Source organism: Rhodococcus sp. A14, from assembly GCF_011603105.1.
GTDB classification, from domain to species: Bacteria; Actinomycetota; Actinomycetes; order Mycobacteriales; family Mycobacteriaceae; genus Rhodococcus_F; species Rhodococcus_F opacus.
Map to the genome: position 1 here is coordinate 1 of NZ_JAAOQS010000028.1, position 86,095 is coordinate 86,095.

The following is an 86,095-nucleotide window of genomic DNA, read 5'->3' on the forward strand; positions in this document are numbered from 1 at the left end:
GCCCCGACCCGGGCACCCCCGCCCCCGTCCGCATCCTCGCGCCGTTCGACAACGTGCTGCTCTCGCACGCGGACCGCGGGCGCCTCCTCGACGACGACGTGCGGAAGAAGGTCTTCACCCAGAACGGCATCATCAAACCTGCCGTCCTGGTGAACGGCAGGGTCGCGGCGTTCACCACGACGGTGGTCGAGAAGTCCCGTGCGGTACTCGACGTGGAGCCGTTGGCGAAGATCGCGAAGACGCACCGCACCGCGATCGAGGCGGAGGGGCAGGCGACTGTTGAAGTTCGCGCACCCCGACGCGCCCGAGCGCGTCGTGCGGTTCACGGACTAGCCGGTTTGTGCCTGCGCGGTGCGAGATGACTGAGCTCGGCGATGATCTCGTCGTTCCAGACATGCTGGCGCACAAGGCGGTACCGCTCGCGCGCCACCCACAGGTAGGCCTCGGCGTCGGTGTGGTCGGGCAGCATCTCCGCGGCCCGCAGCATCCGGACCACCGGCAGGAACTCCTCACCGAACCAGCGCCGGGCCACGGTCTCACGGCTGAGGAATTCGCCCACCTCCTGCATGAGCCGGAAGCCCCACGCCTCGACGCTCTGGCTGATCTCGGCGTACTCCCAGGGATCGGTGACGACCACGGCCGCCCGCTGCGGCCCGCTCAACGGCACCCGCGTGAGGAACAGGCGGCGGTGATCCTTGATGACCAGGTCGCCTCGCTGCGCGATCCCGTCGGGGGAGATCTTGGTCTGGATCTCGGTGACGTAGGCGTCGATCGTGCTCCAGTGCATCGCGTACGCGATGGAGACGCGGTGGTGGCCGTCGCTGACGAAGTGCATGGACCCGATCCGATACACCTGGATCGGCGGCACCGACTCGCCCCGGCGCTGCGCGGCCGCCAGCCGTTGCCAGCGCTCGCGCACGCGGGTGGACGTGGGCCGGAAGAACCGGTCGAAGTCGCGGGTCCGGTCGACGCTCCCGACGATGGAGTTGACCGGGATCACCTGCAGTCCGAGCGATCGTTCCCCGACCCGTCCGACTGCCGCGACCACCTCGTCGAACGGCAGGATCTCGTTGACGTCGTCCGGTTCGCGGCGAAGCCAGCTGACCAGCCGCGACAACTCGGCGCGACGACGCTGGCGGGTGAAATCGTTCTCCGCGTCGGCGGCGGGGAACCCGGTGTCACGTGCCATGCCTGCGCCTGACGATGGTGGGGTCGGCACCCGGGGCCAACTCCATCAGGGTGAATCCCACGGTGTTGATCACCGTCGTCGCGCCGAGCGTGCGGTCCTCGGCCGCCCGGCCGTACGGGTGGACGTGCCCGTGAATCATGACGCGGGCCTGCAACCTGCCCGCCAGGGTCTCGAAGCATTCGAAACCCCGGTGCGGTGGATCCTCCTGGTCGCCCACTCCGCGGGGTGGGCTGTGCGTGAGCAGCACGTCGACGCCGGACACACCCGAGCGGCGTGCGTGCCACGCACTCGTCAGCGCCAGGTTGCGCGCCCGCCGCCGCTGCTGCCGCTCGGTCCACTGATTGGGGCCGTCGTTGTAGCGGATCGACCCACCCAGGCCCGCGATGCGCAGGCCAGCGATCCGCACGATCCGGCCGTCCGCGTTGACCGCGCCGCAGGGCCCCGGCCACGCCGAGGGCAGACCCGCCCGCATCCATCCGACACGTCCCGCGGAGTAGCCGGACAGATCGGCGTCGTGGTTGCCCGGCACGAAGACGCACGGCGCGTCGAGCGCGTCGGTCAGGTACTCCAGGTAGTCGAACGGGAGATCGCCCGCACCGAGGATCAAGTCGACGTCCATGGCACGCACCTGCGAACTCCACAGCGACTCGATCGTCTCGTCGGACACTGCGAGTACCGAGACCATGCTCCGACGCTACCGGCTCGCGAGGCCGGAGGACGGGTGAGCGGCTTCGGTGGTTTGATTGCGGGGTGACTGACAGCGTTGTGGCCTCTGTTCGCGCGCACCTGCTGAGGCAGATCGGGGGACCGGAGCCGACTGCGGCATCGGTGACGTTCCTGGGCGTCGAGCCGCTGGACGTGCTGCGGTTCGCACCCGACGACGAGGATCTGGTTCGCTACGTGACCCTGGGGTGCTCCCGGCACCCGATGGGCGACCCCGGCGAGCTGGTGGCCGACCCTCTCCGGGGCCCCCGCGCCGAACTGATCCTCACCCTGCGCGGCGGGGCCGGGGTGGCGTCGGGAGTGGCGCGCACACTCGCGGTCCTGGCGGCGGCGCCGTCGGTGGAAGGCGTGGTTCTCGTCGAGGACGCGTTGCTCGACCTGGGGGAGCCGCTGTGGAAGGACACACCGTTCGCAGCCGTGCTGCTCGGTGAGTCGTCCGTTCCCGACCTCCCGCTGCCCGAACCCGCGGAGGCCGTGCGGTTCCTCGCGGTCGTGCCGATCACCGGCACCGAGGCGGCGTGGGTCCGACTGCGCGGCGCCGGCGCACTGCGCGACGCCTGGGCGGAGGCGGGCATCGACGTCCGCGATCCGCACCGCGGTGCCGCGTCCCTCTAGAGCCAGTGGTTCCGGCGGAACGTGACGAACAGGCCCACCGTCACCGACGCGATCACGAACACCACGCCGTGATAGCCGTACTGCCAATGTAGTTCGGGCATGTTGTCGAAGTTCATGCCGTAGATGCCCGCGATCATCGTCGGCACTGCCGCGATGGCCACCCACGCCGATATCTTGCGCATGTCGGTGTTCTGCTGCACGGCGATCTTGGCGAGGGCGGCATCGACGAGTGAGCTGAGAACCTCGTCGTATTCGGCGATCCGCTCGGCGACGGTGGTGTGGTGGTCGAGGACGTCACGGAAGTAGCGGCGGATCTCCTTCGGCACCGGATTGCCCGGGGATCGCGTCAGCCGGAGCAGCGGATTGGACAGCGGGTTCACCGACTTGCGGAGTTCGACGATCTCGCGCTTGAGAAGGTAGATGTGTTCGACCGCGACGCTGCTGCGCGGACTGAACACTGCCTCCTCCATGCCGTCGACGTCCTCCTCGATGGCCTGGGTGACCTCGAGGTACGTGTCCACCACGTGGTCCGCCACGGCGTGCAGCACCGCGTACGGGCCCAGTGCGAGCCGCTCCTGGTTCGCCTCCAGCGCGTGGCGGACGTTCGCGAGCGGGGAGTGGTCACCGTGCCGCACGGTGATGACGAAGTCGGCGCCCACGAACACCATGATCTCGCCGGTCTCGACGATCTCGCTGGCGGTGGCCACCGACTCGTGCGGCACGTAGTTGACGGTCCGCAGCACCAGGAACAGCACGTCGTCGTAGCGTTCCAGCTTCGGCCGCTGGTGGGCGTGGACGGCGTCCTCGACCATCAATTCGTGCAGCCCGAACGTCTCAGCCACGCTCTCCATCTGCCCCTCGTCGGGGGCGAGCAGCCCGACCCACACGAATCCTTCACCCCGTGTGCGGACCTCGGCCATCGCGGCCTGGTGCGTGTACTTGCCGGGAAGCCTCGTGCCGTCGACATACACACCACAGTCGACGATGGCGCGCGCGGTCGGGATGCGGATCCTGGGGCCCGGGTCCTTGTCACCTCTGCGCTGATCCTTGTCGCTGCCGCGCTTGGGGAGCGAGGGCACAGGCGGCACGGGCCCCTCCCTTCACCGTCGAGTCGGAAACGCTGCTGGTGAATCGTACGTCAGCACCCGCTCCGGGCCGGCGGCGTCGCACGACACGCCAGGCCTCCGGGCCGCACGCTCGGACCCCGCGCCGCGACACCTGACAGACTGGTCTGGTGCTCATCGATCTCCACACTCATTCGACGGCCTCCGACGGAACCGACAGCCCGGCGGACCTGGTGCGCGCCGCGGGGGCGGCGGGACTCGACATCGTGGCGATCACCGATCACGACACGACCGCGGGGTGGGCCGAAGCGGCCGCGGCGTTGCCTGCGGGGCTCGCGCTGGTGCGCGGCATGGAGATGTCCTGCGAGGGGCGCGGTGAGGACGGACGCCCGGTCGCGGTGCATCTCCTCGCCTACCTGTTCGATCCCGCGCACGCGGCGTTCGCACGCGAGCGGGAACGGTTGCGGAACGAGCGGATCGTGCGAATCCGCGCGATGGCCGAGTTGATGATGGAGGACGGTCTGCCCATCGACGCCGACGAGGTGCTCGCGGAGGCGGGACCCGCGGCGGGGCGCCCGCACCTGGCCAGGGCTCTGATGCGCGCCGGTGTGGTTTGCAGCGTCGGTGAGGCGTTCGTGGATCTGCTGGCCCCACGCGGCAGGTACTTCGTCGACAAGTCGGACACCCCCCTCGACGACGCCGTGCAACTGGTGGCGGAGGCCGGGGGCGTGAGCGTCCTCGCCCACGGACGGGCCCGCACGAGGGGACGACTACTGTCACTCGATCACGTCCGTGACCTGGCGGGAGCCGGTCTCCACGGGCTAGAGGCACATCACCCCGACCACTCGTCGGACGACGCGCGGGTACTGCAGGAACTGGCCGACGAGTGCGGTCTGGTCGTCACCGGCTCCTCCGACTACCACGGCACGAACAAGGCCATCCGGCTCGGCGAGTTCTCGACGGACACCGACGAATTCGACACCCTCGTATCGAAAGCATCCGGGGTGCAGGTGGTCTCGGCATGAACACGCACGAGTCCGAGCGGTACGAACCTTATGCTCCCATCCTCCCGCGGACGGTGACGGCCACCGGACCGCGACGCAGCCCTCTCGTGGTCCGCGCACTGCGCGCCCTCAGCGGGGCCGTCGCCGCCGGCGTGGTGATCCTCTGCCTCGTCGTGATCGGCTCCGCCTACGTGGGCGGCGGCCGGGGCTTTCCCGGCCCGGGGACGATCTCCATCACCGCACACCTGGTCGCGTCCGTGTTCGTGATCGTGGCGCAAAGGTGTGCGGACCGCCGCGACGGTCTCGTCGCCGTGGTCGCATCCGTCGCCGTCCTCGCGGCGGCGGCGCTTCTGCTGGCTACCCAGTGGTGGGGTTGACGGACGCCCGGCGCGTTATGTGAAACCGGCTCTCACAGTGACCCGCGGGTAACTTGTTCTCACAGGTAGAGGCCAGAAAAGGTGAGACATCTGACTCTCGTGGCAATTTGATTGTGCATCGATATTCGTGCCAGACTTAGCACCACTCCGACGTCGGCGCCACCGCCCTTCGGCGGGGGTTTATGGCAGTGTTGCCAGGGCTCACCCGCCCGTGCCATGACGCTTCGGAAGTTCTGCGGCCATCGTGATCGCGCACCCCGGAAGCTTCACCCTCAGTTGTCGTTCGTGGAGTAACTGTGAAGATCAGCGCCGATCCTCACGGTTACTTCTCAGTAACCCGGCCCCGAGTGAGCCTGGACTTAGCAGGAGTGTCATCGTGTCCATCGTGTCCGAACCCACCACACCGCAGAAGGTCGAGCTGACCGACGAGGAGATCTTCGCCGGCCACATCGGGGGGAAGCTCTCGGTTGAGACCACGACCGCCCTCGATACGCAGCGCGCCCTGTCCATCGCCTACACGCCCGGCGTCGCGCAGGTCTCCCGCGCCATCGCCGCCGACGAAACCCTCGCCGACCGGTACACCTGGACCAGCCGCCTGGTGGTCGTCGTCTCCGACGGCTCCGCGGTACTCGGTCTCGGGGACATCGGCCCCCGGGCCTCCCTGCCCGTGATGGAGGGCAAGTCCGCCCTGTTCAAGAACTTCGCGGGCCTGAACTCGATCCCGCTGGTCCTCGACACCAAGGACCCCGACGAGATCGTCGAAACCCTGATCCGGCTGCGCCCGAGCTTCGGGGCGGTCAACTTGGAGGACATCTCCGCGCCGCGCTGCTTCGAGATCGAAAAGCGCGTCATCGAGGCCCTGGACTGCCCGGTCATGCACGACGACCAGCACGGCACCGCCATCGTCGTCCTGGCCGCCCTCAAGGGTGCGGTCAAGGTCCAGGACCGCGACCTCCACCAGCTGCGGGTCGTCATCTCCGGTGCCGGCGCCGCCGGTGTCGCCTGCGCGAACATCCTGCTCGCCGCCGGGATCGCCGATGTCACGGTCCTCGATTCGAAGGGCATCGTCTCCGCCGACCGCAAGGACCTGAACGAGATCAAGGTCGATCTGGCCGCACGCACCAACCCGGCCGGCCGCCGCGGCGGCACCGCCGAAGCCCTCGACGGGGCGGATGTGTTCCTCGGGGTGTCCGCGGGCACCGTGCCGGAGGAGCTGATCGCGACGATGGCGCAGGATTCGATCGTGTTCGCGTTGTCGAACCCGGACCCGGAGATCCACCCGGACATCGCCCGTAAGCATGCGGCGATCGTGGCCACCGGGCGCAGTGACTTCCCGAACCAGATCAACAATGTGCTGGCCTTCCCCGGTGTGTTCCGGGGCGCGCTCGATGCCGGTGCCCGCCGGATCACCGAAGGTATGAAGCTCGCCGCCGCCGAGGCAATCCTCTCGGTCGTCGGTGACGAGCTGGCTGTAGACAAGATCGTTCCCAGCCCGCTCGATCCTCGCGTCGCCCCCGCTGTCGCGGAGGCAGTCGCCGCCGCTGCTCGCGCAGAAGGCGTCACCGACTAGCGAGAATCCGTCGAGCACCCCGATCCGGAACCCGCACCCACGGTTCCGGTGTCGGGGTGTTTGCCGTTGGGTGACGTGTTCGCTACGACGCGCGGTCGGCGATCTGTTCGGCGCTCGGATTGCGGCGCAGACGGCCGGTCCCGGGAACGGACGCCCACACCGCCAGCGCGAGCAGGCCGTCCAAGACCAGAGCGAGGATCGTCACGAGCAGCGCACCGACGAGCACCCGGTCGTACTGGCGCAGCGCCAGTCCGTCGAAGATGTAGCGGCCCAGGCCGCCGAGATTGACATACGCAGCAACCGTTGCAGTCGCGATGATCTGCAGGGTGGCGTTGCGCAGCCCGCCGAGCATGAGCGGCAGCGCATTCGGGGCCTCGACACGCGTGAGGACCTGCCACTCGGTCATCCCCATCGCGCGGGCGGCGTCCACGACCGTCCGGTCGACGTTCGCAACACCCGCGTACGTGCCCGCGAGCACCGGCGGGATTCCGAGGATCACCAGGGCCAGGATCGGCGGGATCAGACCCAGTCCGAGCAGCAGCACCAGGAACGTCAGCAGACCCAGTGTCGGCAACGACCGGAGCGCGTTGACGAGACCGACCACGACCACGTCACCCTTGCGCAGATGCCCGATGATCAGACCGATCGGCACCGCGACCACCGCGGACAGGGCGACCGCCAGGAAGCTGTACCAGAGGTGCTCGAGGATGCGGGCGCCGATTCCGGTGCTGCCCGACCAGTTTCCCGGATCGACGATGTACTCCCATGCGCCGCCGAAGATGTTCACGAAGCCTCCCCTGCGGCCGGGGCCGCCGACTGTCCCGCGACCAGCGGCGTGCGCCGGACCCTCTGTTGCCGGGTCCACGGTGTCAGTGCCCGCCCGACCAGGAACAGCAGCAGGTCGAACGCGAGGGCCAGAACGACGATCGCGATGATCCCGGCGAGGATCTGGTCCGGGTAGTCTCGCTGGTAGCCCTGGGTGAACAGGGTGCCGAGACCGCCGATCCCGATCAGCGAACCCACCGACACCAGCGAGATGTTGGTCACCGCCACCACTCGCACGTTCGCGACGAGAACGGGTAGCGCGAGGGGCAATTCGACGGTCAGGGCCCGGCGGAGCCGGGTGAAACCCATCGCGGTGGCCGAGTCGACGACGTCGGCGGGAACGGAGTCGAGGGCCTCGGGCACGGCGCGGATGAGCAGGGCGGTGGAGTAGATCGTCAGCGCGATCACCACATTGAGCGGATCCAGGATCTGCAGTCCGACGACGGAGGGGATTGTCACGAACAATGCCAGCGACGGAATCGTGAACGCGATGCCCGCGACGATCAGCGTGATCTTCCGCAGCCAGGACGCACCCCGGATCGCGGTCCCGACCGGGACCGCGATGAGCAACCCGATCAGGAGCGGAACCAGCGCGAGGTAGAGATGGGTCTTCGTCAGGTCGACGACGACCGAGAAGTTGTCGATGAGCCACCGCATGAGATCACGGCCCGTCCGGGGTTGCCGGTTGGGCAGTGAAGAAGTGCTCACCCCTCGCGCGATCCTCGGCCGCCCGCTGCTCGGCCAGCTTCGCGATCACCTCGGAGCCGAGGATGCCGCCGGTGACCGCGCCGTCCGGGTCGACGGCCACTCCGATGCCCGACGGAGACGAGATGGCCGCGTCCAGGGCCTGCCGCAGGTCGGAGCCGGGGGAGAAGAGGGATCCGCCCGCCGCAGTGCATTCGGAGACGGGCCGTCCGGCCCGCGCCCCCTCGACGCCGGTGACGTCGATCCACCCCCGCGGTACGCCCGCGTCCGTGACGACCAGGACCCATTCACCCCGCTCGAGCCGGAGCGCCGGCAACTCCTTCTCGGTCGCCGTCCGGATGGTGTGCAGCGGAACCTGATCTGCCGTCCGGAACGACAGTCCGCGGTACCCGCGGTCGCGTCCCACGAACGAGGCGACGAAATCGGTGGCCGGCGCGGACAGCACCGTGTCGGGCGCGTCGTACTGCTGCAACCGGCCACCCGGCCCGAAGACCGCCACCCGGTCGCCGAGTTTGACGGCCTCGTCGATGTCGTGGGTGACGAACACGATCGTCTTGCGCATCTCGGCCTGCAGGCGCTGCATCTCGGCCTGCAGATCTTCGCGGACAACGGGATCGACGGCGCTGAACGGCTCGTCCATCAGCAGGATCGGCGGGTCGGCGGCCAGCGCCCGCGCGACCCCGACACGTTGTTGCTGCCCGCCGGACAGCTGCCCGGGATAGCGGGACGCCAGCGCCGGGTCGAGTCCGACCCGTTCGAGCACCGCCAACGCGGCCTTGCGGGCGTTGCGTCGTGAGTCGCCGCGCAGCACAGGCACGGTCGCGACGTTGTCGACCACCGTGCGGTGCGGCAGCAGTCCTGCGCTCTGGATGACGTAGCCGATGCCGAGCCGAAGCTTCACCGCGTCGGTCTGGGCGATGTCCCGGCCGTCGACCGTGATCGTTCCCGCGGTCGGGGTGATCATCCGGTTGATCATCCGCATCGACGTGGTCTTGCCGCACCCGGACGGCCCGACGAAGACCGTGAACGATTCGGCGTCGATCTCCAGGTCGAGGCTGTCGACCGCCGTCGTGCCGTCCGGGTACCGCTTGGTGAGTCCCGAGAATGTGATCACGGCAGGCTCCTCTACGAGACCGGCTTGTCGAGCCCCTGGTCCGTCACCCACTGCTTCGCGGCCGCCGTCGGCTCGGTTTTCGCGTAACCCGACACGGAATCGTTGAGCGCGACAAGCTCTTCGGTGGTCAGCTTCGCCGACAGTGCGTCGAGCGCCCGGGTCAGCTTGTCGGAGGACTTGGTGGCGCGCACCACCGGCACGACGTTCTGCGCCGCGAAGTTGTTCTGCGGATCCGCGAGCACGACGAAACCGTTCTGCGCGATGGCCGGGGACGTCGTGAAGATGTCGGCGGCCGTGATCTGTTCCGACGCGAGGGCGTCCACCGTGGCCGGACCGCCGCCGTCGGCGATCGGGACGAAGTTGTCGGCCGTGATGTCCAGGCCGTACTTGGCCTTCAGGCCGGGCAGGCCACCGGGGCGTTCCTGGAATTCGGCGGGTGCACCGAACTTGACCTCGTTCGAGTGCGCCGCGAGATCCGCAATGGAGGTGAGGTTCCAGCGCTGCGCCGTCTCCTTCGTGACGACGACGGCGTCCTTGTCCTCGGCCGGGGCCGGCGTGGTGATCGTCAGTTCCGAACCCAGCGCGGCCGGCAGCGCGGCGTCCACGTCGGCGGCGCTCGTGGCCGTCGAATCCGGGTCGAGATACTGCAGCAGGTTGCCCGTGTAGTCGGGGATGACGTCGATCGACCCGTCCTTGAGCGCAGGAATGTAGGCCTCACGGCTGCCGATGTTGAACTTCGTCGTCACGTCGAACCCGTTGGCGCGGAGGACCTCGGTGTAGATGTTCGCGACCGTCTCCGATTCGGGGAAGTTCGCGGATCCCACGATGATCGTGTTCGGGTCGTCACCCGATCTCTCGCCGCCGGCGGACAGGGGGTCGGATCCGCCACCGCACGCCGCGAGCGACACGACGGCCACCGTCGCGAGAGCGATAGTGCCAACGGAGCGGCGGGTGAAGCCCGACAGAATTCGTGAGGTGCGCATGAGCGTCCTTCCCGTTGTCACCGGCGCCGGACCTGCCGACGGAAACCGGCGGACGCGTGTCCGCGCCATCGGTTGGCCAGTGTAACGATAGGGGCGGACAGAGCACGGTTTTCGACCAGCTCGAGGTAAACGAAAGGCGCGACGTGGCACACACACGGACAGACGGATCGGCCGAGCGCCCGGCGGCATGGTCCCGGGCCCTGATCGCCGGGTCCGCGCTGCTACTGGTCGCGGGGGTGGCGTCGGGATGCGCAGGTGGTGACACGACCCTCGACGGTTCCGCGGGGCAGGGGCAGAGCGAGATCGTGGTGGGTGCGGGTGACGGCGCGGAGAGCCGGATCCTGGCCGAAATCTATGCGGGTGCCCTGCGTTCGACCGGGGCGCCGGTCGTCACCGACGGGGGACTCGGCGACCGGACCGCGTACCTCGGGCAGCTCGATGCCGGAAACGTCACGCTGGTGCCGGAGTTCACGGGCCGGTTGCTGCGCTACTACGCCCCCGAATCGGCGGAGACGGAACAGGACGATGTGTTCGAGGCGTTGAGCAAGGCTCTGCCGCAGGGGCTTTCGATCTCCGACTTCGCGGCTGCCGAGGACAGGTCGGCGCTGGCCGTGACCTCGCAGACGTCGGGGCAGCTGGATCTCACCACCCTGGACGAACTCGTTCCCTCGTGCAGCAGGAGCACTGCCGTGCTCGCCCCGGCGTTCGAGGCCGACGCGCTTCCCGACCTCACCGGCTGCACGTTCGCGCAGACCCGGACAGTGGCCGACGACGCCGCGGCCGTCGGCGAACTCGCCGCCCCGGTATCGGCGGACGGAGCCGTGCGGGTGGCCGGGGTGACCACCGCGTCACCGGACGTCTCGGACGCCGATCTGGTGCTGCTGGCGGACGACGATCACGTGTTCACCGCACAGAACGTGGTGCCGCTGTTCCGGATCGGAACTCTCACCGAAGCCCAGCTGAAGGCGTTGAACGTCGTGGCGGGTGAGCTGACGACCGCGGACCTGGCCGACATGATCGGCCAGGTCCGCGGTGGTGCAGATTCAGCCGACGTGGCGCGGGTGTGGCTCGACGCTCATCTGTGAACCCAGGAACGCCCCGAGTTCCGCGACCGCATCCGCGGCCTCGCGGACCAGGGACGCCTGCAGGTGGGCGACGTGCCACAGCCGGGCGTACTCGGTGAGCGTGACGTCCACGTCCGACTCGTTCAGCTTGTCGACGAATTCCATGATCTGCGGGTAGAGCACCTCGTCGACCCCGACGTGGATCAGCGTCGGCGGTAGTCCCGCCAGATTTCCGTGCAGCGGTGCGTAACCCGGATCGTGTGCGTCCCCGTTGCCCAGGTACTTTTCGGAGGCGTCGAACGACCACGCTGTGTTGACCACGAGATCCCGGTCCCGGGACGTGTCACGCCTGCCGGGATCGACCCACGGGGCGATCAGCGCCAACGCGGCCGGAGTGACACCGTGCCGGTCGATCAGGCGGCGCGCGGTGGCAACCGTCAGGCCACCGCCCGCCGAATCGCCCGCGATCGCGAGTTGCTCTGTCTCGTAACCGTGCTCGGTGTTCAGTTCCAGGTACGCCGCGACCGCGTCCTCGAGCCCCGCCGGGAACGGATGCTCCGGGGCCAGCCGGTAGTCGAGGGTGTAGACGACACTGCCGGATTCCCTGGCGATGTGAGCGGCCAGCGAACGGTGCGTGGCGAGCGAACCGATGGTGTACGCCCCACCGTGCAGGTAGAGCACGGCGGTCCGGCGTTCGGTGGCTCCCACCGTGATTCGCTCCGCCGGCCGCCCGGCCAGCGAGGTCGGGCGGACGACGGCACCTGCAGGGACCTGCTGCAGCGGAGCGCCGAGGTCGAGGACCGCCCTCTGGACGGTGTGCGGAAGCCGGGCGTTGAGGCTGAGGCGGTAGAACGGCCGGAGTGCCGTCGCGACGACCGGCAGCGGCAGGTGGAAGCTCATCGGTACCTCAGTTCGACTTGGGGAGGACTCGTCCGGCGACGAGGGCAACCACACGCTGGTAGCTCGGTCCGACGAGCCGCACCCAGGCGTCGAGGAACTTGGCGTCGGCGCCGATCAGGACGCGCGGCTTGCCCTTGCGGACACCGTTCACGATGGTCGCCGCCGCCGCTTCCGGAGTGGTGCGTGCGAGTTTCTGGTCGAAGAACTTCGCGAACGTGTCGAGGTCCTCGCCCGGTCCCGCGGTGGCGTTGCGGGCGATGGCCGTCTTGATGCCACCGGGGTGCACACACGTCACCTTGACGGGGTGTTTGGCGATCAGCATCTCCTGGCGCAGCGACTCGGTGAAACCGCGCACCGCGAACTTCGCCGAGTTGTACGCGCTCTGACCCGGCATGGACAGCAGCCCGAAGAGGCTCGAGACGTTCACGACGTGGCCGTCGCCCGACGCGATGAGATGCGGCAGGAAAGCCTTGGTGCCGTTGACGACTCCCCAGAAATCCACGTCCATGATCTTCTCGATGTCCTTGAACTCGGCCTTCTCGAACTCGCCGTGGTAGGCGATGCCGGCGTTGTTGTACACCTGGTTGATCTTGCCGAAGTGCGCCCGCACCTCGTCGGCGTACGCGAGCACGGCCTCGCGCTGGGTGACGTCCAGGTGATCGGCCTTGACCTCGGCGCCCAACGCCTCGGCCTGGCGTGCCGTCTCGGCGAGCCCGACCGTGTCCATGTCCGAGATCGCCAACCTGGCACCCCGGCCCGCTAGGTTGAGGGCGAGCGCCCTGCCGATACCGGAACCGGCTCCGGTGATCACGACTACCTTGCCTGCGAACTCGCTCACTGTGCTGTCACCTTGTCGTCGTCGAGGTCGATCTGTGCCGGGATGGCGGCGGGGCCGGGGGTCTTGCCGTTCACGTGCACGGGTGCAGGCAGATCGGCGGTGGCCACGCTGTCGTATGCGGTGAGGTCGAAGCGCTTCGTCTCGTTCCGGAACTGGAACGTGAAGCCCGGCCACAGCGTGGTGTTGTTGCCGTGCTTGTCGAGGTACCAGCTGGCGCACCCACCGTTGTTCCAGACGCTGTGCGACAGCTTCTCCTGGAGTTCGGCGTTGTACCGGTCCTGGGCGTCCTGACGGACCTCGATCTTGCCGATGCCGTACTTGTCGAGCGTCCGAAGGGCGTCGACGAGGTAATTGAGCTGCGACTCGATCATGTAGACCATCGAGGTGTGGCCCAGGCCCGTGTTCGGGCCCACCAGGAAGAACATGTTGGGGAAGTTCGCGATCGCCGCGCCCTTGTAGCCCTGCTGGCCGCCCTCGTCGAAGACGTCGGCGAGCGAGCGCCCGTCCTTGCCGAAGATGCCCTCGAACGTGGGGGAGTCGGTGACGTGGAAGCCGGTGGCGACGACGATGGCATCGACTTCGCGGACGGTGCCGTCCTTCGAGATCACCGAGTTGGCCGTGACCTCGGCGATGCCGTCGGTCACCAGGTCGACGTTGTCCTGCGCGAGGGTGGGGTAGTAGTTGTTCGAGATCAGCATGCGCTTGCAGCCGATCTGGAAGTTCGGCGTGACCTTCTTGCGCAGATCCTTGTCCTTGATCTGGCGGCGCAGGTGGCGCTCGGCCGCGAGCTGCAGCGGCTTCATGAAGACCGGGGCCTTCGCGAGTCCGACGACCTGGCTCTCGCGCATCCAGTAGATGCCGGTGCGGCACAGCTTCTGGAAGCCGGGGAGGTATTTGAACGCGGCGTGCTCGAGCTTCGTGTACTCGCGGTCCGCGCGGGGCAGGATCCACGGCGCCGTGCGCTGGTACACGTCGAGGTGCGACACCTTCTTGCCGATGGCGGGCACGATCTGGATGGCCGAGGCGCCGGTGCCGATGACGGCGACGCGCTTCCCCGTCAGGTCGGCGTCGTGGTTCCAGCGGGCGGAGTGGAAGATCTCGCCCTGGAAGCCTTCGATGCCTTTGATGTCAGGGAGGGACGGCTCGCACAGCGCGCCGACCGCGGAGACGAGGACCTTCGCGACGAAGTTCCCCTTCGTGGTAGTGACCTCCCAGCGGGTGGTCGACTCGTTCCAGTGGGCGGACTGCACGTCACAGCCGAACAGGTGCTTGTCGCGCACCTTGTATTTGTCGGCCACCGACTGGATGTACTTCTGGATCTCCGGCTGCGTCGAGAACGACCGGGTCCACTCCGGGTTCAGTGCGAACGAGTAGGAGTACAGATGTGAGGGAACATCGCACGCCGCGCCCGGGTACGTGTTGTCTCGCCAGGTACCACCGACGTCGGTGCCGCGTTCGAGCACGAGGAAGTCGGTCTTGCCTGCCTGGGTCAGCTTGATCGCCGCGCCGAGGCCGGCGAACCCGCTGCCGATGATCAGCGTGTCGATGTGCCGGACACCTGCGGTGGTGGCGGAAGTATCTGTGACGGGGAGACTCATGTAAGAAACAATAGGGCGCTATTGAGGGGCAGTCAATAGCCTATTGACCTTCATTCAGTAGTCTTGTCTCATGGACGTCGTGAAGCGGACCCGTCTCAGCCCCGAACAACGGCGCGCGCAACTGATCGATCTCGGTGCCAAGATGCTGGCGCAGCGCCCGTTGGAACAGATCTCCGTCGAGGACATCGCCGATCAGGCGGGTGTCTCCCGCGGCCTCCTGTTCCACTACTTCGCGTCCAAGCACGACTTCCACCTCGAGATCGTCCGGCACACCAGCAGCGAGATGCTCGCCCGCACCGCCCCCGACCCGTACGTCGGGGAAGCGCGGGATCCGATGCAGATCCTGCGCTCGGTGCTCGCGTCGTACGTCGACTACGTCAGCGAGAACCGGGGCACGTACGTGTCGCTCCTGCGGGGAACGGCGAGTGGCGACCCGGATATGCGCGCCGTCTTCGAGGAGACCCGCGCCGTGATGTCCGAACGGACCCTCGAACAACTGCCTGCGATCGGAATCGAGCCCACCCGGGCGGTCGAACTCGCGGTCCGGGGCTGGATCGCCTATGTCGAGGAAGTCACGATCACCTGGCTGCGCGACCCGCACCTGACCCGCGACGAACTGATCGAACTCAACGTTCAGGCCCTTCCCGCGCTCGCCGTCGCCGCCGCACCCGAGATCGCCGCCGCGCTGGTGTCGGCCACCACGACCCGACACCCCTAGTACTCGGGGCACGCCCGTAGTACCCGCGGGTGAAAACGGTTTCGTTCCCCGGCGTGACGTGGTGACGCATGCGACGTTTCTAGCGTTCTCGTCATGACCACCCTCTATCTCCGCTCCCGCGTCGTCGCGTCCCGCCAGGTGCCGCTGGCGGTGATGGTCGCCGCGATGTCCGCCCTCGCGCTGGTGTGCGCCGTCGGCCTCCTCAGCGACGACCGGACCGTGCTCGGGGTGTCCGTGTGGCTCGAGCCGCTGAAGTTCGCGGTCTCCTTCGCGCTCTACGGGGCCACTTTGGCGTGGTTGCTGACCCTCCCGCACCGAGGCAGCAGATGGACGCGCGCGATGGCGACGGTGTTCGCCGTGACCGGCATCCTCGACGTCGGATTCATCGCGGTGCAGGCTGCGCGCGGAACGTTCAGCCACTTCAACACGTCCGACGACGCCGTCAACACGATCGGCCAGTACGTGTTCATGACCGGTGTCCCCGGACTGTTCGTCGCGAACCTCGTGATCGCCCTGATTCTGCTCTTCCAGCGCGTGGGGGATCGTCCCCTCACCCGAGCCATCCATGCAGGTCTGTTCCTGGCGGTGGCCGGGATGGCACTCGGCTACCTCATGGGATTCCAGGGTCGCCAGACGACTACCGACGCGAACGGCCGCGTCGCCGAACTCGCCGCGCGGCACAGCGTCGGCGTCACCGACGATAATCCGGGACTGCCGGTCACCAACTGGAGCACGTCCGGCGGCGATCTCCGCATCCCGCACTTCGTCGGACTGCACGGCCTGCAGGTGATGCTGATCGGCGCACTCGTGCTGAGCGTCCTCGCGTCGCGGATTCCCTGGCTCCGCAGCGAGGGAACCCGAGCCTCCCTGATGGCCGTGCTGACGCTCGCCTACACCGGGCTGATCGCCGTGCTCACCTGGCAGGCGTTCCGCGGCCAGCCCCTGGTCCACCCCGACGCGCTCACCCTCGCCGCCCTCGGCGGACTCCTCGCCGCCACCGCCCTCGCCGTCCGGGCCGTGAGGTCGCGGGCAAAGGCCGGGCAGCAGGCGGGGCCGGCCTAGAGATGCCGCAGGAAGCGGTCGGGTCCGTCGAGGAACGACCGCCAGTTGCGGACGAGGTCGAGCTGATTCCACTCGGGGTAGTCGATGCCCTCGTCGGTGAGTTCCCAGATCTCGGCGCCGGGCGCGGCGGCGAGGAGGGGAGAGTGCGTCGCCATGATCACCTGCGAGCCCTCCTCGGCGAGATCCGCGATCACGCCGAGCAGGGCCAGACAGGACTGGAACGACAGCGCGGCCTCCGGCTCGTCCAGAATCCACAGGCCGACGCCGATCGGACGGTCGGCGACGTACCGAAGGAACGACTGACCGTGCGAGAGCTGGTTGAACGACGGATCGTCCGCACGGGGACGTGACTCGTCGGCCGCACCGAACAGTGAATGCATCGACTCGGCACGCAGGAAACACCCGCCGTACGGCTGCGGCTGGGCGCCGAGACACGTGAGGTGAGTGCCGAGGTCCGCGTCCTCGGGGCTGGATCCCGCCGACCACAACCGGTCCTGCGCCCCGCGGAACCCACCCTGCCAGGCCGCGGCGATCGACTCGACCAGCGTCGACTTCCCGACACCGTTCTCACCCACGATCACCGTGACCGGCCGCTCGAATGCCAGCCCGTTGTCGCGCAGTTCCGCCACCGAGGGCAGGTCCAGATACCACGAAGCCGGGTCGAATCCGCTCCGTGGAGTGAACTCGACCCGGCTCAGTGGCAGATCAGTCAAACGCTCAGCTGAACGCTTCAGCCGAACGCTTCATCGATGATCTCCTGCTGTTCCACAGCGTGCACCTTGCTCGAACCCGAGGACGGTGCCGACATCGAACGACGCGAGATGCGCTTGATTCCGGACAGCTTGTCGGGCAGCAACTCGGGCAGAGCGAGACCGAAGAACGGCCACGCGCCCTGGTTCGCCGGCTCCTCCTGAACCCACCGGAACTCGGTGGCGTTCGGGTAGCGGTCCAGCGTCTCGCGGAGACGACGGCTCGGAACCGGGTACAGCTGCTCGATACGGACGATCGCGATGTCCTCGCGGTTGTCCTTCTGCTTCTTCGCCAGCAGCTCCCAGTACAGCTTGCCGCTGACGAGGAGGACACGACGAACCTTGTCGCGTTCGGCGTCGCCCGTCTCGTACGTGGGCTCCTCGAACACCGAGCGGAACTTGCCGGTGGTGAAGTCCTCGACGTCGGAGACCGCGGCCTTGTTCCGCAGCATCGACTTCGGTGTGAAGACGACCAGCGGGCGGCGGATTCCGTCGAGCGAGTGACGACGCAGCAGGTGGAAGTAGCTGGCCGGGGTGGACGGCACGGCCACGGTCATCGAACCCTCGGCGCACAACTGCAGGAAGCGCTCGATCCGACCGGACGTGTGGTCGGGACCCTGACCCTCGTGGCCGTGCGGCAGCAGCAGCACGACGTCGGACAGCTGGCCCCACTTGGCCTCACCGGACGAGATGAACTCGTCGATGATCGACTGCGCGCCGTTGACGAAGTCACCGAACTGCGCCTCCCACAGCACGAGCGCGTCCGGGTTGCCCACGGAGTAGCCGTACTCGAAGCCGACGGCGGCGAACTCGCTGAGTGCGGAGTCGTAGACCAGGAACTTTCCGGGGTTCTCGCTGCCCAGGTTCTGCAGCGGGGTGTACTCGGCGCCCGTCTTGCGGTCGATGAGGACCGAGTGACGCTGCGTGAACGTGCCGCGCTTGGAATCCTGGCCGGACAGGCGAACCATCTTGCCCTGGTCGACCAGCGAACCGAATGCGAGCAGCTCGGCGAACGCCCAGTCGATCTTGCCCTCGCGGGACATTTCGCGGCGCTTCTCGATGACCGGCTTGACGCGCGGGTGCACGGTGAAGCCCTCGGGTACGTTGACGAACGCGTCGCCGATCCGCTCGAGCACCGACTCGTCGACGGACGTCTTCAACTTCGTGGGCAGCACCTGGTCGAGCTCGACCGACTCACTGGGCTCCGGCGTGTACTTCTCGAGTTCGCGAACCTCGTTGAACACCCGTTCCAGCTGGCCCTGGTAGTCGCGGAGTGCGTCTTCGGCTTCCTTCAGCGAGATGTCGCCGCGGCCGATCAGGGATTCGGTGTAGCTCTTACGCACGCTGCGCTTGGTGTCGATCACGTCGTACATCGCCGGCTGCGTCATCGACGGGTCGTCGCCCTCGTTGTGACCGCGACGGCGGTAGCAGATCATGTCGATGACGACGTCCTTCTGGAACTTCTCCCGGAAGTCGACAGCGAGCTGGGCGACCCAGACGCAGGCCTCGGGGTCGTCGCCGTTCACGTGGAAGATCGGCGCGCCGATCATCTTCGCGACATCGGTGCAGTACTCGGACGAACGCGAGTACTCCGGGGCGGTGGTGAAACCGACCTGGTTGTTGACCACGATGTGCACGGTGCCGCCGGTGCGGTACCCGCGCAGCAGTGCCAGGTTCAACGTCTCGGCCACGACACCCTGACCGGCGAACGCGGCGTCGCCGTGCAGCATGAGTGGCAGGACGGTGAAGCCGTCCTCACCCTTGTCGAGGATGTCCTGCTTCGCGCGGACCAGGCCCTCGAGGACCGGGTCGACCGCCTCGAGGTGCGACGGGTTGGCCGTCAGCGACACGGTGATGTCGTTGTCGCCGAACATCTGGATGTACGTGCCCTCGGCGCCGAGGTGGTACTTCACGTCGCCGGAGCCGTGCGCGGCCGCCGGGTTCATGTTGCCCTCGAACTCGGTGAAGATCTTCGAGTACGGCTTGCCGACGATGTTCGCGAGAACGTTGAGGCGACCGCGGTGCGGCATGCCGATGACGACCTCGTCGAGCTGGTGCTCGGCGGCCTGGTCGATGACGGCGTCCATCATCGGGATGACGGACTCGGCGCCCTCCAGGGAGAACCGCTTCTGGCCGACGTACTTGGTCTGCAGGAACGTCTCGAACGCCTCGGCGGCGTTGAGCTTGCTCAGGATGTACTTCTGCTGAGCGACCGTGGGCTTGACGTGGTGCGCCTCGACCCGGTCCTGCAGCCACTGCTGCTGCTCCGGCTCCAGGATGTGCGTGTACTCCACGCCGACGTGGCGGCAGTACGCGTCGCGCAGCACGCTGAGCACGTCGCGCAGCTTCATCTTCTCCTGGCCGTGGAAGCCGCCGACCTTGAACTCGCGGTCGAGGTCCCACAGGGTCAGGTCGTGCGTGCGGACGTCCAGGTCCGGGTGGCTGCGGAACTTGTCCTTGACGAACTGCAGCGGATCCGTGTCGGCCATCAGGTGACCGCGGTTGCGGTACGCGGCGATCAGTTCGAGAACACGGGTGTTCTTGTCGACGGCGCCTTCGGGCACGTCCTTGCGCCAGCGGACCGGCTCGTACGGGATGTGCAGCGCGTGGAAGATCTCGTCGTAGAACTCGTCGCTGATCAGCAGGTTGTGGATGGTCCGGAGGAAATCGCCGGACTCGGCACCCTGGATGATGCGGTGGTCGTACGTCGAGGTGAGCGTCATGAGCTTGCCGACGCCGATCTCGGCGAGGCGCTCGTCGCTCGCGCCCTGGAACTCGGCGGGGTACTCCATCGCGCCGGCACCGATGATGGCGCCCTGGCCGTTCATCAGTCGCGGCACGGAGTGCACGGTGCCGATGCCGCCGGGGTTGGTGAGCGAGATCGTGACACCCGAGAAGTCTTCGGCGGTGAGCTTGCCGTCACGCGCGCGCCGGACGATGTCCTCGTAGGCGCTGTAGAACTGCGTGAAGTTGTGGGTGTCGGTGTTCTTGATCGCGGCGACGACGAGGGACCGGCTGCCGTCCTTGCCCGGCAGGTCGATGGCCAGACCGAGGTTGGTGTGTGCGGGGGTGACCGCGTTGGGCTTGCCGTCGATCTCGGCGAAGTGCCGGTTCATGTTCGGGAACGCCTTGACCGCCTGCACGATCGCGTAACCCAGCAGGTGCGTGAACGAGATCTTGCCGCCGCGGGTACGGGCGAGGTGGTTGTTGATGACGATCCGGTTGTCGAACATCAGCTTCGCAGGGATGGCGCGAACGCTGGTGGCGGTCGGAATGGCCAGCGAGGCCGACATGTTCTTGGCGACGGCAGCAGCTGCGCCGCGGAGAACCTTCGACTCGTCTACTGCAGGAGCGGGAGCGGACGCCTTCGCGTCCTTCGCCGCGGTCTCCTTCGCGGGTGCGGCCTTCTTGGGGGCCTCGGTCTTCGGGGCAGCAGCCTTCGGAGCTGCACCGTTGGGTGCAGTCTTCGGCGCGGCACCGCTGGCCGTCTTGGTCTGAGGCTTGGGTGCGGTCTCGGACTCGGGAACCGGGGGAGTCGACGCCTTGGCGGAGGGAGCGGCAGCAGGTGCGGCGGTGGTGGTGCCGTTCGTGCCGTGTCCGTTGGCTGCGCCTGCCTTGGCGGCGGCGTCGGGAGAGTAATCCGTCAGGAATTCGTGCCAACTCGCGTCCACGGACGACGGATCGTCCTGGAAACGCTGGTACATTTCGTCAACCAACCACTGGTTCTGTCCGAACTGGGATGTAGAGCTGCTGCTCACGGCAGGTGTTCGCCTCGTTTCTATTTCGGTACCCGATCAGAGCGCCTATATACATGAGACTAGCCCTCGCGTGTGACGTGTAGATCGCCAGGCCTGCACGTGTGAGCTGTCTCACGGCCAACCGATGGGGTCACCATCGATGACGGTTCTCGCCCCGCGATTATTCCCCGCCCCGGTCTCCGCCGCATCCCACAGTCCCGAATAGTGGCCACCGGCATAGCGCAGGGTGGCGTGCGATCCGGTTTCGACCACCCGCCCCTCGTCGATGACGAGGATCACATCTGCCCGGGCCGCGGTGGCCAGTCGGTGGGCCACCACCACCGACGTCCGGGTGCGGGTCACACGGCTGCTCGCCTCGAGAACTACCTGCTCGGTGGCCGGATCGAGCGTCGCGGTCGCTTCGTCGAGCAGCAGCAGGTCGGGGTCGACCAGCTCGGCCCGGGCGAGCGCGATCAGTTGGCGCTGGCCGGCCGACAGGCCCTGCCCGCGCTCGCCGATGGGGTGACGCATCCCACCCCGCAATCCGGCGATCGTGCCCAGTGCGCCGACCGCGCGTGCAGCGTCCTCGATTTCTTCACGGCTCGCATCCGGGCGGCCGTATGCGATGTTGGTGGCGACGGTCCCGGTGAACAGGTGGGCTTCCTGGGGGACGACGCCGAGGCGTCCGCGGTACGCGCCGAGCGGGTACCGGCGGAGGTCCACGTCGTCGACGAGCACCGCGCCGGACGTCGGGTCGTAGAAGCGGGCGAGCAGTTTCACGATGGTCGACTTGCCCGCGCCGGTCCGGCCGACGAGGGCAACGGTGGTGCCGGCGGGGATGTGCAGGTCGATGTCGGTCAGGGCGTCGCTGTCCGCGCCCTGATAGCGGAACCCGACGTCGCGCAGGCACAGCTCACCGCGCAGGTGCCCGTCGATCGGCTGGAGGTCCTCGCGCGAGGTCGCCCGCTCGATGGAACTGGGTGTGCGGAGCAGGTCCCCGATCCGGAGCAGACCGACACTGGCCTGCTGGTACCCGTCGAACACCTGGGACAGCTGCTGGATGGGCCCGAACAGGAGCCCGAGGTAGAGCACGAAGGCGACGAGCGTCCCGGTCGTCGTGTCGCCGCCCGCGACCTGGCGCGCACCGACGAACACCACGGCGGCCAGGGCCAGGTCCGAGAGGAACGCGATGAACGGGAAGTACAGCGAGATCGCCCGCTGCGACCGCATCCGGCTGCGCCGGTAGCTGTCGGCCCGCTCGGCGAACCGGCGGGCGGCGAACCCTTCGCGGCGGTATGCCTGGGCCGCACGGAGCCCGGCGATGTTCTCCTGGAAGTCGGCGTTGACGAGCGAGATCCGCTCACGCGAGACGGTGTACGCCACCGAGGAGATCCGGCGGAAGATCAGCGTCGCGACGACGAGCGGCGGGATGACGGCAAGCGCCACCAGCGCGAGCGTGACGTCGGTGGCGACGAGGGCGACGGTGATACCGAGGACGGTCAGGACGCTCACCACGGCGGTGGACATTCCGGTCTGGATGAACGACGACAACGCGTCGACGTCGGTGGTCATCCGGGTCATGATGCGACCGGACAGCTCGCGCTCGTAGTAGTCGAGTCCGAGCCGCTGCAGGTGGGCGTAGCTGCGCACCCGCAACCCGAACAGCACACGTTCCCCCGCTCGGGCGGTGAGGACCGTCATCAGTGCGACGACGAGCCAGCCGGCGACCACGAGAGCGACGCCGACCCCCGCCGCGGTCCACAGCGTCGCGGAGTCCTGCGGGACGACACCGCGGTCGATCGCGAACCGGACGATCGACGGGAACGCGATCCCCGCGAGCGAGTCGAGCGCGAGGCAGACGACGACGGCGACGAGGAGGGCACGGACCGGCCGCAGGATCCGCGACAGCCGGAAGTCGGGCTCGGGCAGGCGCAGGTTCCGGGTGTCGATGCCCGGGCTCTCGACGGCGGGCGGAAGCGCATCCACGGCCTGCCGAAGTTCCGGGGTCGCGGCTACGTTGCCCAGCGCTCCCGCCATCGGTCCGCCGGCGGCACGGCCGCCGCCGGGTCCCGTGCCGGGAGCCGGGGTGCGGCCGGACGCGGCGGGCACGTCCCACTCCTCGGCGTCCTCCGGCCACAACTCGGACTCGGACGGCATGCGCTGATACGGCATCGGCTCGCTCGGTGCGGGGACGCTGACGTCGATGGGGCCCGCGTTGTCGGGGGAGGCGAACAGTGCGCGGAAGAGCGGGCACCGTTCGTCGAGTTCGGCCACCGTGCCGGAATCGATGATCCGTCCGCGGTCGAGGACGGCGACTCGGTCGGCGAGCGACAGGGTCGAACGGCGATGCGCCAAGATCAGAGCAGTTCGGCCACGATTCGCGCGCAGCGCCGCGAAGATCGACGCCTCGGTGGTGGCGTCGACGGCGGAGGTCGCGTCGTCGAGGATCAGCACTCTCGGGTCGGTGAGGAGTGCGCGTGCCAGCGCGATCCGCTGCCGCTGCCCGCCGGAGAGGGTGAGACCGCGTTCGCCGACCACGGTGTCGTAACCGTCCGGCAATGCGGAGACGAACTCGTCGGCGGCCGCCATGTCGGCGGCGGCGCGGATCTCCTCGGCGCTGGCGTCGGGCCTGCCGAGGGCGATGTTGGCCGCGATGGTGTCGGAGAAGAGGAACGGCTCGTCGAACACGAGGCCGACGGCTTCGCGCAACTGCTCGGCGCTCAGCTGCGCGACGTCGAACGACGCGCCCGCCGACGTGAGGGACACGGAGCCCGAGGACGGGGCGTAGAAGCGGGGGAGCAGCAGCGACAGGGCGGTCTTGCCGGAACCGGCCATCCCCACCACCGCGACCGTCTCGCCGGGTGCGATACGCAGATCGAGTCCACGGAGGATGTGCCGGTCCGATTCGAAGCCGAACGTGACCGCGCGCAGGTCCACACCCAGCGGTCCGCCGGGCAGGGCGGTGGGGTGCGGCGGGTCCGCGACCTCCGGTTCGGCGTCGATCACCTCGTACACACGCTCGACGGCGGCCCGGGACAGCTGGGCCATGATCACGACCGACGACAGCGTGCGGGTGACGCCGGTCATCGTGGCGACGTACGTCGCGAAGGCGAGGAACGTGCCGATCGTGATGGAGCCGTGCAGGGCGAGGTAGCCGCCGACCGCGATGACCCCGACGAGACCCAGTTGGGGCAGTGCCGCCATGGTCGGCGCGAAGCGCGCATTGATCCGGGCGGCTCGCAGGCGTTCCGCGTACAGCATCCGGCTGTGGTCCTCGAGCTGGTCGACGGCCCGGCGCTCCTGGCCGAAGCCCTTGACCACGCGGACGCCGGTGACGGTCTCCTCGACGTGCTGGGCGAGGTCGGCCGCGCGTTGCTGCGCCGACCAGGTGGCCGCGAACAGTTTCGGTCGCATCGCGTAGACGACGAGGCACACGGCGGGGACGATCACCAGCGCGACGACGGTCAGCAGCGGCGACAGCCAGGCCATGATGGCGAGCGCGAGGACGAATTGGAGCAACGCGCCCGCCGACAACGGGACCATCGCGAGCAGGCCCTGCACCAGCTGGAGGTCGGTGATGGACCGGGAGACCACCTGACCGGTGCGGATCTGATCCTGCCCCCGCCCGTCGAGCCGTTGCAGCGCACTCAGCAGTCCCAGCCGCAGATCGTGCTGGACGTCGAGCGACAGCTTCCCGGCGAGCATCCGGCGGCCGTACTGACAGCCGAAGCGGACGCACGCGAGCAATGCGATGAGCAGCGCGGCGATGCCGATCACCTGGGTGTCGTGACCCGAGCCGGCGGCGTCGACCGCGTACTTGGTGAGGAGGGGGAACGAGATGTCGATACCCGCGGCGACGATTGTCACGGACAGGGCGCCGAGTGCGACGCGGCGGTGCGCCCAGCACTCACCGCTCAGCCGTCGAATCCAGCCCGGCCGTGCCTGATCCTGCTCCAGCGTCTGCTCCCGTTCGATCACCGAACCGGATGCACTCTCACTTGCCACTGGATCCACGTTAGCGCCGGGTACCGACAGGGACGGCACCCGGCGCCGTGTCAGGTGATGTCGCGCTGCCGGGTGAGCGCCCAGCCGCCGCCGACGAAGACCGCGGTCCACACGAGCAGGGCGAGGGGTGCCGTGGGCCAGAACGTCAGCCAGTCGATCTCGTTGCCGGCGGCCGCGTTCGCGACCGTCCCGAGGGTGGCCGACACGGGGAGGACACTGCCGACGGCGCCGATGCCGATCCCGCTGAGGATCGAGCGGAGGATCATCTCGCCGAGGGTGTACCAGACCACCAGGGCGATGCAGCTTCCGACGGACGAGCCGGTGAGCATCGACACCCCGCCGCCGATGAGCGCCCACAGCGCCCCGCAGATCAGGGCGGCCCCGAGCATGGCGAACAGGGATCCGCGCAGTTCGAAGGTGTCACCGCCGAACGTCAGCAGCAGGGCGACGCTGACCACCTCCACCACGAGGCAGTAGAAGAAGCCGAAGGCCGCGGTGACGGCGAGCTTGGTGCCGATCACCCCGTCCCGGCCGCGAGCGGTGAGGAACGTGGTGGTGAGCGTCTTGTACCGGAATTCGGTGCCCACGTTCACCGCCCCGAAGAGCGCGGCGAACAGGACGACGAGGGCGACCGCGACCGCCAGCCCGAACAGGGTGGCGGCGAGGTTGGCCTCGCCCGGATCGGCCTCGAACGCGTCGGTGAACGCACGCATCACCGGCAGGGTGATCGCGCTCGAGAACATCCCGACGATCAGCGGTGCGAGACCGAGCATCCACCAGAACCGCAGGGTGGTGACCTTGCGGAATTCTGCGGTGAGCAGCGCTGTCATCGCGGACCTCCGGAGATCGGACCGTGCTGAGGGTGTGCGGGTGGTGAACCGTAGCCCGGTGGTGGGGCGTACCCGGGAGGCGGACCGTAACCCGGCTGTGGGGCGTACCCGGGAGGTGCGTACCCGGGCTGGGGTGAGTACGTCGGCGGTGGGCCGTACCCCGAGGGCGCCGCGGCGCTCGCTCCGGCCACGTACTGACCCGCAGTCATCGACAGGAAGAGTTGCTCGAGGTCGATGTGATCGCCGACCGCGCCGAAGATCGTGACCCCTGCTTCGGCGGCGACGGACTCGACGAGTTCGAGGGACGCGCCGACGACGGCGAGGCGTCCGTCCGCGAGCGACCGGGCATCGACGATGCCCTTGGCGGCCAGGGCGGTCGCCAGCGCGGGTGGGCTCGAGGACGCGACGAGCAACCGGCTCTGCTGCGACTTGCGCAGTTCCTCCATCCGTCCCTGATAGACGAGGGAGCCGCGGCTGACGATCACGAGATTGTCGACGGTCTGCTCCACTTCGCGGAGGATGTGACTCGAGATCAGCACGGTCCGGCCGGATGCGGCGAAGCCCTTCAAGAACTCACGCAGCCAGGCGATGCCCTCGGGGTCGAGTCCGTTGGCCGGTTCGTCGAGGATCAGGATGCGCGGATCACCCAGCAGCGCCGTCGCCAGCGACAGCCGCTGACGCATGCCGAGGGAGAAGCCGCCCGCCTTGCGCCCGGCGACGTCCTCGAGCCCGACGAGCGCGAGCACCTGCAGGGCGCGTGCGTCCGGTACCCCTATCGCGGACGCGTACACCTTCAGGTGGTCGAGTGCCGTCCGGTTGGGGTGCAGGCTCTGCGAATCCAGGACGGCGCCGACTGTGCGCGCGGGGTCGACGAGGTGGCGAATCGGGACACCGGCAACCGTGGAGGCGCCGGACGTCGGCTTCACGAGACCGAGGATCATCCGCAGGGTCGTGGTCTTGCCGGACCCGTTGGGCCCGAGGAATCCGGTGATCGATCCCTGCGGCACGGAGAAGCTGAGGTCCGTGACCGCGTCGACGTTCTTGAAGCGTTTCGACAGCCCCCGCACCTCGATCGGTGCTGTGAAACTTCCCGGGATTGCTGTGGTCAACCCGTCCTCCCCTGCCACAATCGAATGGAACTGTTTCGACCCTACTGGGCTGCCGTGCCGAGATTCACCAACTGACGTACAGGGCGTCTGCGACGGCGCATGCTGAAACCAATCGATTGGGGACGCACATGAGCAAGCACCACCATCACCATCGCGACGTCATTTCTCCCGCCTACACGGGGCGCCTCTCGATCGATCCGTTTCCGGCGCTGCGGCTGCCGGACGAGGAAACCGATCCCGAGGCCGCGTACCGGTTCATCCACGACGAGTTGATGCTCGACGGCAGTTCGCGGCTGAACCTGGCCACGTTCGTCACCACGTGGATGGATCCCGAGGCCGACAAGCTGATGGCCGAGACGTTCGACAAGAACATGATCGACAAGGACGAGTATCCCGCGACCGCGGCGATCGAGTCCCGTTGCGTGTCGATGGTGGCCGATCTGTTCCACGCTCCCGACCTGTCGACCACCGACCCGTCCAGCGCCACCGGCGTCTCGACGATCGGTTCGAGCGAGGCGGTCATGCTCGGTGGTCTCGCGCTCAAGTGGCTGTGGCGGGCGAAGCGGGAGGCGGCCGGGAAGGACACTGCGCGACCGAATCTGGTTCTCGGCAGCAACGTCCAGGTGGTGTGGGAGAAGTTCTGCCGGTACTTCGACGTCGAGCCGAAGTACCTGCCGATGGAGAAGGGCCGCTACGTCATCACGCCGGAGCAGGTTCGGGATGCGGTCGACGAGAACACGATCGGAGCGGTCGTGATCGTGGGCACCACCTATACGGGGGAGCTCGAGCCGGTGGCCGCGATCGCAGACGCTCTCGACGAACTTGCCGCGTCCGGCGGCCCGGACGTGCCGATCCACGTGGACGCGGCGAGCGGTGGCTTCGTCGTCCCCTTCCTGCAACCGGAGTTGCTGTGGGACTTCCGGGTTCCGCGCGTGGCCTCGATCAACGTGAGTGGTCACAAGTACGGATTGACGTACCCGGGGATCGGGTTCGTGGTGTGGCGCGACAAGGAACACCTTCCCGAGGGGCTGGTGTTCCGGGTCAACTACCTGGGCGGCGACATGCCGACGTTCACCCTGAACTTCTCGCGGCCCGGCAATCAGGTGGTGGGGCAGTACTACAACTTCCTGCGACTGGGCCGGGCCGGCTACCGGTCGATCATGCAGACGTTGCGCGACACCGCAGTTCGCGTGGGCAAACGCATCGCCGAGATCGACGGCTTCACCCTGATCACGGACGGCACCGACATTCCGGTGGTGGCGTTCGAACTCGTCGGTGACCCCGGGTTCACGGTCTTCGACGTGTCACACGAGCTGCGGGCGCGGGGGTGGCAGGTGCCCGCCTACACGATGCCCGCCGACGCGGAGGACGTGGCGGTCCTGCGCATCGTCGTGCGCGAGGGTTTCAGCGCCGATCTCGGATCCCTCGTCGCCGAGGCGATCGAGGAAGTGTGCGCCGAACTCCGCGAGAAGGGCGGCGGGCGTTCGACGGAACAGCACTTCGCCCACTAGGTCAGGCCTCGATCGCGCGGAGTTCGTCCGGCCAGCGGGCCGGGGCGGGCCCGAACGCTTCGCGCGCGTTCTTGACGACACCCTTGCCGATGGCCCGGTTGCCTGCGCCGCCGATGGCCGCGCCGATGCCGGCGGGCACGAGTTTGCCGAGGACCAGCGCGCTGCGGCGGGCGGCATACTTGGTGATGAACTTGCGCACCAGGGTGTTGTTCATGCCCTTCATCGTGGGGCCGGGTATGCGGCTGGTGATGGCGCTGGCCCAGTTCTTCGCGGTCACGCCCGTCGCCTTCTGGACAATTTCCATGCCCGATTCACCGAGCGCCACAGACAGGACGAGTGCGCGCCGCTGCTGGTGGTCGACGGCGGAGACGCCGTGCACCGATGCGACAGCGAGAGTGAGCAGCGCCGCCGCTTCCAGGAAGAACGCCGATTCGGCGCCCACCGCCGCGATGGACGCGATGGTACCGACCCCGGGAACGGCGGCGGTGGCCCCGACCGCGCTGCCGCTGCCCGTCACGGCCAGCAGGAACATCTTCTCCATGCGCTCGATGATCTGCGCGGGCGACTCACCGGGGTGCGAGCGCCGGACCCATTCGACGTACCTGGCCACCGCGGGCGCCTGGAGACGGCTTCCGTTGTCGAGGACCGAGACCAGTACCTTCTCCACCGGTCCACCATTGCCAGCCATCGGGACTCCCGTCTCGCCGTGTGCTTCGAGTGTGCTGGCACCGACTGTAGGTGAGGGAACGGTGTGGCCGGTGTCGGCACCGGTGCCTAGGCTGGTTTCGTGAGCGTCGCCGACAGCGATACCGCGGTGTCGTCCGGGGCCTTCCGGCGTCCGGCGGCACCGTTACGCGCGCTGGTCACGGGATACGACGGCTATCGGCTGGCCGGTTTCGAGCCCGGAATCCACCTCGGTCTGCCGTCGCCCTCTCTCACGGTGGTCGTGACGATCGACGAGCCGCTCGACATCGCCGCCCAGGCGACGCCCGAGCAGGCGCCCGGTCGTTACGACACACTCGCCAGCGGCATCGCCACGGCACCGGTGACGATCCGGCACGACGGCAACCAGCACGGCGTCCAACTGGCGCTCAGCCCTCTCGGCGCCCGGGCGCTACTGAGGGTGCCCACCGCCGCCCTCGGCTCCTGGGTCGTCGGGCTCGAGGAACTGCTCGGTCCCGACGCGCGGGAACTGACCGAACGGCTGTCCCTCGAACCGGGCTGGGACGAGCGGTTCGCGATCCTCGACGACGTCCTGACTCGCCGCGCGGCGCCGGCCGAGATCGACCCGCACCTCACCCGCGCCTGGCATCTGCTCGTCGCCGGCGAGGGCACCCGGGTCGGTGACGTCGCGCACGAGGTCGGCTGGAGCCGAAGGCATCTGGTGAACAAATTTGTCGCAGAGTACGGCGTGACGCCCAAGGATGTGGTGCGGTTGTCGCGTTTCCACCGTTCGCACCGGATGCTCAAGGGTGCTGCCGGGGCGACGCTCGCCGACGTGTCCGCGGTGTGCGGCTACTACGACCAGGCCCACATGGCGCGGGACTGGCGCGACCTCGCGGGCGTCGCACCGTCGCGGTGGCGCGAGATCGACCCGTTCTCATTCGTCCAAGACCCCTACCACGACGACGGCGCAGAGTGATGACATGACTACTTCGACGCAATCCACATGTGTGTGGCCCACCTTCGTCTACCGCGATGCGCGGGCCGCGATCCGCTTCCTCGTCGACGCCTTCGGATTCGCCGAGAAGGCGGTGTACGGCGAGGGCGACCGGGTCGATCACGCCGAACTCGGCTGGCCGAAGGGCGGCGGGATCATGCTCGGCTCGCCCAGTGAGGACTCGGTCATCAGCGACCTGCCGCCGGGGACCGGCTCGGTGTACCTCGTGGTCGACGACCCCGACGCCCTCCACGAGCGCGCGGTGGCCGCCGGTGCCACGATCGTCCGCGGACTCCGGGACGAGGACTACGGATCGCGCGGATTCACCTGCCGCGACCCCGAGGGCGTGTTCTGGAGTTTCGGCACCTACACCGGCTCGTAGACCGGCCCATCACGCCCCGTGCCCGGCCGGGACGTCCTCGCCGGGCTTCGGCGGAGGTGGCGGTGTGCCGTCCCCGAACGGCCTGCCGCCCAGCTGTTCACGCCCGTGTGGTTCGAGCCAGCCGGACAGGTCGGGACCCTTCGGCACGATCCCGGTGGGATTGATGTCGGTGTGCACGATGTAGTAGTGCTGCTTGATCTGGGTGAAGTCGATGGTGTCGCCGAACCCGGGTGTCTGGAAGAGATCGCGCGCATAACCCCACAGCACGGGCATCTCGTCGAGTTTGTTCCGATTGCACTTGAAATGTCCGTGGTAGACGGCGTCGAAGCGGGCCAGGGTGGTGAACAGGCGCACGTCCGCCTCGGTGATCGTGTCCCCGACGAGGAACCTGCGGTCGGTCAGTCGGTCCTCGAGCCAGTCGAGGCGGGCGAACAGGCGGTCGTACGCGGAGTCGTACGCGTCCTGTGATCCGGCGAAACCACACCGGTACACCCCGTTGTTGACGTCGCGGAACACGAGATCGGCGACCTCGTCGATCTCGTCGCGCAGCGGCTCGGGGTAGAGGTCGGGCGCGCCCTCACGCTGGTACCGCGTCCATTCCGAGGACAGATCCAGGGTGATCTGGGGGTAGTCGTTGGTGACCACCTGCCCGGTGGGGACGTCGACGATCGCGGGCACGGTGATGCCCCGCGAGTAGTCGGGGAAACGCGCGAAGTACGCGTCCTGCAGGCGCGGGATCTTCAGCACGGGGTCGAGCCCGCCCGGATCGAGATCGAAAGTCCAGCTGCGCTTGTCGTGGGTGGGGCCGCACAGCCCCATCGACAACACGTCCTCGAGTCCGAGCAGTCGCCGCACGATGATCGCGCGGTTGGCCCACGGACACGCACGGGCGGCGACGAGACGGTAGCGGCCGGGTTCGACGGGATAGCCGTCGCGGCCGTCGGCCGTGATGCGGGTGGGGATGTAGTGGGTGTCGCGCGTGAACTCGGCGCCGGATTCGACGTAGGCGCCTTCCGTGCTGTGCGGTTCCGCCGTTCGGTCTGTCATGGTCGACTCGTCCCCGTCTTTCGATGTGTCTCAGAGCGTACTTCGGGAGATCGTGACCGCAGCGTACGTTCCCAGTTCCCGGTACCCGGCGCGGGCGGCGAGCGCGCGCGAGGCCAGATTGTCGCGGGGTGAACGGCATTGGGCGATCAGGCCGCTGTCGAGCGCGTCGTCGGTGGCGATCCCGGCGACCGTGGCGCCCAGTCCCCGGCGCCGGAACTCCGGCGCCGTCAGCACGCCGACATCGGCGAGGAAGCCCTGGAACTCGGCGTACCCGGCGGAACTGACCGGTTGCTGCGCGTCGTCGAGAATCGTGAACCATCGGTCGCGGTCACCCAGATGGGCCTCGGTAACGTCGTCCGGGGGACACGCCTCCTCGACCTGCCGGACGTGGTCGTGTTCGTGGGAGACGAGCGGTGGCTGCCCGGTCGCGGGATCCTGGTAGTCGGTGCCGAACGCGAGCACCAGGGGACCGGCGCACCGTCCGGACCGATCCTGGGTGAGGGCGAGCAGGGTCGCGGATTCGGTCAGTTCCGCCGACGTGTGCCCGTCGGCACGCTCGATCGCCCACCGCGGTCCGACGAGCGCGGACGTATCGCCCAGGCGCAGGAATCGGATCGTGTCCGTGTCGTCGTCCACCCGGACGGCGCGGTCGTCGGCACCCGGCCGGGTGGACAGTGCGTCGTCGGGCAATCCCAGTTCGCGTGACCAGGCGAGTCGAATGATGTCGAGGTGATGGGAGTCCACGGGACCCACGGTAACCGCTTGTTCCCCATCGGCCCGGACGGTATATTCCACGTGGAGTATTCGCCTTGGAGGAGTGGAAGGTGGTGACCGTGACACTCACCCCGCTCGGTGTCACCATCCTCGGTCTGCTGTGTGAGCGCACGATGCATCCGTACGAGATGTACCAACTCGCGGCCGCCCGGCGTGGACGCGTCGTGAAGATCCGGCCGGGTTCGCTGTATCACACCGTGAGCAGGCTCGAAGGCGAAGGGCTGGTGCGCACCACCGGTACCGACCGGGCGGGAAACCGGCCCGAACGCACCATGTACGAGGTCACGCATGCGGGCCGGGAGGCGCTCGTCCAACGGGTGAGCGACATGCTCGCCACTCCGGTGCACGAGTACCCGCAGTTTCCCCTCGCCCTGGCGGAGGCGCACAACGTCGACGCCCCCGCCGTGGTGGAACTGCTCCGGGAACGGCTCGATCACCTCACCCGCGAGATCGACGAGCTCGAGACCGCCGCCGCTCTCGCCTATTCCACCGAGACTCCCAGAATCTTCCTCCTCGGCAACGAATTTCTCGTCACCGTCGCCCGCGCGGAGCACGAATGGCTCAGCGCCCTGGTGGCCGACATCGACTCCGGAGCCCTTCCGTGGCTTTCGCCGGAACTTCTCGAACGACTGACACACTCACGCCGGATCCCATCCGGTTCAGCAAAGGATTGACGATGGACACCGAGCGCACCGCACCACCCACGTCGCCACCCGAGCATCGAAATCCGTGGCCGGCCCTGTGGGCCCTCGTCATCGGCTTCTTCATGATCCTCGTCGACAGCACCATCGTCGCGGTGGCCAACCCGGCGATCATGAACGACCTGCACACCGACATCAACAAGGTCGTCTGGGTCACCAGCGCGTACCTGCTGGCCTATGCGGTGCCGCTGCTGGTCACCGGTCGACTCGGTGATCGGTTCGGTCCCAAGAACATCTACCTGATCGGGCTCGTCCTGTTCACCGGGGCGTCGCTGTGGTGCGGCCTGTCCGGCACCATCACCATGCTCATCGTCGCCCGGGTCTTCCAGGGACTGGGCGCCGCACTGATGACGCCGCAGACGATGGCCGTCATCACCCGCACGTTCCCGCCGGACCGCCGCGGCACCGCGATGGGTCTGTGGGGTGCCGTCGCCGGTGTCGCCACCCTGGTGGGACCGCTCGCGGGCGGCGTGCTCGTGGACAATCTCGGCTGGGAGTGGATCTTCATCGTCAACGTGCCCGTCGGCGTGATCGCGTTCGTGCTGGCCTGGCGGCTGGTGCCCGCGCTCGAGACCCACGAGCACAAGTTCGACATCCCCGGTGTCGTACTCAGTGCGCTCGGCATGTTCTTCCTCGTGTTCGGAATCCAGGAAGGCAGCTCCTACGACTGGTCGGCGACCGTGCTGGCGTCGATCGGCGCCGGCCTCGTCCTACTCGGCATCTTCGTCTGGTACCAGTCCTGGAACAAGAACGAGCCGCTCCTGCCGCTGGGCCTGTTCACGGACCGCAACTTCTCGCTCGCCAACGTGGCGATCACCGCGATGGGGTTCGCGATCACCGCGATGGTCCTGCCGCTGATGTTCTACACGCAGGCGGTGCGGGGTCTGTCGCCGACGAAATCGGCCCTGCTCCTCGTGCCCATGGCCGTTCTCACCGGTGTGTTCGCCCCGTTCATCGGCAAGCTCGTCGACCGCACCCACCCGCGGTACATCGCGGGCGCCGGATTCCTGCTGTTCTCGATCGCACTCGGCTGGCTGGCCATGGTCATGTCGCCCGACGTGGCGATCTGGGAACTGCTGCTGCCGATCGGTCTGATCGGTCTCGCCAACGCGTGTATCTGGTCGCCGCTCGCGGCCACCGCCACGCACAACCTTCCGCCCCATCAGGCGGGCGCCGGAGCCGGCGTGTACAACACGACCCGCCAGGTCGGCGCCGTCCTCGGCAGCGCCGCGATCGGCGCGCTCATCACGGCCCGCCTGTCCGCGCAGGGGCTGAACAGCGACAGCCAGGAGGCCGGCGTCGGCGAGATGCCCGAATTCGTGAAGGAGCCGTTCGCGACGGCGATGTCGCAGTCGATCTGGCTGCCCGCCGCCGTCCTGCTGATCGGGTTCATCGCCTCGGTGTGTTTCGCGCGACCGTTGCGCGAGAAGAGGCCTGGAGTCAGTGCGGGCGACGCAGCCAGTCGGGAAACATCACTGCAGGGTTGAGGTAGTCGGCGGGATCGAACGCCCGCTTGATCGTCCACATCGCGGTGATGTCCTCGCGGCTGAGGGCGAGGTCGAGGTAGTTGCGCTTGTGTGCGCCGACACCGTGTTCGGAGGCGATGTTGCCGCCGTGATCGCGGATCAGTTCCGTGACCGTCCGGTACAGCACGGACTCGTCGGGGCAGCGCAGCACGTTGAGGTGGACGTTGCCGTCGGCGACGTGCCCGAACAGCACCGGGATCGCGTCGGGGGCCCGGCTCGTCACCAGCGCGACCGCGTCGGCGACGAACGCGGCCAGGGTGTCCAGCGGGAGGGCGGCGTCGAACTTCAGCGGGGGCCCGAACAATCCGACCACCTCCGCGAACGCATCCCGCGCCGCCCACACCCGGGCGCGGCCTGCGGGATCGATCCCGACGGCGGGTTCCTCGTCGGGAGCGCACTGCGCCAGGGCCTCGGCCAGTTCGTCGGTGAGATCGCGGTCGCCGGCCAGTTCCACGAGGAGGTACCACGGCAGACCCGTGGGGACCGCGAAACCCAGCCGCGAGGAGGCCAATTCGAGCCCGCGGCCGTCGAGCATCTCCACGGCGTCGACCCCCTCGAGCCGCCGGACGACGCGAGCGGCGTCGATCAATCCGGGCAGTTGCGCGAAGCCGGCGAGGGCGGTCACTCGGAACTCGGGCACGGGGCGGAGCGTGAGGTCGACAATGGTGACCACACCGAGAGTCCCCTCGCTGCCGACCCACAGCGCGGGCAGGTCGTATCCGCAGTTCTCGGCGCCCACCCGCATGCTGCGCCGCACGATCGCCCCGTCGGGGAGCACGACCTCCAGGCCCAGCACCTGCGCCGACATGTGTCCGTACCGCACGGTGTGCAGCCCACCGGCATTGGTCGACACCATGCCGCCGATCGTCGCGGAATCGCGGGACGCGATGTCGACGCCGAACAGCAGTCCGGCGTCGGCGGCGGCGTTCCGGAGCGTCGAGAGGGTGACCCCGGCGCCGACGGTGACGCGCAGGTTCTCGCGGTCGACGGCGCCGACCGCGGTCAGCCGTTCCATCGACAGCAACACGTCGTCGTGCTCGGGCACCGTCCCTGCTTCGAGTCCGGTGCGGCCACCCTGCACAGTGACCTTCACCCCGGCTCGGCGGCAGATGCCCAGCACGGCCGAGACTTCCGCGGCATCCGCGGGCCGGACGAGTGCGCTCGCCCGCCCGCTGTAGCGCCCCGTGTGGTCGATGGCCCGGGCGGCGAGCACGTCCGCGTCCACGGTCACGAACCGTTCTCCGACGACGTCGGCCAGCGCCGCGCGCAGCGAGTCCACACCCCGATCGTAGGCGGAACACGTGTGGCAGTCTGGCGGCATGACTGAGCCTGCAGCCGCGCATCCCACCCGACTCGAGCGTGTCCATACGGACGCCGGCGCCGAGATCGCGATCCTGACGTTCGCCCACGGCGCACTCAACCTCTTCGATCAGGCGATGTTCGACGCCGTGCAGGCCGACGTCGCGGCGCTCGCCGAGGATCCGCCGCGCGCGGTGCTGCTGCGCGCAGAGGGCAAGGTGGTCTCCGCAGGAGTGGACGTCCACGTGTTCGACGGGCTCACGGCGGAACAGGGCGCGGACCTGTGGCAGGAGTTGTTCGCCGAGATCTGCCATCCGCTCGAGGCGCTGCCGTGCCCCGTCGTGTACTCGGCGCACGGACTGACGCTGACCGCGGCCTTCGAGATCGCGCTCGCCTGCGACATCATCCTCGCCGCACCGAAGGCGAAGTTCGGACTGGTCGAGACGGTGGTGGGGCTGACCCCGTCGATGGGCGGACCGCAGCGGCTGGCCGAGCGGGCGGGGTCGGGCCGCGCCCGGGAACTGGTGATGACCGGCGACCTGTACGACGCCGCGACGCTGCGCGACTGGGGCGTGGTCAACGCCGTCCACGAGGACGTCGACGCGGAGGCCCGCGCCCTCGTCGCACGCCTGGCGGACGGGCCGACGCGCGCACACGACGCCACGAAGCAGATCATCTCCGCGTGGCGGTCGGGTGGGGTCGCGCACGCCGACTCGATCACGCCCGACGTGTCGGGTGCGCTGTTCGAGACCGACGACCTCCGGGGTGCGGTACGCAGCTTCCTCGACGTCGGACCGGGCAAGGCGACGTACCGCGGGCGGTAGGCGTCGGCGAACTGCTCCCCGTAACTGTGACGGGCGTCATATAGTCGTGGCAACGTCCCGGTCGCGCAGCAGTGTCGTCAGCGGAGGTGCAGATGCCGTCGTCCCTCGTCGAGTACCCGAGTAGTGGTCCCTTCTTCCACGACGACCGGGTGGTCCGTGGTCGCGACGGCCTGCTCCGGTACGGCGGGCTCAACCCGTCGCTCACCGAGCTGCTCGACATCTCCGTGCACCGCTACGCGGGCCGGGTCGCCGTCGAGGAGGACGGTGGCCGGTCGCTCACGTTCTCGCAACTGTGGACGTCCGCGGCGCGGGTGGCCGGCGGGCTGAAGTCGAAGGGCGTCGAGATCGGCGACCGCGTCGCCGTCCGGCAGCCCATGGGGGTCCGTTGGGTCGAGGCCTTCCTCGGGGTGTTGCTGGCCGGCGGCGTGCCGGTCGGGGTGAGCCCGGCACTCGACGACGCGCAGACCGGTGAGGTGCTCGCCGACAGCGAATCGGTACTGATCCTCGACGGCGAACTGCCGGAGGGCATCTCGTTCATCGACGACGGAGCGAGCCCCGACGAGCTGGTGCTGCTGTCGTACACGCCCGGGCCGTCGGAGTCCCCGAAGGGGGTGGAGCTGAGTAACGAGAACGTCCTCTCGACCATCGAATCCGTGCTCCATGCGCGCGGGTTCAGCTCCGAGGGACTGCGGAATCTTCTCGTCGAACCCGAACTGCACACCGTCGGATCGCTCGTCGAACTGCTCTCGACGCTGGTGGTGGGCGGAACGGTCCTGCTGACCGGGAGCACCGACGCGGCGTCGTGGCGCGGCACCGGTGCCGACGTGCTCACTGCGGCGCCCGCCGTCCTCCTGCGGGCCGTGGAGAACTCGCGGGTGACGAGTTTCGGCCGGCGCGCGGTGCGCTGGATCGACTACAGCGGCTCCGGCCTGTCCCTGGAGCAGTCGCAACTGCTCCGGCGGACGTTCCCTGCGGCCAGGCACTTCCTCGGGTGGGGAATGACCGAAACGTGCGGGGCGGGCCTGGCGCTGCCCGACGAGTGCGCTCTGACACACGCGGGCAGCGTGGGCGTCGCGTTCGGCGGGATGGAGGTGGCCCTCCTCGGTCCCGACGCCGGCCGCGGTACCGGCGAATTGCTGTGCCGCGGTCCGGGAGTCAGCCGCGGCTACTGGAACCGGCCCGAGGTCACCGCGAAGACCTTCACGGGTGGCTGGTTTCACACCGGCGACACCGCGAATATCGACGGCGACGGCTTCGTCCGTATCGTCGACCGCGACACCGCTGCCTAGGTGGTGCGAAAGGCAGGTATCCACCCGTGAGCTCTCCCGTCGCCGAGCTGCACATGCACATCGAGGGTTCCCTCGAACCCGAGCTGATCTTCGCGCTGGCCGAACGGAATTCCGTGCAGCTGCCGTACACCGACCTCGACGATCTCCGCTCGCGGTACGAGTTCACCGATCTGCAGTCGTTCCTCGACCTGTACTTCGCCAACATGCAGGTGCTTCGGACGGCGCAGGACTTCGCGGACCTCACTCGCGCCTATTTCGCCCGGGCGTCGGCGGGCGGCGTCGCGCACGTGGAGTTCTTCTTCAACCCGCAGGCCCACGTCAATCGTGGTGTGCCGCTGCACGAGGTGCTCGACGGGATCATGGACGCGGTGGGAACCAGCGAGCGGGAGTTCGGCCTCAGCAGCGCCGCGATCGCCGCGATCCTGCGGGACCGTCCCGTGCACGAGGCGGAGGAAGTGTTCTCGGAGATCATCCGGTTGCAGACGCCGATCGTCGGGCTCGGCCTGGACTCGGCCGAGGTGGGCAACCCGCCGTCGCTGTTCGAGGACGTGTTCGCCCGCGCCCGGTCGGAGGGGCTGCACGTGGTCGCCCATGCAGGCGAGGAAGGCCCGCCGGAGTACATCTGGCAGGCGCTCGATCTCCTCGGTGCCGAGCGCATCGACCACGGGGTGCGGGCGCTCGAGGACCCGGCGCTCGTGGCGCGTCTGGTGGACGAGGAAGTGCCGCTGACCGTGTGCCCACTGTCGAACGTGCGACTGTGTGTCGTCGATTCGCTGTCCGAGCATCCGCTGCGGACCATGCTGGAGGCGGGTCTGCTCGTCACCGTGAACTCCGACGACCCCGCGTACTTCGGCGGGTACGTCGACGACAACTTCGCCCAGTTGCGGGATCAGCTCGGCCTCACGGATGCCGAGCGGGAAACCCTCGCGCGCAACTCGATCACGGCGTCGTTCGCGAGCGACGCGCGCAAGGCGCAACTGCTCCGCGGCTGACGGTTCCGGCCGTCAGTCGATCAGCCCCGTGTCGCCGAGACTCGCGACGACCGCCAGGACGTCGCGGTCACGGCCGTGCGGGCCGACCAGGCAGAGACCGACGGGAACTCCGTCGTCGGTGCGCAACGGCACGGTCGCGTTGGGCAGTCCGGAGATGCTCGCGAGGCAGGTGAGCATGCCGGTGGCGCGCATCGTGTTCCGGAACCGGTCACCGCTGGGGTAGCTCGTCCGCTCGGGGGCCGTGGAGGAGGTCGCGGGCAGCAGGAGCAGGCTGTCGCCCACGTACGCGGTGATCGTCTGCGACGCCTCGGCGAGCTTGATCAGTTTCCGGCCGTACGTGGATTCCCAGATGCGGCTCGCGGCGGCGAAATTGCGGCCGGGTTCGTCGCCGAGCGACGTCATCGCCCCGCTCACCCAGTCGCCGTGCAGCCGCCACGCCTCGTAGCCCTGCACGGCGACGACGGCGTCGTACCAGTCGGGAAGCCGGCCGATGTCCGTGTCGGTCCACGTCAGCCGGGGGAGGGAACTCTTCTCCCACGCGGTGAGGGCCCGCCGCATCGCGCCGAGCGCCCCCGCCTCGGCGACGGCGTTGATGCCGTCGGAGGTGAGCGCGCTGCGGAACGGGGTCTCCGCCGTGAGCGGGAGAAGCGCGCCGGAGACCGCGACGAGGGTGTCGAGGTCGCCGCAGACCCACGCGGGGGTGTCGAACGTGGGGGACAGCGGAAACAGCCCGTCGGTGGAGACGGCGCCCCGGGACGGCGCGAAGCCGTACAGGCCCTGATACGAGGCGGGGATGCGGACGGAACCGGTGGTGTCGACACCCAATCCGATGTCGGCGGAACCCTGCGCGACTGCACTCGCGGCACCCGAGGTCGCACCGCCGGGCAGGCAGTCCTCGGCGCGGGGGTTGGGCGGCGTACCGAACTGCTGGTTGATGCCGGAATGCCCGTAACCGAGGTCGTCGGTCTGCGCCAGGCCGACGACGCGGGCGCCCTGACCGAGGAGGCGCGCCACCACTGCGGCGGTACCGGTTTCGACGGGTGCCTCGGCGAGCCGCCGTCCGCTGCCCGCACCGATCTGCTGTCCCGCAACGGCGTACAGGTCGGTGACGGCGAGTCGCTTGCCGGCGAGGGGCCCGTCACCGGTCGGCGCGACCAGCGGATCGCCCTGCACGCGCCACGTCGCCTTGTCGACGGGCGCGAACTCGGACACCGCTCCGCCGCCCGGAACGGACAGGCCGTCGGGAAGCGGCGGAACCTCCGGGTCGTGCAGGCGTTCCCCGCACGCGCCGAGCATCACGGCACCGAGCGCCGCCGCCCCGGAGGCACCCGCGACGCGAAGGAAGTCGCGACGGTCGAAAGATCGACTGGGGGCCACCTAGCTCACGTTAGCGACCGAGGACCTGCTGGAGGTACGCGTTGCCGAACATTCGCTCGGGGTCGTACTTGTCGCGCACGGCGACGAACTCGTCGAAGTTCGGATAGGCGGGCCGCAAGTCCTCGGCGGTGCGGCCGTGCATCTTGCCCCAGTGCGGTCGCCCGTCCACTTCCCGGGCGATGGCCTCGACCGCGGAGAAGTACGGCTCGTGATCGCGGCGATGGTACTGGTGCACCGCGATGTACGCCGTGTCCCGACCGTTCGCCGTCGACAGCCACACGTCGTCGCCCGCGGCGAACCGGACCTCGACGGGGAACGCGACCGTGAAACCGGACTTCTCCACCCACGAGTCGATCGCCGCGAGAGTGTCGGGGAGGGCCTCGGTGGGAACCGCGTATTCCATCTCCCGGAACTTGACCCGGCGCTCCGACGCGAAGACGCGGTAGCTGCGATCGGTGAATTCGCGCGCGCTCAGCATGCGCGACGACAACCGGTTGATCTTCGGGATCGCAGCCGGCGCAAGGCCGGCGACCCTGTTGATGCCCTCGAACAGGACGTTGGCGAGCAATTCGTCGTCGACGTAGGCGCGGACCGGGTGGAGGGGAGAGACCGGGGTGTCACCGGGTAGCCGGGTGTTGCGTTTCGTCAGCACGCGGCGGGTGTGCGGAAACCAGTAGAACTCGAAGTGGTCGATCGTGGTGCGGTCGTGGTCGAGCCGGTCGAGGGTGGCGTCCAGTGACTCGGGCTTCTCGACGGCGTGCATCACGTAGTGCGGCACGCACTGGATCGTGACCTTCGAGATAATGCCCACGGCGCCGAGTCCCAGCCGTGCCGCCTCGAACAGTTCGGGGTTCTCGGTGGGGGAGCAGTCGGCCACCGAGCCGTCCGCCAGCACCACCTGCAGGGCGCGGACCTGAGTGGCGAGGCCTCCGAAACGCGCTCCGGTGCCGTGGGTTCCGGTGGACAGCGCACCCGCGATGGACTGCACGTCGATGTCGCCCAGGTTGATCATCGCCAGGCCACGGTGCCAGAGTTGCTCGCTCAGGTCGTGCAGCCGCGTGCCGGCGAGGACGGTGACGAGGGCGCCCGCCGGTTCGTCGAGGGTGACGGATTCGATCCCGGTGAGGGCGTCGAGGCTGACGAGGATCCCGTCGGTGACGGCGACCCCGGTGAAGGAGTGCCCCGACCCCACGGCCTTGACCCGCTGTCCGTGCTCCGCGGCACCGCAGACGAGCGCGCTGAGTTCCTCCACCGAGCGCGGTGTCGCGAAGCGCAGCGGGTTCGCCGTCTCGGTGCCCGCCCAGTTGCGCCATGTGTCCTGTGCCATTCGCCCATCATGAACCTGGACGCTCGTCCAGGCAAATGGCGGGTTGGTCGGGCGTCCGTGTTGGTCACAGGCGAGGCTCCCGCAGGTTCTACGATCAGAGGATGCTGAACAGGCTTCCTGCGGATGAACGTCGTGCCCAACTCGTCGAGTCGGCGCTCGCCATCGCGGAGCAGCGCGGCGTCGCGTCGGTCACGGTGCGTGCCGTGGCGGAGGAGGCGGGCGTCTCGCTCGGGGTGGTGCACTACTGCTTCGAGAGCAAGGAGGAGCTCCTCGCGGCGATGGGCGAGAGCCTGGTTCTGCAGCTCAGCGCGTCGATGCGACTGGCGTTCGGTCAGGTTCGGCACGCGCCGGACCTGCGCGGGATCGACGGTCTGCGCGAACTCCTCCACATCGGGATCAGCGGAATGTGGCCGATCATCGAGGCCACCCCGGACCGCCAGTTGCTGACGTACGAGATCACCGCGCAGGCGTTGCGGCACCGGGCGTCCGGGAGCGAGCGGGCCGGCGACATCGCCGGTCAGCAGTATCGGACCATGGACGAGGAGGCGATCGAGTTCCTCGCCGAGTGCGCCCGCATCGCCGAAGTCGGCTGGGCCACCCCGGTCGAGGCGATCGCGCGGTTCGGGCTGGCCATCCTGGACGGGCTCGTGCTGCGGTGGCTGGTCGACCGCGACAGTGAGGCGATGATCGCGGCGCTGGACGACATGGTGCACGTGATCGCGTCGAAGGCGGTCGAGCAGGCCTGAGCGGGCCCGTTTGATCTGGACAATCGTCCAACTCGATGGTTGACTGGCGTCGCAGACCGATGGAGAAGATTGGACGAACTGTGACGCCCACGCTCGACCGTCTCATCGCCTCGACGACCGAGGTCGACCCGCCGTTGGCCGCACTCGACCTGACCACGCTGCGCGCCAACGCCGCCGACCTGGTGCTGCGTGCGGGCGGCACCCCCGTCCGCGTCGCCAGCAAATCCGTCCGCTGCCGCGCGGTACTCCAGGTCGCACTGGGGGAGAATCTCACCGGGGCCGGCGGGTTCCGCGGGATCATGGCGTATTCGCTGCGCGAGGCGATCTGGCTCGCCCGGCACGGCGCGGACGACATCCTGATGGGCTACCCGACGGCCGACCGCGGGGCACTCGCAGAACTCGCGGCCGATCCCGAACTGCTGAACAGGATCACGTTGATGGTCGACAGCGACGACCACCTCGACTTCGTTCTCGCCGCGGCAGGCACCACGTCCCTCCCGGCCCGGCTGTGCATCGACGTCGACGCCTCGTTGCGGCTCGGGCCGGTCCACATCGGGGTGCGCCGTTCCCCGCTCCGCGAACCGTCCGCCGTCGCCGCGTTCGCGAAGCGCGCCGCGGGGCGGGGATTCGCCGTCGTCGGTGTCATGTTCTACGAAGCGCAGATCGCGGGTCTGCCCGACTCCAGTCCGCCGATCGGCTGGATGAAGCGGGCGTCCGCGAAAGAACTCACGTCCCGTCGCACTGCCGTGGTGAACGCCGTGCAGTCGGAGGTCGGGGTGCTCGAGATCGTCAACAGCGGGGGCACCGGCTCGGTGGAGGTGAGCTCCGCGGACCCGGTCGTGACGGAGGTGACAGCCGGCTCCGGTCTGTACGTCCCGACGCTCTTCGACAAGTACCGCGCGTTCCGTCCGCACCCGTCGCTGTACTTCGCCCTGTCGACGGTCCGGCGGCCGGCACCCGGCATCGCGACGCTGTTCGGCGGCGGCTACATCGCCTCCGGTCCCGCCGGGGGCAGTCGCGTGCCCACGCCGGTGTGGCCGCCGCGGCTGAAGCTACTGCGCAACGAGGGCGCCGGTGAGGTCCAGACCCCGGTGACCGGAAAGGCGGCAGCGGATCTCGGCATCGGCGACCGGGTGTGGTTCCGGCACGCGAAGGCCGGCGAGCTGTGCGAGCGGTTCACCGAGGTGCACCTCGTCGAGTCGGACGGCTCCCGCACCGTGGTGCCCACCTACCGCGGCGAAGATCAGTGCTTCGGCTGACCGGTGAGCCGCATGAAGGCACCCAGCTCGGTCAGACCTTCCGGGGTGCTCGGCATGTACCGCGTCAGCGATTCCGACCGGATGATGATCGCAGCCCACTTGCCGCGGGACACCGCCACGTTCATCCGGTTCCGCGACAGCAGGAACGACATGCCGCGCGGCACGTCCTCGATCGCCGACGCGGTCATCGACACGATGGCGACGGCCGCCTCCCGCCCCTGGAACTTGTCGACCGTACCCACCTCGACCTTGTCGAGGCCGACCGCGGCCAGATCGCGTTCGATCAACCCGACCTGCGCGTTGTACGGCGCCACGACCAGGATGTCGGACTCGCCGAGTGGGCGGGTGCCCTCGAACTCGCTGGGGTCGGTCCAGCCGGAACCGAGCAGCTTCGTGATCCGGTTGACCACCTCCCGCGACTCCTCGGGGGATTGGGTGGCGTTGCCCTGGTGGTCGACGAAGACGGTGTGCACGCCCGGTTCCATGCCGTCGAGTCGTCGTGCGGCACTGGCCGATTCCTGTGAACGCAGCTTGCCGTCGTAGGACAGTGTCGATACGGGCGCGCACAATTCCGGGTGCATCCGCCACGTGCGTTCGAGGAAATATCCCCGGCTCGCGGGCAGCGCCCCGTGCCCCTCGGCGAGCCACCCGAGGGCCGACGCGTCCACCGGTTCCGGGTGGGTGCCCTGGCTGACCTGCGGAAGTTGCTGAGGATCGCCGAGAAGCAGGAGATTGCGGGCCGCGCCGCCCACCGCGATGGTGTTGGCGAGAGCGAACTGCCCGGCCTCGTCGATGACCAGCAGATCGAGGCTGCCCGGCGGAACCCGGTCGGTGTTCGCGAAGTCCCATGCGGTCCCGCCGATCACGCAGCCCGTTCCCTCGGCCTGGTCGATGAAGCCGGGGTAGTCGTTGGAGCTGATGTCGGTCCACGTCGCGGCGCGATGCCGCCCGTCCTTCTTCGCGACGAGTTCGGCGGGGAGCCCGGCCTTCACGACGCCGCCGAGCATGTTCTCGATCACCGAATGCGACTGTGCGACTACGCCGATCCGCCAGTGGTGCTGCTCGACGAGCGCCTTGATCACCCGGGCCCCGGTGTACGTCTTGCCGGTGCCGGGAGGCCCCTGCACCGCGACGTACGAGTCGTCGAGGTCGAGTAGTGCCGCGGTGATCGCGCCCGCGTAATCCGTGCCGTCGACGGGTGGGAGCGGATTCCCGCTCCGGGTGCGCGGGTCGGACCGCCGCAGGATGTCCACCGACGCGCACAGCGGGAGGGCCGGCAGCGGCGAGCACATGCCGTCCGCGGCCACCGCGATGGACGATTCGATCCGGTCGGTCGTGATCGGCGGCCCGGGGGTGATCGCCGTCGGAAGTTGCACGTACTCCTCGCCGTTCAGGAGTTCCTCGACGATCACCACGTCGCGGCGGCGGCCGTCCTTCCCGACGTCGAGCACGTTGACCGTGCACGTTCCCCGTTGCTGCGGATTGTCGCCCGCGACCGCCTCGGGTGCAGGGGTGTCGTACAGCGCGTACATCGTGGTCTTGGGCCCCACCGTGCTCCCGGTCCCGAAACGGCCGGTGAGCTGAAGTCGCCGGCGCAGCTTGCGCTGCCGCGGGCTGCTCTTGTGCCAGTTCTCCTCGACGACCGCGGACGACACCACCAGAACGTCCCGGATGTCCGACAGTTCGTCGTGCGGCACGACCAGCCGGTCGAAGTGCGCCCACCAGAACGGTTTCCGCTCACGGCGGTGATAGCCGACCGCCGCCGCCATGAGCGCGGCCGCCTGCTGGTCGTGTTCCCGGTGCTCGCTCGGTCCGTGCCCGGCGAACTCGCGTAACGCCGCCTCCGTGGGGGTGCATTCCTCGGTCACCGGGGTGGGCCCGTCGCCGGGCGGCCGGAGGGCGACGCCGTGGGTCTCCGCCTGCCCGATCAGCCAGTCGCGCAGCCGCAGCGTGGAATCGCAGTCGTACTCGTTGTAGTCGGCGATGCCCTGCAGCAGCGCGCGTGCCTCGTCCTCCCGGCCGTTGTCGCGGTGATCGCAGTAGTCGGCGTACGCGACCACCGATGCGGCGGCGTTGGTGACGTCGCCGTCGCGCGGCTGCTCCGGCATGTACAGCGGTTCGAGCTTCTTGATGCTGTAGGACCGTTCGCCGATGCGCAGGCACCCGCGCACCACCGGATACAGATCGACGAGGACGTTGTCGCGCAGCAGGGTGTCGACGGTCTCCTCGCCGACGCCGTGCCGTCCCGCCAGCCGCAGCAGCGCCGACTTCTCGTACGCGGCGTAGTGGTAGATGTGCATGTTCGGATACTGCTGACGACGCGTGGTCACGTAGTCGAGGAAGTCGACGAGTGCCTGCCGCTCCTCGGCGCGGTCGTGTGCCCAGAACGGCCGGAACACGGCGGCGTCGGCGGGACCCTCGACCACGCCGAAGAGGTATTCGAGACCCCAGTCCGTGGATCCGTTCTCGGCCCAGAGCGGGTCTCCCTCGAAGTCGAAGAAGATGTCGCCGTCGTCCGGTTCCGGCAGCCCGCCCAGCGCCTGCGGGGCGTACACCTGGAACTCGGGGATGCCCGAGGACTCTTGGCGCAACTGCAGGGCGGCCTGAGCGCGAAGCGATTCCAGGGTGCGCTCGGGCAGGCCCTCGACGCTGCCCGTATGCGCGGCGAGGGCGTCGAGAGTGCCGATCCCGGCCGCGATCAGCCGGCTCCGCTGCGTCGTGCGCATTCCGGCCACCAGCAGGAGGTCGCGGTGCTGCTCCACCTCCGGGGTGCACGTGTCGCACCGGCCGCACGCCGTGTACCGGGGGTCGCCCCACTCCGCGAGGGACTGCTCGTCGCGGTGCTCGTCGAGAATTCGCTCGAGCGAGGAGCGTCGCGCGGAGTACACGGGAACGATGTCGCCGAGCGAGTGCGCCGAGTCGCTGTCGTCGCCGAGCAGCAGGTGGACGTCCGGTGAGGTCGGGATCCCGTTGTCGGCCAGTGCTTCCGCGTACGCGGCGAGCTGGAGCAGGGCCGACACCTTCGCGTGCCGGGACAGTTTGGTGTCGTGGACGGCATACGTGTCGCCGTCGCGAACGAGGAAATCGCAGAAACCCAGGAAGCGGCCGTCGAAGAACGTCCCCTGGTACACGACGTCGGCGCCGCCGCGGATCGCCTCCACGGTGGCCAGGTTCGCCTCGAACAGTCCCACCGCGGTGTACTCGGGACGGTCCATCGTGACCACCCCGTCGCCGTACTCGGCGCGGAACTGCTCGAGCCGGCGATGTTCGTGAGCATCGCCCAGGCTCGACGTCCGTTTCAGCATGGGGTCGTCGTCGACGGACATGGTGGCGGAACCGGCCCCGGCGAGCCCGAGCGTGGCGTCCAACCGGCGCAGCAACGCGAACTCGCAGGTGGCGGCCGCGGAGAGGTCGCTGGCGCTGTAGACGATGGTGTCGTCGAGGAGGAACACAGCTACGTCCCCAGTTCTGCCGGTGAGTTCACCCGGCCGATTGTGCCATCGGGGTGCGACAGAGCCAGAATGGCAGCCATGCCCTTCTTCGACGGCCACTCCGGACGAGTCCACTACCGGCACTGGAGCGCGGTGGGAGGACCCGCCGCGCAGCTGGTGTTTCTCCACGGCATGGGGCAGCACACGGGTCATTACCACCGGTTCGCGCGCGGACTCACGCCCGCCGGAATCGGGGTGTGGGGAATCGACCAGGCCGGTCACGGACTGTCCGAAGGCGACCATCCGGGATCCGTGGCGGACCTGGCGGAGGACGCCGCGCTTCTCACCGGCCTCGCCGGCAGGCCCGCACCGGATGTTCCGCTCGTGCTCATGGGGCATTCGCTCGGTGCCGCGGTCTCGATGGAACTTCTCGCGTCCGGTGACGCCGGTTTCCGGTGCGCGATTCTGTGCGGGACACCGAAGACCGCAGCCGTGCAGCAGACGGCGGATGCGCTCGAATCACTCGGGATACCGCTGCTCGCGGTCCACGGCGTGGACGACCGCATCGCACCGATCGACCCCGTCCGGGACTGGGCGGCGGGGATCGGAGGCCTCGAATTCCGGGAGTTCGACGACGCCGGACACGACCTGCTCCACGAGAAGGTCCACGCGACCGTGACCGCGGTGGTCCGCGACTTCATCCTCGGCGCTGCGCGCCCGTGAGTGGTCGAGGAGTCTCCGGACTCCTCGACCACTCACGGGCGGCGGAGCCGCCTACGCGTAGATGGCCTCGATGGCCGCGCCGTGCTCCTTGTGGATGACGTTCCGCTTGAGCTTCAGCGTGGGCGTGAGCTCACCGGTCTCCTGCGTGAAGTCGACCTCGAGGATGCGGTACTTCTTGATCCGCTCCGGGTTGGACACCTTCGTGTTGCCCTCGGCCACGGCCTCGTCGATCTCGGCGACCAGGTCGGGGTTCTTCACCAGTTCGGACACCGGGGTGTCGGCGGCCAGTCCGTGGCGTTCCTTCCAGCCCGGCAGGGTTTCGGAGTCGAGGGTGATGAGCGCGCCGATGAACGGCTTGCCGTCACCGACGACGAGGCACTGGCTGATCAGCGGGTGCGCGCGGAGTGCGTCCTCGAGGACCGCAGGCGCGACGTTCTTGCCGCCCGCGGTGACGATGATTTCCTTCTTGCGGCCGGTGATGGAGATGTAGCCCTCTTCGTCGATCGAGCCGAGATCGCCGGTGTGGAACCAGCCGTCCCGGATCGAATCCGCGGTGGCCTGCTCGTTGTGCCAGTAACCGCCGAACACCACGGGACCCGTCAGGAGCAGTTCGCCGTCCTCACCGATCTTCGCGGCATGGCCGTCGATCGGCTTGCCGACGGTGCCGACCTTCTGTGCGCGGGTGGTGTTCACGGAGATGGCGGCGCTCGTCTCCGTGAGGCCGTAGCCCTCGTACACCGGGACGCCGATGCCGCGGAAGAAGTGACCGAGGCGTGCACCGAGTGCGGCGCCACCGGAGACGGCGCGGTCGCACTCGCCGCCGAGGGCGGTGCGCAGCTTCGAGTAGACGAGCTTGTCGAACAGGGCGTGCTTGAGCTTGAGGCCCAGCCCGGCGCCGCCGTTGTCCTGCGCCTCGCTGTACGCGATGGCCGTGGCGGACGCCTTCTCGAAGATGCTGCCCTTGCCGCCGTCGTACGCCTTCTGCTTGGCGGAGTTGTAGACCTTCTCGAACACCCGCGGCACCGACAGGATGAAGTGCGGCTTGAACGCGGCGAACTGGTCGAGCAGCGTGGTGAGGTCGGCGGTGTGCGCGACCGTGACCTTGGCGTCGAACGCACCGAAGGAGATGGCGCGGGCGAAGACGTGCGCGAGGGGCAGGAACATCAGGGTGCGCCTGCCTGCGTACATCGCGTCGCTGAGCGCCAGCTTCACGGCCGCGGACTCCGCGTAGAAGTTGGAGTGCGTCAACTGCACGCCCTTGGGGCGGCCCGTGGTGCCCGACGTGTAGATGAGGGTCGCGGGGGAGGACGCGCGCACCTGGTGACGACGCTCGTGCAACTGCTCGTCGGTGACGCCTTCGCCGCGCTTCGACAGTTCGTCGATCGCGCCGCCCTCGATCTGCAGAACCTCACGCAGGTCCGGCGCGGCGTCGGTGACGACCTTCAGCGCGTCGGCCTGCTTGGCGTTCTCGACGACCAGCAGCGACGTGCCGGAGTCTTCGAGGATCCACTTGGCCTGATCGGGTGCGGACGTTTCGTAGATGGCGACGGTGCACCCGCCTGCCGTCCAGATCGCGTAATCGATGACGACCCACTCGTACCGGGTCGCCGACAGGATCGCGACGCGGTCACCGAGCTCGACGCCGGAAGCGATGAGGCCCTTCGCGACGGCGGAGACCTGCTCCGCGAACTCCGCGGCGGTGACGTCTACCCACCCACCGTTGCCGGGGCGCTTGAACGGAACGAACTTCGGGTCTTCCTCGGCATGACGGAAGACCGTGTCCGCCATGGAGGCGTCCTCCGGAATTGAGAACGACTGCGGTACCGAGAATTCACGCACTATGACCCCTCCACTGAAACGACATGACGGATGTGCATTCGATCACATTTGTCCCAGTTTCGCACCAGGGTCGATGTCCGTTATGTGTATTTCGTGTCTGACCAGCGGAGATAAGTGTAACTCGGCGTAAACTGATAACTCAGGCGGCCTCTTCCAGACGGCGCGAGTTGGCTGACAGCCAGCGCCGGATCGCGTAGTTCAACTGGTCCGGATCGACACCGAGTTCGGTGGCGGTCGCCTCGAGAATCTCCTCGGCGAGGCCGTCGTCGGTGGCTTCCGAAATGCCGAGCGCGCCGCTGATGAACACGTCCGCCACCCGATTCGGCCGGACCCCGGGGATCCCGGCGAGCATCAGGAAATGCGCCCACGTGACGTCGCTGCTCTCACCGCACACCTCGATCCACGCGTCGTGGATCTGCTCCAGGGCGGCTTCGTCCCGGGCGGCCTCGAGAAGGTCGTCGATGCTGTTGATCCGGAGCTGGTGTAGTCGCTCCGCCGCCAGCTGGATGTGGCGCGCTTCGATCGGCACACCGGTCGCGGAGTACCGCCTCTTGTACGAACCGACCTTGCCCGCCCACTGATCCGAGCTGCCCGCCTCCTCGAACGTGCGGAGAAGGTCGCGCGCGCCGTCGGTGAGGGGTTGATCGGGGTGCGCCCGCCGGTACGCCAGATAGCGGTCGACGACGGCGACCTCGCTGTGCCCGGCGCTCGACTGCACCGATTCGATGATGCAGAGAGCGAGGCTGTGCCGGTAGGCATCGGAGGTGACCCAGCCGGACGGGTCTCCCAATCGGTCGAGGCACGCGGTGACGACGGTTTCGACGGTATCGGCAGAGACGGTCACGAGATCCTCCAAAGGCAGTCTGTTCTGTGCTCTGTCCGGTGTATCGACAGGGCCTCCGGGAACGTTGCACTGGAGCTGAAGATTCCTCGAGAACCACCGTCAGTGGTGGGCCAAAAGGTCTGTGACCTCGCTGTCCGAGAGTTGATGGAAATCGTCGTACGCGTTGCCGACTCCGCCGAGATCGGCCGGGATGTACGGGCAGACCACCTCGTCGGCGGTCACGCGCAGACGTCCGACGGCCTCCGGGGCCGCCACGGGGACCGCGACGATCACGCGTGCCGCGCCCAGCTTCTTCACCGATTGGCAGGCCACCGCCGCGGTCGCGCCCGTGGCCATGCCGTCGTCGACGAGGACGGCCGTGCGGCCCTTGAGCGACACGCGCGGTTTCCCGCCGCGCAGCACCCGCGCCCGCCGTTCGAGTTCGCGGCGCTCCTTCGCCTCGACCATGGCGAGTGCGGTCTTGCTGATCCGGGCGATGCGGATGACGTCGTCGTTGATCACCCGGGATTCACCCTCACCGATGGCGCCCATGGCGAGTTCCGGCTGCCACGGGACACCCAGTTTGCGGACGAGGACCACGTCGAGGGGCGCAGACAGGGCGGCAGCGATCTCGAACGCGACGGGGACGCCGCCCCGCGGCAGACCGAGCACCACCAGATCGGTGCCGCGCAGGTGCTCCAATGCGGCGGCCAGTCTGCGGCCGGCGTCGGCGCGACTGGTGTACAACATCGAACGCTCCGTGATCGAGGAGAACGGTTCGTCTCCGACGCTACTCCCGATCGGGCCGTTCAGATCTCGCTGACGGTGAATCGGCGCAGGGCGAGGGCGGGGTTCTTCTCCCGCACCTCGGTGATCCGCTCCGCGCTGACCGCCGCGACCGCTGTACCCACCCGCTCACCGAGGGAGGCGAGGGTCACGCCCATCGGATCGACGATCATGCTGTTGCCGGCCCCGGTGCGCGCGCTCTGGTCGGCGGCGGCCACGTACACGGTGTTTTCGATGGCGCGTGCCCGCACGAGAGTGGACCAGTGGTCCTCCTTCAACGGTCCGGGCACCCACTGTGCGGGCAGCAGCAGCACGTCGGCGCCCGCGTCGACGATGCGGCGGGTGACCTCGGGGAACCGGAGATCGTAGCAGGTCTGCATGCCGAACGTGAGGCCGTCGACGGCGAAGGTCTCCGGGGCGCCGATCTCCCCGGCGCGGATGACGTCGGATTCCTTGTAGCCGAACGCGTCGTACAGGTGGAGTTTGCGGTAGGTGGCGACGATGTCGCCGCCCGGTCCGAGCGCGACGAGGGTGTTGGAGATGTGATCGTCCCCGGGCAACTGCTCGTTGACCCCGGCAATCAGGTGGACCTCGAGTTCCTTCGCGGTCGCGGCCAGCCCGCTGACGAACTCGCCGTCCAGGCCCTCGGCCGACTCGACGATCCGCTCGTCCGTTCTCGGCGCCGTGAACATCGCGTACTCCGGCGCCACCACCACCTTCGCGCCGCGGCCCGCGGCCTCGGCGGCGAGCGTGCGGAGGGTGCGCAGGTTCTCCTGCTTGTCCTGACCGGGAGCGAACTGAATGACAGCGACATCGACCATGCCGTCCACGCTAGGCGACGAGGTGCGGCAGGTGTCTCCCGTCCCGGTCGCCGCGTATTTCCGCGGCGTGGCGATGCACTGTGGACTCGTGCACTAAACTGCTGGTCAATGAGTGATATCGAGCGTGACCCCGAACCCCCCACTTTTGCCGACCTCGACATCGATGATCGGGTCTTGAAGGCACTGTCCGATGTGGGCTACGAGTCGCCCTCGCCGATCCAGGCAGCCACCATTCCGCCCCTCCTCGCCGGCAACGACGTCGTCGGCCTGGCGCAGACCGGCACCGGCAAGACCGCTGCGTTCGCGGTACCGATCCTCTCGAAGATCGACCTGACGCAGAAGTCGCCGCAGGCGTTGGTTCTCGCGCCGACGAGGGAACTGGCGCTGCAGGTCGCGGAGGCGTTCGGCAAGTACTCCGCCCATATTCCGGGCCTGCACGTCCTGCCCATCTACGGCGGTCAGAGCTATGGCGTCCAGTTGTCGGGGCTGCGGCGCGGCGCTCACGTCGTGGTGGGCACGCCCGGTCGGGTGATCGACCACCTGGAGAAGGGCACGCTCGACCTGTCCAAGCTCTCGTACCTCGTCCTGGACGAGGCCGACGAGATGCTGAAGATGGGTTTCCAGGAGGACGTCGAGCGCATCCTCGCCGACACTCCGGAGTACAAGCAGGTGGCGCTGTTCTCGGCGACGATGCCGGGGGCCATCCGCAAGATCTCGAAGCAGTACATGCACGACCCCGTCGAGATCACGATGAAGTCGAAGACGTCGACGGCCTCCAACATCTCGCAGCGGTACGTCCAGGTGGCGCACCAGCGCAAGCTCGACGCCTTGACGCGTGTCCTCGAGGTCGAGGACTTCGAGGCGATGATCATCTTCGTGCGCACCAAGCAGGCCACCGAAGACCTCGCGGAACGACTGCGCTCGCGCGGATTCTCCGCGTCGGCGATCAACGGCGACATCGTGCAGGCGCAGCGTGAACGGACCATCGGCCAGCTCAAGAGCGGCGCCCTCGACATCCTCGTGGCCACCGATGTGGCCGCGCGTGGTCTGGACGTGGACCGCATCTCCCACGTCGTCAACTACGACATCCCGCACGACACGGAGTCGTACGTCCACCGGATCGGCCGCACCGGTCGCGCCGGGCGCGCCGGCGAGGCGCTGCTGTTCGTGGCGCCGCGCGAGCGTCACCTGCTCAAGGCCATCGAGAAGGCGACCCGTCAGCCGCTGGCCGAGATGCAGCTGCCCAGCGTCGACGACGTCAACGCGCAGCGTGTGGCCAAGTTCGGCGACTCGATCACCGAGAGCCTCACGTCCGACAACCTGGCGTTGTTCCGCAAGATGATCGAGGACTACGAGCAGGAGCACGACGTCCCGCTCGCCGACATCGCCGCCGCGCTCGCGGTGCAGTCGCGCGACGGTGAGGCGTTCCTCATGGCGCCCGAACCGCCGCCCGCGCCCCGCCGCGAGCGTGAGCCCCGCGAACGCCCGGCGCGCCGTTTCGACGACGGCCCCCCGACGCGGTCGCGTGGACCGGAGGGCCAGGAGCTCGCGACGTACCGCATCGCGGTCGGCAAGCGGCACCGTGTGGTGCCCGGTGCGATCGTCGGTGCCATCGCGAACGAGGGTGGGCTGCGGCGCAGCGACTTCGGGCACATCAGCATCCGCCCGGACCACAGCCTGGTGGAGTTGCCCGCCGACCTGTCCAGCGAGACCCTCGAAGCCCTGCGCCGTACCCGGATCTCCGGTGTGCTGATTCAGCTGCAGCCCGATTCGGGTCCGCCGTCGGCTCGGCCGCGCGGTGGCCGCGACGATCGGGCAGGCGGAAAGTTCCAGCGCGACCGGGACAGCCGGAAAAGGCCGCGCGAGTAGTTCTCGCGCGGCCGTCCCGAACGGGATCCCCGGCGATTACGCCGGGGGAGCGGGAGCCGGGGCGGGCTGTGCCGCCTCGGCGGGCAGCGGCCCCTCCTCGGGAACGAAGAACGAACCGACGGTCGGCAGCACGTAGCACGTCGCGTTGGTGTAACCGACGGTGCCGAAGATCGATGCCACGACGGTGCCCGGCCCCGTCGTCACGACCTTGTTCAGCGCCGGGTAGCCGCCGTCGGTGACGCCGTCGAGGGGCAGGATTCCGCTGGCGCCGGTGTTGGTGTTGATCCACGCGACGTTGAGTCCCGACGACTTCACGACACCGGGGTACGCGGAGAGAGCCTGGAAGCTGATCTCGTTGGCCTTCACCTCGGCGGTGGGCCCGGTGGTGCCCGACGCCAGCGTCAGCGTGACCGGTGCGACGGTGCCGCAACCCACGGTCGGTGCGGTGTAGAGGAACGGCGTGTACGCGCCCGCGACATCATGCAGCACGGTCGACGTGGCCAGCGCCTCGACCGCGGCCTTCTCCTCGGGCTTGTCGGCCTGGGTGCGCAGTTCGGCGAGTCCGGGGACGTCCGGGGTGGCCGGTTCCGCCGCTGCCGTGCCCGAGAGGCCGAAAGTCGCCGCGATACCGACCGTTGCCGCCGCGATCGTGCGTCGCATCACGCTCATACCGTCCACCTGAACTCCTCGTTGTCTCGTCCGGGCAGCTCTGCAGCGCGCCCGAGCGGAGAATTTACCCGAGAGAGTGGAAACAGTCAGGACCAGCTGCCGCCGCCGGCCAGCGTATCGGCGCGTGCACCGTCGAGGGATTGCCGGATGATGTCGGCGTGACCGGCGTGCCGGGCGAGTTCCTCGATCTGGTGCAGCAGCATGTAGCGGACCGTGAAGGTGACTCCCGACGCCATCCACTGCGCCACGTCGGCGGGCAGGTCGACGTCGCGATCCAGATCGGTTTCGGCTGCGACCGCGGCCTCGGTGGCGCGCTGTGCGTCGTCCAAGCGGGCGAGGAGAACGTCGACGGTCTCGTCCTCGGCGACGTTCCATGCGGCCATCCACGCTGCCACCGGATCGTCGCCGACATCGCGCGGGGCCCCGGTGATGCGGGAGGTCATCGCCTCCTCGCCGTCGATCACGTGCTTGAGGAGTGACGCCAGGCTCAACTCGCTGGCGCTGGGCACACTGCGGGCCTGCTCCTCGGTCAGCCCGGACAGCGCGTTGCGGAAGGCGGTGCGCTGGTTGTCCAGCATGAGGAGAAGGAGTCCGCGCTCGTCGGAGATGAGGTTCTGGGTGCTGGGTGATTCGGTCATGCACCCAGTGTGGCGGCAATAGCGGACACCTACTGTCCTCGATCGACACGCTGCGCGCGTCCCCAGCGGTTCGGGCAGGACCGACCTACGATCGAGGCACGTGTCCGGGGAACGCCCCTGTTCCTGTGATCGAGTCGCGAACCGAGGTGCTTATGCCCCTGGAAGATTCGTCGTCGGCCTTCGCCGACCCGTCCGGGGAGGGCGCGGCCCCGCCGGAGCACGACCTGGAAGGCCACATCATCGAGGCCCGGTCCGAGGACTTCTTCCACGCCAGAGAACTGCAGGTGGACAGCGAGTGGTTCAAGACCGCGGTGTTCTACGAGGTTCTGGTCCGCGCGTTCTTCGATTCCTCCGGCGACGGAACGGGCGATCTCCGGGGGCTGACGTCCAAACTCGACTACCTGTCCTGGCTCGGCGTCGACTGCCTGTGGCTGCCACCGTTCTACGATTCGCCGTTGCGCGACGGCGGATACGACATCCGCGACTTCCGCGCCGTGCTCCCCGAGTTCGGGACGGTCGACGACTTCGTCCAGCTGTTCGATCAGGCGCACCGTCGCGGGATCAGAGTCATCACGGACCTGGTCATGAACCACACGTCCGACACGCACGCATGGTTCCAGGAGTCGCGCGCCGACCCCGACGGCCCGTACGGCGACTTCTACGTGTGGTCGGACCGTGACGAAGGGTATCCGGAGGCGCGCATCATCTTCGTCGACACGGAGACGTCCAACTGGACGTGGGATCCGGTGCGCAAGCAGTACTACTGGCATCGCTTCTTCTCCCATCAGCCGGACCTGAACTACGACAATCCCGACGTCCAGGACGCGATGATCGACGTGCTGCGGTTCTGGTTGGACCTCGGAATCGACGGCTTCCGGTTGGACGCCGTGCCCTATCTGTTCGAGCGGGAGAGCACCAACTGCGAGAACCTGCCCGAGACCCATGCGTTTCTCAAGAAGTGCAGGGCAGTCATCGACGCCGAGTACCCGGGGCGGGCACTGCTCGCCGAAGCCAACCAGTGGCCGTCGGACGTCGTGGAGTACTTCGGGGAACCGGACGTGGGCGACGAGTGCCACATGGCGTTCCACTTCCCGCTGATGCCTCGCATCTTCATGGCCGTGCGGCGGCAGAACCGGTTCCCGATCTCCGAGATCCTCGCGCAGACCCCACCGATTCCGAGCTCGTGCCAATGGGGAATCTTTCTCCGGAACCACGACGAGCTGACGCTCGAAATGGTGTCGGACGAGGAGCGCGACTACATGTATTCCGAGTACGCACAGGATCCGCGGATGAAGGCGAACATCGGCATCCGCCGACGTCTCGCTCCGTTGCTCGAGAACGACCGCAACCAGCTCGAGCTGTTCACCGCGCTGCTGCTGAGCCTGCCGGGTTCGCCCGTCCTCTATTACGGGGACGAGATCGGCATGGGCGACAACATCTGGCTCGGCGATCGGGACTCGGTGCGCACGCCGATGCAGTGGACTCCCGACCGCAACGCCGGATTCTCCCGCGCCGACCCGGCGCGAATGTACTTGCCGGTCATCATGGATCCCACGTACGGCTACCAGTCGGTGAACGTCGAGGCGCAGATGAACTCGACCAACTCGTTGCTGCACTGGACCCGGCGCCTGATCCAGGTCCGCAAACAGCATCCGGCGTTCGGAACGGCGTCGTTCACCGAACTCGGCAGCGCGAACCCGGCCGTCCTGTCGTATGTTCGGGAGACGCCGCCGAGCCAGGACCGGCCGTACAGCGACGTCATTCTGTGCGTCAACAACCTGTCCAGGTTCCCGCAGGCGGTGATCCTGGACCTCACCCAGTTCGCCGGCCGAATTCCCGTGGAGCTCACCGGTTCCGTTCCCTTCCCCTCCATCGGGGAGGACGGGTACATGATCACACTCCCCGGTCACGGATTCTTCTGGTTTGCGCTGGAACCGGATCCGAAGTCCGACGGCGCGGTGAGCGGCCACCCGGTCAGCAGCGAAGCGGAACAGGCGGTGCAGCAGTGAACGAACCCAGCAGTGAACGCATTCCCGACGAGACCCTCGAGCGGCAACTCGTCCGTTGGTTGCCGGACCGGCGGTGGTTCGCCGCCAAGGGCACCACCATTTCGGCGGTGCGGATCCTGCTGCGCCACGAGCTGATGGCGGTCTCCGGCTTCTCCGCCGAGCATCTCCTGGTGTCGGTGGAGTTCGAGGCGGGGCCGCCGCAGGTGTACCAGATACCGCTGGGGTTCCGCAGTCATCTACCCGAGGACCTCGAGCCGTGGGCGCTGCCGGACGGCGACGGAAACATCATGATCGCGTACGACGGCCTGCACGATGCCGAGATCATCACCCTGTATGCCGACTTGCTGTCGGAGGCCGAGGGTTCCGGGCCGGTGCAGTTGAAGACCGTGCCGGGCACGATGATCGAAGCGGGGCTCCGCGGGCGGACGCTCGGCGCGGAGCAGTCGAACACGTCGGTGGTGCTGGGGGAGAAGCTCCTGATGAAGATCTTCCGTCTGGTCACGCCGGGGGTGAACCCGGACGTCGAACTCCACCTCGCGCTCGCCGAGGCGGGCTGCGAGTACGTGGCGACGCTGCGGGCGTGGATGGAGACGGACGTGGCCGGGATTCTGACCACCCTTGCGATGGTGCAGGATTTCGAGGCCAACTCGGCGGACGGGTGGAGCATGGCGCTCGGCAGCGTCCGCGACCTCCTGATCGAAGCGGATCTCCACGCCGCGGAGTTGGGGACGGACTTCGCCGGTGAGTCCTACCGGATGGGCGCCGCGGTCGCCGAGGTGCACGCGACCCTGGCGCGTGCGCTCGGGGCGGAGGAACGACAGGTGGCGTCGACGACCGTGGAGGCGATGACGCGCAGGCTGGACGCCGCCACCTCGATCGTTCCCGAACTGGGAGAGGTGGCCTCGGCGGTGCGGGGCAAGTTCGCCGAGGCGGAAGCTCTGGGCGCCACCACCGTCCAGCGGATTCACGGCGACCTCCACCTCGGTCAGGTGCTGCGGACGCCGGAGCGGTGGCTGCTGATCGACTTCGAGGGGGAGCCCGCCAAGACGCTCGACGAGCGCCGGGAACGGGACAGTCCGTTGCGGGACGTCGCGGGAATGCTGCGGTCGTTCGACTACGCCGCTCACCACCTGCTGGCCGATTCGGTGCCGATGGGAGCGATGGGGGCGGCGTCGCAGCGGGACTTCCGCGCGAGGGAGTGGGCACAGCGCAACGCCGACGCCTTCTGCGAGGGCTATTCCTCCGTGTCGGGCACCGACCCGCGTGAGGCGGCGGCGTTGCTGCGGGCTTACGAACTCGACAAGGCGGTGTACGAGACCGTGTACGAGGCGCGGAACCGCCCGCATTGGATCGGCCTGCCCCTCTCGGCCATTCGCAGACTCACCGGAGTACCTCGGTGAGGGTGGGGGACGACACCGTGCCCGTGTCGAACTGAGTGCGATACAGCTCCTCGTACCGGCCGCCCGCGGCGAGCAGTTCGGAGTGGGTGCCGCGTTCGACGATGCGCCCGGCCTCGACCACGAGGATCAGATCGGCGGCGCGGACGGTTGACAGCCGGTGCGCGATCACCACCGCGGTCCGTCCGGCGAGGGCTTCGCCCAGCGCCTCCTGGACGGCGGCCTCGGACGTGGAGTCGAGGTGCGCCGTTGCCTCGTCGAGGATGACCACCCGCGGATGCGCGAGCAGCAGGCGCGCGATGGTCAGCCGCTGGCGTTCGCCTCCCGACAGCCGGTAGCCGCGTTCGCCGACCACTGTGTCGAGGCCGTCGGGCAGGGCGGCGACGAGGTCGGTGAGCCGCGCCCGTTCCAGCACCTCCGCGAGTTCGGCCGGCGTGGCGCCCGGGCGGGCGAGCAGGAGGTTGGCCCGCACGGTGTCGTGGAAGAGGTGCCCGTCCTGAGTCACCATGCCGACGGTGGCCCGCACGGAGTCGGCGGTCAGGTCGCGCACGTCCACCCCGCCGAGTTTCACCGAGCCGGCGTCTGCGTCGTAGAGCCGGGGAACCAGTTGGGCGATGGTGGACTTGCCTGCTCCGGACGATCCCACCAGCGCGACCATCTGCCCGGGTTCGGCGCGGAACGACAGCTGGTGCAGCACGTCGACGCCGCCGCGGGTGTCGAGGGTCGCGACCTCTTCGAGCGACGCCAGCGACACCTTGTCGGCCGAGGGGTATGCGAACTCGACGGAGTCGAACTCCACCGACACGGGGCCCTCGGGCACCGCGACCGCGTCGGGCTTCTCCGCGATCAGCGGCTTCAGGTCGAGGACCTCGAAGACGCGCTCGAAGCTCACCAGCGCGCTCATCACGTCCATGCGTGCGCTGGCCAGTGCGGTGAGGGGCGAGTACAGCCGGGTCAGCAACATCGCCATCGCGACGACGGCACCCGCGTCGAGTTGTCCGCGCAGTGCGTAGAACCCGCCCAGCCCGTAGACGAGCGCCAGCGCGAGAGCGGACACGAGAGTGAGCGCGGTGACGAACACCGACTGCAGCATCGCCGTGCGGACGCCGATGTTCCGTACCCGCCGGGCACGGACCGCGAACTCGGCGGACTCCTCGGACGGGCGGCCGAACAGCTTCACGAGTGTGGCACCCGGTGCCGAGAACCGCTCCGTCATCTGAGTGCTCATCACCGAATTGTGGTTGGCTGCCTCACGATTGAGTTGCGCCAGCCGCGCTCCCATCTTGCGGGCGGGCAGGACGAAGATCGGCAACAGCAGCAGCGCGCACAGCGTGATCTGCCAGGAGATCCCGATCATCACGATGAGCGTGATGCCGAGCGTGACGAGGTTGGACACCACGCCCGACAGCGTGTCGCTGAACGCGCGCTGCGCACCGATCACGTCGTTGTTGAGGCGGCTGACCAGCGCGCCGGTGCGAGTGCGGGTGAAGAACGCGATCGGCATCCGCTGCACGTGGTCGAACACGGCGGTCCGCAGGTCGAGGATCAGGTTCTCACCGATGCTCGCGGACAGCCACCGCGTCCACAGGGCGAGTGCGGATTCGAGTACGGCGATGACCGCGATGAGCGCCGCGAGGCGCACGACGACGGACACCGCGTCGCCCCCGACGATGGCGTTGACGACACGGCCCGCCAGCACCGGGGTGGCCACGGCCAGCGCGGCCGTGACGACGCTGAGCAGCAGATACCACCCGAGGCTGCGTCGACGCGGCAGGGCGAATCGGGCTATCCGCCGCAACGTCGTGCGGGAGAAGGGTCGACGATCCTCTTGGGCGTGCATCGCGTTGTACATCGCGTTCCACGCCGTGACTTCCATGCTCATGCCAGCGGCCTCCTGTCGCTATCCCCCCACGGTAGAGCCGGGGTATGACACGACGGTAGAACCTCAACGTTACTCGAGGTCAAGCTGCGGGCGGGAAGCGCTACTTCGCGACGTCCACGACCACCCGCGTCGGATCGGACAGGGCCGACACCGTGAAGGGACGGTCCGGTCGGGTCACGCCGATGAACGACTGCGTGACACCTTCGAACACGAGCGCGCCGTTCACCTCGGTCACCGTGCCGCCGGGAACACCGGGCACCGGGTTGGGGCCCGAGTACCCCTCCACATCGCTGTCGAACGGGTACGCCGAGCCGTCGATCTGCACCTGCAGGATGCCGTTGCCCGACACCGGGATCGTCTTGCCGCTGCCGTCCTGCACCGCCTCGTCCACGTATGCGACCCGCCAGCCCGGCGTGCCCTTGCCGCCGAGTTCGTACACCACGCGGTCGAATCCCTCGTGCTCGCCGACGCGGACGTCGGTGACCGTGAGCTTCGCGGACTCGGACGCCGCGGACGATTTCGGCGACGCGTCCGTCGGGATCGGCGCCGACTCGGATTCGAGGGCGCTGCTGGTGGTGGCGGCCGCGGCCGGTGACGTCGCCGCCACACTGCTGGCGGAGTTCGACTCCGAGCATCCGGTGAGCGTCAGGGTCAGGGCGCAGGCGGCGAACGCGGCGAAAGGACCGATCCGGTGGTTGATCATGATCCGATCGTAAGCCGGGGCCGATCAGACACGAGGAAGCCCCTGGCGTGGCGTCGCGATCGCGTCCAGGTACAGCCAATTGCCGTCCTCCCGGACGAATCGGCTGTTCTCGTGCAGCGATTCGCGGTGGCCGTCCAGTACGTAGTGCGCGCGGAACTCGACGGTGCCGGTGGTGTCGAGCAGTCCGCCGCCGCTCGTGCCCAGGATGTCGAGGCGGGTCCAGCGCTGCTCCGGATCGAGGTCGAGAGTCCTGGGCCGCGTGCTCGGATGCCACGTCGCGAGCAGGTAGTCGGCATCCAGCACGGCGAACGCGCTGAACCGTGATCGCATGAGGCGTTCGGCCGTGGGCGCCGTCGTCTCGCCGCGGTGATACCTCCCGCAGCACTCGTCGTACGGTTCACCGAGCAGACAGGGGCATCGAGCGGTCACGGTTCCAGTATGGACGGCGGTCACACGAGTTTGTGGGCGCGGTCCTTCCAGTACGGCGCGCGGAGTTCCCGCTTGAGGATCTTGCCGGTGGGGTTGCGGGGCAGCAGATCGACGATGTCGACCGTCGTCGGGCACTTGAACTTCGCCAGACGCTGGCGGGTGTAGTGGATCAGCTCGTCCGGTTCGATACTCGTCCCGGTCACCGGCACCACGACAGCCTTGACCGTCTCACCCCAGTGGTCGTCGGGCACGCCGATCACCGCCACCTCCGCCACCGCCGGATGCTCGACGAGCACCCGTTCGATCTCGGGGGAGTACACGTTCTCACCGCCGGTGATGATCATGTCCTTCAGCCGGTCCTCGATGAACACGAAACCGTCGGCGTCCGCGCGTCCCATGTCGCCGCTGCGCAACCATCCGTCGGCGGTGACGGCCTCCGCCGTCGCCTCGGGCTTGCCGAGATACCCGGGCGTGCGTTGTTCCGAACGCCACCACAATTCCCCCGTCTCGCCGGGGGCGACGTCCTCGGCGGTGGCCGGGTCCACGATGCGCATCTCCACACCGGGAATGGGCTGGCCCGCCGACGCCATCCTCTCCTCCTGCGCCGGGTCGCGATGCACCTCGGGCAGCAGAGCGGTGACGACACCCGCGCACTCGGTCATTCCGTAGACCTGGACGAACTCCGTCTCCGGCCAGGCCGCGAGCGCGCTGCGCAGCAACGGCAGCGGCATCGGCGCCGCGCCGTACGTGATGCGATGCAGCGCGCTGAACGCGGCCACGGCCTGCTCGCCCGCGGCCAGCACTCCGGCGATCACCGGCGGCACCAGGAACGCGATGTTCGCACCCGCCGCGAGCGCGCCGAACAGGGACGGGGCGTCGGCCTCCCTGGTGAAGTGGCATCGGGCGCCGGCGTGCACGCCCATGATCGCGTAGCAACTGCCGCCGACGTGGAACAGCGGCATGGCGACGAGCAGGCAGTCGTCGTGCCGCGCGGGCAGGATCTCGAGCACGGCGGCGCTGTGGGCGATCAGGTTGCGGTGGGTCAGCTGAACCCCCTTCGGCCTGCCGGTGGTTCCCGAGCTGTACAGGATCAGGGCGGTCGCATCCGCTCCGACCTCCGGTGGCGACGACAGCACGGACGCCTCGGCGAGCCACGGCTCGAACTCGTCGTGCTCTCCGCCGACGGTGATGATCTGCTCGATGCCGGTCAGCCGGTCGCGCAGTGCCATGACCTGTTGCAGGAACTCGTTGCCCACGAACAGGATCCGCGCCCCGGAATCGTTGATCACGTAGTCGAGTTCCTCACCGGCCAATCGCCAGTTGGGGACTGCGGCGGCCGCGCCGAGGAGCGAGGCGGCGTAGGTGACCTCGAGGCAGGACAGATGGTTCTTGTCGACGAACGCGACCGTGTCGCCCGCCCCGATTCCGCCCTCCGCCAAGGCTCCCGCGATGTGCAGGATCCGGTCGTGCCATCCGGACCACGTGTATTCGGTGCCCTGGAACTGCACGGCGACGTCATCCGGTCGGACCTGCGCCCAGTGCGCGAGTCGGTCGAAGATGATCTCGTTGTCGGCGTCCGACATGCGCCCACCTCTCGTCTGTGACGTCAGTCACATCAGGCTAATAGTCGGTGATCCGATCAGTGACGTTTTGCCTCACGCGGCCGAACTGCTTCGGCTCTGTGTGTCCGCGCGTCGCAGCGCGGCGGTGCCGACGGCGCCGACCACGATCAGAGTGATGCCCAGCCAGTCGGGGTCGTTGTCGGTGACGAGCATCGCGATCCCCACGCCGACCACGAACGGCGGCAGGAAGTCGAACAGTTTGACGAGGGGCGGTGCCACTTCTTCCGGTTCTCCGGGCGCCCGCGGCGCCTGCGCGCTCGCCACGTCCGGATACCACTCGGTGAAGGACAGCGCGAACAGCAGCGCTCCGATCGGGATGATCCAGCCCGTCCAGAAATTGTCCGGCTGGTCGAGGACCAGGTCGCCGTACAGTCCGGCCGCTGCCGATACCGTGAAGGACAGCGCCCACACCAGCGTGATGAGCTGGTTGACCTTGAGGAACAGCGGCGAGGTCCAATATTCCTCGGGCGTGGTCTCTTTCGCGTACGGCAGGGTGAACGGACTGCGTAGCAGCAGCGAGCCGAACGCGAACGCGACCAGCGCCAGGCTCGACATCTCGCCCGACCACTTCTCCAGCCACGTGATCAGGTCGTCGGACGCGAACAGTCCGATGGCGGCGAGGCAGCCGAAATAGAGGATGTCGAACACTTCGAGGGGTTTGAGGGTTCCGCCGCGGCGGTGGCTGAGGAACAGGAACAGAATCGACAACCCGAGAGCGGTGGCGACCGATTCCTCGAACCGCCCGGGACCGGACAGCAGCGACATCAGGATCCACGGCGCCAGGCCGGCGAAGGGTGATTGCAGGAACGCGTCGACGAACCGCGATCCAGCCCGGGGTTTGGGGGATTCGTTGGCCATGAGGCTCTCCTTCGCACCGGCGATACCGGAATTCTCCCAGGTCGGTACTTCCGTCGTGGGCGTTTCCGCGCGGGTCTCCGTGTCCGAGATCACGGCCGCGGGGACCCAAGATCAGGGTGGTCCCTGATGGCGGGCCGCCGCGGGTGTCGACAAGATGGAGGAGTGCGCCGCGCGTGCACCGTCCCGGCCCGTCACCACGGGGCCGGACCGCCACAAGAGGAATGACGAAAGGCGATCATGAGCACGCATGCCCCCGCTGTCGCTGCCCGTGCTGTCGAGCTGTCCAAGACGTACGGCACCGGCGACACCCAGGTTCACGCGCTCAGCGCGGTATCCGCCGAGTTCGCCCGTGGTGAGTTCACCGCGATCATGGGACCGTCCGGTTCCGGTAAGTCGACGCTGATGCACTGCCTGGCAGGTCTCGACGCGGCCAGTTCGGGTTCCGTCCTGATCGGCGACACCGAGTTGACGACGCTGACGGACAAACAGATGACGCAGCTGCGACGCGACCGCATCGGTTTCGTGTTCCAGGCGTTCAACCTGGTGCCGACGCTGACGGCACTGGAGAACATCACCCTTCCGCTGGACATCGCGGGCCGCAAGCCGGACGCCGCGTGGCTCGAGAACGTGCTCACCAAGCTCGGACTGCAGGACCGTCTCGAGCATCGCCCCGGCGAGTTGTCCGGCGGTCAGCAGCAGCGGGTCGCGTGCGCCCGCGCCCTGGCCGGGCAGCCGGAGATCATCTTCGGCGACGAGCCCACCGGCAACCTCGACTCGAAGTCGTCGGGTGAGGTGCTGGCGATCCTGCGGGCGGCGGTGGACGAGTTCCACCAGACCGTCGTCATCGTCACGCACGATCCCCGCGCGGCGGCCTACGCCGACCGGGTGGTCTTCCTCGCCGACGGCAAGATCGTCGACGAACTGCGGGACCCGACGGCCGATTCGGTCCTCGACACGATGAAGCGACTCGACGAGCCCGCCCACGCCCTCGCGTCCGACGCGGCGGTCTGACCGCATGGCGTCCACATCCAGCGCTCCGATGCGCAAGGTGTCGCTGCGCAATCTGGCGGCACACAAGGTTCGGCTGGCACTGACGGTGCTGTCCGTGGTGCTCGGCACCGCGTTCGTCGCAGGCTCCTTCGTCTTCACCGACACACTCCAGAAGACGTTCGACTCGATCTTCGAGAACACCGCGCAAGGGGTCGACGTCCGCGTGTCGAGCGAGGAGCGCAACTCCAGCGGAGTGCCCCTCGCCGACCTCGACACCATCACCGCGCTCGACGGAGTGCGCGCGGTGGCACCAGCCGTCAGCGGGCAGATCGTCCTCATCGACTCCGACGGCGCCGCCGTCCAGACGGGTGGTGCGCCGAGCATCGGCGAGTCGTACCTCCCGCCGGGTCAGGCGCTCGGTGAACCCGACGAATACGTTCAGGGCGGCCCGCCGGCCCAGGTCGGTCAGATGGCCGTCAACGCCAGTGCCGCCGAACGCGCGCAACTGGCGGTCGGCGACACCACCAAGGTTCTCGTGCCCGCTCGCGGCATGGTCGACGTCACCGTCTCCGGCATCTACGACACCGGCAACGAGACCGGTGGATTCATCGGCGCGACGTTCGTCGACTCGCAGGCCCGCGAACTGTTCACCGACGGCAAGCACGTCGAGTACATCGACGTCGCCGGAACGGGTCCGTCCCAGACCGAATTGCGCGACGAGATCGCCGCGGCCCTTCCCGACGCGAAGGTCCAGACCGGCGACGAGGTGCGCGAGGAAACCAAGGCGCAGGTGACGGAGGCGCTGAGCTTCATCAACTACTTCCTCCTCGCATTCGGTGCGATCGCCCTGCTCGTCGGCACGTTCATCATCTACAACACGTTCTCGATGATCGTGGCCCAGCGCCTGCGCGAACTGGCGCTGCTCCGCGCGATCGGTGCCAGCCGCAAGCAGGTGGGCCGTTCCGTGGTCTTCGAGGCCCTCGTGGTCGGCGTGATCGGCAGCGCGATCGGGATCGCCGCCGGCGTCGGCCTGGCCTACGGTCTGCGCGGACTGCTGAACGCGTTCGACGTCGGTCTGCCCGAGGGGCCCCTGCAGGTGGGGCCGCGCACGATTCTCATCGCCCTCGTGGTCGGGGTGCTGGTGACGACGATCAGCGCGTACGCGCCCGCCCGGCGCGCGTCCAAGGTGCCGCCGGTCGCGGCGATGCGGGAGGAATTCGCGTCCACCGGTGACTCGCTGCACGTGCGGACCGTCGCCGGCGCCGTCCTCGGGGTACTCGGCGTCGTGGGACTCGTGATCGGTTCGCGCGGCACGGGTGGGGGCGCGGCCGCCGTCGTCGGTGCCGGCGCGCTCGGTCTGATCCTGGCCGTGCTGTTCGCTGCGCCTGCGTTGTCCCGGCCGATCGTCGGGGCGCTCGGAGCGGTACTGGCCAAGCCGTTCGGCCCGGTCGGGCGCCTGGCCCGCACCAATGCCGTGCGGAATCCGCGTCGTACCGCCGCCACCGCGTTCGCGCTGACGCTCGGTCTGATGCTCGTGTCCGTGATCGGCGTGTTCGGCGCGTCCGCGAAGGCCAGCGTCAACCAGCTCGTCGACTCGGGGGTGTCCGCCGACTACGTGCTCACCGGCCCCAACCAGATCGGTGTGCCCAGCGGCGCGGCGAGGGCCGTGCGGAACCTCGACGACGTCCAGAGCGCCGCCGCCCTGCATCCGGTGTCCGTGAAGGTCGACGACGAGCAGCAGCAGGGCGCGTCGCTGGACGGCCCGCTCGAGGGCGTCCTCGACTACAAGCTCGTCGCGGGCGGCGCCGATCTGACGGGTAACCACCTCATCGTGTCCCAGACGACGGCCGCGCAGAAGGGCTGGACACTGGGGACAACCGTCCCGATGACGAGCGCGGACGGCAAGGTCGTCGACGCCGAGGTGACAGGTGTCTTCGAGGACAACCAGCTGGTCGGCGACTGGCTCGTCTCGGACGACGTGTACCGCCAGGTGATGCCCGCCGCGACCATTCCCGATCTGGCTGTCCTCGTCGACGCGAAGCCGGGTGCAGATCTGACGCAGCTGCGCGCCGACCTCGAATCCGCGACCAAGCAGTTCGTCGTGGTTCAGGTGCAGGACCGCGAACAGTTCAAGGGAACACAGGGGCAACAGATCGACACACTCCTCGCCATCCTCTACGGATTGCTCGCACTCGCCGTCGTGATCGCGATTCTCGGCATCATCAACACGCTCGCGCTGTCGGTGGTCGAGCGTCGGCGGGAGATCGGCATGCTCCGCGCGGTCGGAATGCAGCGGTCCCAGATGCGTCGCACGATCTACCTTGAGTCGATGCTGATCGCGGTGTTCGGTGCGGCCGTCGGCGTGCTGCTCGGCATCGCGTTCGGCTGGGGTTTCGTGAGCACCCTGAAGGACCAGGGGCTCGACCAGGTGACGGTGCCGTGGGGGCAGGTGATAGCGATGCTCCTCGGATCCGGCGTGGTCGGCGTCCTCGCCGCGCTGTGGCCGGCGAGCCGGGCCGCCCGCACCCGGCCGCTGGAGGCCATCGCCGATCTCTGACCCGTGAGTACTTGTCAACCGCCCGCGGTTGACAAGTACTCACGGGTGCGGAGCGCGTTTGATATGACTTGTGCCAGAGATGTGATGGCGGTCATGTTCGTCGCAGGGGCAGATTGGGCGGGTACGGGGACAGTGCAGAGAATTGTGATCGTCGGAGCGGGCCTGGCAGGTCTGCGCACAGCCGAGGAACTCCGGCGGGCCGGATACGAGGGTGACCTGGTGCTTCTCGGCGGTGAACCGCACCTTCCGTACGACCGCCCACCGCTGTCGAAGGAAGTGATGCGCGGGGAGAAGAGCGACACCACGCTCAAGCCGCGCGAGTTCTTCGACGAGAAGAACATCCAGTTGCGTCTGGGGGTCGAGGCGGCCTCGGTGGACACCGGTTCCCGCATCCTGAGACTCGCCGACGGCACCGAACTCGGCTACGACGAACTGGTGATCGCCACCGGCCTCGTGCCGCGGCGGATACCGGGTCTGCCCGAGCTCGCGGGCGTCCACGTTCTCCGGTCCATCGACGAGAGCCTGGCGTTGCGCGCGGACCTCGCCGAGGCCAAGCGGGCACTGATCGTCGGCGCGGGCTTCATCGGCTGCGAGCTGGCGGCGAGCATGCGGGCCGGTGGTCTCGACGTGGTGGTGGTGGAGCCGCAGCCGACACCGCTCGCGTCCGTGCTCGGCGAGAAGATCGGCGGACTCGTCGCCCGGCTGCACACGGACGAGGGAGTCGACCTGCGTGCCGGTGTCGGGCTCACCTCGCTGGTGGGCACGGACCGCGTCACCGGAGCCGTCCTCGGCGACGGAAGCGAGGTGGACGTCGACGTGGTGGCGATCGGAGTCGGCTCGGTGCCGGTCACCGCGTGGCTCGACGGCTCGGGCGTCGAACGGGACAACGGTGTGGTGTGCGACGGCGTGGGACGCACGGCGGTCCCGCACGTATGGGCAGTCGGCGACGTGGCCGCGTGGCAGCTGAAGGTGGGCGGTCGCAAACGCGTCGAGCACTGGAGCAATGCCGGTGAGCAGGCCAAGATCCTCGCCGGGGCGTTGACCGGGACCGGCGACGAGAACGCCGCCGCTCAGGTGCCGTACTTCTGGAGCGACCAGTACGACATCAAGATCCAGGCACTGGGCACGGTGGCGGCCACCGACGAGGTGCACGTGATCAAGGACGACGGCCGCAAGTTCCTCGCCTACTACGAGCGGGACGGCATCCTGGCGGGTGTCGTCGGCGCCGGCATGGCGGGGGGCGTTATGAAGATGCGGGGCAAGATCGCGGCGGGAACTCCGATCGGGGAGGTCCTCGAGGCCGCGTCGGCGTAGGCCGCCGGGCGGGGGCGCGATAGATTCTCCGGGTGATTGTTGCGCTCATCGACTCGGGTCTCGGCATGTTGCCGACGTCGGCGTGGCTGCGCAAGTTGCGACCGGAACTGGATCTGATCCTCGCTCTGGATCCGGACGGGGCTCCGTGGGGTCCCAAGCCGGAACAGTGGGTGATCGACCGCGTTCTCGCGACCGCGCAGCGCTGCCTCGACCGCGGAGCCGAGGTGATCGTGCTGCCGTGCAACACGGCGAGCGTCACGGCGCTCGACCACGTCCGGGAGTTCGTCGGACCGGCTGTTCCGGTCGTCGGCACGGTTCCGGCGATCAAGCCGGCGGCCGCCGCGTGTCCGTCGGTGGCCGTCTGGGCGACCGCGGCGACCACGGCGAGCCGGTATCAGGCCGATCTGATCGAGAAGTTCGGGAACGGCAGTTCCGTGGTGGGTGTCGCGTGCCACGGTCTCGCCGAGGCGATCGACCGCGGCGAGCGGGACGCGGCCACCGCCGCCATCGCCTCCGCCGTGGAGCGCACACCCGACGACGTGGGCGGGGTGGTGCTGGGCTGCACCCACTATCCGTTGATGGCCGACGAGATCGCGGCGCAGCTTCCCGCCGGGGTGCGGTTGTTCGACAGCGCGGAGGCGGTGGCGGCGCAGACCCTCCGCCGTATCGATGCGTTGAACCGTCCGAGCGCGGGGGAGGGCACCGTCGAGGTCTTCCTCAGCGGCAGGCCCGGGCGGCTGCCCGCGAGCGCCGAGGCGTTCCCCGCCGGTCAGCTGTTGTCGGCGGGGCGTTCTCAGCCGAGCTGAACCATCCCGGCCGCCACGACGCGTGCGACGTTGTCGAGTTCCTCGCCGTGCCGTCGCGGCAGGTCGTCGAGGTCGTGGAGGCGGTCGTTGCCCGCCACGGAGAACATCGCGGCCACCCACGCCGTCGCGCAGGCCCGGAGCGTCCCGGGTTGCACGGGGTAGGGCGAACTGGCCTGCAGGAGACGCTCGGTGATGTCGCTGAGGTAGTCGCGGAACCGCCGCAGGTGTGCACGGACGTCCGGGTGGGTCTCGGCCTCGCGCCAGATGATCACGCGCATCACCGACGAGTGGTGATCGCGCAGATTCAGCGCGTTGTCGAGGTTGACGAGGCTGGCGGCGGGGTCGCCCGGAGTCACCAGGGGGGCCACGTCGCCGAAGGGTTCGGTGGGCAGTCTCTCTGACAGCAGCGCCAGAAGGATGTCGGTTTTGGAGGGGAAGTAGTAGAACACCAGTCCTTTCGGGACGTGCGCGGCAGAGGCGATCGATGCGGTGGACGTGGCATCGAATCCGTGTACGGCGATGAGGGATTCGGCGGCGTCGAGAATCAGTTCCCGGGCGTCGCCGTCGATCTTCGCGCTGCGCCGCCGCCGGCCTTTCCGCGGTTGGAGGCCACCGGGCTTACCGAGATGAGGTGCTGGCATGGGCCTTTCCGGACGTGAACGGCGGGGCGCAGGCCGTAAGCCTGCGCCCCGCCCCAATCGATGTTCTCGGTGCTGTGGTTCACAGATCAGTGATGTGTCGCCAGACCTCCGTGTCCGTGCATCCGGGAACTCATCATCGGCAACCCCGTGACAGCCACGACGACTGCCAGGACACCGACGACCCATGCGGTCCACGACGCGCCCGTGAATGCGTCGAAGTTCATCACCCACGGGGAGAGGAACAACAGCACTCCGAAGACGGCCATCGCGTACTCGGCCACGGTCATCTCCGGGCGGCTCATGTGGACGAGACCGGAGAGGGCCACGAGTACACCGAGCACGATGAGTGACCACATCGCGGCGTTGTTGGTGTCGAGCCACAACGGCGAGAGCGCCGCGAAGGCTCCGATCACGATCGCCACCACATCTTGCATACGACTCCACGATCTCATGTCCAGCCTCCTCGAAATGGATTGTGTCCACCTCGAGTACACGCCTGATTGACCGACCGATCAATACCTGGCTCGTTGCAGTCGGATAACGCGAACTGCAGGTCAGAGTATGTTTCGTGATTTTTGCCCGTGCTGTCGCGGCGGCTGTCGGCCCCCTGTGGGACAGTGCCTTCGTGACTTCCACCGCGGACGACGTGAAGCGCGCACTCGACGAGTTGTCGGACGAGACCGACGCCGTCAATCTGGCACGGTTCTTCAAGACCAGTCCGGGGGAGTACGGGGAGGGCGACGTCTTCATCGGCGTGCGGGTTCCCGGGACGCGCAGCGTGGTTCGTGCGCACGCCGATCTGGACCTTCCGGAGGTGACGGTGCTCCTCGACAGTCCGGTGCACGAGCATCGACTGGCGGGGCTGCTGGTGCTCGCGACGCAGTTCGACCGGGCGGCGAAGGCAGACGACGACGCCCTGCGCGAGAAGATCGCGACCTTCTACCTCGACGTGGTGATGCGGGGACGGGTGAACAACTGGGATCTGGTGGACTCGTCCGCCGACCGGATCCTGGGCGCGTGGCTGTACGACCGGCCGCGCGCCCCGGTGTTCGATCTGGCCGCGGACGACGACCTCTGGCGGCGCCGTGTCGCGCTGCTCAGTACGTTCGGTTTCATCCGCCGAGGTGACGCCTCCACGACGCTCGAGGTCGCGGAGCGTGTTCTCGGTGATCGCCGCGACCTCACGCAGAAGGCGACGGGCTGGATGCTGCGCGAGGTCGGCAAGCGGGTCGACCACGACCTGCTCACCGGTTTCCTCGACCGGCACGCCGCGGCGATGGGCCGCACCGCCCTGACGTATGCGTGCGAGCATCTGACCGCAGAGGAGCGTGCGGGCTACCGCGCGATGCGGTGACCGGATACCCGCTACATTCGGTGGCATGACTGCTCCCGCGCCCACTCGCCGCCGCCGACGTGCCGGGGTGATCCTCGGCGCCGTCGTCGCTGTGATGGTCGTCGTGGCGGGAGGGGTGTTGTGGCTCGCGCCGGACCGCTATCTACCGTGGGACACCGCAGAATTCCCGGCCGTCGACACATCCGCGTTGTCGCCGCAGCAGGCACGGATCGTCGGGCTGCTCGAGGCCGAACACGACAGGCAGCGGCCGGGCACGTTCTACTCCGAAGGGGTCGAGGAGCCCTGGTGCGCGGACTTCGTCAGCTGGATCATGCGGGAAGCCGGCCTGCCGCTGGCGAATCCGAATTCCGGGCACTGGCGGATTCCCGGGGTCTACACGTTGCAGGAGTACTACGAGTCGCAGTCGCGGTTCGAGGAGGTCGGGGGCGGATACCGCCCGACCGTCGGGGACGTGGTGCTCTACGACAACAGCAGCTGGGTCGGCCAGCACACCAATGTCGTCGTCGCGGTGGACGGGGACACCGCTACGACGGTCGGCGGCAACGAGTTCGGCCGTATCCGCGTCCACACCGTGGACTGGACGAGCGACTCCGCCGTCGTCGGCTTCGGCCGGCTCGGGTGAGCGGAGTCAGAATTCGATCTTGAGGTGGTCGGTGACCGGCCGGGCCTGGCAGCCCAGGATGTAGCCGCTCTCGATGTCCTCGGGGTCGAGGATTTCGCTGTTCTCCATCTCGACCTTGCCCTCGAGCACGGTGCACGCGCAGGACCCGCACTCGCCCTCCTGGCAGGAGTAGGGCACGTCGATTCCCTTGGCCAGCATGATGTCGACGAGGGTCTGCTTGCGGGGCCAGCTCAGGTTGTGGATCTCGCCGTCGAGTTCCACCTCCACGGTGGCGGCGTCGGCGGCCTCGTCGTCGGTGACCTCCACGACGTCGGCGTCACGGAACGGGTCGCCGGCCAGCGAGTTGAACACTTCGGCGTGCACCTGGCTGCGGGGCATCCCGGCGTCGGCGAGCGCCTTGTGGATGGTGTCCATGAACGGCACCGGTCCGCACATGAATGCTTCGTGCCCCAGGTAGGGCGCGACGGCGGAGGCGAGTTGATCGACGCTCGGCAGTCCCTGGACCGTCTCGAGCCAGTGGATGGACACGAGCCGTGACGGGTACCGGCTCGCGAGCGTGCGGAGTTCCTCCGCGAAGATGACCGACTTCTCGTCGCGGTTGGCGTAGAAGAGCACGACCTTGCCGGACCCCTCGGTGAGGGCGGACTTGAGGATCGAGATCACCGGCGTGACGCCACTACCTGCCGCGAACAGCAGGAAGTCGTGGTCCAGTGACTTGGGGGTGAACACTCCCGACGGGGGGAGGACCTCGAGGGTGTCGCCGACGGCGATGTTGTCGCAGAGCCAGTTGGACCCGTAGCCCTCGGCCGTCCGCTTGACGGTCACCTTGGGGGCGTCGTCGGTGAACGGTGAGCTGGCCAGCGAGTAGCACCGGGCGACCGAGCCCGTGCGGTCGCTGGGGATGCGCAGGGTGAGGAACTGGCCCGGCTTGTAGGCGAACTTGTCGGCGAGGTCTGCCGGGACGTCGAAGACCAGTGACCGGGAGTCGGGGGTTTCCTCGACCACGCCCGACACGGTGAGCACCACCGATCGTGAGCTGTGCGGCACCTCGACAGTCGTCATCGTGTGTGCAGTCCTTCCGTACTTCGCAGCGCCGGAACGCTCGCTTGCCTGCTCCAAATATAGAACAGGTTCTAGTCTTTGCCTAGCGGGTGGACTCCGCGTGAAGTGGACATCCTATCGAGTGCCGCCCCCTCCGGCTCGGCCCGGCCGCACCTGCCCGTTCGGGCAGTTTGTGCGCCGCGGTCGGACGGTTCGGCCCCGCAGGCCTGTAACCGGGGCCCGAACTAGGTCACAGTGGATTCCAGGTGAGACGCCGATCACATCGAGTGCGTCCCCTTCCGCAACGCTTCAGATCCGACATCGACTAATCGAGGAGACGGCCATGGCCATCGAGCTCAACCAGATCTGGGACTTCCCCATCAAGGAATTCCACCCGTTCCCGCGGGCACTGATGGGAGTGGGCGCCCACGACATCATCGGCGTCGAGGCGAAGAACCTCGGATTCAAGAGGACCCTGCTCATGACCACGGGCCTGCGCGGCTCGGGCATCATCGAGGAACTGGTCGGCAAGATCGAGTACCAGGGCGTCGAGGTCGTGCTCTACGACAAGGTCGAGTCCAATCCCAAGGACTACAACGTCATGGAAGCCGCCGCGCTCTACCAGAAGGAGAAGTGCGATTCGATCATCTCCGTCGGCGGCGGCTCGAGTCACGACGCCGCCAAGGGCGCCCGGGTGGTGGTCGCGCACGACGGCCGTAACATCAACGAGTTCGAGGGATTCGCGAAGTCCACCAACAAGGAGAACCCACCCCACATCGCCGTATCCACCACGGCCGGTACGGGTTCGGAGACATCGTGGGCGTACGTCATCACCGACACGTCGGACATGAACAACCCGCACAAGTGGGTGGGATTCGACGAGGCGACCATCGTGACCCTCGCGATCGACGACCCGCTGCTGTACTACACCTGCCCCCAGCACTTCACGGCGTACTGCGGATTCGACGTTCTCGCGCACGGCAGTGAGCCGTACGTGTCGCGTCTCGACTTCGCGCCGTCGCTCGGCAACGCGCTGTACTCGGTGGAACTGGTCGCGAAGAACCTGCGGGAGGCCGTGTTCGAGCCGCGCAACCTGAAGGCCCGCGAGGGAATGATGAACGCGCAGTACATCGCCGGCCAGGCATTCAACTCCGGCGGCCTCGGCATCGTGCACTCCATCTCGCACGCGGTCAGCGCGTTCTTCGACAGCCACCACGGCCTGAACAACGCCATCGCCCTGCCCCGCGTCTGGGAGTACAACCTGCCGTCGCGGTACGAGCGCTACGCTCAGCTGGCTGGAGCGCTGGGCGTGGACACCCGCAACCTCACCACGGTGCAGGCAGCGGACGCAGCGGTCGAGGCGGCCATCCGCCTGGCGAAGGACGTCGGCATTCCGGACAACTTCGGTCAGGTGCGCACCGACTCGTACGACAAGAACCAGATGAACACCAAGAAGTACGAGGGTCGCGGTGACACCATCCGGGGCGACGAGAAGACCGTGCGGGCCATCTCCGAGCACATCCAGGGCGACTGGTGCACACCGGGCAACCCGCGCGAGGTGACGGTCGAGTCGATGCTCCCCGTGGTCGATCACGCGATCAACAACGCGTACTGACCGACCGCAGAAGACTCGCGTCCGGGGCGGGCGCCTCACCCCAGCCCGGCCCCGCCCCGGACGCGTTCCCACCACCACACCGCTGACGAAGGACGGACGCCCCGATCATGACTGCACCGCACACAGCCCCGGAATCGGAGGACATCCGCTTCGCCGACGGCGCGGAACTGAAGGAGGCGTTGCGCGAGGTCGACTACATCGCCGACGACGAGTTCGCGGTGGTCGTCCACCTGGCGACCGCGCTCGAGCGCCCGCTGCTGCTGGAGGGGCCTGCCGGCGTCGGCAAGACGGAGCTGGCGAAGTCGCTGGCCGAGGCGTCGGGGCGGAAGCTCGTTCGGCTGCAGTGCTACGAAGGTCTCGACGACAACCGGGCCCTGTACGAGTGGGACTACGCGAAACAGCTTCTGCACGTGCAGATGTTGCGCGACCGCATCGGTGAGAAGATGGCCGCGTTCGACGATGTCGCCGAGGCGTCGCAGTTCCTGGCCGCGCAGGATTTCGGATTGTATTCGGAGAAGTTCCTGTCGGTCCGCCCGCTGCTCGAGGCGATCCTGTCACCGGAACCGGTGGTGCTGCTCGTCGACGAGGTGGACCGCACCGAGGAGTCGATGGAGGCGCTGCTCCTCGAAGTTCTCGCGGAGGGACAGGTCACCATCCCCGAAGTGGGGACGTTCACCGCGCGGTCGGCGCCGTGGGTGATCCTGACGTCCAACGACACTCGTGAACTGTCGCCCGCACTCAAGCGTCGTTGCCTGCACTACCACCTCGGCTACCCGACACCACAGCGCGAGCGGGACATCGTGACGGCCAAGGCCCCCGAGGTCGAGGAGGCCGTCGCGGCGGACGTGGTGGATCTGGCTCGCACGCTGCGGCAGTTGCCGCTCCGCAAGAGTCCGTCCATCGCGGAGGTCATCGATGCGGCCCGGGCGGCGGTGGTCCTGAAGTCGACGGGAGTGGCCGTGAGTTCGCAGGCCGAGGTCCGCGACATCCTGCTCACCGCCCTGCTGAAATACACCAGCGACGTCGAACTGGTCCGCACCCGGCTCTCCGGCGAACAGCCTGTCCCGGCGGACGACGGCGAAACCGCTCCGGCCGGGCCGGTGGAGCGGGTGACGGTCGCATCGCGGCCGGCCAACACCACCACGGCCGTCTTCCGCGGGCACGGTGGCCGCGACCGGGGCGGCGTCGGCGCGGGTCGGCAGGGCAGGCGCTGACGATGCTCCGCCCGCAGCCCGACCCCTCTCCGTCCCTGCCCGCGCAACTTCTCGACGTGCTCGCGGCGTCCTTCGGAAAGGTGTTGCGCCGCTACGGCGTCGCCGCGTCTCCTGCTGAGGTCATCGAGGCTCGCCGGGTGTTCGGCCTGGTCGGCGGCCGCGACCTGCCCACACTGAGGGCGTCGCTGCGAGCGGTGTGCGCGAAGTACACGTACGAGCAGGCGGGTTTCGACCGCGCCTTCGACGTGTTCTTCGCATCGGTCGCCGACGCCGCACCCGACGCGCGTCCCCCGTCCCGGACCGAGTTCGCGGAGGGCCTGCCCTCCGCGCTGGAGGTGGCGGACAACGCGGAGACCGCCCGGTACGCGGAGTACAACGAGCGCGCCGCCGAGGTGGGCGACCACTTCGACACCCCCGAAGCGCAGAAGGGTTTCAACCCCCACAAGGACGACGACGACGTCAGCATGACGTCGAGCGACGCGGATCTGTCCGTCGATTCGGAAGCCGAGTCCGGACGACGCGGTGTCACCTACACGGTGGAGGTCGAGCGGGCGGCGAGCACCGCCGTCGGTGACCTGGCGTCGTCGACGAGCGGTGCCGTCGTCGGATCGTTGTCCTGGGACGATCCGGAGTCGATTCTCGCGTGGCTCGACGCCTACGACCCGAGCACGGTCTACGCCGATTCCGATGGGGCCGAACCACTCACCGCGGCCCAGCTGAACCGGCTGGCGGAGGCGGTGGAGGCCTTCGTCGGCGCGCTGGCGGACGCCCGCGACCTGACCGCCGGACCCGCAGAAGCACCGGGGACCACGGGCGGCGCGGTGTCGGCCACGTCCCGTGCCGAAGTGAATCAGGCGTGCTACGAGGTGCTTCGGCGGATGCGCGGACCGTCACGCCCCCGCCCGCGCGAACTGGCGCGGGGCCGGCTCGACATGCGCCGGACCGTGCGCGCGAGCCTGCGGACCGAGGGCATACCCTTCCACCTCATGGTGAAGGCGCCCCGCCCGGACCGGGTGCGGGTGCTGATCCTCGCGGACGTGTCGCTGTCGGTGCGACCCGTCACCGCCTTCACCCTCCGGCTGGCACAGGCCATGCATCGCCGGGCGAGCCGCTGCCAGGTCCTGGCGTTCGTGGACCGGCCCGTCGACGTCACGGACACTCTCCTCGCCGGGGCCGACGACGACGCGCTCGCGTCGGTGCTCGCCGACCCGCGCATCGATCTGGAGGCGAGCAGCGACTACGGCCGGGTGTTCTCCGACGTGCTGACCGCGTTCGGCACCGACGTGAACTCCCGCACCTCGGTGGTCGTCGTCGGCGACGGGCGGTGCAACGGCCTCCCACCGGGTGTCGACGAATTCGCCGAACTGCGTCGCAAAGTGCACCGGCTGGCCTGGATCACCCCGGAACCCGAGCGGTACTGGAACCAGGCATCGTGCGCGATGCCGGAGTACGCCGAGATCTGCGACCGTGTCGTCGTCGCGCGGGATGCCGCCCAGCTGATGTCCCGCGCGGCCGAGCTGGGGCACGCGTTGCGGTGAAGATCCCGTCTACCTACCCGATCGGGTAGGTACGTACCTGTCCTTCGGTGGGTGTGGGAGCTCGTCCCGGACCGTAGGGTCTAGGTCAGAGTCTTGTAATCTGGATCACATGCACGCAGGTGTCGGGAGGAGTGTCGACTTGTCCGTATCCTATCCGTCCACCCGCACCACCGCCCCGGGCAGGCTGGTCAAATTCCATGCGCCCGAGATCGTGTTCGGTATCGGATCGATGGTCGAGGCCGCGCACGCGGTACTCCGCCTCGGCGGATCGAGGCCGATGCTCGTCACCGATCCGGGTCTGATCGACGCCGGCTGGGCGACCGAGCTTCAGGATCAGCTGCGCGAGCAGGGCCTCACCCCGGTCGTGTGGAGCGCGTTGACGCCCAACCCCAAGGACCACGAGATCGCGGCCGGGCACGACGCGTATCGCGAGGGTGAATGCGACGTCCTCGTCGCCCTGGGCGGCGGCTCCGTCATCGACGCGACGAAGGGCATCGCGGTGCTCGCCGCGAACGGGGGCAACATCCTCGACTACGAGGGAGTCGACCAGGCCACCAGTCCGATCCCGCCGCTGGTGATGGTGCCGTCCACGTCGGGCACAGGCGCCGACGTGTCGCAGTTCTGCATCGTCACGGACACGAAGCGGGGCACCAAGATCACCATCATCGGCCGCGCGCTCGTACCGGACGTGACCGTGATCGACCCCCGGCTGCTGACCACCATGCCGGAGTGGCTCAATGCGGCGACCGGCCTGGACGCCCTCACTCACGGTATCGAGGCGTTCGTGTCGCTGGCCCACAACCCGCTCACCGACCACCATGCGCTCCGCGCGGTCGGGCTGGTCACCGACACCCTCGTCCGCACCATCGAGGAGCCGATGGAGATGGAGTCGCGCGCCGTCATGGCGCAGGCGAGCCTCGAAGCCGGCCTCGCGTTCACCAATGCGATCCTCGGTGCCGCCCACGCGATGAGCCATCAGGTCGGGGGACTGCTCGACCTGCCGCACGGAGTCATCAACGGCATCCTTCTCCCGCACGTGATCCGTTTCAACGCCACCGACGACGCCACCCCGTTCGTCGCCATCGCCGCTGCTCTCGGTCTCGAGGAGCGTCGCGGAACACCCGCGGAGGCTGCTCTGGCGGTCGCGGACCGGGTGGAACGCCTCGCCCGCGAGGTCGGAGTTCCGAAAGGTCTGGGCCAGTTGGGGGTTCGCGAAGCCGACCTGTCACGCCTGGCCGAGTTCGCGCTCCGCGACGCCTGCATGTCCACCAACCCGCGCACGGCCACCCAGGAGCAGATGGTGGCGCTGTTCCGGACTGCGCTGTGAGCGCATGAACGTCCCGGACCTGTCGACGCTCACCGGACTGCGGTCCGGCAAGCCGACGTTCTACCCCCAATATCGTGGCGCCGCAGAACGTCTCGAACGTGTCGTCCACGCACTGGAGCTCATCTCGCGTGCCCTCGTCCGCACGGTGGAAGGCCCCGAGACCCTCATCTGCGCGGTCGCCGAGGCGGCGCGGGCGCACCTGGACGCGCGATGGGTCGCGTTTGCCCTCGCCGACGGCATGCTGCCCGATGCCGGCCCACGCCGGCTCGTCCTGGGCCCGGACGCGACGCCGTTCCTCGTCGACAATGTCGAGGGCCCGCCGCTGCCGGACGAGGTCGTGACGTGTCTGGCCGACATCAGGTCCGCGCGCACCGGGGGCGCTCCCGTCATCGACGCGCACCATGCCTTCGTGCCGATCGTCCTCGAGGGTGGCGTCGTGGGAGCCTTCGCGGCCTGGACGGCCGAGCACCGCACGCTCGACACGACCGACGGCGCGGTCCTCAGCATCCTCGCGAGCCAGACCGCCGTGGCTCTGCAGAATTCGGCGCTCTACCAGCGGGGCCAGCTGCTGCTCGAGCGGGCCGAGCACGCATACTCGGAGGCGCGTCGTACCGCCTCCGATCTCGCGGTGCGCAACGCCGAACTCGAATCCACCCAGCGTCAACTCGGAGCGGCGCACCGGCACCAGGTCCTCGACGAGGAACGACACCGGATCGCGCGCGAACTCCACGACAGCGTGACGCAGGCGGTGCTGTCGGCGGGGATGCAGATCGAGGTGTGCCGGAGCGGTGTCCCGGACGACGAACGCAGCGAGAGGCTCGATCTTGCAAAGGAATTGACGCGCCGCGCCGTGGAGCAGTTGCGCTCGGCCATCTACGCGCTCAATCACTCCGGCGGCTCCGACCGGACGTCCCTGCCCGAGATGCTCGAGCAGCTCGGGGTGGTGCACATGCCCGACGAACTCGCGGTCACCGTCCGCGTCGGCGGCACCCCCGCCGAGCTGTCCAGCGACCGGGAACACGCGCTGCTGAGGATCGCCGGCGAGGCGCTGTTCAACGCGGCGGTCCACGCCAACGCGACGCGCGCCGTCCTGCGGCTCACGTATTCGGAAGATTCGGTGCTGCTCTCCGTCGCCGACGACGGAGACGGAGACCCCAAGCGGATGCGCCTGATGCTGCGGATGGCGGCGAACAACGACCTCGACGGCCACCACCGCGGGTTGGCGAACATGCAGGCCCGGGCAGCCGAATTGGGCGGCACTCTCGAAGTGGCGCGGGCCAGGATCGGCGGAGTCCGGGTGGCTGCCCGGATCCCGTTACATTCCGACAGTGAGGTGGACCGATGACCATACGAACCTCGGTGCGTGACCAGGCCGGGTCCGCCCGCCCCACCTCGGTGGTGAAGCTCGTGCTCGTCGACGACCACGCGATTCTCCGCCAGGGTCTGCGTTCGGTCCTCGAACGGGAGCCGGATCTCGAGGTCGTCGGGGAGGCGTCCTCCATGCAGGAGGCGCTGGCCGTCGTCGGAGACGTCGCGCCGGACGTCGTGCTGATGGACCTGAAGCTGTCGGCGGCCTCCGATTACGAGGGGCTGGCACTGTGCGCCCAGCTGTCCGCCGCGGACGGCACGATGGGTCTGCTCGTGCTCACGACGTTTCTCGACGAGCAACTCGTCGTGCGCGCCATCCACGCCGGCGCCCGCGGATACGTGGTCAAGGACGTCGACACCACCGAACTGGTGCGCGCCATCCGCGCCGTGTCCCGCGGTGAGAGCGCGTTCGATTCACGCAGCGCGTCGGCCGTGATCCGCTCGCTCAACGGGCAGACGACGCCGCGGGACGGGCTCACCGAGCGTGAACTCGAGGTCCTGCAACTCCTGGCCAAGGGTCTGTCGAATGCGAAAATCGGTGAGCGGCTGTTCATCTCGGCTACGACGGTGAAGTTTCACGTCAGCAACATCATGCGCAAACTCGACGTCGGCCGCCGTGCGGAGGCCGTGTACGAGGCGGGCAAACTCGGTCTGATCTGATCCGGCCCCGTCGCGGCCGGGGCCGCGGAACCCGTCGTGGCCACCCGCGAACCGGCGTAGCGTCCCCATCATGGCTGCGATCTCGGTGGAGAATCTCGTCAAGACGTTCGGGCCGACCCGCGCACTCGACGGCCTCGACCTCGAGGTGGGGACGGGGGAGGTGCACGGATTCCTCGGCCCCAACGGGTCCGGCAAGTCGACAACCATCCGGGTACTGCTCGGCCTGCTGCGCGCGGATTCGGGTAAAGCCCGCCTCCTGGGTGGTGACCCGTGGCGCGACTCGGCGTCGCTGCACCGGCGGCTCGCCTACGTTCCCGGTGAGGTGAACCTGTGGCCCAATCTCACCGGCGGTGAGGCGATCGACCTCCTCGCGGGGTTGCGCGGCGGGCTGGACGAGCCGCGGCGCGCGGAACTCCTCGAGCGGTTCGAACTCGATCCGACGAAGAAGGCGCGCACGTACTCGAAGGGCAACCGGCAGAAGGTCGCACTGGTTGCCGCGTTCGCGTCGGACGTCGAACTGTACGTGCTCGACGAACCCACATCCGGGCTGGATCCGTTGATGGAGTCGGTGTTCCAGGACTGCGTCGAGGAGATGTCCGACGCGGGGAAGACGGTCCTGCTGTCGAGTCACATCCTCGCGGAGGTCGAGGCGCTGTGCGATCGGGTGAGCATCATCCGCGAGGGCCGGACGGTGGAGACCGGCACCCTCGCGGAACTGCGTCACCTCACGCGCACGTCGATCACCGCCGACACACAGCGGCCGGTGACCGGACTCGACGCCGTCGAGGGGGTCTACGACGTGCGAGTCGACGGCCTGCACACCCGGTGCGAGGTGGACACCAGCGCGATCGACGGGGTGCTGCGCCATCTGCTGACGTTCGGGATCACGTCGTTGACGTCGACGCCCCCGACACTGGAAGAGTTGTTCCTCCGGCACTACGGGGACGAACTGGCCCGGGAGGGCGAGAACCACCGGCGGGCCGAGTCCGGGACGCGGACGCCATGAGCACGGTGACGGCGCCGGCGACGGCGGGCCGCGGCCAGTATGCGGGGACCGCCCGGCTCGTGCGGCTCGCCCTGCGCCGCGACCGAATCCAATTGCCGGTGTGGCTGCTCGCTCTCGCAGCGCTGCAGGCATTCTCGGCGTCGAGCGTGCTCGGCCTGTATCCCACGGAGCCCGACCTGCGCAGTTTCGCGATGGCCACCGCGGCGTCGCCGGTCGCGCTGGCCACCAACGGTCTCGTGTCGGGGTACAGCGCCGGCGCCGTGCTCGCCTGTCAGATCGTCATGCCCCTGTCGCTGGCCGCCGGCCTGATGACCACCTTGCTGGTCGTGCGGCACACCCGCCAGAACGAGGAGACCGGCCGCGCCGAACTCGTCGAGGCCGCCGTGGTGGGCCGGAAGGCACTGCTCACCGCGGCCCTGGTGGTCGCGGTCGGAGCGAACCTCGCTCTCGGACTGCTCAACGTCGTGGTGCTGGTGGCGGCGGGTCTGCCACTGGACGGGTCGGTGGCGCTCGGCGCGGCCGTCGCCGGTGCCGGTATCGCGTTCGCGGCGATCGCCGCGGTGACGGCGCAGGTGACGGACAGTGCCCGCACCGCGAACGGACTCGCCGGGGCCGCCCTGGGCGTGGCATTCCTGTTGCGCGCGGTGGGGGACATGACGGGGACCGTGACGGACAACGGCACTCGGGTGGTGAGTGGCTGGCCGACGTGGGTGTCGCCGATCGGCTGGGCCGAGCAGGTCCGTCCGTACGACGACAACGCCTGGTGGGTGCTGGCGTTGCCCGCCGTGTTCGCACTCGCGGTCGGCTCGGTCGGCTTCGCCCTCACGGAGCACCGGGACATCGGCTCCGGGCTCGTGCCGACCCGCCCGGGCCCCGCCCGCGCATCCCGTTCGCTGCCGACGGCGGTCGGATCGGCGTGGCGGATGCAACGGACGATCCTGTTCTGGTGGGCATTCGGAATCGTCGTCCTCGCCGTGGTGTACGGCGCGATCGCAGACCAGATCGACGACTTCCTCGGCGAGGGCGAGCAGGTGGCCGACATGATGGAACAGCTCGGTGGCGGCACGACGAACATGGTCGACGCCTACTTCGCCGCCATCTTCGGCATGATGGCGATCGCGGTCGCGGGCTACGCCGTACAGGCTTTACTGCGGATGCGCGGTGAGGAATCGGCGGGGCGACTCGAACCCGTTCTCGCGACAGCGGTCTCGCGTCCGCGGTGGATGCTGGCGCACATCGGCCTGGTCACCGTCGGCATCGTCGTCCTGCAGGCGCTGACCGGGGCGGCGACCGGTCTCGCGTACGGTCTCGTGACCGACGACGTGCCGGGAAAGGTCGTGAACCTCACGGGGGCCGCCCTCGTCTTCGTACCGGCGATCGGGGTGGTCGCGGCATTGGCGGTGTTGGCGTTCGGCGGCGTTCCCGCCTGGGCGGCCGGGCTCTCCTGGGGTGCGCTCGCGGGCTGCCTGATCTTCGGATTCCTCGGATCACTGCTCGGGCTGCCTCAGGCGGTCCGCGATCTGTCGCCGTTCACACACGTCCCTCCTGTTCCCGCCGCTGAGGTGACGGCCACTCCGCTGGTCTGGCTGGCGGTGATCGCCGTCGTCGTGGGTGCGGTCGGAGTCGTGCTGTTCCGCCGGCGCGACCTCACGAATTCGTAGCGGCACAGGGAGGCTGGGTCGACGGTCGGCGCCGCAGGTCGGTGTCCAGCATGCGGATCAACTCGCCGACCCGTCCACCGCCACCCGGTGCCGCCGGAAAGCGTTCGAGCACGTCGACAACGACCGGTGTCGCACGATGCACCGCTTGTTCGACGTGTCCGGCACCGACGGTCCGGTCGTCACCGGCGACGAGCTCGGCCGCTCTGGCCGCGTGAGCGCCCGCCCCGAGAATGTGTTTGACCTGGGTGGCCTTGGGCAACGGATGCAAATAGGCGGCGCCTGCCGCAGACATCGCAGCCCACGCTGCGTCGCGCGCAGCCGCAGTGTCCGTGCCCTTGGCTGCCTCGAGCGCCGCCCACGCTGTGTCGCGCAGAGATTTCCCACGCTCGCCACCCCGCGCGAACTCCCACGCAGCAGTGATCGCGGCGCGGGGCCGCGAGTCGTGCGGCTGATCGGCCTCGAATACCGCGAGCACCACCTCTGCACATGCCGCGGCGAACGCGGTGACCTCACGAAGTTCATGCTTGCTCAGAACGATCTCGCTCGCTTTCCCTGCCATGGTTCCATTTTCGACCATCGGGGCCCGTGCCGTTCCGCGCTTTCACGCTGTGCCGTCCCCGAACAGGGGCCGCACCTCGGCGACGACGTCGTACTCGGCAACCGCCGCCGAGAGCATTTCCGCGCCTTGCTCGTCGCTCGGACCGCTGCCGCGGAAGGTTTCGACCGCCGCGTGCGACTCCCAGCGCTCGAAGACGTTGATGCGACCGGGGTCGACCAGGTTGGCGGTGATCGCGAAGTCGAGGCAGCCTGCTGCGCTGCGTGCCTGTTCGACGACGCTCACGCAGCCTGCGAGATAGGACTCGCGCTGCTGGGGTGCGACGGTGATGTGTCCTGCGACGATGACCATGGGTTCGCTCCTCTTCCAGGCGTCTTCCTGTCGAGCCGGTCGGGTGTACTTCGAGCCGGGACTGTCTTCGCCACAGCACCTCTCATCCAGTACAGACTGCATGCGCGCGCGAAACTCATCGCGGTCGTTGTCGCCCCAGCACAGCAGATGTGACATGTCGGCCGCGTTGGGGGGCGACTAGCATGCCGGGCATGGGGTGGACTGACGATCTCCGCGGGCGGATGGATGAACTACTCGACGAGCACCGTGCCGCTCTGCGCGGCAGTCTCGACGGTCTGGACGACGAGCAGGCGCGCCTGCGTCTGGTGCGCTCGAAGACGACGCTGCTCGGATTGGTCAAACACGTCACCTACGTCGAGGGCGTGTGGTTCGACCAGGCGGTGACCGGTCGCTCGTACCGGGAGATCGGCATCGCGAGGACCCCCGACCAGTCGTTCACCCTCACCCGGGCCGACACCATCGCATCCGTGCTCGACGCCCACGCCGAACGCTGTGCCGCATCCCGGCGGACCATGGCCGGTCTGGCGCTCGACGACACAGTCGACGGCCGAGGCGAGCGCACCGTGTGGGCGCTGTACCTGCAGGTACTGCGTGAACTCGCCCAGCACGCCGGTCACGCCGACATCCTGCGCGAGCAGATCCTCACCGACCACATTCCGTGATCGCTGATGGTCGTGTGCACTACTGGGGGCGGATCGGATTGCAGCCGACGCTGACGTAGGTGACGATCCCCTCTTGCAGCCCGCAGGTAGTGAAGGCGCCCGTCGAGACGCCGGCCTCCCACCACGGGGCACCGATCCCGCCGACGCACGATCCGGTCGACGGTGTCCTCGTCGGCACCCACAGGCCATCGCGGCGATAGCCCTGAATCCACGGAATGTGCGAGACACCTCCGGGTCCCGGAATCGCTCGTGGCGTCAGGCCGAAGCACTCGACGGTCCCGACGTGGACCGTGGTCCTGCCGGCGGGCACGTCGTACGCCGTGCAGTGCGAGGTGCCCGATGTGGGCGTGGTGCCGGTGTGACAGTCGGCCGAGGGTTCGGCCTGGGCGGGTGCGGCGGCCACCGCGACCACCGCGGCGGCGAGGGCGGATGATGCGGCCGCTCCGGCGAGGAACCTGCGGATCCTGTGGGTCATCGGATACTCCTTCGGGTCCGGCGGCCCCGCCTGACGATCGGGTCCGTTTGTTGCTTCTGTCGGTGCGGCATCGGATTTCGTTAGCTGAACCTTCGTGGCGCCGACTGTGAGCGCCGACCCGGGCGAAAGGGATCGAGGTTGGCGGACCCACCGGAGGAGGCGTAGGGGCGGGTGACGAAGTCCGGAGCGGTTCGACGGACCTGTCGGAAAGCGTCTATTGCTCGGGTCGCGTTCGGTTGCTAGAATCGAACAAAGTTTCGAACGGCCTTGGGGGAGGTTGGTTGTGGGGGAATTGGTTGCAGCGGATCTGGACGAGTTGCGTGCGTTCACGGCGCGGCTGCGATG

General features: G+C 68.5%; 76 protein-coding genes. 37 read left to right on the forward strand and 39 right to left on the reverse strand.

All coding sequences use genetic code 11. The features are described 5' to 3' along the window. Positions 1 to 362 (forward strand): crosslink repair DNA glycosylase YcaQ family protein (locus G9373_RS16835; RefSeq protein WP_240960574.1); only part of this gene is annotated, 362 nt, incomplete at its 5' end. Here the strand turns inward: G9373_RS16835 and G9373_RS16840 are convergent. Both G9373_RS16840 and G9373_RS16845 read right to left on the reverse strand, forming a co-directional pair. Next, a complete protein-coding gene (locus G9373_RS16840) occupies positions 323 to 1,189 on the reverse strand; it encodes a hypothetical protein (protein ID WP_005264657.1) in 867 nt (288 codons plus the stop codon). The two genes, G9373_RS16835 and G9373_RS16840, sit on opposite strands and share 40 nt — an antisense overlap. Then, positions 1,179 to 1,874 carry a metallophosphoesterase gene (locus tag G9373_RS16845; RefSeq protein WP_167115941.1) on the reverse strand — a complete coding sequence of 232 codons (696 nt, stop codon included), beginning with the start codon at positions 1,872 to 1,874 and terminating at the stop codon, positions 1,179 to 1,181. The genes G9373_RS16840 and G9373_RS16845 overlap by 11 nt, the downstream gene beginning before the upstream one ends. Positions 1,875 to 1,939: 65 nt before the next feature. Between G9373_RS16845 and G9373_RS16850 the strand changes: the two genes are divergently transcribed. Continuing rightward, a complete protein-coding gene (locus tag G9373_RS16850; RefSeq protein ID WP_346842832.1) occupies positions 1,940 to 2,527 on the forward strand; it encodes a suppressor of fused domain protein in 588 nt (195 codons plus the stop codon). Here G9373_RS16850 and corA read toward each other — a convergent pair. Next, on the reverse strand, positions 2,524 to 3,615 hold the full coding sequence (gene corA / locus G9373_RS16855; RefSeq protein WP_005571688.1) for a magnesium/cobalt transporter CorA: 1,092 nt from the start codon (positions 3,613 to 3,615) through the stop codon (positions 2,524 to 2,526). The genes G9373_RS16850 and corA overlap by 4 nt on opposite strands. 146 nt (positions 3,616 to 3,761) lie before the next feature. Between corA and G9373_RS16860 the strand changes: the two genes are divergently transcribed. The 3 genes from G9373_RS16860 to G9373_RS16870 all read left to right on the forward strand — a co-directional run bounded on the left by G9373_RS16860 (position 3,762) and on the right by G9373_RS16870 (position 6,542). After that, positions 3,762 to 4,616: a PHP domain-containing protein gene (locus G9373_RS16860; RefSeq protein ID WP_167115944.1), complete on the forward strand. Its 855-nt coding sequence runs from the start codon at positions 3,762 to 3,764 to the stop codon at positions 4,614 to 4,616. Beyond that, positions 4,613 to 4,972: a hypothetical protein gene (locus tag G9373_RS16865; RefSeq protein WP_005571685.1), complete on the forward strand. Its 360-nt coding sequence runs from the start codon at positions 4,613 to 4,615 to the stop codon at positions 4,970 to 4,972. Before G9373_RS16860 ends, G9373_RS16865 begins: the two co-directional genes overlap by 4 nt. Positions 4,973 to 5,348: 376 nt before the next feature. After that, the gene (locus G9373_RS16870) at positions 5,349 to 6,542 is read left to right on the forward strand and encodes an NADP-dependent malic enzyme (RefSeq protein WP_005571683.1); all 1,194 of its coding nucleotides are present in this window, start codon (positions 5,349 to 5,351) and stop codon (positions 6,540 to 6,542) included. Between the two features lie 82 nt (positions 6,543 to 6,624). Here the strand turns inward: G9373_RS16870 and G9373_RS16875 are convergent, their stop codons facing one another. From G9373_RS16875 to G9373_RS16890, 4 genes are read right to left on the reverse strand one after another with little or no spacing between them, the layout of a single operon-like run. Then, on the reverse strand, positions 6,625 to 7,329 hold the full coding sequence (locus G9373_RS16875; RefSeq protein ID WP_167115947.1) for an ABC transporter permease: 705 nt from the start codon (positions 7,327 to 7,329) through the stop codon (positions 6,625 to 6,627). Then, the gene (locus tag G9373_RS16880) at positions 7,326 to 8,024 is read right to left on the reverse strand and encodes an ABC transporter permease subunit (protein ID WP_005560756.1); all 699 of its coding nucleotides are present in this window, start codon (positions 8,022 to 8,024) and stop codon (positions 7,326 to 7,328) included. The genes G9373_RS16875 and G9373_RS16880 overlap by 4 nt, the downstream gene beginning before the upstream one ends. A gap of 4 nt (positions 8,025 to 8,028) precedes the next feature. Continuing rightward, positions 8,029 to 9,186: an ATP-binding cassette domain-containing protein gene (locus G9373_RS16885; protein ID WP_167115950.1), complete on the reverse strand. Its 1,158-nt coding sequence runs from the start codon at positions 9,184 to 9,186 to the stop codon at positions 8,029 to 8,031. 11 nt (positions 9,187 to 9,197) lie between these two features. Further along, positions 9,198 to 10,169: an ABC transporter substrate-binding protein gene (locus G9373_RS16890; protein WP_167115953.1), complete on the reverse strand. Its 972-nt coding sequence runs from the start codon at positions 10,167 to 10,169 to the stop codon at positions 9,198 to 9,200. Between the two features lie 143 nt (positions 10,170 to 10,312). On the opposite strand from G9373_RS16890, the gene G9373_RS16895 reads away from it, so the two are divergent. Beyond that, on the forward strand, positions 10,313 to 11,254 hold the full coding sequence (locus G9373_RS16895) for an ABC transporter substrate-binding protein (RefSeq protein WP_167115955.1): 942 nt from the start codon (positions 10,313 to 10,315) through the stop codon (positions 11,252 to 11,254). Here the strand turns inward: G9373_RS16895 and G9373_RS16900 are convergent. Genes G9373_RS16900 through G9373_RS16910 form a run of 3 tightly spaced genes read right to left on the reverse strand, consistent with a single transcriptional unit; the run spans position 11,213 to position 14,569 of the window. Next, positions 11,213 to 12,133: an alpha/beta hydrolase gene (locus tag G9373_RS16900; protein ID WP_167115958.1), complete on the reverse strand. Its 921-nt coding sequence runs from the start codon at positions 12,131 to 12,133 to the stop codon at positions 11,213 to 11,215. The genes G9373_RS16895 and G9373_RS16900 overlap by 42 nt on opposite strands. Before the next feature lie 7 nt (positions 12,134 to 12,140). Then, a complete protein-coding gene (locus G9373_RS16905) occupies positions 12,141 to 12,971 on the reverse strand; it encodes an SDR family NAD(P)-dependent oxidoreductase (protein ID WP_167115961.1) in 831 nt (276 codons plus the stop codon). After that, positions 12,968 to 14,569 carry an NAD(P)/FAD-dependent oxidoreductase gene (locus G9373_RS16910; protein WP_005253734.1) on the reverse strand — a complete coding sequence of 534 codons (1,602 nt, stop codon included), beginning with the start codon at positions 14,567 to 14,569 and terminating at the stop codon, positions 12,968 to 12,970. Before G9373_RS16910 ends, G9373_RS16905 begins: the two co-directional genes overlap by 4 nt. A gap of 70 nt (positions 14,570 to 14,639) precedes the next feature. On the opposite strand from G9373_RS16910, the gene G9373_RS16915 reads away from it, so the two are divergent. Next, complete coding sequence (locus tag G9373_RS16915) at positions 14,640 to 15,287, forward strand: TetR/AcrR family transcriptional regulator (RefSeq protein WP_005239342.1); 648 nt, start codon at positions 14,640 to 14,642, stop codon at positions 15,285 to 15,287. 93 nt (positions 15,288 to 15,380) lie between these two features. Continuing rightward, entirely contained in the window at positions 15,381 to 16,349 is a 969-nt protein-coding gene (locus G9373_RS16920; protein WP_240960575.1) for a hypothetical protein, read from the forward strand. Here the strand turns inward: G9373_RS16920 and G9373_RS16925 are convergent. The 5 genes from G9373_RS16925 to G9373_RS16945 form a co-directional block, all read right to left on the reverse strand. Continuing rightward, entirely contained in the window at positions 16,346 to 17,062 is a 717-nt protein-coding gene (locus tag G9373_RS16925) for an AAA family ATPase (protein WP_054248368.1), read from the reverse strand. The genes G9373_RS16920 and G9373_RS16925 overlap by 4 nt on opposite strands. Before the next feature lie 17 nt (positions 17,063 to 17,079). Next, positions 17,080 to 20,856, reverse strand: coding sequence for a multifunctional oxoglutarate decarboxylase/oxoglutarate dehydrogenase thiamine pyrophosphate-binding subunit/dihydrolipoyllysine-residue succinyltransferase subunit (locus tag G9373_RS16930; RefSeq protein WP_167115963.1), 3,777 nt, complete (start codon positions 20,854 to 20,856; stop codon positions 17,080 to 17,082). Positions 20,857 to 20,967: 111 nt separating this feature from the next. Then, the gene (locus G9373_RS16935) at positions 20,968 to 24,840 is read right to left on the reverse strand and encodes an ABC transporter ATP-binding protein (RefSeq protein ID WP_346842833.1); all 3,873 of its coding nucleotides are present in this window, start codon (positions 24,838 to 24,840) and stop codon (positions 20,968 to 20,970) included. A 50-nt stretch (positions 24,841 to 24,890) separates the two neighbouring features. Beyond that, complete coding sequence (locus G9373_RS16940) at positions 24,891 to 25,670, reverse strand: ABC transporter permease (protein WP_054245429.1); 780 nt, start codon at positions 25,668 to 25,670, stop codon at positions 24,891 to 24,893. After that, complete coding sequence (locus tag G9373_RS16945) at positions 25,667 to 26,779, reverse strand: ABC transporter ATP-binding protein (protein WP_054245428.1); 1,113 nt, start codon at positions 26,777 to 26,779, stop codon at positions 25,667 to 25,669. The genes G9373_RS16940 and G9373_RS16945 overlap by 4 nt, the downstream gene beginning before the upstream one ends. A 128-nt stretch (positions 26,780 to 26,907) precedes the next feature. Here G9373_RS16945 and G9373_RS16950 point away from each other — a divergent pair, with 128 nt between their 5' ends. Continuing rightward, on the forward strand, positions 26,908 to 28,290 hold the full coding sequence (locus tag G9373_RS16950; protein WP_065490217.1) for a glutamate decarboxylase: 1,383 nt from the start codon (positions 26,908 to 26,910) through the stop codon (positions 28,288 to 28,290). 1 nt (position 28,291) lies between these two features. Here the strand turns inward: G9373_RS16950 and G9373_RS16955 are convergent, their stop codons facing one another. After that, positions 28,292 to 28,978 carry a hypothetical protein gene (locus G9373_RS16955; protein WP_037202977.1) on the reverse strand — a complete coding sequence of 229 codons (687 nt, stop codon included), beginning with the start codon at positions 28,976 to 28,978 and terminating at the stop codon, positions 28,292 to 28,294. Between the two features lie 99 nt (positions 28,979 to 29,077). On the opposite strand from G9373_RS16955, the gene G9373_RS16960 reads away from it, so the two are divergent. Together G9373_RS16960 and G9373_RS16965 are read left to right on the forward strand one after the other, a co-directional pair. Continuing rightward, positions 29,078 to 29,932 carry a helix-turn-helix domain-containing protein gene (locus G9373_RS16960; RefSeq protein ID WP_120659374.1) on the forward strand — a complete coding sequence of 285 codons (855 nt, stop codon included), beginning with the start codon at positions 29,078 to 29,080 and terminating at the stop codon, positions 29,930 to 29,932. Positions 29,933 to 29,936: 4 nt separating this feature from the next. After that, a complete protein-coding gene (locus tag G9373_RS16965; RefSeq protein ID WP_043794081.1) occupies positions 29,937 to 30,332 on the forward strand; it encodes a VOC family protein in 396 nt (131 codons plus the stop codon). A 9-nt stretch (positions 30,333 to 30,341) separates the two neighbouring features. Here G9373_RS16965 and G9373_RS16970 read toward each other — a convergent pair whose 3' ends face one another. Continuing rightward, positions 30,342 to 31,379: a glutathione S-transferase C-terminal domain-containing protein gene (locus G9373_RS16970; RefSeq protein WP_005574836.1), complete on the reverse strand. Its 1,038-nt coding sequence runs from the start codon at positions 31,377 to 31,379 to the stop codon at positions 30,342 to 30,344. 30 nt (positions 31,380 to 31,409) lie between these two features. Beyond that, the gene (locus G9373_RS16975; RefSeq protein WP_054245425.1) at positions 31,410 to 32,132 is read right to left on the reverse strand and encodes a GNAT family N-acetyltransferase; all 723 of its coding nucleotides are present in this window, start codon (positions 32,130 to 32,132) and stop codon (positions 31,410 to 31,412) included. A gap of 71 nt (positions 32,133 to 32,203) precedes the next feature. Between G9373_RS16975 and G9373_RS16980 the strand changes: the two genes are divergently transcribed. Beyond that, positions 32,204 to 32,827 (forward strand): PadR family transcriptional regulator, encoded by a 624-nt coding sequence (locus tag G9373_RS16980; protein ID WP_242323175.1) that lies wholly within the window; start codon positions 32,204 to 32,206, stop codon positions 32,825 to 32,827. 2 nt (positions 32,828 to 32,829) lie between these two features. Beyond that, on the forward strand, positions 32,830 to 34,341 hold the full coding sequence (locus G9373_RS16985; RefSeq protein WP_005574839.1) for an MFS transporter: 1,512 nt from the start codon (positions 32,830 to 32,832) through the stop codon (positions 34,339 to 34,341). Here the strand turns inward: G9373_RS16985 and G9373_RS16990 are convergent. Continuing rightward, the gene (locus G9373_RS16990) at positions 34,295 to 35,659 is read right to left on the reverse strand and encodes an FAD-binding oxidoreductase (protein ID WP_242323174.1); all 1,365 of its coding nucleotides are present in this window, start codon (positions 35,657 to 35,659) and stop codon (positions 34,295 to 34,297) included. The genes G9373_RS16985 and G9373_RS16990 overlap by 47 nt on opposite strands. A 40-nt stretch (positions 35,660 to 35,699) precedes the next feature. On the opposite strand from G9373_RS16990, the gene G9373_RS16995 reads away from it, so the two are divergent. The 3 genes from G9373_RS16995 to G9373_RS17005 all read left to right on the forward strand — a co-directional run bounded on the left by G9373_RS16995 (position 35,700) and on the right by G9373_RS17005 (position 38,784). Continuing rightward, positions 35,700 to 36,503: an enoyl-CoA hydratase/isomerase family protein gene (locus tag G9373_RS16995; protein ID WP_005574841.1), complete on the forward strand. Its 804-nt coding sequence runs from the start codon at positions 35,700 to 35,702 to the stop codon at positions 36,501 to 36,503. 92 nt (positions 36,504 to 36,595) lie between these two features. After that, entirely contained in the window at positions 36,596 to 37,792 is a 1,197-nt protein-coding gene (locus tag G9373_RS17000; RefSeq protein ID WP_120659372.1) for a long-chain fatty acid--CoA ligase, read from the forward strand. Between the two features lie 26 nt (positions 37,793 to 37,818). Next, complete coding sequence (locus G9373_RS17005) at positions 37,819 to 38,784, forward strand: adenosine deaminase (protein ID WP_005253753.1); 966 nt, start codon at positions 37,819 to 37,821, stop codon at positions 38,782 to 38,784. A gap of 12 nt (positions 38,785 to 38,796) precedes the next feature. On the opposite strand, the gene G9373_RS17010 is transcribed toward G9373_RS17005, so the two are convergent. Beyond that, positions 38,797 to 40,161: an amidase family protein gene (locus G9373_RS17010; protein ID WP_167115971.1), complete on the reverse strand. Its 1,365-nt coding sequence runs from the start codon at positions 40,159 to 40,161 to the stop codon at positions 38,797 to 38,799. A gap of 10 nt (positions 40,162 to 40,171) precedes the next feature. Then, positions 40,172 to 41,488, reverse strand: coding sequence for a D-arabinono-1,4-lactone oxidase (locus tag G9373_RS17015; RefSeq protein WP_167115974.1), 1,317 nt, complete (start codon positions 41,486 to 41,488; stop codon positions 40,172 to 40,174). A 101-nt stretch (positions 41,489 to 41,589) separates the two neighbouring features. On the opposite strand from G9373_RS17015, the gene G9373_RS17020 reads away from it, so the two are divergent. Together G9373_RS17020 and G9373_RS17025 are read left to right on the forward strand one after the other, a co-directional pair. Then, complete coding sequence (locus tag G9373_RS17020; RefSeq protein WP_005564766.1) at positions 41,590 to 42,234, forward strand: TetR/AcrR family transcriptional regulator; 645 nt, start codon at positions 41,590 to 41,592, stop codon at positions 42,232 to 42,234. 59 nt (positions 42,235 to 42,293) lie between these two features. After that, positions 42,294 to 43,493: an amino acid deaminase/aldolase gene (locus tag G9373_RS17025; protein WP_133986459.1), complete on the forward strand. Its 1,200-nt coding sequence runs from the start codon at positions 42,294 to 42,296 to the stop codon at positions 43,491 to 43,493. Here G9373_RS17025 and G9373_RS17030 read toward each other — a convergent pair. After that, entirely contained in the window at positions 43,478 to 46,945 is a 3,468-nt protein-coding gene (locus tag G9373_RS17030) for a bifunctional RecB family nuclease/DEAD/DEAH box helicase (RefSeq protein WP_167115977.1), read from the reverse strand. The genes G9373_RS17025 and G9373_RS17030 overlap by 16 nt on opposite strands. 78 nt (positions 46,946 to 47,023) lie before the next feature. On the opposite strand from G9373_RS17030, the gene G9373_RS17035 reads away from it, so the two are divergent. Further along, complete coding sequence (locus tag G9373_RS17035; protein WP_167116009.1) at positions 47,024 to 47,647, forward strand: alpha/beta hydrolase; 624 nt, start codon at positions 47,024 to 47,026, stop codon at positions 47,645 to 47,647. Positions 47,648 to 47,698: 51 nt separating this feature from the next. On the opposite strand, the gene G9373_RS17040 is transcribed toward G9373_RS17035, so the two are convergent. The 4 genes from G9373_RS17040 to G9373_RS17055 form a co-directional block, all read right to left on the reverse strand. Next, the gene (locus tag G9373_RS17040; protein ID WP_005564760.1) at positions 47,699 to 49,486 is read right to left on the reverse strand and encodes a long-chain fatty acid--CoA ligase; all 1,788 of its coding nucleotides are present in this window, start codon (positions 49,484 to 49,486) and stop codon (positions 47,699 to 47,701) included. A 139-nt stretch (positions 49,487 to 49,625) separates the two neighbouring features. Then, positions 49,626 to 50,330, reverse strand: a complete 705-nt coding sequence (locus G9373_RS17045) for a hypothetical protein (RefSeq protein ID WP_005564759.1) — start codon at positions 50,328 to 50,330, stop codon at positions 49,626 to 49,628. 99 nt (positions 50,331 to 50,429) lie between these two features. Next, entirely contained in the window at positions 50,430 to 51,059 is a 630-nt protein-coding gene (locus G9373_RS17050; protein ID WP_005253762.1) for a phosphoribosyltransferase family protein, read from the reverse strand. A 59-nt stretch (positions 51,060 to 51,118) separates the two neighbouring features. After that, the gene (locus tag G9373_RS17055) at positions 51,119 to 51,916 is read right to left on the reverse strand and encodes a carbon-nitrogen hydrolase family protein (RefSeq protein ID WP_005253763.1); all 798 of its coding nucleotides are present in this window, start codon (positions 51,914 to 51,916) and stop codon (positions 51,119 to 51,121) included. Positions 51,917 to 52,024: 108 nt separating this feature from the next. Between G9373_RS17055 and G9373_RS17060 the strand changes: the two genes are divergently transcribed. Then, positions 52,025 to 53,785 (forward strand): DEAD/DEAH box helicase, encoded by a 1,761-nt coding sequence (locus G9373_RS17060; protein WP_167115979.1) that lies wholly within the window; start codon positions 52,025 to 52,027, stop codon positions 53,783 to 53,785. 36 nt (positions 53,786 to 53,821) lie between these two features. Here G9373_RS17060 and G9373_RS17065 read toward each other — a convergent pair whose 3' ends face one another. Both G9373_RS17065 and G9373_RS17070 read right to left on the reverse strand, forming a co-directional pair. After that, a complete protein-coding gene (locus tag G9373_RS17065) occupies positions 53,822 to 54,454 on the reverse strand; it encodes a hypothetical protein (protein WP_005573939.1) in 633 nt (210 codons plus the stop codon). Positions 54,455 to 54,540: 86 nt separating this feature from the next. Continuing rightward, on the reverse strand, positions 54,541 to 55,092 hold the full coding sequence (locus G9373_RS17070) for a DUF664 domain-containing protein (RefSeq protein ID WP_005253766.1): 552 nt from the start codon (positions 55,090 to 55,092) through the stop codon (positions 54,541 to 54,543). 152 nt (positions 55,093 to 55,244) lie between these two features. Between G9373_RS17070 and treS the strand changes: the two genes are divergently transcribed. After that, complete coding sequence (gene treS, locus G9373_RS17075; RefSeq protein WP_005573937.1) at positions 55,245 to 57,101, forward strand: maltose alpha-D-glucosyltransferase; 1,857 nt, start codon at positions 55,245 to 55,247, stop codon at positions 57,099 to 57,101. Then, on the forward strand, positions 57,098 to 58,501 hold the full coding sequence (locus G9373_RS17080; RefSeq protein ID WP_133986462.1) for a phosphotransferase: 1,404 nt from the start codon (positions 57,098 to 57,100) through the stop codon (positions 58,499 to 58,501). The genes treS and G9373_RS17080 overlap by 4 nt, the downstream gene beginning before the upstream one ends. Here the strand turns inward: G9373_RS17080 and G9373_RS17085 are convergent. The 5 genes from G9373_RS17085 to G9373_RS17105 form a co-directional block, all read right to left on the reverse strand. Then, the gene (locus G9373_RS17085; RefSeq protein WP_167115983.1) at positions 58,482 to 60,380 is read right to left on the reverse strand and encodes an ABC transporter ATP-binding protein; all 1,899 of its coding nucleotides are present in this window, start codon (positions 60,378 to 60,380) and stop codon (positions 58,482 to 58,484) included. The genes G9373_RS17080 and G9373_RS17085 overlap by 20 nt on opposite strands. A gap of 100 nt (positions 60,381 to 60,480) precedes the next feature. Further along, positions 60,481 to 61,083: a hypothetical protein gene (locus G9373_RS17090; protein WP_054245417.1), complete on the reverse strand. Its 603-nt coding sequence runs from the start codon at positions 61,081 to 61,083 to the stop codon at positions 60,481 to 60,483. A gap of 24 nt (positions 61,084 to 61,107) precedes the next feature. Then, positions 61,108 to 61,536: a YchJ family protein gene (locus tag G9373_RS17095; RefSeq protein ID WP_005573931.1), complete on the reverse strand. Its 429-nt coding sequence runs from the start codon at positions 61,534 to 61,536 to the stop codon at positions 61,108 to 61,110. Then, the gene (locus G9373_RS17100) at positions 61,533 to 63,095 is read right to left on the reverse strand and encodes a long-chain-fatty-acid--CoA ligase (protein ID WP_120659366.1); all 1,563 of its coding nucleotides are present in this window, start codon (positions 63,093 to 63,095) and stop codon (positions 61,533 to 61,535) included. Before G9373_RS17100 ends, G9373_RS17095 begins: the two co-directional genes overlap by 4 nt. Before the next feature lie 72 nt (positions 63,096 to 63,167). Beyond that, positions 63,168 to 64,085 (reverse strand): hypothetical protein, encoded by a 918-nt coding sequence (locus tag G9373_RS17105; protein ID WP_133986463.1) that lies wholly within the window; start codon positions 64,083 to 64,085, stop codon positions 63,168 to 63,170. Between the two features lie 144 nt (positions 64,086 to 64,229). Here G9373_RS17105 and G9373_RS17110 point away from each other — a divergent pair, with 144 nt between their 5' ends. The 4 genes from G9373_RS17110 (at position 64,230) to G9373_RS17125 (ending at position 69,659) form a co-directional block, all read left to right on the forward strand. Next, positions 64,230 to 65,003 (forward strand): ABC transporter ATP-binding protein, encoded by a 774-nt coding sequence (locus G9373_RS17110; RefSeq protein WP_005253776.1) that lies wholly within the window; start codon positions 64,230 to 64,232, stop codon positions 65,001 to 65,003. 4 nt (positions 65,004 to 65,007) lie between these two features. After that, entirely contained in the window at positions 65,008 to 67,539 is a 2,532-nt protein-coding gene (locus tag G9373_RS17115) for an FtsX-like permease family protein (RefSeq protein ID WP_054245414.1), read from the forward strand. Between the two features lie 84 nt (positions 67,540 to 67,623). Further along, a complete protein-coding gene (locus G9373_RS17120; RefSeq protein WP_182624080.1) occupies positions 67,624 to 68,853 on the forward strand; it encodes an FAD-dependent oxidoreductase in 1,230 nt (409 codons plus the stop codon). Between the two features lie 32 nt (positions 68,854 to 68,885). Then, the gene (locus tag G9373_RS17125; RefSeq protein WP_005253779.1) at positions 68,886 to 69,659 is read left to right on the forward strand and encodes an aspartate/glutamate racemase family protein; all 774 of its coding nucleotides are present in this window, start codon (positions 68,886 to 68,888) and stop codon (positions 69,657 to 69,659) included. Here G9373_RS17125 and G9373_RS17130 read toward each other — a convergent pair. Both G9373_RS17130 and G9373_RS17135 read right to left on the reverse strand, forming a co-directional pair. Further along, positions 69,647 to 70,300: a TetR/AcrR family transcriptional regulator gene (locus G9373_RS17130; protein WP_005253780.1), complete on the reverse strand. Its 654-nt coding sequence runs from the start codon at positions 70,298 to 70,300 to the stop codon at positions 69,647 to 69,649. The two genes, G9373_RS17125 and G9373_RS17130, sit on opposite strands and share 13 nt — an antisense overlap. Before the next feature lie 86 nt (positions 70,301 to 70,386). After that, entirely contained in the window at positions 70,387 to 70,752 is a 366-nt protein-coding gene (locus tag G9373_RS17135; protein ID WP_025432213.1) for an SPW repeat protein, read from the reverse strand. 173 nt (positions 70,753 to 70,925) lie between these two features. Here G9373_RS17135 and G9373_RS17140 point away from each other — a divergent pair, with 173 nt between their 5' ends. Then, the gene (locus G9373_RS17140) at positions 70,926 to 71,654 is read left to right on the forward strand and encodes a DNA alkylation repair protein (protein ID WP_265147263.1); all 729 of its coding nucleotides are present in this window, start codon (positions 70,926 to 70,928) and stop codon (positions 71,652 to 71,654) included. Between the two features lie 25 nt (positions 71,655 to 71,679). Then, positions 71,680 to 72,276, forward strand: coding sequence for a CHAP domain-containing protein (locus G9373_RS17145; protein WP_039950378.1), 597 nt, complete (start codon positions 71,680 to 71,682; stop codon positions 72,274 to 72,276). A 6-nt stretch (positions 72,277 to 72,282) separates the two neighbouring features. Here the strand turns inward: G9373_RS17145 and G9373_RS17150 are convergent, their stop codons facing one another. Then, entirely contained in the window at positions 72,283 to 73,338 is a 1,056-nt protein-coding gene (locus G9373_RS17150) for a ferredoxin--NADP reductase (protein ID WP_005253784.1), read from the reverse strand. 322 nt (positions 73,339 to 73,660) lie between these two features. Here G9373_RS17150 and mdo point away from each other — a divergent pair, with 322 nt between their 5' ends. The 8 genes from mdo (at position 73,661) to G9373_RS17190 (ending at position 83,706) form a co-directional block, all read left to right on the forward strand. After that, the gene (gene mdo / locus G9373_RS17155) at positions 73,661 to 74,932 is read left to right on the forward strand and encodes an NDMA-dependent methanol dehydrogenase (protein ID WP_005573920.1); all 1,272 of its coding nucleotides are present in this window, start codon (positions 73,661 to 73,663) and stop codon (positions 74,930 to 74,932) included. A gap of 107 nt (positions 74,933 to 75,039) precedes the next feature. Then, the gene (locus tag G9373_RS17160) at positions 75,040 to 76,146 is read left to right on the forward strand and encodes a MoxR family ATPase (protein WP_167115990.1); all 1,107 of its coding nucleotides are present in this window, start codon (positions 75,040 to 75,042) and stop codon (positions 76,144 to 76,146) included. A gap of 2 nt (positions 76,147 to 76,148) precedes the next feature. Beyond that, positions 76,149 to 77,684, forward strand: a complete 1,536-nt coding sequence (locus G9373_RS17165; protein WP_120659363.1) for a VWA domain-containing protein — start codon at positions 76,149 to 76,151, stop codon at positions 77,682 to 77,684. A 139-nt stretch (positions 77,685 to 77,823) separates the two neighbouring features. Beyond that, on the forward strand, positions 77,824 to 79,011 hold the full coding sequence (locus G9373_RS17170) for an iron-containing alcohol dehydrogenase (RefSeq protein WP_052024022.1): 1,188 nt from the start codon (positions 77,824 to 77,826) through the stop codon (positions 79,009 to 79,011). Between the two features lie 4 nt (positions 79,012 to 79,015). Further along, a complete protein-coding gene (locus G9373_RS17175) occupies positions 79,016 to 80,356 on the forward strand; it encodes a GAF domain-containing sensor histidine kinase (RefSeq protein ID WP_005569462.1) in 1,341 nt (446 codons plus the stop codon). After that, entirely contained in the window at positions 80,353 to 81,039 is a 687-nt protein-coding gene (locus G9373_RS17180; RefSeq protein ID WP_167115992.1) for a response regulator transcription factor, read from the forward strand. The genes G9373_RS17175 and G9373_RS17180 overlap by 4 nt, the downstream gene beginning before the upstream one ends. Before the next feature lie 70 nt (positions 81,040 to 81,109). Next, a complete protein-coding gene (locus tag G9373_RS17185) occupies positions 81,110 to 82,045 on the forward strand; it encodes an ABC transporter ATP-binding protein (RefSeq protein ID WP_167115995.1) in 936 nt (311 codons plus the stop codon). Continuing rightward, a complete protein-coding gene (locus G9373_RS17190; RefSeq protein ID WP_005561195.1) occupies positions 82,042 to 83,706 on the forward strand; it encodes a hypothetical protein in 1,665 nt (554 codons plus the stop codon). Before G9373_RS17185 ends, G9373_RS17190 begins: the two co-directional genes overlap by 4 nt. On the opposite strand, the gene G9373_RS17195 is transcribed toward G9373_RS17190, so the two are convergent. Both G9373_RS17195 and G9373_RS17200 read right to left on the reverse strand, forming a co-directional pair. Next, complete coding sequence (locus G9373_RS17195; RefSeq protein ID WP_133986466.1) at positions 83,693 to 84,265, reverse strand: putative immunity protein; 573 nt, start codon at positions 84,263 to 84,265, stop codon at positions 83,693 to 83,695. The two genes, G9373_RS17190 and G9373_RS17195, sit on opposite strands and share 14 nt — an antisense overlap. 42 nt (positions 84,266 to 84,307) lie before the next feature. Beyond that, a complete protein-coding gene (locus G9373_RS17200; RefSeq protein WP_005561192.1) occupies positions 84,308 to 84,613 on the reverse strand; it encodes an antibiotic biosynthesis monooxygenase in 306 nt (101 codons plus the stop codon). Positions 84,614 to 84,804: 191 nt separating this feature from the next. Between G9373_RS17200 and G9373_RS17205 the strand changes: the two genes are divergently transcribed. After that, positions 84,805 to 85,275 (forward strand): DinB family protein, encoded by a 471-nt coding sequence (locus G9373_RS17205; RefSeq protein WP_240960578.1) that lies wholly within the window; start codon positions 84,805 to 84,807, stop codon positions 85,273 to 85,275. A 19-nt stretch (positions 85,276 to 85,294) separates the two neighbouring features. Here G9373_RS17205 and G9373_RS17210 read toward each other — a convergent pair whose 3' ends face one another. Next, complete coding sequence (locus G9373_RS17210; RefSeq protein ID WP_167115998.1) at positions 85,295 to 85,750, reverse strand: hypothetical protein; 456 nt, start codon at positions 85,748 to 85,750, stop codon at positions 85,295 to 85,297. Between the last annotated feature and the right edge of the window lie 345 nt (positions 85,751 to 86,095).

What these genes read in the sequence shown, in the direction of transcription:
- G9373_RS16840 (WP_005264657.1), bottom strand. Translation starts at nt 1,189, where the DNA reads ATGGCACGTGACACCGGGTTCCCCGCCGCCGACGCGGAGAACGATTTC.
- G9373_RS16845 (WP_167115941.1), bottom strand. Translation starts at nt 1,874, where the DNA reads ATGGTCTCGGTACTCGCAGTGTCCGACGAGACGATCGAGTCGCTGTGG.
- G9373_RS16865 (WP_005571685.1), top strand. Translation starts at nt 4,613, where the DNA reads ATGAACACGCACGAGTCCGAGCGGTACGAACCTTATGCTCCCATCCTC.
- G9373_RS16880 (WP_005560756.1), bottom strand. Translation starts at nt 8,024, where the DNA reads ATGCGGTGGCTCATCGACAACTTCTCGGTCGTCGTCGACCTGACGAAG.
- G9373_RS16890 (WP_167115953.1), bottom strand. Translation starts at nt 10,169, where the DNA reads ATGCGCACCTCACGAATTCTGTCGGGCTTCACCCGCCGCTCCGTTGGC.
- G9373_RS16900 (WP_167115958.1), bottom strand. Translation starts at nt 12,133, where the DNA reads ATGAGCTTCCACCTGCCGCTGCCGGTCGTCGCGACGGCACTCCGGCCG.
- G9373_RS16910 (WP_005253734.1), bottom strand. Translation starts at nt 14,569, where the DNA reads ATGAGTCTCCCCGTCACAGATACTTCCGCCACCACCGCAGGTGTCCGG.
- G9373_RS16915 (WP_005239342.1), top strand. Translation starts at nt 14,640, where the DNA reads ATGGACGTCGTGAAGCGGACCCGTCTCAGCCCCGAACAACGGCGCGCG.
- G9373_RS16920 (WP_240960575.1), top strand. Translation starts at nt 15,381, where the DNA reads ATGACCACCCTCTATCTCCGCTCCCGCGTCGTCGCGTCCCGCCAGGTG.
- G9373_RS16940 (WP_054245429.1), bottom strand. Translation starts at nt 25,670, where the DNA reads ATGACAGCGCTGCTCACCGCAGAATTCCGCAAGGTCACCACCCTGCGG.
- G9373_RS16950 (WP_065490217.1), top strand. Translation starts at nt 26,908, where the DNA reads ATGAGCAAGCACCACCATCACCATCGCGACGTCATTTCTCCCGCCTAC.
- G9373_RS16955 (WP_037202977.1), bottom strand. Translation starts at nt 28,978, where the DNA reads ATGGCTGGCAATGGTGGACCGGTGGAGAAGGTACTGGTCTCGGTCCTC.
- G9373_RS16965 (WP_043794081.1), top strand. Translation starts at nt 29,937, where the DNA reads ATGACTACTTCGACGCAATCCACATGTGTGTGGCCCACCTTCGTCTAC.
- G9373_RS16970 (WP_005574836.1), bottom strand. Translation starts at nt 31,379, where the DNA reads ATGACAGACCGAACGGCGGAACCGCACAGCACGGAAGGCGCCTACGTC.
- G9373_RS16985 (WP_005574839.1), top strand. Translation starts at nt 32,830, where the DNA reads ATGGACACCGAGCGCACCGCACCACCCACGTCGCCACCCGAGCATCGA.
- G9373_RS16995 (WP_005574841.1), top strand. Translation starts at nt 35,700, where the DNA reads ATGACTGAGCCTGCAGCCGCGCATCCCACCCGACTCGAGCGTGTCCAT.
- G9373_RS17000 (WP_120659372.1), top strand. Translation starts at nt 36,596, where the DNA reads ATGCCGTCGTCCCTCGTCGAGTACCCGAGTAGTGGTCCCTTCTTCCAC.
- G9373_RS17015 (WP_167115974.1), bottom strand. Translation starts at nt 41,488, where the DNA reads ATGGCACAGGACACATGGCGCAACTGGGCGGGCACCGAGACGGCGAAC.
- G9373_RS17020 (WP_005564766.1), top strand. Translation starts at nt 41,590, where the DNA reads ATGCTGAACAGGCTTCCTGCGGATGAACGTCGTGCCCAACTCGTCGAG.
- G9373_RS17025 (WP_133986459.1), top strand. Translation starts at nt 42,294, where the DNA reads ATGGAGAAGATTGGACGAACTGTGACGCCCACGCTCGACCGTCTCATC.
- G9373_RS17035 (WP_167116009.1), top strand. Translation starts at nt 47,024, where the DNA reads ATGCCCTTCTTCGACGGCCACTCCGGACGAGTCCACTACCGGCACTGG.
- G9373_RS17050 (WP_005253762.1), bottom strand. Translation starts at nt 51,059, where the DNA reads ATGTTGTACACCAGTCGCGCCGACGCCGGCCGCAGACTGGCCGCCGCA.
- G9373_RS17055 (WP_005253763.1), bottom strand. Translation starts at nt 51,916, where the DNA reads ATGGTCGATGTCGCTGTCATTCAGTTCGCTCCCGGTCAGGACAAGCAG.
- G9373_RS17060 (WP_167115979.1), top strand. Translation starts at nt 52,025, where the DNA reads ATGAGTGATATCGAGCGTGACCCCGAACCCCCCACTTTTGCCGACCTC.
- G9373_RS17065 (WP_005573939.1), bottom strand. Translation starts at nt 54,454, where the DNA reads ATGAGCGTGATGCGACGCACGATCGCGGCGGCAACGGTCGGTATCGCG.
- G9373_RS17070 (WP_005253766.1), bottom strand. Translation starts at nt 55,092, where the DNA reads ATGACCGAATCACCCAGCACCCAGAACCTCATCTCCGACGAGCGCGGA.
- treS (WP_005573937.1), top strand. Translation starts at nt 55,245, where the DNA reads ATGCCCCTGGAAGATTCGTCGTCGGCCTTCGCCGACCCGTCCGGGGAG.
- G9373_RS17085 (WP_167115983.1), bottom strand. Translation starts at nt 60,380, where the DNA reads ATGAGCATGGAAGTCACGGCGTGGAACGCGATGTACAACGCGATGCAC.
- G9373_RS17090 (WP_054245417.1), bottom strand. Translation starts at nt 61,083, where the DNA reads ATGATCAACCACCGGATCGGTCCTTTCGCCGCGTTCGCCGCCTGCGCC.
- G9373_RS17100 (WP_120659366.1), bottom strand. Translation starts at nt 63,095, where the DNA reads ATGTCGGACGCCGACAACGAGATCATCTTCGACCGACTCGCGCACTGG.
- G9373_RS17110 (WP_005253776.1), top strand. Translation starts at nt 64,230, where the DNA reads ATGAGCACGCATGCCCCCGCTGTCGCTGCCCGTGCTGTCGAGCTGTCC.
- G9373_RS17115 (WP_054245414.1), top strand. Translation starts at nt 65,008, where the DNA reads ATGGCGTCCACATCCAGCGCTCCGATGCGCAAGGTGTCGCTGCGCAAT.
- G9373_RS17120 (WP_182624080.1), top strand. Translation starts at nt 67,624, where the DNA reads ATGGCGGTCATGTTCGTCGCAGGGGCAGATTGGGCGGGTACGGGGACA.
- G9373_RS17130 (WP_005253780.1), bottom strand. Translation starts at nt 70,300, where the DNA reads ATGCCAGCACCTCATCTCGGTAAGCCCGGTGGCCTCCAACCGCGGAAA.
- G9373_RS17135 (WP_025432213.1), bottom strand. Translation starts at nt 70,752, where the DNA reads ATGAGATCGTGGAGTCGTATGCAAGATGTGGTGGCGATCGTGATCGGA.
- G9373_RS17145 (WP_039950378.1), top strand. Translation starts at nt 71,680, where the DNA reads ATGACTGCTCCCGCGCCCACTCGCCGCCGCCGACGTGCCGGGGTGATC.
- G9373_RS17150 (WP_005253784.1), bottom strand. Translation starts at nt 73,338, where the DNA reads ATGACGACTGTCGAGGTGCCGCACAGCTCACGATCGGTGGTGCTCACC.
- mdo (WP_005573920.1), top strand. Translation starts at nt 73,661, where the DNA reads ATGGCCATCGAGCTCAACCAGATCTGGGACTTCCCCATCAAGGAATTC.
- G9373_RS17160 (WP_167115990.1), top strand. Translation starts at nt 75,040, where the DNA reads ATGACTGCACCGCACACAGCCCCGGAATCGGAGGACATCCGCTTCGCC.
- G9373_RS17165 (WP_120659363.1), top strand. Translation starts at nt 76,149, where the DNA reads ATGCTCCGCCCGCAGCCCGACCCCTCTCCGTCCCTGCCCGCGCAACTT.
- G9373_RS17175 (WP_005569462.1), top strand. Translation starts at nt 79,016, where the DNA reads ATGAACGTCCCGGACCTGTCGACGCTCACCGGACTGCGGTCCGGCAAG.
- G9373_RS17180 (WP_167115992.1), top strand. Translation starts at nt 80,353, where the DNA reads ATGACCATACGAACCTCGGTGCGTGACCAGGCCGGGTCCGCCCGCCCC.
- G9373_RS17185 (WP_167115995.1), top strand. Translation starts at nt 81,110, where the DNA reads ATGGCTGCGATCTCGGTGGAGAATCTCGTCAAGACGTTCGGGCCGACC.
- G9373_RS17190 (WP_005561195.1), top strand. Translation starts at nt 82,042, where the DNA reads ATGAGCACGGTGACGGCGCCGGCGACGGCGGGCCGCGGCCAGTATGCG.
- G9373_RS17195 (WP_133986466.1), bottom strand. Translation starts at nt 84,265, where the DNA reads ATGGCAGGGAAAGCGAGCGAGATCGTTCTGAGCAAGCATGAACTTCGT.
- G9373_RS17200 (WP_005561192.1), bottom strand. Translation starts at nt 84,613, where the DNA reads ATGGTCATCGTCGCAGGACACATCACCGTCGCACCCCAGCAGCGCGAG.
- G9373_RS17205 (WP_240960578.1), top strand. Translation starts at nt 84,805, where the DNA reads ATGGGGTGGACTGACGATCTCCGCGGGCGGATGGATGAACTACTCGAC.
- G9373_RS17210 (WP_167115998.1), bottom strand. Translation starts at nt 85,750, where the DNA reads ATGACCCACAGGATCCGCAGGTTCCTCGCCGGAGCGGCCGCATCATCC.